Annotated in this window: 92 protein-coding genes and 4 pseudogenes (2 of these 96 only partly in view); 55 read left to right on the forward strand and 41 right to left on the reverse strand. The window is 71.1% G+C overall.

The window, feature by feature from the left end:
• Positions 1-124 carry the 3' portion of an adenosylcobinamide-GDP ribazoletransferase gene (locus tag ABZV42_RS14825; RefSeq protein WP_355983660.1) on the forward strand. The gene continues 671 nt to the left of window position 1, outside the view, so the window shows 124 of its 795 coding nt (coding positions 672-795); the start codon falls outside the window, past its left edge; its stop codon occupies positions 122-124.
• 11 nt (positions 125-135) lie between these two features.
• Here the strand turns inward: ABZV42_RS14825 and ABZV42_RS14830 are convergent.
• From ABZV42_RS14830 to ABZV42_RS14850, 5 genes and pseudogenes are all read right to left on the reverse strand, one after another.
• Positions 136-516, reverse strand: a pseudogene (locus tag ABZV42_RS14830) (spherulation-specific family 4 protein); the annotation flags it as partial.
• Entirely contained in the window at positions 513-1034 is a 522-nt protein-coding gene (locus ABZV42_RS14835; RefSeq protein WP_356052129.1) for a hypothetical protein, read from the reverse strand. The pseudogene ABZV42_RS14830 and the gene ABZV42_RS14835, both read right to left, overlap by 4 nt.
• A 205-nt stretch (positions 1035-1239) precedes the next feature.
• Positions 1240-2070: pseudogene (locus tag ABZV42_RS14840) on the reverse strand (hypothetical protein); the annotation flags it as partial.
• Positions 2071-2117: 47 nt separating this feature from the next.
• Positions 2118-3387: pseudogene (locus tag ABZV42_RS14845) on the reverse strand (DUF3492 domain-containing protein).
• Between the two features lie 152 nt (positions 3388-3539).
• On the reverse strand, positions 3540-5570 hold the full coding sequence (locus tag ABZV42_RS14850; RefSeq protein WP_356052131.1) for a hypothetical protein: 2031 nt from the start codon (positions 5568-5570) through the stop codon (positions 3540-3542).
• A gap of 345 nt (positions 5571-5915) precedes the next feature.
• Between ABZV42_RS14850 and ABZV42_RS14855 the strand changes: the two genes are divergently transcribed.
• From ABZV42_RS14855 to ABZV42_RS14885, 7 genes are all read left to right on the forward strand, one after another.
• A complete protein-coding gene (locus tag ABZV42_RS14855; RefSeq protein ID WP_355983657.1) occupies positions 5916-7442 on the forward strand; it encodes a leucyl aminopeptidase in 1527 nt (508 codons plus the stop codon).
• Between the two features lie 315 nt (positions 7443-7757).
• Positions 7758-9146, forward strand: coding sequence for a dihydrolipoyl dehydrogenase (gene lpdA, locus ABZV42_RS14860; protein WP_355983656.1), 1389 nt, complete (start codon positions 7758-7760; stop codon positions 9144-9146).
• Between the two features lie 144 nt (positions 9147-9290).
• The gene (sucB, locus tag ABZV42_RS14865) at positions 9291-11054 is read left to right on the forward strand and encodes a 2-oxoglutarate dehydrogenase, E2 component, dihydrolipoamide succinyltransferase (RefSeq protein WP_356052133.1); all 1764 of its coding nucleotides are present in this window, start codon (positions 9291-9293) and stop codon (positions 11052-11054) included.
• A gap of 424 nt (positions 11055-11478) precedes the next feature.
• Positions 11479-12102 (forward strand): GntR family transcriptional regulator, encoded by a 624-nt coding sequence (locus ABZV42_RS14870; protein WP_355983654.1) that lies wholly within the window; start codon positions 11479-11481, stop codon positions 12100-12102.
• Between the two features lie 325 nt (positions 12103-12427).
• Positions 12428-15127 (forward strand): pyruvate dehydrogenase (acetyl-transferring), homodimeric type, encoded by a 2700-nt coding sequence (aceE, locus tag ABZV42_RS14875; RefSeq protein ID WP_355983653.1) that lies wholly within the window; start codon positions 12428-12430, stop codon positions 15125-15127.
• A gap of 204 nt (positions 15128-15331) precedes the next feature.
• Positions 15332-16303 carry a WYL domain-containing protein gene (locus tag ABZV42_RS14880; RefSeq protein WP_356052135.1) on the forward strand — a complete coding sequence of 324 codons (972 nt, stop codon included), beginning with the start codon at positions 15332-15334 and terminating at the stop codon, positions 16301-16303.
• Between the two features lie 141 nt (positions 16304-16444).
• Positions 16445-16966: a DUF4240 domain-containing protein gene (locus ABZV42_RS14885; protein WP_355983701.1), complete on the forward strand. Its 522-nt coding sequence runs from the start codon at positions 16445-16447 to the stop codon at positions 16964-16966.
• Here the strand turns inward: ABZV42_RS14885 and ABZV42_RS14890 are convergent.
• Both ABZV42_RS14890 and ABZV42_RS14895 read right to left on the reverse strand, forming a co-directional pair.
• Positions 16930-17142, reverse strand: coding sequence for a hypothetical protein (locus ABZV42_RS14890; RefSeq protein WP_355983700.1), 213 nt, complete (start codon positions 17140-17142; stop codon positions 16930-16932). The genes ABZV42_RS14885 and ABZV42_RS14890 overlap by 37 nt on opposite strands.
• 221 nt (positions 17143-17363) lie before the next feature.
• The gene (locus tag ABZV42_RS14895) at positions 17364-18146 is read right to left on the reverse strand and encodes a peptidoglycan recognition protein (RefSeq protein WP_356052137.1); all 783 of its coding nucleotides are present in this window, start codon (positions 18144-18146) and stop codon (positions 17364-17366) included.
• Positions 18147-18488: 342 nt separating this feature from the next.
• Between ABZV42_RS14895 and ABZV42_RS14900 the strand changes: the two genes are divergently transcribed.
• On the forward strand, positions 18489-19673 hold the full coding sequence (locus ABZV42_RS14900) for a MarP family serine protease (protein WP_355983650.1): 1185 nt from the start codon (positions 18489-18491) through the stop codon (positions 19671-19673).
• A 114-nt stretch (positions 19674-19787) separates the two neighbouring features.
• Here the strand turns inward: ABZV42_RS14900 and ABZV42_RS14905 are convergent, their stop codons facing one another.
• Entirely contained in the window at positions 19788-20279 is a 492-nt protein-coding gene (locus ABZV42_RS14905; protein ID WP_355983649.1) for a GNAT family N-acetyltransferase, read from the reverse strand.
• A 72-nt stretch (positions 20280-20351) separates the two neighbouring features.
• On the opposite strand from ABZV42_RS14905, the gene ABZV42_RS14910 reads away from it, so the two are divergent.
• Positions 20352-21269 (forward strand): TIGR01777 family oxidoreductase, encoded by a 918-nt coding sequence (locus ABZV42_RS14910; RefSeq protein ID WP_356052140.1) that lies wholly within the window; start codon positions 20352-20354, stop codon positions 21267-21269.
• Positions 21270-21532: 263 nt separating this feature from the next.
• Positions 21533-22927 carry an NAD(P)/FAD-dependent oxidoreductase gene (locus ABZV42_RS14915; protein WP_355983647.1) on the forward strand — a complete coding sequence of 465 codons (1395 nt, stop codon included), beginning with the start codon at positions 21533-21535 and terminating at the stop codon, positions 22925-22927.
• A 330-nt stretch (positions 22928-23257) separates the two neighbouring features.
• Here the strand turns inward: ABZV42_RS14915 and ABZV42_RS14920 are convergent, their stop codons facing one another.
• The gene (locus ABZV42_RS14920; protein WP_355983646.1) at positions 23258-24730 is read right to left on the reverse strand and encodes a regulator; all 1473 of its coding nucleotides are present in this window, start codon (positions 24728-24730) and stop codon (positions 23258-23260) included.
• A gap of 329 nt (positions 24731-25059) precedes the next feature.
• Here ABZV42_RS14920 and lipB point away from each other — a divergent pair, with 329 nt between their 5' ends.
• The 4 genes from lipB (at position 25060) to ABZV42_RS14940 (ending at position 28265) form a co-directional block, all read left to right on the forward strand.
• Positions 25060-25866, forward strand: coding sequence for a lipoyl(octanoyl) transferase LipB (gene lipB / locus ABZV42_RS14925; RefSeq protein ID WP_355983645.1), 807 nt, complete (start codon positions 25060-25062; stop codon positions 25864-25866).
• A gap of 131 nt (positions 25867-25997) precedes the next feature.
• Positions 25998-26963: a lipoyl synthase gene (lipA, locus tag ABZV42_RS14930; protein ID WP_355983644.1), complete on the forward strand. Its 966-nt coding sequence runs from the start codon at positions 25998-26000 to the stop codon at positions 26961-26963.
• Positions 26964-27255: 292 nt separating this feature from the next.
• The gene (locus tag ABZV42_RS14935; RefSeq protein WP_355983643.1) at positions 27256-27450 is read left to right on the forward strand and encodes a hypothetical protein; all 195 of its coding nucleotides are present in this window, start codon (positions 27256-27258) and stop codon (positions 27448-27450) included.
• Between the two features lie 116 nt (positions 27451-27566).
• Positions 27567-28265: a DUF4191 domain-containing protein gene (locus ABZV42_RS14940; RefSeq protein ID WP_355983642.1), complete on the forward strand. Its 699-nt coding sequence runs from the start codon at positions 27567-27569 to the stop codon at positions 28263-28265.
• A 621-nt stretch (positions 28266-28886) separates the two neighbouring features.
• On the opposite strand, the gene ABZV42_RS14945 is transcribed toward ABZV42_RS14940, so the two are convergent.
• Positions 28887-29354 carry an RDD family protein gene (locus ABZV42_RS14945; protein WP_356052142.1) on the reverse strand — a complete coding sequence of 156 codons (468 nt, stop codon included), beginning with the start codon at positions 29352-29354 and terminating at the stop codon, positions 28887-28889.
• 199 nt (positions 29355-29553) lie between these two features.
• Between ABZV42_RS14945 and glnA (ABZV42_RS14950) the strand changes: the two genes are divergently transcribed.
• The 3 genes from glnA (ABZV42_RS14950) (at position 29554) to ABZV42_RS14960 (ending at position 32711) form a co-directional block, all read left to right on the forward strand.
• Positions 29554-30963, forward strand: a complete 1410-nt coding sequence (glnA, locus tag ABZV42_RS14950) for a type I glutamate--ammonia ligase (protein ID WP_355983640.1) — start codon at positions 29554-29556, stop codon at positions 30961-30963.
• A gap of 211 nt (positions 30964-31174) precedes the next feature.
• Positions 31175-32119, forward strand: a complete 945-nt coding sequence (gene htpX / locus ABZV42_RS14955; protein ID WP_355983639.1) for a zinc metalloprotease HtpX — start codon at positions 31175-31177, stop codon at positions 32117-32119.
• A 4-nt stretch (positions 32120-32123) separates the two neighbouring features.
• Complete coding sequence (locus tag ABZV42_RS14960; RefSeq protein ID WP_355983638.1) at positions 32124-32711, forward strand: hypothetical protein; 588 nt, start codon at positions 32124-32126, stop codon at positions 32709-32711.
• 18 nt (positions 32712-32729) lie between these two features.
• On the opposite strand, the gene ABZV42_RS14965 is transcribed toward ABZV42_RS14960, so the two are convergent.
• Positions 32730-32993 (reverse strand): hypothetical protein, encoded by a 264-nt coding sequence (locus ABZV42_RS14965; protein ID WP_355983706.1) that lies wholly within the window; start codon positions 32991-32993, stop codon positions 32730-32732.
• Between ABZV42_RS14965 and ABZV42_RS14970 the strand changes: the two are divergent.
• The 3 genes and pseudogenes from ABZV42_RS14970 to ABZV42_RS14980 all read left to right on the forward strand — a co-directional run.
• Positions 32877-33257, forward strand: a pseudogene (locus ABZV42_RS14970) (recombinase family protein); the annotation flags it as partial. The gene ABZV42_RS14965 and the pseudogene ABZV42_RS14970 overlap by 117 nt on opposite strands.
• Before the next feature lie 68 nt (positions 33258-33325).
• Positions 33326-34369, forward strand: coding sequence for a recombinase family protein (locus ABZV42_RS14975; protein WP_356052143.1), 1044 nt, complete (start codon positions 33326-33328; stop codon positions 34367-34369).
• Positions 34370-34536: 167 nt separating this feature from the next.
• Positions 34537-35217 carry a DUF1269 domain-containing protein gene (locus ABZV42_RS14980; RefSeq protein ID WP_355983636.1) on the forward strand — a complete coding sequence of 227 codons (681 nt, stop codon included), beginning with the start codon at positions 34537-34539 and terminating at the stop codon, positions 35215-35217.
• 403 nt (positions 35218-35620) lie between these two features.
• Here ABZV42_RS14980 and ABZV42_RS14985 read toward each other — a convergent pair whose 3' ends face one another.
• Together ABZV42_RS14985 and ABZV42_RS14990 are read right to left on the reverse strand one after the other, a co-directional pair.
• Positions 35621-36979, reverse strand: a complete 1359-nt coding sequence (locus ABZV42_RS14985; protein WP_355983635.1) for a DUF2252 domain-containing protein — start codon at positions 36977-36979, stop codon at positions 35621-35623.
• 4 nt (positions 36980-36983) lie between these two features.
• Entirely contained in the window at positions 36984-37514 is a 531-nt protein-coding gene (locus tag ABZV42_RS14990) for an FxLYD domain-containing protein (RefSeq protein ID WP_355983634.1), read from the reverse strand.
• A 190-nt stretch (positions 37515-37704) separates the two neighbouring features.
• On the opposite strand from ABZV42_RS14990, the gene ABZV42_RS14995 reads away from it, so the two are divergent.
• Entirely contained in the window at positions 37705-38901 is a 1197-nt protein-coding gene (locus ABZV42_RS14995; protein ID WP_356052145.1) for a winged helix DNA-binding domain-containing protein, read from the forward strand.
• A gap of 129 nt (positions 38902-39030) precedes the next feature.
• Here the strand turns inward: ABZV42_RS14995 and ABZV42_RS15000 are convergent, their stop codons facing one another.
• Positions 39031-39339, reverse strand: coding sequence for a hypothetical protein (locus tag ABZV42_RS15000; RefSeq protein WP_355983632.1), 309 nt, complete (start codon positions 39337-39339; stop codon positions 39031-39033).
• A 164-nt stretch (positions 39340-39503) separates the two neighbouring features.
• Here ABZV42_RS15000 and ABZV42_RS15005 point away from each other — a divergent pair, with 164 nt between their 5' ends.
• The 6 genes from ABZV42_RS15005 to ABZV42_RS15030 all read left to right on the forward strand — a co-directional run bounded on the left by ABZV42_RS15005 (position 39504) and on the right by ABZV42_RS15030 (position 46225).
• Positions 39504-39863 carry an arsenate reductase family protein gene (locus ABZV42_RS15005; RefSeq protein ID WP_355983631.1) on the forward strand — a complete coding sequence of 120 codons (360 nt, stop codon included), beginning with the start codon at positions 39504-39506 and terminating at the stop codon, positions 39861-39863.
• A 126-nt stretch (positions 39864-39989) separates the two neighbouring features.
• Positions 39990-40667, forward strand: a complete 678-nt coding sequence (locus ABZV42_RS15010) for a hypothetical protein (RefSeq protein WP_356052146.1) — start codon at positions 39990-39992, stop codon at positions 40665-40667.
• 439 nt (positions 40668-41106) lie between these two features.
• The gene (gene glnII, locus ABZV42_RS15015; protein WP_355983629.1) at positions 41107-42135 is read left to right on the forward strand and encodes a glutamine synthetase; all 1029 of its coding nucleotides are present in this window, start codon (positions 41107-41109) and stop codon (positions 42133-42135) included.
• A 403-nt stretch (positions 42136-42538) separates the two neighbouring features.
• Positions 42539-43159 (forward strand): winged helix-turn-helix domain-containing protein, encoded by a 621-nt coding sequence (locus tag ABZV42_RS15020; protein WP_356052147.1) that lies wholly within the window; start codon positions 42539-42541, stop codon positions 43157-43159.
• An 88-nt stretch (positions 43160-43247) separates the two neighbouring features.
• Positions 43248-44234, forward strand: a complete 987-nt coding sequence (locus ABZV42_RS15025; RefSeq protein ID WP_355983699.1) for an NAD-dependent epimerase/dehydratase family protein — start codon at positions 43248-43250, stop codon at positions 44232-44234.
• Positions 44235-44671: 437 nt separating this feature from the next.
• Positions 44672-46225 (forward strand): DUF1996 domain-containing protein, encoded by a 1554-nt coding sequence (locus ABZV42_RS15030; protein ID WP_356052149.1) that lies wholly within the window; start codon positions 44672-44674, stop codon positions 46223-46225.
• Between the two features lie 116 nt (positions 46226-46341).
• Here ABZV42_RS15030 and ABZV42_RS15035 read toward each other — a convergent pair whose 3' ends face one another.
• Positions 46342-46770, reverse strand: a complete 429-nt coding sequence (locus ABZV42_RS15035) for a hypothetical protein (RefSeq protein WP_355983626.1) — start codon at positions 46768-46770, stop codon at positions 46342-46344.
• 159 nt (positions 46771-46929) lie between these two features.
• Between ABZV42_RS15035 and ABZV42_RS15040 the strand changes: the two genes are divergently transcribed.
• The 5 genes from ABZV42_RS15040 (at position 46930) to ABZV42_RS15060 (ending at position 52289) form a co-directional block, all read left to right on the forward strand.
• Positions 46930-47439, forward strand: coding sequence for a tetratricopeptide repeat protein (locus ABZV42_RS15040; RefSeq protein ID WP_355983625.1), 510 nt, complete (start codon positions 46930-46932; stop codon positions 47437-47439).
• A gap of 79 nt (positions 47440-47518) precedes the next feature.
• Entirely contained in the window at positions 47519-49447 is a 1929-nt protein-coding gene (locus ABZV42_RS15045; protein ID WP_356052150.1) for a hypothetical protein, read from the forward strand.
• A 92-nt stretch (positions 49448-49539) separates the two neighbouring features.
• A complete protein-coding gene (locus tag ABZV42_RS15050) occupies positions 49540-50478 on the forward strand; it encodes a metal-dependent hydrolase (RefSeq protein WP_356052151.1) in 939 nt (312 codons plus the stop codon).
• Positions 50475-51530, forward strand: coding sequence for a PDR/VanB family oxidoreductase (locus ABZV42_RS15055; protein WP_355983622.1), 1056 nt, complete (start codon positions 50475-50477; stop codon positions 51528-51530). Before ABZV42_RS15050 ends, ABZV42_RS15055 begins: the two co-directional genes overlap by 4 nt.
• A gap of 57 nt (positions 51531-51587) precedes the next feature.
• A complete protein-coding gene (locus ABZV42_RS15060) occupies positions 51588-52289 on the forward strand; it encodes a TetR/AcrR family transcriptional regulator (protein WP_355983621.1) in 702 nt (233 codons plus the stop codon).
• Positions 52290-52387: 98 nt separating this feature from the next.
• Here ABZV42_RS15060 and ABZV42_RS15065 read toward each other — a convergent pair whose 3' ends face one another.
• The 3 genes from ABZV42_RS15065 to ABZV42_RS15075 form a co-directional block, all read right to left on the reverse strand.
• The gene (locus ABZV42_RS15065; RefSeq protein ID WP_355983620.1) at positions 52388-52750 is read right to left on the reverse strand and encodes an isomerase; all 363 of its coding nucleotides are present in this window, start codon (positions 52748-52750) and stop codon (positions 52388-52390) included.
• 196 nt (positions 52751-52946) lie between these two features.
• Positions 52947-58352: a pullulanase-type alpha-1,6-glucosidase gene (pulA, locus tag ABZV42_RS15070; RefSeq protein WP_356052152.1), complete on the reverse strand. Its 5406-nt coding sequence runs from the start codon at positions 58350-58352 to the stop codon at positions 52947-52949.
• Between the two features lie 138 nt (positions 58353-58490).
• Positions 58491-59873 carry an alpha-amylase family protein gene (locus tag ABZV42_RS15075; protein ID WP_356052153.1) on the reverse strand — a complete coding sequence of 461 codons (1383 nt, stop codon included), beginning with the start codon at positions 59871-59873 and terminating at the stop codon, positions 58491-58493.
• 196 nt (positions 59874-60069) lie between these two features.
• Between ABZV42_RS15075 and ABZV42_RS15080 the strand changes: the two genes are divergently transcribed.
• Positions 60070-62118 (forward strand): carbohydrate-binding module family 20 domain-containing protein, encoded by a 2049-nt coding sequence (locus tag ABZV42_RS15080; RefSeq protein ID WP_355983617.1) that lies wholly within the window; start codon positions 60070-60072, stop codon positions 62116-62118.
• Positions 62119-62207: 89 nt separating this feature from the next.
• On the opposite strand, the gene ABZV42_RS15085 is transcribed toward ABZV42_RS15080, so the two are convergent.
• From ABZV42_RS15085 to ABZV42_RS15100, 4 genes are all read right to left on the reverse strand, one after another.
• A complete protein-coding gene (locus ABZV42_RS15085; protein WP_355983616.1) occupies positions 62208-63887 on the reverse strand; it encodes a glycoside hydrolase family 13 protein in 1680 nt (559 codons plus the stop codon).
• A gap of 233 nt (positions 63888-64120) precedes the next feature.
• Positions 64121-65029 (reverse strand): carbohydrate ABC transporter permease, encoded by a 909-nt coding sequence (locus ABZV42_RS15090; protein WP_355983615.1) that lies wholly within the window; start codon positions 65027-65029, stop codon positions 64121-64123.
• A 13-nt stretch (positions 65030-65042) separates the two neighbouring features.
• Positions 65043-66047 carry a sugar ABC transporter permease gene (locus ABZV42_RS15095; protein ID WP_355983614.1) on the reverse strand — a complete coding sequence of 335 codons (1005 nt, stop codon included), beginning with the start codon at positions 66045-66047 and terminating at the stop codon, positions 65043-65045.
• Positions 66048-66141: 94 nt separating this feature from the next.
• Complete coding sequence (locus tag ABZV42_RS15100) at positions 66142-67422, reverse strand: extracellular solute-binding protein (protein WP_355983613.1); 1281 nt, start codon at positions 67420-67422, stop codon at positions 66142-66144.
• Between the two features lie 468 nt (positions 67423-67890).
• Between ABZV42_RS15100 and ABZV42_RS15105 the strand changes: the two genes are divergently transcribed.
• Both ABZV42_RS15105 and ABZV42_RS15110 read left to right on the forward strand, forming a co-directional pair.
• Complete coding sequence (locus ABZV42_RS15105; protein WP_355983612.1) at positions 67891-68925, forward strand: LacI family DNA-binding transcriptional regulator; 1035 nt, start codon at positions 67891-67893, stop codon at positions 68923-68925.
• Between the two features lie 108 nt (positions 68926-69033).
• On the forward strand, positions 69034-69888 hold the full coding sequence (locus tag ABZV42_RS15110; RefSeq protein WP_355983611.1) for a phosphatase PAP2 family protein: 855 nt from the start codon (positions 69034-69036) through the stop codon (positions 69886-69888).
• 67 nt (positions 69889-69955) lie between these two features.
• On the opposite strand, the gene ABZV42_RS15115 is transcribed toward ABZV42_RS15110, so the two are convergent.
• Positions 69956-72967, reverse strand: a complete 3012-nt coding sequence (locus tag ABZV42_RS15115) for a bifunctional [glutamine synthetase] adenylyltransferase/[glutamine synthetase]-adenylyl-L-tyrosine phosphorylase (protein ID WP_355983610.1) — start codon at positions 72965-72967, stop codon at positions 69956-69958.
• Between the two features lie 264 nt (positions 72968-73231).
• Between ABZV42_RS15115 and ABZV42_RS15120 the strand changes: the two genes are divergently transcribed.
• From ABZV42_RS15120 to ABZV42_RS15130, 3 genes are read left to right on the forward strand one after another with little or no spacing between them, the layout of a single operon-like run.
• The gene (locus ABZV42_RS15120) at positions 73232-74119 is read left to right on the forward strand and encodes an alkaline phosphatase family protein (protein ID WP_355983609.1); all 888 of its coding nucleotides are present in this window, start codon (positions 73232-73234) and stop codon (positions 74117-74119) included.
• Position 74120: 1 nt separating this feature from the next.
• The gene (locus ABZV42_RS15125; RefSeq protein ID WP_356052154.1) at positions 74121-75611 is read left to right on the forward strand and encodes an MFS transporter; all 1491 of its coding nucleotides are present in this window, start codon (positions 74121-74123) and stop codon (positions 75609-75611) included.
• Entirely contained in the window at positions 75608-76627 is a 1020-nt protein-coding gene (locus ABZV42_RS15130) for a TolB-like translocation protein (RefSeq protein ID WP_355983607.1), read from the forward strand. The genes ABZV42_RS15125 and ABZV42_RS15130 overlap by 4 nt, the downstream gene beginning before the upstream one ends.
• 50 nt (positions 76628-76677) lie before the next feature.
• Here the strand turns inward: ABZV42_RS15130 and ABZV42_RS15135 are convergent, their stop codons facing one another.
• Positions 76678-77907 carry an LPXTG cell wall anchor domain-containing protein gene (locus ABZV42_RS15135; protein WP_355983606.1) on the reverse strand — a complete coding sequence of 410 codons (1230 nt, stop codon included), beginning with the start codon at positions 77905-77907 and terminating at the stop codon, positions 76678-76680.
• Between the two features lie 741 nt (positions 77908-78648).
• On the opposite strand from ABZV42_RS15135, the gene ABZV42_RS15140 reads away from it, so the two are divergent.
• Positions 78649-79056 (forward strand): hypothetical protein, encoded by a 408-nt coding sequence (locus ABZV42_RS15140; protein WP_355983605.1) that lies wholly within the window; start codon positions 78649-78651, stop codon positions 79054-79056.
• A gap of 281 nt (positions 79057-79337) precedes the next feature.
• Positions 79338-79523: an integrase gene (locus ABZV42_RS15145; protein WP_355983604.1), complete on the forward strand. Its 186-nt coding sequence runs from the start codon at positions 79338-79340 to the stop codon at positions 79521-79523.
• A 75-nt stretch (positions 79524-79598) separates the two neighbouring features.
• Here ABZV42_RS15145 and glnA (ABZV42_RS15150) read toward each other — a convergent pair whose 3' ends face one another.
• Positions 79599-80960, reverse strand: coding sequence for a type I glutamate--ammonia ligase (glnA, locus tag ABZV42_RS15150; RefSeq protein ID WP_355983603.1), 1362 nt, complete (start codon positions 80958-80960; stop codon positions 79599-79601).
• A gap of 327 nt (positions 80961-81287) precedes the next feature.
• Here glnA (ABZV42_RS15150) and ABZV42_RS15155 point away from each other — a divergent pair, with 327 nt between their 5' ends.
• Complete coding sequence (locus ABZV42_RS15155; protein WP_355983602.1) at positions 81288-82493, forward strand: globin domain-containing protein; 1206 nt, start codon at positions 81288-81290, stop codon at positions 82491-82493.
• A gap of 210 nt (positions 82494-82703) precedes the next feature.
• On the opposite strand, the gene ABZV42_RS15160 is transcribed toward ABZV42_RS15155, so the two are convergent.
• A complete protein-coding gene (locus ABZV42_RS15160; protein WP_355985219.1) occupies positions 82704-83138 on the reverse strand; it encodes an Rrf2 family transcriptional regulator in 435 nt (144 codons plus the stop codon).
• Between the two features lie 271 nt (positions 83139-83409).
• Here ABZV42_RS15160 and ABZV42_RS15165 point away from each other — a divergent pair, with 271 nt between their 5' ends.
• The 3 genes from ABZV42_RS15165 (at position 83410) to ABZV42_RS15175 (ending at position 86155) form a co-directional block, all read left to right on the forward strand.
• On the forward strand, positions 83410-84081 hold the full coding sequence (locus tag ABZV42_RS15165) for a DUF3105 domain-containing protein (protein WP_355985216.1): 672 nt from the start codon (positions 83410-83412) through the stop codon (positions 84079-84081).
• Positions 84078-84710, forward strand: coding sequence for a DUF305 domain-containing protein (locus ABZV42_RS15170; protein ID WP_356052155.1), 633 nt, complete (start codon positions 84078-84080; stop codon positions 84708-84710). The genes ABZV42_RS15165 and ABZV42_RS15170 overlap by 4 nt, the downstream gene beginning before the upstream one ends.
• 170 nt (positions 84711-84880) lie before the next feature.
• Positions 84881-86155 (forward strand): hypothetical protein, encoded by a 1275-nt coding sequence (locus ABZV42_RS15175; RefSeq protein ID WP_355985211.1) that lies wholly within the window; start codon positions 84881-84883, stop codon positions 86153-86155.
• A gap of 68 nt (positions 86156-86223) precedes the next feature.
• Here the strand turns inward: ABZV42_RS15175 and ABZV42_RS15180 are convergent, their stop codons facing one another.
• Together ABZV42_RS15180 and ABZV42_RS15185 are read right to left on the reverse strand one after the other, a co-directional pair.
• On the reverse strand, positions 86224-86862 hold the full coding sequence (locus ABZV42_RS15180; protein ID WP_356052156.1) for a hypothetical protein: 639 nt from the start codon (positions 86860-86862) through the stop codon (positions 86224-86226).
• Positions 86859-87359: a sigma-70 family RNA polymerase sigma factor gene (locus tag ABZV42_RS15185; RefSeq protein WP_355985206.1), complete on the reverse strand. Its 501-nt coding sequence runs from the start codon at positions 87357-87359 to the stop codon at positions 86859-86861. The genes ABZV42_RS15180 and ABZV42_RS15185 overlap by 4 nt, the downstream gene beginning before the upstream one ends.
• A gap of 304 nt (positions 87360-87663) precedes the next feature.
• On the opposite strand from ABZV42_RS15185, the gene ABZV42_RS15190 reads away from it, so the two are divergent.
• Together ABZV42_RS15190 and ABZV42_RS15195 are read left to right on the forward strand one after the other, a co-directional pair.
• Entirely contained in the window at positions 87664-89607 is a 1944-nt protein-coding gene (locus tag ABZV42_RS15190) for a S53 family peptidase (RefSeq protein WP_355985204.1), read from the forward strand.
• Positions 89608-89731: 124 nt separating this feature from the next.
• Positions 89732-91786, forward strand: coding sequence for an NAD(+) synthase (locus tag ABZV42_RS15195; protein ID WP_356052157.1), 2055 nt, complete (start codon positions 89732-89734; stop codon positions 91784-91786).
• Positions 91787-91862: 76 nt separating this feature from the next.
• Here the strand turns inward: ABZV42_RS15195 and ABZV42_RS15200 are convergent, their stop codons facing one another.
• The 4 genes from ABZV42_RS15200 to ABZV42_RS15215 form a co-directional block, all read right to left on the reverse strand.
• Positions 91863-93083 (reverse strand): MFS transporter, encoded by a 1221-nt coding sequence (locus ABZV42_RS15200; protein ID WP_355985198.1) that lies wholly within the window; start codon positions 93081-93083, stop codon positions 91863-91865.
• A gap of 388 nt (positions 93084-93471) precedes the next feature.
• Positions 93472-94512, reverse strand: a complete 1041-nt coding sequence (locus tag ABZV42_RS15205; RefSeq protein WP_355985195.1) for an endonuclease/exonuclease/phosphatase family protein — start codon at positions 94510-94512, stop codon at positions 93472-93474.
• Between the two features lie 200 nt (positions 94513-94712).
• Positions 94713-95333 carry a TetR/AcrR family transcriptional regulator gene (locus ABZV42_RS15210; protein WP_356052158.1) on the reverse strand — a complete coding sequence of 207 codons (621 nt, stop codon included), beginning with the start codon at positions 95331-95333 and terminating at the stop codon, positions 94713-94715.
• Positions 95334-95506: 173 nt separating this feature from the next.
• Entirely contained in the window at positions 95507-97108 is a 1602-nt protein-coding gene (locus tag ABZV42_RS15215) for an MFS transporter (RefSeq protein ID WP_355985190.1), read from the reverse strand.
• Positions 97109-97395: 287 nt separating this feature from the next.
• Between ABZV42_RS15215 and panB the strand changes: the two genes are divergently transcribed.
• The 3 genes from panB (at position 97396) to ABZV42_RS15230 (ending at position 100403) form a co-directional block, all read left to right on the forward strand.
• Positions 97396-98280, forward strand: a complete 885-nt coding sequence (gene panB, locus ABZV42_RS15220; RefSeq protein ID WP_355985187.1) for a 3-methyl-2-oxobutanoate hydroxymethyltransferase — start codon at positions 97396-97398, stop codon at positions 98278-98280.
• A 267-nt stretch (positions 98281-98547) separates the two neighbouring features.
• Positions 98548-99582 carry an ATP-binding cassette domain-containing protein gene (locus ABZV42_RS15225; RefSeq protein ID WP_356052160.1) on the forward strand — a complete coding sequence of 345 codons (1035 nt, stop codon included), beginning with the start codon at positions 98548-98550 and terminating at the stop codon, positions 99580-99582.
• On the forward strand, positions 99579-100403 hold the full coding sequence (locus tag ABZV42_RS15230) for an ABC transporter permease (protein WP_355985180.1): 825 nt from the start codon (positions 99579-99581) through the stop codon (positions 100401-100403). The genes ABZV42_RS15225 and ABZV42_RS15230 overlap by 4 nt, the downstream gene beginning before the upstream one ends.
• Before the next feature lie 63 nt (positions 100404-100466).
• On the opposite strand, the gene ABZV42_RS15235 is transcribed toward ABZV42_RS15230, so the two are convergent.
• Positions 100467-103799 (reverse strand): BTAD domain-containing putative transcriptional regulator, encoded by a 3333-nt coding sequence (locus ABZV42_RS15235; RefSeq protein WP_356052161.1) that lies wholly within the window; start codon positions 103797-103799, stop codon positions 100467-100469.
• A gap of 14 nt (positions 103800-103813) precedes the next feature.
• Positions 103814-104419, reverse strand: a complete 606-nt coding sequence (locus tag ABZV42_RS15240) for a DUF6578 domain-containing protein (RefSeq protein ID WP_356052162.1) — start codon at positions 104417-104419, stop codon at positions 103814-103816.
• A 114-nt stretch (positions 104420-104533) separates the two neighbouring features.
• Here ABZV42_RS15240 and ABZV42_RS15245 point away from each other — a divergent pair, with 114 nt between their 5' ends.
• The gene (locus tag ABZV42_RS15245) at positions 104534-105331 is read left to right on the forward strand and encodes a site-2 protease family protein (protein ID WP_355985172.1); all 798 of its coding nucleotides are present in this window, start codon (positions 104534-104536) and stop codon (positions 105329-105331) included.
• An 88-nt stretch (positions 105332-105419) separates the two neighbouring features.
• Here the strand turns inward: ABZV42_RS15245 and ABZV42_RS15250 are convergent, their stop codons facing one another.
• The 3 genes from ABZV42_RS15250 to ABZV42_RS15260 form a co-directional block, all read right to left on the reverse strand.
• Positions 105420-105581 (reverse strand): hypothetical protein, encoded by a 162-nt coding sequence (locus ABZV42_RS15250; RefSeq protein ID WP_355985170.1) that lies wholly within the window; start codon positions 105579-105581, stop codon positions 105420-105422.
• Positions 105582-105635: 54 nt separating this feature from the next.
• Positions 105636-106340 carry an NADPH-dependent F420 reductase gene (npdG, locus tag ABZV42_RS15255; protein WP_355985167.1) on the reverse strand — a complete coding sequence of 235 codons (705 nt, stop codon included), beginning with the start codon at positions 106338-106340 and terminating at the stop codon, positions 105636-105638.
• A gap of 67 nt (positions 106341-106407) precedes the next feature.
• Positions 106408-107553, reverse strand: coding sequence for a sialidase family protein (locus ABZV42_RS15260; RefSeq protein ID WP_356052163.1), 1146 nt, complete (start codon positions 107551-107553; stop codon positions 106408-106410).
• Positions 107554-107669: 116 nt separating this feature from the next.
• Between ABZV42_RS15260 and ABZV42_RS15265 the strand changes: the two genes are divergently transcribed.
• Positions 107670-108272: a hypothetical protein gene (locus tag ABZV42_RS15265; RefSeq protein ID WP_355985161.1), complete on the forward strand. Its 603-nt coding sequence runs from the start codon at positions 107670-107672 to the stop codon at positions 108270-108272.
• Positions 108273-108306: 34 nt separating this feature from the next.
• On the opposite strand, the gene ABZV42_RS15270 is transcribed toward ABZV42_RS15265, so the two are convergent.
• Positions 108307-108543 carry a hypothetical protein gene (locus ABZV42_RS15270; RefSeq protein WP_355985158.1) on the reverse strand — a complete coding sequence of 79 codons (237 nt, stop codon included), beginning with the start codon at positions 108541-108543 and terminating at the stop codon, positions 108307-108309.
• A gap of 58 nt (positions 108544-108601) precedes the next feature.
• Between ABZV42_RS15270 and map the strand changes: the two genes are divergently transcribed.
• Positions 108602-109459 (forward strand): type I methionyl aminopeptidase, encoded by an 858-nt coding sequence (map, locus tag ABZV42_RS15275; RefSeq protein ID WP_355985155.1) that lies wholly within the window; start codon positions 108602-108604, stop codon positions 109457-109459.
• 196 nt (positions 109460-109655) lie between these two features.
• On the forward strand, positions 109656-110363 hold the full coding sequence (locus ABZV42_RS15280) for a biliverdin-producing heme oxygenase (protein WP_356052164.1): 708 nt from the start codon (positions 109656-109658) through the stop codon (positions 110361-110363).
• 298 nt (positions 110364-110661) lie between these two features.
• Here the strand turns inward: ABZV42_RS15280 and ABZV42_RS15285 are convergent, their stop codons facing one another.
• The 3 genes from ABZV42_RS15285 to ABZV42_RS15295 all read right to left on the reverse strand — a co-directional run bounded on the left by ABZV42_RS15285 (position 110662) and on the right by ABZV42_RS15295 (position 114540).
• The gene (locus tag ABZV42_RS15285; RefSeq protein ID WP_355985150.1) at positions 110662-111306 is read right to left on the reverse strand and encodes a PhzF family phenazine biosynthesis protein; all 645 of its coding nucleotides are present in this window, start codon (positions 111304-111306) and stop codon (positions 110662-110664) included.
• A 156-nt stretch (positions 111307-111462) separates the two neighbouring features.
• The gene (locus tag ABZV42_RS15290) at positions 111463-112992 is read right to left on the reverse strand and encodes an HtaA domain-containing protein (protein ID WP_356052165.1); all 1530 of its coding nucleotides are present in this window, start codon (positions 112990-112992) and stop codon (positions 111463-111465) included.
• 144 nt (positions 112993-113136) lie between these two features.
• Entirely contained in the window at positions 113137-114540 is a 1404-nt protein-coding gene (locus tag ABZV42_RS15295; RefSeq protein WP_356052166.1) for an HtaA domain-containing protein, read from the reverse strand.
• Between the two features lie 118 nt (positions 114541-114658).
• On the opposite strand from ABZV42_RS15295, the gene ABZV42_RS15300 reads away from it, so the two are divergent.
• On the forward strand, positions 114659-115343 hold the 5' portion of the coding sequence (locus ABZV42_RS15300; RefSeq protein WP_356052168.1) for an ABC transporter substrate-binding protein. 338 nt of this gene lie beyond the right edge of the window; 685 of the gene's 1023 nt are visible here — the first part of the coding sequence; its start codon is at positions 114659-114661; the stop codon falls past the right edge of the window.

Raw genomic sequence — 115343 nt, forward strand, 5'->3', positions numbered from 1 at the left:
TCTGGCCGCCGAACTGCTGCTGCGGCACTGCACCAGGCGTTTCGGCGGTGTCACCGGCGATGTGTTCGGCGGTCTGGCGGAGACGGCGGCGACGACCGCGCTCGTGGTTCTCTCCCTGGGCTGATCACCGCGTTCACGGGGCCGGGGCAGGCCGTGGGGCATGGTGCCCCAGGGGTGGTCTCCCGTGCCGGGGACCGCGCAGGACAGTGCGGCCCCCCGTTCCCGGGCCGGCGCCGCCGTGTCGACGCCGAACCAGTGGCGGTGCCTGGCCAGTTCGCCGAGGACGTCCGCGAGCGGCCTGCGCCCGTACGCCGTGTCGACGTATCCGAGGACCCGGACGCCGGCCGCGCGCAGCCGTCCGGCGACCGCCGCGAACGCCGGGTCGGGGCGGTCGCCGGGGCCGCTGGCCGGGTTCAGCACCACGCCGTACAGCCGGGGCGCGGCGGCGACGAGCGCCTCCCACTCGGCCGGGCGGACGGTGGGGTGTTCGTAGTACGGCACGAGAAGGGACTTCACCGGTGGGCCGTCACCTTTCCGAGCCGGGCGCAGACGAGCACGGCCTGGGCGCCCGCCGCCGCGCCGTACGTGATCAGGCCCACCCGGTGCGCGTCACCCGTGTGCGTGGCCAGCGCCGCGGTCTGGGCGAGCGCGGCGGCACAGACGACGGCGGCGGTGACGGCGCCGAACGACTGGAGCAGCAGCCCGGTCCACATGACCACGCCCAGCAGGAGCAGTCCGCCGAGCCTGACGGCGTCCGCGGCGGCGGGGGCGTGCGGCCACAGCGCGGAGACGCCGAGTCCGAACACGAGCAGCGCGGTGAGATAGCCGGTGAGGCACCTCAGGAGCGCGCCCGCGGTGGCCCGCCGGAAACTCCTCGCCGAGGTGCTGGAGCGCAGTCCGGCGAGGCTCCCGCTGCGGAACCGGAAGAGGAGCCACTCGGCGGGTCCCATGCTGAGGGTCAGCGCGACCGCGGCCGGTGCGGCGACCGCCGTACGGGCTCCCGTGAGGACGTCCCCGAGCGCCGCGTACAGCACGAGGACACCGCTGCCGAGCCCGAAGAGGGCGTACGCGACGCTTCCCGCGTGGCGGCGGGAGCGCAGCCGGGCGGCGACCGTGCCGAGGCGGCCGGGAACGGCCCCCGTCCTCCCCTCGGTGGGCCGGCCCGCGGAGGCGGCCCGTGGCTCACCTGCCCGCCCGTACGGCTCCGTGCGGCCTCGCAGGGAGCCGTACGGCAGCAGGGGCCGGCAGGCCGGCGCCCCAGCTTCCCTCCCCTGACTCGCGTACCGCGGGGGCGACTTCGAGCAGTCCGAGCAGGGCGACCGCGGCCAGGGAGCCCAGCAGCAGGGCCATGCGCACCAGGTCGGGGACCGGGTGGACCATGGTGACGACCGCACCCGCCGTCATGGGCGCCAGGGCGGCGAGCAGCGTGCGCTCCCTGCCCATGACCAGCAGGACGGTGGCCGCGCCCAGATAGCCGGACTGGCCGGCCGCGAAGGCGACGGCGCCCCGGCCGGCCGATCCCGCCGCCGCGAAGGCCACCAGGGAGCCGAGCAGGACACCGGCCGGGGTACCGACGAGCAGCGCGCGACGGGCGGCCGTGCGGTCGCCGAGCCCCATCCAGGTGTACGCGCGGTGGGCGAGTCCCTGGTTCCAGGTCCAGCCGCACAGCGCCCCGGCGAGCATCGGAACGGTGCCGGCCGGGAGCCCGAACGCGCCCTCGGGTCCCGCGAGGAGCGGTGCGGCGAGGACGTAGCCGAGGCCGGGAAGGGCGGAGACGATGCCCCGAAGGAGGCAGCCGATCAGGCCGATCCGCCAGGGGTCGTGGGCCGGCCCCTCCGGTTCGGGACAGCCCCGGTCGACCCGCTCGAACAGCTTCTCGGCGAGGGCGAAGGAGTTGCCGACGCCGTACCGTTCGCGGATCTGGTCGTCCGACAGGCCGTCGGACTCGAGGTGCGCGGCCACCTCGTCGGGATGGACGGCCCCCGTCACGAACTCCCGTAGCTCCGCGGCGAGTTCGTCGATCGGGTCGGGCCGTCCCCAGCTCGCCGAGCGGCGCTGTCCCGGCACCAGGACGGGGGTGGCCGCGTAGGTCTCGGGCCGCGTGCGCAGGGTGCCGCTCACCGGCCGGTCCCGTCCGTGGCGACGGCCTGGCACCAGGGGTCGCGCAGTTCGAGGGTCCAGTCGTCGACGGTCTCCACCGCGGGCTCGTACACCGTGGGCCTGCCCGCCAGTTCCTGGTAGACCGTTCTGAACGCGTCGACGGAACGGCGCAGGGTGAACCGGTCGATGACCCGCTGCCGGGCCGACTCGCCGAGATCCAGGCGCCGTTCCTCGTCCCGCAGCAGGGTGAGGGCGGCGGCGGCCATCTTCTCCGGTTCGCGCGGCGGGACGACGATGCCGGTGTCGCCGACCGCCTCCCGGACCCCGCCCACGTCCGTGGAGACCGTCGTACGGCCGCAGGACATGGCTTCGATGATCGAGAACGGGAAGCCCTCCGAGATGGAGGACAGCATGACGACGTGGCCGGCCGCGTAGGCGCGCCACACCTCGGTGATACGGCCCTCGAAGGTCAGCCCGTCGGTGACCCCGAGTTCGGCGGCGAGCTTCTCCAGGCGGGTGCGGTACGCCTCCCCGCCGGGCGGCACGGGACCGAACAACCGCAGCCGGGTCTCGGGCAGTTCGGCGCGCACCAGGGCGTAGGCGCGAAGGAGTGTCTCCAGGTCCTTGATGGGGTCGACCCGGCCGCACCAGGTGAGGGTGGGCACGGCGGGCTCGGGTCCCGCGTGCGGGAAGGCGTGCGGGTCGACGCCGCGGGCAGGGTGGCGAGGCCGCTGCTGACCGCGTGGGCGACGCAGTCCTCGGGGATCCGGACGCCGAGCGGGCGCAGCGCGTGTTCCAGCAGGTCGGTCGCCGTGAGCGCGTCGTGCACGGTGGGCCGGGAGGCGGCCGTCGGCAGATGCGGCATGGTCCAGATCCACATCAGCGAGCGCAGGGCCGGTTCGCCGCGCAGGGCCGCGGACAGGCACCCCTCCGGGCGAGTTCGGCCAGTTCGTACAGGGCGTCGCCGAAGTCCTCGGGCGAGTCGGGGTCGAGGAAGGAGAGCAGGAAGCGTTCGTAGATCTCGGCGAAGCGGCGCTGGGCGCGGCCCAGTGGCGGGCGGGCGCGGCCGGGGCGTGGTCCCCAGGTCGGTACACGGGTGTGCCGGTAGACGTTGGGCGGCAGCTCCCAGGTCACGGGTTCGCGGCCGCTGCCGGTGAGCGAGACGATGTGGAAGTCGACCTCCGGCATGCCCTTGACCAGCTGGTCGCACCAGGTGCTGACCCCGCCGTGGACATGCGGATAGGTGCCTTCGGTGAGCATGGTGACATGACGGCCGGTGCGCATCATGTGTGGTTCCCCCCTGGGACTGTTTCCTCCGGAGAGCCCCCCGGCTCCCCGTTGCGCGGCTCACGAACGCACCCCGGCCGGGTCCGGCCGGGGTGCGCCTCGCGAGCCGCGGTGGTGCGCGCCGCGGTGGTACGCGCCGCGGTGGTACGCGCCTAGGCGGGCAGGTTCAGCTTGACCGCGGACTGGAGGAGCTCCGGCTTGGTCCAGTCGTTGCGCTCACCCGCGTACGGCGTGCCGAACGCGGCGGTGCCGAGCACGAGCTGCTTCGTGGTCCCGTCGGGCACGGTCACCGGGATCTGCGTCCCGTTCGGGGCGGTGACGGTGACCTTGTTGCCGATGCGGTAGGCCGTGACGTTGCCGCCCGCCAGGGCCGTCTGCCAGTCGGTACGGCGCTGGAGCTCCGTGCCGATGGCGCTCTGACGGGGGTTCTGAAGCGGGGTGTTGTCGGCGTAGATCGCCTTGTAGTCGGCGAGCACCTTGTCCAGGACCGGGTACAGGATGCGGCCCTCGGCCAGGTTGGCCTGGTGGACGTAGTGCGGACGCGGGTCGTTGCCGATGGCGTGCCCGAGCGCGGTGCGCGCCTCGGTCGGGACGATGTAGTCGGCGTAGCCCGTGGCCGTGTTCAGCGGGGCCGGCAGACAGGTGGACGTCGCGTTGCCCTCGCAGACGCCGCTGCCGCCGGCCGCCTTCGAGGTGTAGATGTAGTTGTACTCGTCGGCCATCTCCTCGGGCGTGCCCGTGTTGTAGTAGATGTTCATCGGGTAGCGGGGGACGGTCATCACGCCGTTGCCGACCGAACGCTGCTCGGGCTCACGGGAGTTGTCGGAACCGGTCCACGTGACGCCGTTCTGGGACAGGGCGCGCGCGAGGTTCGGGTTGTCGACGGGCTGCTGGGGCAGCGTCTTGAGGCCCGAGTGCTCGCCGGTCACCAGCTCGGTGCGGTCGGTGGAAAGACCGTGCGAGGCCGCCCAGTTGTTGTTGTTCGAGATCTCCGCGGAGATGTCGGACCGGCTCACGTACTTCGTCGAGCCGTCGGCGTTCTTCGAGCAGGTCCAGGGGACGGTCGAGGTGTCCTGGACGCAGCCGAGGAACAGGTGCGTGTAGGTGTGGTTCATCCAGCGGAACCTGGCCTTGTCGGCGAGCAGCCGGTCCGTGAGGGCGTCGGTGCCGCCGTTCTCGGACTTCCACTCCTCTCCCGCGCCCGCGTTGAAGACCATGTCAAGCGTGAACCCGTGGTCGGCCTCCCACTGGGCGGCGTAGGCGGCGTCGGCCGCGGTCATCCGGATCGGCGTGGTGGTGTCCCCGCCGTCGCTGCCCGCGCAGTCGATGTCGCCCGGGGTGCAGTTGCGCCGGGAGTCCCAGCGGGCGTCGGAGGCGAAGACGTCGTCGACGTGGACGGAGAAGTAGTTCCTGGCCTGCCCGAGGTGCACGCCCTGGGTGAGCCATTCGACGAGGCCGCGCGCCAGGACCTTGAACTGCTTCTGGTACTGGTTGTACGCGAAGGTCACCACGAGCTCGCGGCGCCCGTCGTGCGCGTACTCCCCGAGCATCGAACCGCCGGAGGGCGCGTTCAGGTAGCTGGTGAAGCCGTCCCTCGGGTGGGCCGCGTAGCCGTAGGTCTCCTGTACGGCCGGGTCGTTGTCCTCGAAGGTCAGCGGTCCGTCGAGGTAGCGGAACGGGCCGGTCGTGCCCGCCGCGGTGATCTGGGTGGTCATGCCGTCCAGCACGCCGGACCAGCCGCCGTTCTGGTCGGTGTAGTCGAGACCGACCTCGGGGTGGGCCCAGGTGTAGGCGTCGACCTGCGGGATGCCGAACGTCTTCTCGTAGGCCTCCAGGGCGGTCTGTTCGGCCGAACCCGCTCCGAACGGTGCCTCGTTCGGCAGGACGACACCCTGGTACTTGGCGCGCGGGGCGCCGCCCACGGTGTCGCTCAGGAACGTCGCGTTGATGGTCGGGCGGTTCGTGTCGCCCAGGTTGACCGTGGTGTACGGGACACCGGAGTTCCTCAGTTCCGCGGTGATGGCTCCGACCTGGCCCGCGCCGTTGTCCACGACCAGGACCTTGAGATCGATCCGCGGCGTGGCCGCCGCGGCGGCGCCGGGTGCCCCCATGCCCAGCGCCAGGAGTCCGGCGGCCCCCAGGACGGCAGCCGTCCCTCTCCACCGATGCAGACTCTGTGCCATATGTAGCTTTCTCCCCCTCGAGCATCCCCCACGGGTGGAAACCATGGGGAATCTGTGGAAATCGTGCAAAGCAGTGGGCGGCGTGCCCACTGAACACGATGAGTGTGTCTCAGGTCACCGGGAGTGAGGGGCGGGAATCCGGCACGGCGCCACCTGTGGGTGAACGTCCGCAGAAATGAGCGAAACCCGACCCCGAGCGTAGGCTCGTCCCGGGTACTCGCCCGCCCTGTCGGGGGCCCCGGCAAGGACCGCCCCCGAGGACGGATCTAGGGTCAGCCGTCGGGCCCGGTCGACCCATCCCTCTCGGCCACACGAACTTTCAATGGAAGCGGAGATCTCACCACCGTGACTGCTCTCACTCTCAGCACCGCCGCAGCGTCCGGTCTGCGGGCCGACGCGATCGTCGTCGGTGTCGCGAAGGGCCCCAAGGGCCCGGTCGTCGCACCGGGCGCCGAGGCCGTTGACAACGCGTACGACGGCGGGCTCGCCGGAATCCTCGAGACCCTCGGCGCCACCGGGTCCGAGGGCGAGGTGACCAAGCTGCCCGCGCCGTCCGGATTCAAGGCCCCCGTCGTGGTGGCCGTCGGCCTGGGAGCGGTCCCCGAGGACGAGGCCGGCTACGACGCCGAGGCGCTGCGCCGCGCGGCCGGTGTCGCCGCCCGCGCGCTCGCCGGCGCCAAGAAGGCCGCATTCGCGCTGCCGGTCTCGGACGCCGCCGACGCCGGTGCCGTCGCCGAGGGCGCCCGCATGGGCGCGTACGGCTTCGACGCCTACAAGGAGACCGGCCGCAGCGAGGGCGCCAAGGGCCGCAAGGGCCCGCTCGGCGAGGTGACACTCCTCGGCTGCAAGCCCCGCGACGCCGCGTACAAGGCCGCCGTCGCGCGCGCCACCGCCGTGACCGAGGAGCTGAACCGCGCCCGCGACCTCGTCAACACCCCGCCGAACGACCTCAACCCGGAGTCCTTCGCCGCCGTCGCAGCCGCGGCCGGCAAGGAGCACGGCATCAAGGTGACGGTGCTCGACGAGAAGGCCCTGGCCAAGGGCGGCTACGGCGGCATCGTCGGTGTCGGCGCCGGAGCGGTCGCCGGTCCCCGCCTGGTGAAGCTGTCGTACACCTCCGCCAAGGCGACCAAGCACCTCGCCTTCGTCGGCAAGGGCATCACGTACGACTCGGGCGGCATCTCGCTGAAGCCCGCCGGGCACAACGAGACGATGAAGTGCGACATGGCCGGTGCCGCCGCGGTCTTCGCCGCCGTGGTCACCGCCGCGCGTCTCGGCCTGGAGGTCAACGTCACCGGCTGGCTCGCGCTCGCCGAGAACATGCCGTCCGGCTCCGCCACCCGTCCGGGTGACGTGCTGCGCATGTACAGCGGCAAGACCGTCGAGGTGCTGAACACCGACGCCGAGGGCCGGCTCGTCCTCGCGGACGCGCTGTGGAAGGCGTCCGAGGAGAAGCCCGACGCGATCGTCGACGTGGCGACCCTGACCGGCGCGATGGTGCTGGCGCTCGGCAACCGCACCTTCGGCGTGATGGCCAACGACGACGCGTTCCGTGCCGCGATCGTCGACGCAGCCGACGAGGTCGGCGAGGAGTCCTGGCCGATGCCGCTGCCCGAGCACCTCCTCAAGGGCATGGACTCCCCCACCGCCGACATCGCCAACATGGGCGAGCGGATGGGCGGCGGCCTGGTCGCCGGCCTGTTCCTGCGCGAGTTCGTGGGCGAGGGCATCACCTGGGCGCACCTGGACATCGCGGGCCCCGCGTTCAACGAGGCCGGCCCGTTCGGCTACACCCCCAAGGGCGGCACCGGTTCCGCGGTCCGCACCCTGGTCCGGCTCGCCGAGCTGACGGCAGCCGGCGACCTGGGCTGAGTCCTCGTACGACACACGGCCCCGGGCGCCCGCGCGCCCGGGGCCGCTCGTATGGCCGAACGGAGGTTTCGCCCTCGACGAAATCCGCAGGTTCACCCGCTTCCGCACCCCGTCGACGTGATGGATCAGACGCCGTACACACCGGCCCGGCGTCTCGCTCGCCCTCGACAAGTGCGAAGATGGGTTCTCGGCAGGACAGGGCCCCCACCACAGGGCCGTAGAAAGAGCGGCCGGACACCAGCCGACCGACCGGTCAACCACCCGCAAGGGACGAAGGTGCCCGGCGTAACGGCGCACATGCATGGAGGACGTGACGTGGCGAACGACGCCAGCACCGTTTTCGACCTAGTGATCCTCGGCGGCGGTAGCGGCGGTTACGCCGCGGCGCTGCGCGGAGCGCAGTTGGGCCTGGACGTCGCCCTGATCGAGAAGGACAAGGTCGGCGGTACCTGCCTGCACCGCGGGTGCATCCCCACGAAGGCCCTGCTGCACGCGGGCGAGATCGCCGACCAGGCCCGCGAGAGCGCGCAGTTCGGCGTCAAGGCCACCTTCGAGGGCATCGACGTACCCGCCGTCCACAAGTACAAGGACGGGGTCGTCTCGGGCCTGTACAAGGGTCTCCAGGGTCTCATCGCGTCCCGCAAGGTGACGTACATCGAGGGCGAGGGCCGCCTGTCCTCCCCGACCTCCGTCGACGTGAACGGGCAGCGCGTCCAGGGTCGCCACGTGCTCCTCGCGACCGGCTCCGTGCCGAAGTCGCTGCCGGGCCTGGAGATCGACGGCAACCGCATCATCTCGTCGGACCACGCGCTCGTCCTGGACCGCGTGCCGCAGTCCGCGATCATCCTGGGCGGCGGTGTCATCGGCGTGGAGTTCGCCTCCGCGTGGAAGTCCTTCGGCGCCGACGTGACGATCATCGAGGGCCTCAAGCACCTCGCGCCCCTCGAGGACGAGAACTCCTCCAAGCTTCTTGAGCGCGCGTTCCGCAAGCGCGGCATCAAGTTCAACCTGGGCACCTTCTTCTCGAAGGCCGAGTACACCCAGAACGGCGTCAAGGTCACCCTCGCCGACGGCAAGGAGTTCGAGGCCGAGCTCCTGCTCGTCGCCGTCGGCCGCGGCCCGGTCTCGGCCGGTCTCGGCTACGAGGAGCAGGGCGTCGCGATGGACCGCGGCTACGTCCTGGTCGACGAGTACATGCGCACGAACGTCCCGACGATCTCCGCCGTCGGCGACCTCGTCCCGACGCTCCAGCTCGCTCACGTCGGCTTCGCCGAGGGCATGCTGGTCGCGGAGCGGCTGGCCGGTCTGAAGACCGTCCCGATCGACTACGACGGCGTCCCGCGCGTGACGTACTGCCACCCCGAGGTCGCCTCCGTGGGCATCACCGAGGCCAAGGCCAAGGAGATCTACGGCGCGGACAAGGTCGTCGCCCTCAAGTACAGCCTCGCGGGCAACGGCAAGAGCAAGATCCTCAACACCTCGGGCGAGATCAAGCTCGTCCAGGTGAAGGACGGTGCCGTGGTCGGCGTCCACATGGTCGGCGACCGCATGGGCGAGCAGGTCGGCGAAGCCCAGCTGATCTACAACTGGGAAGCCCTGCCCTCCGAGGTCGCCCAGCTCATCCACGCCCACCCGACGCAGAACGAGGCGCTCGGCGAGGCGCACCTCGCCCTCGCGGGCAAGCCGCTGCACGCGCACGACTGATCAGCCCCGGCCGGGCTTCCCGGCCGCCGGCTGTTCCCAGTCACCGCGTCGAGCGCGGCGCGACGACGACCACAGACTTCCGCACTTCCCCGAGCTCTCGATCCCGGTCGAGCAGGGGAGACCCAATAAGGAGCAACAGAAACCATGCCGGTTTCCGTAACCCTTCCGGCACTCGGTGAGAGCGTCACCGAGGGCACTGTCACCCGCTGGCTGAAGGCCGAGGGCGAGCGCGTCGAGGCCGACGAGCCGCTGCTCGAGGTGTCGACGGACAAGGTCGACACCGAGATCCCCTCCCCCGCCGCCGGCATCCTGGCGTCCATCAAGGTCGCCGAGGACGAGACCGTCGAGGTCGGCGCCGAACTGGCCGTCATCGACGACGGCACGGGCGCGCCCGCCGCCGCCCCGGCTCCCGCCGCCGCCGAGGCTCCGGCCCCGGCCGCCCCCGCCCCCGTCGCCGAGGCTCCCGCGGCCCCGGCTCCGGCGCCCGCCGCCGCCCCCGCCGCTCCGGCCGGTGGCGCCTCCGGTACCGACGTCGTGCTGCCCGCGCTGGGCGAGTCGGTCACCGAGGGCACCGTCACCCGCTGGCTGAAGCAGGTCGGCGAGGAGGTCGCGGAGGACGAGCCGCTGCTCGAGGTCTCCACGGACAAGGTCGACACCGAGATCCCCGCGCCGGTCGCCGGCGTGCTGCTGGAGATCGTCGTCGGCGAGGACGAGACCGCGGAGGTCGGCGCCAAGCTGGCCGTCATCGGCGCTCCGGGCGCGGCTCCGGCCGCCCCCGCTCCGGCCGCCCCCGCCGCGGCTCCGGCCCCGGCCCCGGCCGCCCCTGCCGTTCCGGCTCCGGCTCCGGCTCCGGCTCCGGTCGCCGCTCCGGCTCCGGTCGCGCCCGCCGCCCCGGTCGCGCCCGCCGCCCCGGCCCCCGCGCCGGTGGCCGCGCCCGCCCCCGTCACCCCGGCTCCGGCGCCCGCCGCGACCGCCGCTGACGACGGTGCGTACGTGACCCCGCTGGTGCGCAAGCTCGCCGCCGAGAACGGCGTCGACCTGGCCGCCGTCAAGGGCACCGGCGTCGGTGGCCGTATCCGCAAGCAGGACGTCATCGCCGCCGCCGAGGCCGCGAAGGCCGCCGCTCCGGCTCCGGCCACCGCTCCGGCCGCCTCCGCCAAGAAGGCGCCGGTCCTGGAGGTCTCCCCGCTGCGCGGCCAGACCGTCAAGATGCCCCGCATCCGCAAGGTCATCGGCGACAACATGGTGAAGGCGCTGCACGAGCAGGCGCAGCTGTCCTCGGTCGTCGAGGTCGACATCACCCGGCTGATGAAGCTCCGCGCGCAGGCGAAGGACTCCTTCGCGGCCCGCGAGGGCGTCAAGCTCTCCCCGATGCCGTTCTTCGTGAAGGCGGCGGCCCAGGCGCTGAAGGCCCACCCGGCCGTCAACGCCCGGATCAACGTGGACGAGGGCACGATCACCTACTTCGACACCGAGAACATCGGTATCGCGGTGGACTCGGAGAAGGGCCTGATGACCCCGGTCATCAAGCGTGCCGGCGACCTGAACATCGCCGGTATCGCCAAGGCCACCGCCGACCTGGCGGGCAAGGTCCGGGCGAACAAGATCACCCCGGACGAGCTGTCCGGCGCGACCTTCACCATCTCCAACACCGGCTCGCGCGGCGCGCTCTTCGACACGATCATCGTGCCGCCGAACCAGGTCGCGATCCTGGGCATCGGCGCCACGGTCAAGCGTCCGGCCGTCATCGAGACGGAAGAGGGCACCGTCATCGGCGTCCGCGACATGACCTACCTGACGCTGTCCTACGACCACCGTCTGGTGGACGGCGCCGACGCGGCCCGTTACCTGACCGCGGTCAAGGCGATCCTGGAGGCGGGCGAGTTCGAGGTCGAGCTCGGCCTGTAACCCGCACCGCTCACCCGCAGCGCGCACACACGGCACCCCCGTCCGGACCTCCGGGCGGGGGTGCCGTGTTTCCGTGGCGCCGGGTCTCCGGGCAGGGTGCCGCGTTTCCGTGGCGCCGGGCCCCCGGGCAGGGTGCGGTGTCCCCGGTGCCGGGCCCCCGGGTGCGAGTGCCGTGTTTGTGTGACCCGGGTTCACGCGGCCGCCGTTCTTCCGCCGCGCCCCCGGTTCCGCGATCACATCGACGGCACGAGTCCGGACTTCACCCGGTAGGAGCCCGTACGGCCGGGAACACTCCGACAGCGTGTAAGTCTCGTCTCACCTGCGGGAAAGCGCCGCCATGCACCCCTCACCGACACAGCCACGGCCTTATTGTCTAAAGGTCAAACGCCCCCGGGGTCTCGCCACCCCTCCCAAAGGAGCCTTCATGACCGCGCCCGTCGTCCACTCGCTGCGCGAACAGATCCGCGAGCACATCGTGGAGGGGATCGTCAGCGGGCGCTGGAAGCCGGGCGAGCGGATCGTGGAGCGCAGGATCGCGACCGAGCTGGAGGTCAGCCAGACCCCGGTGCGTGAGGCGCTTCGCGAGCTGGAGTCGCTGCGGCTGATCGAGTCGGCGCCGAACAAGGGCGTCCGGGTGCGGAACCTGACGGCCGCCGACCTGGAGGAGAGCTACCCCGTACGGGCCGGTCTGGAGGCCATCGCGGCGGAGCTGGCGGCCGGACGGCTGGCCGAGGACTGCTCGGCGCTCGAACCGCATGTGGCGGCCCTGTACGAGGCCGACCGGCTGGCCGACGGGACCGGCCAGGTGCGGCACACCGTGGGCTTCCACCGCGAGCTGGTCCGCGCGGCCGGGAACTCCGTCCTCCTGCACACCTGGGAGGGCCTGGGCATCGAGGTCTTCACCGCCCTGTCCATCCGCTGGCTCGGGACCGTGCAGCAGTCGTACGCGGAGGAGCACGAGGCCCTCGTGGACGCCTTCCGGCGGCGCGATCCGCTGATCGCCGACCTCGTGAAGGCCCATGTCCTCGGCTGCGCCCCGCGCCCGTGAGGGACGTGCCGACGGCTTCGAGGCCCGCGAGGGACACGAGGACGGCATCGGCGCAGGGGAGCACACCCGCGCTCAACCGTGCTCCCACCTGCGGAAACCGTCGATTTTCAAGGCACCCGGTGCCTGGCATCAAGGCACCCCGTGCCGACTTTCCGATCTGAAGAGGATTTCCCACGGAATCCTTTGATCGATCATCGATCAGGGGGTTACAGTCACCGACGGGCCCCTACAAGGGCCCGTCGCCCTGTCCTGCCATAGACCAAGGGCACCCCCGAACACCCCTTGCCGATGAGGGAACCCCCCTCCGCATCCGGAAGGCGGCGCAATGACCGACCCCACCGCAATCCAGCCGAGCGAGCTCGACCAGCTCCCGGACCGCGACCCCGAGGAGACCGCCGAGTGGCAGGCCTCCCTGGACGCCGTCACCCAGGCGGCCGGGCCGCACCGTGCCGCGTACCTGATGCGCCGCACACTGGAGCGCGCCGAGGGCAACGGTCTCGCGCTGCCCAAGCTGCTTGAGACCGACTACGTCAACACCATCCCCACCGCCGCCGAGCCCGCCGTGGCCGGCGACGAGGCGATGGAGACCCGGATCACCGCGTGGAACCGCTGGAACGCGGCCGCGATGGTGACCCGGGGCGCGAAGCACGGCGTCGGCGGCCACATCGCCACCTTCGCCTCCGCGGCCTGGCTCTACGAGACCGGCTTCAACCACTTCTTCAAGGGCAAGGAGGGTGACGGGTCAGGCGACCAGCTCTTCATCCAGGGCCACGCCTCTCCCGGCATCTACGCCCGCGCCTTCCTCGACGGCCGGCTGACCGAGCAGCACCTGGACAACTTCCGCCAGGAGTCCGGCGGCAACGGCCTCCCGTCGTACCCGCACCCGCGCCGGCTGCCCTGGCTGTGGGAGTTCCCGACCGTATCCATGGGCCTCGGCCCGCTGTCGGCGATCTACCAGGCCCGATTCAACCGCTATCTGACCAGCCGCGGCATCAAGGACGTCTCGCAGTCCCACGTGTGGGCGTTCCTCGGTGACGGCGAGATGGACGAGCCGGAGTCGACGGCGGCACTCACGCTCGCCTCCCGCGAGGGTCTGGACAACCTGACCTTCGTCATCAACTGCAACCTCCAGCGCCTCGACGGCCCGGTCCGCGCGAACTTCAAGATCGTGCAGGAGCTGGAGGCGCGGTTCCGCGGTTCCGGCTGGAACGTCGTGAAATCGCTGTGGGGCTCGGCCTGGGACGAGCTGTTCCAGCTCGACACCACGGGCGCGCTCGTACGCCGGCTGCGCGAGGTACCCGACGCGCAGGTGCAGACGTACCAGACCCGCGACGCCGCCTACATCCGCCATGACTTCTTCGGCTCCGACCCGGCGCTCGTCGAGATGGCGAAGCTGCTCAGTGACGACAAGATCATCGAGTGCTTCCGCATCTCCCGCGGCGGCCACGAGTCGCGCAAGGTGTACGCGGCCTACCGCGCCGCCCTGTCCCACAAGGGCGCCCCGACGGTGATCCTGGCCCAGACGGTCAAGGGCCACACCCTGGGCGAGGGCTTCGCGTCGAAGAACGCCAACCACCAGATGAAGAAGCTGTCGACGGACGAGTTCAAGCAGATGCGTGATCTGCTCGAACTGCCCATCTCCGACAGCCAGTTCGTCGACGGCGTGGTCCCCTACGGCCACCCGGGCGCCGACGCCCCCGAGGTCCGCTACCTCCAGGAGCGCCGCGCGGCCCTCGGCGGCCCGGCCCCGGCCCGCCGCACGCACGCCGTGGCCCCGCTGCCGGCCTCCCCCGACAAGACGTTCGCGTCCTTCGACAAGGGCTCCGGCACCCAGAACCTGGCGACGACGATGGCCTTCGTCCGTCTGGTCAAGGACCTGGTCCGCGACAAGGAGACCGGCAGGCGCTGGGTGCCGATCGTCCCGGACGAGGCCCGTACCTTCGGTATGGAGTCGCTCTTCCCGTCGCTGGGCATCTACTCGCCCAAGGGTCAGACGTACGAGCCGGTCGACCGCGACCAGCTGATGTACTACAAGGAGGCCAAGGACGGCCAGATCCTCAACGAGGGGATCACCGAGGCCGGCTCCATGGCGGACTTCATCGCCGCGTCCACCGCGTACTCCACGCACGGCGAGACGATGATCCCCTTCTACATCTTCTACTCGATGTTCGGCTGGCAGCGCACGGCCGACCAGATGTGGCAGCTCGGCGACCAGCTCGGCCGCGGCTTCCTGGTCGGTGCCACGGCGGGCCGTACGACCCTGACCGGTGAGGGCCTTCAGCACGCCGACGGCCACTCCCCCGTCATCGCGGCGACGAACCCGGCGGCACTGTCCTACGACCCGGCGTTCGCCTACGAGATCGCGGCGATCGTCAAGGACGGTCTGCGCCGGATGTACGGCGAGGCGGCCCCGGGCGAGGACCAGGACGTCTTCTACTACCTGACCGTCTACAACGAGCCGATGCCGCAGCCCGCCAAGCCGGCCGGTGTCGACGAGGGCATCCTCAAGGGCCTGTACCGCTTCAACACGGCGGAGTCGGCGGGCCTGAACGTGGCCGCGGCGAACGCCCCGCGCATCCAGCTGCTCGGCTCCGGCACGGCGATCCACTGGACCCTTCAGGCCCAGAAGCTGCTCGCCGAGGAGTGGGGCGTGGCCGCCGACGTGTGGTCCGCGACCTCCTGGACCGAGCTGCGCCGCGACGCGCTGGAGGCCGACGCGGCCCTGCTGCGCGGCGAGGAGCGGGTGCCGTTCCTCCGCCGGGCGCTCCAGGGCGCCGAGGGCCCGGTGCTCGCGGTCTCCGACTACATGCGCCAGGTCCCGGACCAGATCGCGCAGTGGGTCGAGCAGGACTGGTCCTCGCTCGGTGCCGACGGTTTCGGTCTCTCGGACACCCGCGAGGCGGCCCGCCGCCACTTCGGCGTGGACGCGCAGTCGATCGTCGTCGCGGCGCTGGCGCAGCTCGCCCGCCGCGGTGAGGTCAAGGCGTCGGCCGTGAAGGAGGCCCGGGAGCGCTACGGCCTGTAGTGCCCGGGGTTCGGACTCGGTGAAGGGGTACGGCGGCCGCCGTACCCCTTCCTCGGCTTTCCCGGCGGCTCCGCGTCTTCGGCTTTCCCGGCGGCTCCCCTTCTTCGGTGTTCCCGGCGGCTCCCCTTCTTCGGCGTTCCCGGCGGCTCCGCGAGGTCAGGTGCCCGTCTCCTCGTTGTCGGTGGTGCCCGGCATGATGAATCCATGCGTGCCGCTCGTCTGATCAGGATGGTGCTGCTGCTCCAGAGCCGGGCGTCGATGACCGCCGGCGAGCTGGCGCGGGAGCTGGAGGTGTCCGAGCGCACGGTCTCCCGGGACGCGCAGGCACTGTCGGAGGCGGGGATCCCGGTCTACGCGGACCGCGGCCGGGCCGGCGGCTACCGCCTGGTCGGCGGGTACCGCACGCGGCTGACGGGACTGGCGCGGAGCGAGGCCGAGGCGCTGTTCCTGAGCGGGGTGCCGGGGGCGCTGCGCGACATGGGCCTCGAGGACACGGCGTCGGCGGCCCGGCTGAAGGTGTCGGCGGCGCTGCTGCCCTCCGTGCGGGACGCCTCGCGCTCGGCCGCGCAGCGCTTCCATCTGGACGCTCCCGCCTGGTTCAGCGAGCCGCGGACGCCCGAGCTGCTGCCGGCGCTCGCGGACGCGGTGTGGGACGACCGGCCGGTCCTCGCGCGCTACCGGCGTGGCGGCTCGGAGGTGGAGCGGACGCTCGAACCGTACGGACTCGTCCTGAAGGCCGGGCTCTGGTATCTGTGCGCGCGGGTGGCGGACGCGGCGGCCTTCCGGGTGTACAGGATCGACCGGTTCACGGCCGTCGACCCCGGCGCGGAACGGTTTCGTCGGGACGAAGGGTTCGACCTGGCGGCGTTCTGGGAGGAGCGGGCCGGGGAGTTCGCCCGGTCCGTGCTGCGGTCCGAGATCGTCGTACGGCTGTCCCCCGAGGGCGTACGCCGGCTGCCGTACGCCCTCGGTCCCGCGTCCGCGCAGGAGGGGCTCGGCACGTCCGGAGCCCCCGACGGACAGGGCTGGGTGACGCTCACCCTGCCGGTCGAGTCCGAGGTGGTCGCCCGGATGCAACTGCGGGGGCTCGGGCCGGAGGTGGAGGTGCTCGCCCCGGCGGCGCTGCGGGAGCGCTGCGCCGAGGACGCGGCCGGGGCGGCGGCGCTGTACCGGTGATCGCGGACCCCGCGGAGGCGTTTCCGCCACGCGCTTGAAATCCGTACGAACCCGGTGGTTTTACCTTCGGCATGTGCATGCATAACAATCTGCGCCACTCCACGTGCGTCCCTCCCGCCCAGGCCCGATGCTGGACCCGTGATGGACGAGACGGAGTTCTGGCAGCTGGTGGACACGACCCGCGAGACTGCCGAGGGCGACCCCGAGGAACAGGCCGATCTGCTTGTCGAGCGGCTCGTCCAGCTGGACCCGGACTCCGTCCTGGACTTCGCCCGGCACTTCGAGTCCCGCTACAACCGCGCCTACCGCTGGGACCTGTGGGGCGCGGCCTGGGTGCTGCTCGACGGGGCCAGCGACGACGCCTTCGACTTCTTCCGGTGCTGGCTTATCGGCCAGGGCCGGGAGGTCTTCGAGGGCGCGATGCACGACCCCGACACGCTCGCCGAGCTCCTGGAGGACTTCGACGAGGAGATCGACGGTGACGGCGAGGAGCTGGGGTACGCGGCCGACGAGGCCTACGAGCAGCTGACCGGCGCCGTCGCGCCCTCCCTGGGCATCCCGGTCGCGCCCGCCGAGCCCGAGGGCACTCCGCTGGCGTTCGAGAACGAGTCCGCCGTCGCGGAGCGCTACCCCAAGCTGTGGGAGCGGTTCAGGGAGGACTGAGGGGACCGCCGGGCCAGGTCCGCGGAGAGGTGTGTCTGCGGCCGGTCCGCGCGCACCGTGTGGTGCAGCGGGGCCGCGTTGGCCCGGTCCAGCGCGGACGCCGTGACCACCGCAGGACCCAGCACGACCGTCGCCGCGGCGCAGACCACCGCCCACGGGCCCCGCGCGGCCCTCACCCAGCCTCCTGCCTGCTCCGCGGCCCCCGTGTCCTGCCCACCAGCCGTGCGCCCGGCGTGCGCCCCGCTCTCCGCGCGGCGCGCGGGCTCCGTCCGACTGAACCTCATGTTCCCCACCTCCGGTCAGTACGTACACAGACGGTAGGACGCACGGCTCTGGGGAGTCTGTGAGCGGCCGGGGGCGTACCTGTGAAACTGCCGGTGCGGGGCCTGTGCGGCGGTCAGCGGCCCTGGATACGGGCCGCCAGCTCGCGGATCTCGGGGAGGCGGGCGCTGAGGGCGGCGCCCGGGCAGCGGGTCATGAAGGCCGCGTCGTGGCCGGAGACGGTGGAGAGCACGGCGGCGGTGCCCTCGGCGTAGCGGCTGAGACTGTTGCTGGAGACGAGGCGGACCGTGCCCCGGGGGTCGACGCCGCTGAGCCCGAGCTTCCAGGCCACCAGCCGGGCGATCGCGTCGGTCATCGCCTTCGGCACCGGTGATCCCGCCGTGAACGTGCCGATCGCGGCGATCCCGGCGGTGCGATGGTTGAAGCCCTGGGTGTGCGCCCCGGTGACGGGACGGCCGATCCCGCCCGCGCGCCCTTCGTAGATCGTGCCGCAGCGGTCGACGAGGAAGTTGTAGCCGATGTCGTCCCACCGCTTGGCGCCGGTCTGGCCCGCGTACACGTCACGGATGATGCGGGGCACGTCGGCGCAGTCGTAGCCGTTCGGCGAGTCGGTGTGATGGATGAAGACCGCGACGACGCGGTCGTCGTACCGGGGCGGCGGCTGCTCGCGCGTGCTCGTGGCGTCCAGCCACTTGGAGCGCGGCACGATGGGCGGCATGGCGACGGGCCGGGGCACGGTGATCCGGGCCTCGACCGGGGGCGGGACGGTGGCGCGTGCCGCCGTGTGGTCCACTCCGGCCGCGCACGTCACCAGCGCCACGACGGCGAGCAGACCGGGTACGCAGCCGAGGAGGACGAGGACCGGTTTCGGCAGCCCGGCCGGCGCCCCCCGGCGCACGCCGGGGGGCACGGGGGCGCGGGGCGCTCGCCACGGTCCGGTGCGGCTCTCGCGGGCCCGGGGGCCCGGCCGTCCGTGGCGCCCGTGCCGGACGGCGCGGGACACTGGTTCCCCGCTCCGTATTCGAGGCTCACGCGGCTTCCGGAAGACACGCATGGAGCCACCCTGACCCGGATCCGCGCGGGCCGCGATGTGTGGTGTGCCACCTGGTGGAACCATCAGGCGTGTCCGGGACGTTTTTACAGGTCCACGGGTATGGCCGTTTCCACGGCACCGAACGCGCGTGGCTGATCACCGGGCCCGCCCGACGCGTACTAAGGGGCCCTAGAGAAAGGCGGCTCCGTGGACGTGCTCGACCTCCTGCTGATGCTGGTCATCCTGGTCTACGCGGCGTCCGGGTACCGCCGCGGCCTGGTGGCCGGCTGCGTCTCGCTGGCCGGTTTCGTGGGCGGCGCCGTCATCGGCGTATGGGTGCTGCCGTGGATGATGGAGCTGGTCACGGCGGGGACACCGGCGGCGACGGTCACGGCGGTGCTCACGGTGCTGGTGCCCGGCGTGGTGGGCCACGAGTTGGCCGGGCGGCTGGCGCTGAAGCTGCGCCGCGAGCTGGACGAGGGGCCGCTGCGGGTGGCCGACGGGGTCGGCGGAGCCGCGGCGAACACCCTGGCGGTACTGCTGGTGGCCTGGGTGGCGGCGAGCGTCCTCGGCGCGTCCTCCTCGACGGTGGTGACCCAGTCGATCCGCAACTCGGCGCTGCTGGGCGCCGTGCAGAACTCGATGCCGGAGACGACGCCGACCTGGTTCTCGCGCGCGACCTCGGCACTCACCGAGGCGGGCTTCCCGCAGGTCTTCAACCCCTTCGAGAACGAACCGACGGCCGGGGTCGCCAAGCCCTCCGGGGACAGTGTCACGCCCGCCGCGACGAACGCGGCCAAGGTGAGCACCGTGAAGGTCGAGGGCGCCTCGGGCAACCAGGGCCGGGAGGGCAGCGGCTTCGTCTTCGCCGCGCACCGGGTGATGACCAACGCGCACGTGGTGGCGGGCATCGACCGGCCGACCGTGCGGGTGGGCGGGGTCGGCCGCTCCTACCAGGCGCGAGTGGTCCTCTTCGACCCGCAGAAGGACGTCGCCGTCCTGTACGTGCCGGCTCTGCGCGCCCCCGTCCTCCACTTCGACGGGGTCGCCTCGCGCGGGGACTCCGCGGTGGTCGCGGGCTATCCGCAGGACGGCGGTCTCGATCTCCAGGCGGCCACCGTCGCGAGCCGCATCAACGCGACGGGCCAGAACATCTACAACTCGGGCACGGTCACCCGCGAGATCTACTCGATCCGCTCGACCGTCCGTCCCGGCAACTCCGGCGGTCCGCTGCTGACCACCGACGGCAGGGTGTACGGCGTGGTCTTCGCGCGTTCGACCTCGGACGACGAGACCGGTTACGTCCTGACGGCGCACGAGGTCGCGGGCGACGCCCACAAGGGGGCCCACGCCACGGCCCGCGTGGACACGGGCCACCTCGTCACCTCCTGACCCGGACCGGGTCGGGAGGCTGCCCCCGGCCGGGTCACGACCGGACGGCGGGCACTGGTCGGCGGGCGCCGGGTGGCGGGCGCTGGTCGGCGGGCGCTGGTCGGCGGGCGGCGGTCAGAGGGGGCGTCCCATCAGGACGTCGTCCACATAGGCGCCGTCCAGCAGGAACTCCCCGGGCAGGATCCCCTCGACGACGAACCCCTCGGACTCGTACAGCCTCCGCGCCGGGGTGTTGTGGCCGAGCACCCGCAGGGTGATGCGCCGGGCGTCCTGGCGGCGGGCCTCCTCGCACGCCGCCCGCAGCAGCGCGCGGCCCACCCCGGCGCCGCGGACCTCGTCGGCGACGGCCAGCCCGAGGATCTGGCGGACGTGCGCGTTGCAGGCCAACGGGGTCGGGAAGCCGATCCGGATGTATCCGACCGGGCGGCCGTCGAGTTCGGCGACGAGATGGTCCCGGGGACCGAACCGCTCGCTGTAGAAAGGCGGGTACGGCGGCCGGGGGCGCGGCATGACCGCGTGCAGCGTCGACCAGGTGTCGCGGTCGAGCCGGCCGAGCGCGTCCTCGTCGTCCAGGGTGGCGGTCCGTATCCGCGGAGCAGCTGACATACCGGTCACTGTACGGCCGCCGCGCTGCGGCCCCTTTCGTGAAGTCGGCGGCTGCGCGGGCAGGATGGACCCATGAGCGACTCACCGCTGTCCCCGGGTTCCCGCATCGTGATCGCCGGCGCGTCCGGCCTGATCGGCTCCGCGCTGGCGCGCTCCCTGAGCGCCGAGGGGCACGAGGTGGTCAGGCTCGTGCGCCGTGAGCCGCGCTCGCCGCAGGAGCTCCGCTGGGATCCGCAGCGGCAGCGGATCGACGCGGTGGGGCTCATCGGATGTGACGCGGTGGTCAATCTGGCGGGGGCGCCGATCGCGGGACGGCCCTGGACGAAGACGTACAAGCGGATGATCCGGGACAGCCGGGTGCTCGGGACGGCGACGCTGGCGGAGGCGGTGGCCTCGCTCGACGAACCGCCGCGGGTCTTCGTCAACGGGAGCGCGATCGGGTTCTACGGCGACACGGGCGACCGCGCGGTGGACGAGTCGGCGCCGCCCGGGGACGGGTTCCTGCCGTCCGTCTGCGTGGAGTGGGAGGAGGCGACGGCTCCCGCGCAGGAGGCGGGGGTACGCACGGTGCTGCCCAGGACCGGACTCGTGGTGGCCGGTGAGGGCGGGGCCTGGGCCAGGCTGATTCCGATGTTCAAGGCGGGCGCCGGGGGGCGGATGGGGAACGGGCGGCAGTACTGGAGCCATATCGCGCTGCACGACGAGGTGGCCGCGATCCGGCATCTCATCGACACGGAGTCGCTTTCCGGACCGGTGAACCTGACCGCTCCCGACCCGCTCACCAACGGCGAGATCACCGAGGCGATGGGCCGGGTCCTGCACCGCCCGACCCTGCTGACCGCCCCCGCCCCGATCCTGCGCCTCGTCCTCGGCGACATGGCCGGGGACGTCCTGGGCAGCCAGCGCGTCCTGCCCACCCGCCTCCTGGAATCGGGCTTCACCTTCGCGTTCCCCTCGATCGAGGACGCCCTGCGGGCGGCCCTGGGCTGAGGGGCGTCGTACGCCCACCCCGGCTCCGGGCGCTCCGGCCCCGCCGGGGTGCCGCCGCCTCCCCCGGGGCGCGTGTGCCGGCCCGGGCGGGCCCGACCGCCGCCGCCCGGCGGGTACATGCACCCCCCATGCTCCCGTGCACGGCCGCCGCGCGGCTTCCCCCGTACGGCCGAACCTCGCACCCTCGATCCGAACTCGGGCATTCCAGAAGCGTGTTGGGGGCATGACGTCCCCACCGGCCGCGCAACCTCGAGGAGGGGCACGTGCTAGAGCCCGCACGCCACGCCGCGCACACGGCGGAGATCACCGAAGACGTCGACGTCGTCGTCGTGGGAGCCGGTGTCGCCGGCCTCGCGGCCGCACGTCATCTGACCGGGGCGGGGCTGAGGACCGCCGTCCTTGAGGCCGCCCCCCATGTGGGCGGCCGCATGTCCACGGAGAAGGTCGACGGCTTCCGGCTGGACCGGCTCGGCCGGCTCCTGTCCACCTCGTACCCGGAACTGCGCCTCACCCCGGGCCTGGGCGGCCTCGTCCTGTGCCCGTTCGCGCCGGGCGTGCTGCTGCACAGCGACGGCCACCGCCACCACACGGGCACGCCCCGCACTCCCCGGAGCGCGAGGGGCGCGTTCACCACTGCGCGCGCCCTCGCGAGCGCCCCCCGGCTTCCGCTGCCCCGGCCCGCGCGCGGCACCACCCGCCCCGGGCCGCTCGGCAGCCCCCTCGACCAGTCCCGTCTCGGCGCGGCCCTCGCCCGGCTCGCCTCGACTCCGCCGGAGCGCCTGCTCGCCCGCCCCGACCTCACCGCGGCGAAGGCGCTGACCTCGCGGGGTCTCCCGGCCCGTACGGTCGACGCCTTTCTGCGCCCCCTCCTCGCCGCCCTGCTGTGCGACCCGGAGCTGCGCACGTCGAGCCGTTGCGCCGACCTCGCGCTGCACTCCTTCGCGACGGGCCGGCTGTGTCTGCCGGAGGGCGGCGCGGACGCGCTCCCCGAACTGCTCGCGGCCGCGCTTCCGCCCGGCACGGTGCACACGGGCGTCGAGGTCACCGCCGTCTCCACCACCCGGGTCACCACGAAGGACCACGGCGAACTCCGCTGCCGGGCCGTCCTGTTGGCGACCGGGGCCCGCGCCGCCGCCCGGTTCCTGCCCGGACTGCACGTACCCGGCTTCCATCCGGTGACCGTGCTGCACCACACCACGGACGAACCGCCGCTCACCGAACCGGCGTTGATCCTGGACGCCGACCGGAGCGGTCCGGTGGCGCACACTTCGGTCGTCAGCCAGGTCGACCCGACCCGGGCGCCCGCCGGCCGCGCACTGATCTCCTCGACCGTGCTCGGCACTCCGCCCGCCGCGGCCCACCTGGACGCGACGGTCCGCGCCCAGCTGGCCCGTCTCTACGGCACGTCGACGACCCGCTGGGAACTGCTGGCGGTCCATCACGAGCCCGAGGCCGTCCCGGCGATGCCGCCACCGCACGACCCACGGCGTCCCGTACGGCTGCTCGCGGGCCTGTACGTGTGCGGCGACCACCGGGACACCAGCACCGTGCAGGGCGCGCTGCACTCGGCCAGGCGGGCCGCCCACGCCCTCCTGACCGACCTGGACGTCAGCCCGGCCGCCCCGCTGGCGGAGCCCCTGGAGCCCGCTGCCGCCTGACCCGCCCCCGGAGCTCCGCAACGGGGCTGCGGAGCTCCGGGGCCCGGGGGCGCCGAGCCGCGGACCCCTGGCCCTCCCGGAGGGCCGGCCCGGGGGCCCGCCCCGCCCCCGGTGCGCGCATCCAGCTTCCCGGTCTCCGGTACCCCAGGCCGGAGACCGGGGACGCCCCGCCCCGGCCCTGGCCCGTCCGGCGGCGCTGGGCTCGGCGTGTGCTCCCCCGGGCTCCCCCGGGCTCCTCCGGGCAGGGGCGCCGACGGCGTCACTCGCCGGCTCCCCCGGACTTCGGCCGGGAGACCTCGCCCCGCCTGATCCGCCGGACGGGCCCCGCGCTCAGCTCAGCGCCGCCACCTTGTCGCGGTAGCCGCGCACCGGCGCGGCGTCCTTGTACGGTTCGAGCCGTTTCTCGAAGTCCCGCACGTACTCCACGGCCCGCGCCGAGCGCATCTCCGCCGCCTGCCCCGCCGCCTCGGCGCCGAGCAGACAGGCCTGGTCGAGCTCTCCGAGCCCGAGCCGCGCGGAGGCGAGCACCACCCGGCAGAACAGCCGGCTGCGCGCGTACCCGGGCGCCCTCAGTTGCAGCGAGCGCTCGGCGTGCTGCGCCGCCGCCCGGAACTGCTGGAGGTCCCGGTGGCAGTGCCCGAACTCGTCCGCGAGCTGTGCCTCGTCGAAGTACCGGGCCCAGTGCGGGACCTCGTCGCCGGTCCGGGACGCCTCCAGCGCGCGTTCGGCCCGGACCAGGGAGGCCGTGCAGGCCCGCACCTCGCCGAGCACCCCGTGACCGCGCGCCTCGACGGCGTGCAGCAGCGCCTGCACGACCTGCGGGCCCCCGGTGCCGAGGCCCTGCTGCGCGACCCGCGCGAGCTGCACGGCCTCGCGCCCGTGCCCGAGATAGACGGCCTGCCGGCTCATCGTGATGAGCACGTAGGAGCCGTACACCCGGTCTCCCGCGGCCTGCGCCAGACGCAGCGCCTGGACGAAGTACCGCTGCGCGAGTCCGTGCGCGCCGATGTCGTACGACGTCCAGCCGGCGAGCCGGGTGAGGTCGGCGGCGGCGGCGAACAGGTGCCGGCCGGTCTGCTCGCCGTAGGCGCCGCGCAGCATCGGCTCGGCCTCGTGCTCCAGATAGCGGACCAGTGCCTGGCGGGCGTGGCCGCCGCCGTAGGCGTGGTCCAGGGCGCGGAAGAGCTCGCCGACCGAACGGAGCGCGGCGATGTCCCCGCCGCTGACCCGCTGGCCGGGGCCCCGCTCGGTGCGGCCGCGCCGGGACGAGGGTCCCCCCTGCTCGGGCGGTGCCGTGATCTTGGGCGGCACCGGGCGGCCCTGGGCGGGGATGCGGGCCGGCTGCTCGCCGCGGGCGACCCGGTCGTCGGCCCGGCCGATCAGCCAGTCACGGCTGGGCACGACGAGCCCGGCCGGGGTGAAGGCGATCTTGCGGAGCTCGGCGTGGCTCCCCGAGTCCTTGCGCCACAGGCCGCTGACGATGTCCACGGCCTCCTCGGGGGTCGCGGCGAACTCGAGCCCCGCGTACACGGGCGCGCAGGCGTCGAGTCCGAGGTCCTGCGCGCTCAGACGGCGGCCGAGGCGGCGCGTGAACACCTCGGCGATGAGCGCGGGCGTGGTGCCGCGGGGCTGCTGGCCGCGCAGCCACCGGGTCACCGATGTCTTGTCGTATCTCAGGTCCAGTCCGTGTTCGAGTCCGAGCTGGTCAACGCGACGGGCGAGACCTGCGTTGGAGAACCCCGCTTCTGCGATGAGCGCGGCGAGCTGTCGATTGGGCGTGCGCTGCGCGGGTCGTTCCGTCATCTGCGGTGCGGTCTCCTGCCTTCGGGTTACCGGCGGTCCCAGGGGGCGTGGAACGCGTATGCGCCTCCCCCGAGGACGCCCTGTGCCCGGATTGCCTGTGAGCAGCCCTTATGGCCTCGTGAACGGCGCGAATGTAGCGGAGCGTGAGCACGTCATCGCACACATCGACCTTCATTCATCCGATCGTGTGAGTATTGGCCGTCGAGCTGACGCGGATCGGGCGGACGTACAGTGGCGTGGGTGCGCCACGGACCTGACGAAAGGTTCCTCCGCGTGCCCCGCACGGGGACCACGACGTTCCCGAGGAAGCTTCTAGGGAGGCCCTTGCCGTGAGTGAGTTGCGGTTCGTCCGCATGGGATTCGGTGCCGAGGCCGTCGAGTACCAGGAGGCGTGGGACGAGCAGCGCCGCGTGCACGCCGCCCGGTTCCTGGACGAGATCCCCGACACCTGCCTGCTCCTGGAGCACCCCCCGGTGTACACCGCGGGGCGGCGCACCGCGGACAACGAGCGGCCCCTGGACGGCACCCCCGTCATCGACGTGGACCGCGGCGGCAAGATCACCTGGCACGGTCCCGGCCAGCTGGTCGGCTACCCCATCCAGAAGCTCCCGCGCCCCGTGGACGTCGTGGCACACGTACGCCGTCTGGAAGAGGCGCTCATCCGCACCTGCGCGGAGTTCGGCCTGGAGACGAGCCGCATCGAGGGCCGCAGCGGCGTCTGGGTCCTCGGTGACGCCAAGGACCCCTCCGAGCGGGCCTCCGCGCTCGGCGGCCTCTCCCTCGACTTCGACCCCCGGCTGACGGACGAGGAGTTCGACCCGCGGCTCGACGGCCCGGAGTACGCCCCGTCCAACGCGGGCCAGCGCCGCGAGGACCGCAAGATCGCCGCCATCGGCATCCGCGTCGCCAAGGGCGTCACCATGCACGGCTTCGCCCTGAACGTGAACCCGGACAACGCCTGGTTCGACCGGATCATCCCGTGCGGCATCCGGGACGCCGGCGTCGCCTCCCTCGCGAACGAGCTGGGCCGCGACGTGACCATCGAGGAGGTCCTGCCGGTGGCCGAGAAGCACCTCAGGGACATCCTCGTGAACGCGGACCTGAAGCCGCGCGTCGTGGAACGCGCGCCGGCCTAGGACCCGCGGGCCCAGGACGGGACACCTCCGGGAATGGACCCCCGCTCCCGAAGGTTGCCCACGTCGGGGGCCGAACACCGCACGGGCGTACCCTGGTGTACGCCGAAGAATCGAAGTTACAGGGAGCCGATGTGTCCGCAGTCGCACCCGACGGACGCAAGATGCTGCGCCTGGAGGTCCGGAACAGCCAGACCCCCATCGAGCGCAAGCCCGAGTGGATCAAGACCCGGGCGAAGATGGGCCCCGAGTACACGAAGATGCAGGCGCTCGTGAAGAGCGAAGGCCTGCACACGGTCTGCCAGGAGGCGGGCTGCCCCAACATCTACGAGTGCTGGGAAGACCGCGAGGCCACCTTCCTCATCGGCGGTGACCAGTGCACGCGGCGCTGCGACTTCTGCCAGATCGACACCGGCAAGCCCGAGGCGCTTGACCGTGACGAGCCGCGCCGTGTCGGTGAGTCCGTCGTCACGATGGACCTGAACTACGCCACGATCACCGGCGTCGCCCGCGACGACCTGGAGGACGGCGGCGCCTGGCTGTACGCGGAGACCGTCCGCCAGATCCACGCGCAGACGGCGGGCCGCGAGGCCGGCCGCACCAAGGTCGAACTGCTGGCGCCGGACTTCAACGCCGAGCCCGAGCAGCTGGCCGAGGTCTTCTCCTCGCGCCCCGAGGTGTTCGCGCACAACGTCGAGACGGTCCCCCGGATCTTCAAGCGCATCCGTCCGGGCTTCCGCTACGAGCGCTCGCTCAAGGTCATCACCGAGGCCCGTGACTACGGTCTGGTCACGAAATCGAACCTGATCCTCGGCATGGGCGAGACCCGCGAAGAGGTCAGCGAGGCGCTCCAGCAGCTGCACGACGCGGGCTGCGAGCTCATCACGATCACGCAGTACCTGCGGCCCTCCGTGCGCCACCACCCCGTGGAGCGCTGGGTCAAGCCGCACGAGTTCGTGGAGCTCAAGGAGGAGGCCGAGGAGATCGGCTTCTCCGGCGTCATGTCGGGCCCGCTGGTCCGCTCCTCGTACCGGGCCGGCCGCCTCTATCAGATGGCCGTCGAGAAGCGTGGCGCGTACGTCGCCTCCCAGGCGGTCTGATCCCCCGAACGGCACACGTTGCGAAAGGAAAGCGGTGGCACCCAGTGCCACCGCTTTCGTGTGAATCGGCGCACAAGCAACTCGCCCTCCACAACGGCCCGTTCACACCCTCCCGGGGCATCCCCGCAGTTGAACGGCGCATCAGGAACGGGGCAGGAAAGGGACCCGCGGTATCAAGGCTTCATTGGTGTTTGACCGCTCGGTCACGTACTGGTAACACCAATCAGTGACTCTGGTTCCACGTCACAAACTTCCCCGTCCGAGCTGTCGATCCCGAGGGGGGATCTTCATCATGCAGGCCGCGCCCGTACGCGCCACCGCGATTCCGTCGTTCACCGATGCACTGCGTGCCGTCGAGTCACTGCTCATGAGCAGTGGGCAGCGCACCGCCCGCCGCAACGCCTGGACCTCCGTCCTGGAGGACCGCCGCCGCGCCAAGGACCGCGTCGAGGCCCAGCGCGTGCTGGAGTCCGTCATCCGTTCCTGACCGGCTCCGGCCGGCTCCGGCCGGTGCCGGTCAGGAAGCCCGCTCCCCGCCACTGCGGCCCAGCTCACCCGGTACTGCCGTCGTCGGCGCTTCGCGGGCCACGTAGACTCGTGGGCATGGCGAGGAAGGCACCCGCAGCGGACGCTGCGAACCCCGGGCGACTCAAGCAGATCGCTCTGACGTACAAAATGACCCGCAAGGCCGATTCCAGGATCGGTCTTGTACTCGCGGCTGTCGGAATTCTCACCCTCGGTGTCTTCCTCGCGATCGGCTTCCTGATCGGTCACCCGGTCTATCTCGGGATCCTCGGGCTTCTGCTCGCCTTCCTCGCGACGGCGATCGTCTTCGGACGCAGGGCCGAGCGGGCCGCCTTCGGGCAGATGGAAGGCCAGCCGGGCGCTGCCGCGGCGGTGCTCGACAACATCGGCCGAGGCTGGACGACGACCCCCGCGGTCGCGATGAACCGCAGCCAGGACGTGGTGCACCGGGCCGTCGGCAAGGCCGGCATCGTGCTGGTGGCCGAGGGCAACCCGAACCGGGTCAAGAGCCTGCTGGCCGCCGAGAAGAAGAAGATGGCGCGGATCGTCTCGGACGTCCCGGTGCACGACATTCTCGTGGGCACCGGCGAGGGCCAGGTGGAGCTGAAGAAGGTCCGCACGACGATGCTGAAGCTGCCGCGCGTGCTCGCCGGCCCCCAGGTGACCGCGACCAACGACCGGCTGCGCGCGATGGGCGACCTGATGAGCAACATGCCGCTGCCGAAGGGCCCGATGCCCAAGGGCATGCGGATGCCGCGGGGCGGTCAGAAGCAGTGACGCTCGCGCAGGCCTGACCAGTTCAACGCCGACGGGGCGCCCGGAGATTCTCCGGGCGCCCCGTCGGCGTTGCGAACTTTCCTCGCCGCGGCACCCGCGCTCACCACACCGGGCTGCCCCTCACCGGGGACGGATCACTTTGGCCGGGCCGTCCATCGCCGGAAGCCGGTCACCCCGGCCGTACTGGGCCCCCTCGCCGGAAGCGGTCTGCCTCTCGCCGGTAGCCGGTCACGGCGGCTGTGCCGGGCTGCCCCTCACCGGGCGCCGGTCACGGCGGAAGTGCCGGGTCGTCACCCTCGCCGGGCGCCGGTCACGGCGGAAGTGCCGGGTCGTCACCCTCGCCGACGGCACCTCGGCCGTGCGAGCCGTCGCCGGGAGCCTGTCACCTTGGCCGTACTGGGCCGTACTGGGCCGTCCGTCGCCCGGCGCCGGTCACGGTGGAAGTGCCGGGTCGTCACCCTCGCCGAGGGCACCTCGGCCGGGCCGTCCGTCGCCTGGCCGGGTGGCGGGGTCGCCTCGGCCAGGCCGGCACGTCACCGGGGGCACGTCACCGGGGGCGGGTCACCTCGGTCGTACTGGGCGGTGCCGGGGTGCGAGGGCGGCTCGGTGTGGGGTCCGGGGTCAGATGCGGACTTCGATCGTGCGGGACAGGCGGTCGTGGAGGCCTCGGCCGTCGCGGTCCCAGGTCAGGGCCGGGACGGCCACGCACAGGAGCGCCGTGCGCAGCAGGACGCGCAGCGGGTTGGCCCGGCCGCCGCCCTCGGCCACGACACGCAGCCCCAGCAGCCGCTTGCCGGGAGTGGATCCGACGGTGCCGATCGTGAGCACGCCGAGGACGAAGAAGACGAGCAGGGCCCAGTTGCCCGTCGCCTGGCCGTAGCCGTCGGTGAGCAACCCGTATGCGATCAGGAGACACAGGCCCCAGTCGACGGCGAGGGCGCCCAGACGGCGGCCGGGGCGGGCGATCGAGCCCGGTCCGCTCTCCGGGAGACCGAGCTGTTCGCCGCGGTATCCGAAGTCGACTCCGGCGTCCTCCGCAGCCGCGCGGGGGCCGGAGAGCCACGATCCGATTACTTGCCTGTTGTCCACCCGTCCACGGTACTGTGCACGTTTTGCCATCCGGACAGGAGGGGCCGCGCGAACCCAGGTCGGTTAACTTGGGCGAAACAAATGGGTCACGCTTGAGAAATCCCCCGTCCCTATGGTCGGCTCCAGCGTGTGCCACCGCACTGGCCGCACGAACGAACTACCACCCCGGTCCACTGTGGGCGGGAGTAGGAGGAGCTGGATGTTCCAGAACGCCGACGAGGCCAAGAAGTTCATCGCGGACGAGGACGTCAAGTTCGTCGATGTCCGTTTCTGCGACCTGCCGGGTGTGATGCAGCACTTCACGATCCCGGCCGAGGCCTTCGACCCGACCGAGGAGCTCGCCTTCGACGGCTCCTCCATCCGCGGCTTCCAGGCCATCCACGAGTCCGACATGGCGCTCCGCGCCGACCTGTCCACCGCGCGCGTCGACCCCTTCCGCCGCGACAAGACGGTCAACATCAACTTCTTCATCCACGACCCGATCACGGGTGAGCAGTACTCCCGTGACCCGCGCAACGTGGCCAAGAAGGCCGAGGCCTACCTCGCGTCGACCGGTATCGCCGACACGGCGTACTTCGGTCCCGAGGCCGAGTTCTACGTCTTCGACAGCGTGCGCTTCAAGACCGCCGAGAACGAGTCCTTCTACCACATCGACTCCGAGGCCGGCGCCTGGAACACCGGCGCCGTCGAGAACAACCGCGGTTACAAGGTCCGCTACAAGGGCGGCTACTTCCCGACCCCGCCGGTCGACCACTTCGCCGACCTGCGTGCCGAGATCTCCCTGGAACTGGCCGCCTCCGGCCTCCAGGTCGAGCGCCAGCACCACGAGGTCGGCACCGCCGGCCAGGCCGAGATCAACTACAAGTTCAACACGCTGCTCGCCGCGGCCGACGACCTCCAGCTCTTCAAGTACATCGTGAAGAACGTCGCCTGGCGCAACGGCAAGACCGCGACCTTCATGCCGAAGCCGATCTTCGGCGACAACGGCTCGGGCATGCACGTCCACCAGTCGCTGTGGAGCAACGGCTCCCCGCTGTTCTACGACGAGACCGGCTACGCGGGTCTGTCGGACATGGCCCGCTACTACATCGGCGGCATCCTCAAGCACGCCCCGTCGCTGCTCGCCTTCACCAACCCGACGGTGAACTCGTACCACCGCCTGGTCCCCGGCTTCGAGGCCCCGGTCAACCTGGTGTACTCGCAGCGCAACCGCTCCGCGGCCATGCGTATCCCGATCACGGGCTCGAACCCGAAGGCCAAGCGTGTCGAGTTCCGCGCGCCCGACTCCTCCGGCAACCCGTACCTGGCGTTCGCGGCCCTGCTGATGGCCGGTCTGGACGGCGTCAAGAACAAGATCGAGCCGGCCGAGCCGATCGACAAGGACCTGTACGAGCTGGCTCCCGAGGAGCACGCGGGCGTCGCCCAGGTCCCGACCTCGCTCCCGGCCGTCCTCGACCGCCTGGAGCGCGACCACGAGTTCCTCCTCGCGGGCGACGTCTTCACGTCCGACCTCATCGAGACGTGGATCGACTACAAGCGCACGAACGAGATCGCGCCGCTCCAGCTGCGTCCGCACCCGCACGAGTTCGAGCTGTACTTCGACGTGTAAGCCCGTCGCTCCAGCCGCACACGTCACCGGCCGCGTCCTTCCTCCGGGAGGGGCGCGGCCGGCGCGTTTCCCCCCGGCGGCGACGGGTGCGAGGCCGCGGGCCGCGGGGAGAGTTCTTTGCCCGCCGCGGGGCCGATCGGCACCTGTTCATGGGGAAGCGCGGGCGCACAATGGAAAGCGGGACGAGTGCCTGACTGCGGGGTGGTGCGAGATGCGGAGCCGATTCCGGAACGATCGGCAGCTGACCGTGCGGATGACGGTCACGCTGTTCCTGCTCGGATTGCTGTACGTGGCGTTCGTCGCCGCGTTGATCGTGTTGCTGAAGTCGTGGGTGCTGGTCGTCGTGATCGCGGCCGGCGTGCTCATCGCGCAGTACTGGTTCTCGGACCGGATCGCGCTGTACGCCATGCACGGAAGGATCGTGGAGCGGGAGGAGTATCCCCAGCTGCACGGCGTCGTCGACCGGCTGTGCGCCGTGGCCGACATGCCGAAGCCGCTCGTCGCCGTGTCGGACATCGACATGCCGAACGCCTTCGCCACGGGGCGCAACGCCGATCACGCGGTGCTGTGCGTGACCACCGGGCTGCTGCGCCGTCTGGAGCCCGACGAGCTGGAGGGCGTCCTCGCGCACGAGCTGTCCCACGTGGCCCACAAGGATGTCGCCGTGATCACCGTGGCGTCCTTCCTCGGGGTGCTCGCCGGGCTGATCGTGCGGTTCGCGTTCTACTCGCAGCTCTTCGGCGGGCGGGGCCGCAAGGACCAGAACACCGTCGCCATCTTCATGGCGGTGATGGCGGTGTCCGCGGCCGTGTACGCCATCAGTTTCATGCTGATCAGGGCGCTCTCGCGGTATCGCGAACTGGCCGCCGACCGTTCCGCGGCCCTGCTCACCGGCCGTCCCTCGGCGCTGGCGTCCGCACTGACCAAGGTGACCGGGGACATCGGCCGGATCCCGACGAAGGACCTGCGGACCGCGCAGGCGTTCAACGCCTTCTACTTCACCCCCGCGCTCGGCGCCCAGCCGGGCCTCGCCAACCTGTTCTCCACCCACCCGAGCCTGGAGCAGCGGCTCGGACAACTGGCCCGGATCTCCGTCGAGCTCGGCGAGCCCGCGGTGCCGGACGCGGGCGCCCCGACTCCCGGAGAGGCTCTCTGACCGCATGGGGTTCCTGGACATCCTGCTCGGCCGCAGCAAGCCCGCCGTCCCCGATCTCGACCAGCTCTTCGGGCTGCCGTCGGCGGCGCTGACCCTTCAGGCGGCGGCCGGGTTCACCCCGACCGGCACCGGAGCGGTGTGCTTCGCGTCCGTCGAGGGCGGGGCCTTCGCCCAGGCGCACGAGGAGGCGCAGGCCCTGCTGGACGCTGACACCGGGCGGACGGGTCCGCCGGTGGAACGGAGCCGGGACGAGTACGGCTACTCGTGGCTGGTCTCACGCCGGACGCCCGACGACCTGCCCGCGCTGGTGAGCGATCTGCACGCGGTCAACAGCTCCCTTGAGGGCACCGGCTTCGGTCCTCAGCTGCTCTGTTCCGTGGTGGGTTTCGAGGACGGCGAACAGCGGCGGCTCGGCCTGGTCTACCTCTACAAGCGAGGAAACTTCTATCCGCTGTGTGTAATCCCCGGTCAGCAGAAACGGGACAACGCGCTGGAGCTGCAGGTAGCCGCCCTGCTGGAGAACGATCTACGCATAGAGAAGGACAGGGCACGCTGGTTCCCGATCTGGGGTGCTCCAGGACTGAGCAACTGAACAGTCACCCGAAAGTGTCTACAGATACAAAGAAGCCCTCGTAGGGGCCAGCAGATACATACGTTGCTCATCGTGACCACTTTCGACACGATCGTCGGCCCGGCCGCGGGTGCCTTCGAGCGAAACAAGCCCGTCAGGGTTCTCATAGCCCTGCGAATCAGCGACTTGACTGATGGATCCACCAGCCTTGAACGGCAGCTTGCGGACGCCCGCGAGTACATTGCCAAAAAGGTCTCCCACGGGCTCGACTGGGTCGAGGTCGGTGTAGCGCGAGACGCTCACGTTTCAGCAAGAAAGCACCATCCCATGGATCGAGCCGAGCTGGGGCACTGGCTCAAAGAACGTGCCCCGGAATTCGACCTGATCCTGTTCTGGAAACTGGATCGCTTCATCCGCAAAGTCAGGGACATGCACGACATACTCCGTTGGGCGAAGAGCCACGGGAAGAAGACCTTCGCCTCGGTCACTGAGCCGATTTTCGACATGACCGGCTCGTTCCAGCACGTGATCATCACTCTTTTCTCCGCCCTTGCGGAGATGGAGACCGACAACACGTCCATGCGAGTCAAGAGTTTCCGAGAGAGCGTCCGGGAGCAGCAGCGCTGGGCCGGAGGATGCCGGCCTACGGGTTCGAGGTCTACAAGCGGGAGGACGGGACTGCCCAGCTTCGCCAGAATCCCCGACAGGCCGACGTCATTCGCGAGATCGCGAGCCGTCTCCTCGCCGAGGGCGGGCCGGAGACTCCTGCCGAGATCGCCGATGATCTCAACGGCCGGAAGGAACCGACTCCGCGGGGAGCACGTCCGTCCAAACGCATTGCCGACTCGGGACGCACGTACAAGTGGACAGCAGCCGGCATCCGCAAGATGCTCAAGAGCGAAGCGCTCATGGGATGGAAGATGGAGAGTCGGCCCGTCTCCGGCAAGAAGTACTACGTGACCGTCCCCGTCGTCGACAAGACCGGCAGCAAAATCCGCATGGCCGAACCGATCTTCACTGACGAGGAATGGAGAACGCTTCAGGCCCGTCTCAGTGAGCGCTCGTTCCCCGTCTCGCCTCCTAGGCACGTGACACCCTTCTTGGACGTGGTCCGCTGTGGATACTGCAAGGGAAAGATGCGTATGCACGTCTCTCGCAGGAAAACGAAGAGCGGCCGCAGTGAGTACCCGAAATTCCGATGCGTCAGCCCGCGCACGGCGGGCGGGAAGACCCAGTACGGCTGCAAGGAGCAGGTCTCTTGGGAGCCCGACCGCCTGCTGGCCGCCTTGGAGCTTCACCTGATGAAACAGTTCGGGGATGTCGAGGCACAAGAACGGATCTACGTCGTCGGCGCGAACCACGGGATCCGCATCCGCGAGATCGAGGATCTGGTGTCCGCCATCAAGGCGGACACGGAACCTGGCCGCCGGTATGGAACGGCCCTGGCCCGCCTCCAGGCCGAGGAGATGCTCGGCAAGCTGGATACCGAGTACAAATCTCTGAGTGAGGCGTCGACCGTTGACCGGTGGGAGTACCGCAGCGTCGGGAAGACCTGGCGGCAGATGTGGAAGGCGTCTGCAACGCCTGAGCTGGAAACGCTGCTGCGTGAGAACGGCGTCCGATTCCTCTGCTATAGGGAGCACTTCGAGCTGTTCAGTCCCGAGCGCCTGAAGATGTAGTAGGCCGACTCGACAGGGCATCCCGCCTCCGGAAGCCACCGAGCTCCCGTATCAACGCGCCTTCGATGCAGGGAGGCTGACCGGCAGCCCGTACCCTGCCTTCTCCCGACTGCACGCCACCCCATATCGCTATAAAGTCGTACGAAATCGACACAAGGGGTGCCTTCATGAGCAATCTGTTCGTCGTCGCCTACGACGATGTCGCCACCGCCGGCCAGGTGCGCGACAAGCTGTTCGAGCTGTCGAAGCAGCATCTCGTCGAGCTGGAGGACGCGGTCGTCGTCGAGCGGAGCGAAGACGGCAGGATCAAGCTCCACCAGGCGGTCAGCCACACGGCCATCGGTGCGGCGGGCGGCGCCCTGTGGGGCGGTGTCATCGGACTGCTCTTCCTGGCGCCGCTGCTCGGCGCGGCGGTGGGCGCGGCGGCCGGTGCCGCGGGAGGCGCGGTCACGGACACCGGCATCAACGACAAGTTCATGAAGGATCTCAGCCAGAATCTGCGGCCGGGCGCGGCCGCACTGTTCGTCCTGGTCAAGCAGGCGGCCGGGGACAAGGTGATCCCTCAGATCGCCGAGTTCGGCGGGCAGTTGGTACAGACCTCGCTGAGCCAGGAGCAGGAGGACCACCTGCGTGACGCGGTCGCCGCGGCCCAGGCGAAGGCGTCCGCCGCCACCGCGCCGCCGGAGACGGGACCGGAAACGGGCGGTACACCCGCACCCGCGACGGGCGCGCCGACGACCCCTTCCACGGCAGCCGCTGCCGCCGCCCCCGGGACCGGTGCGGCGGGCACGCCCGCTCCGGCCGGCACCCCCGGACCGGACGCGAACGGCTCCCCCGCCGCTTCCTGAGCCGAACGGTCTCCCCCGCCGACAGGACTGCCTGAAAAGGGAGTTGCCCAGCCCCGCCCGCCCCCGGTGCGGCGCTGTCCGCGTGCGTGAATAGGGGCATGCTCTCTCCCTTCACGCACGACCACGACGGTGAACGACTGAGCTGTGTCAGCGGCGGCGGGGACGCCGGTGAAGGCGCGGCGAGGGCCGTCCTGCTGCACGGCGCGGGCGAGGCAGCAAGGAGCGACTGCTCCTGCTGCTCGGCGACTTCGTCGCCCGCGGCTGCGCGGGTCTCGCGCCGATCACCTGTTGGGCCTCTGGTTCCGCGACCACGCCGAGGACCGGCGCCGGCTCGTGGACCTCGCCCTCACCGGTCTCGGCGCCCCGGCCCGCTCGGCCGCCGGCGCCTGAACGGCCGGCGGCCTCACACGCCCGGGGCCGCCGGGACCACGCCCGCGATGACCGCCGCGCCCAGTGCCGCGTGGTCGGCGGCGTTGCGGTCCGTGTAGCGCAGCGCGAAGTCCGCGACGGCGTGCTCGAAGGTGTCGGCGCCGCCGAGATAGGCGGCGATCGCGACACGGTCGCCGGAACGGGCGTGCGCGCGGGCCAGGGCGGTGCCGCACAGCCGGGCGTAGTCGCGCAGTTCACCCGGGCCCATGCCGGCGATGTCCGCCGACCCCTTGGTGTCGTGCAGCTGGCGCCAGTAGAACGCGCGCCCCTCGGGGCCGGTCGTCCAGCCGAGGAAGGCGTCACCTGCGGCCTGCATCAGCCGCTGGCCCGCAACGACCCGGCGCCCGGGATGGACGTAAGGGCCGCTGGGCAGATGCTCTTCGAGCACGGACCGCCCCGCCTGCTTGATCTGGAGGAACAGCGGGTCGTCGGCGTCCCGCCCGGCGAGCAGCACGATGAAGCAGCGGGTGCCGACACTGCCCACGCCGACGACCTTGCGGGCCGCGTCGACGAACCGGTAACGGTCGAGGAGCAGCCGTCGTTCCTCGGGAAGCGTGGAGCGGTAGTCGCTGAAGATCTTGCGGAGCGAGGCCATGTCCATGGCTCCGGCCGGTTCCAGCAGGGGCGGGTCGTGGACGATACGGCGTCGTCCGCCGACGGTCTCGGTGAGTTTGCCGAGCGCCAGCAGACTGGTGCGGCGGCGGGCCCTGGTGAGGGTGGCCTCGGCGCGCCGGCCGCGGCGCCCCGAGCGGACCAGCGGCAGCAGCAGACCGGCGTCGATGTGCTGGTACCAGACAGCCAGTTCGCCCTGCCGGGCCAGCCTTCGCACGGCCTCGCGGTACTGCCCGGCGGCCGCCCTGGCCGCGCCGAAGACGTGCTCCTCCTTGTGCCCGTTCTCCCGGGCCGCGACCGCGACACTGGCCGCGAGCCGTTTGACGTCCCACTCGAAGGGGCCGGGGAACGTCTCGTCGAAGCCGTTGAGGTCGAAGAGCAGGGGCCGTTCCGGGGCGGCGTACAGCCCGAAGTTCAGCAGGTGGGCGTCGCCGCAGAGCTGGACGTTGAGCCCGGTGTTGGGCTGGGCGGCGAGGTCGGCGGCCATGACGGCGGCGGCCCCACGCAGGAACGCGAGGGGGGAGGCCGCCATCCGCGCGTACCGGATCGGCAGCAGTTCCGGAAGCCGGTCCCTGCCCTGTGCCTGGAGGAGGCCGACGGGGTCGGGGCGCTCGGCGGCGGGGATCCAGCTGCCGTGCGCGGACCGGCGCACCCGCTTGCGGGCCGCCCGGCCACGGGCGGCCCGGTCCGCCGTGGTGGCCGTGACGCTGTCGCGGAGCACGGCGTCAGTGCCTTGCGGCCCGGGCGACGTCCGTCCTGACGTCACCGGTGAGGGAACGGTTGCTGCGGGCCGTGGCGTCCTTGGAGCCACCTCCGGCGACGTCGCTCACCGTCACGACGGTCGTGTCGAGGAGGTTGCCGCTCTGGTCGCGGAAGTCGACCTGGACGACGTACGACTTCGCCGCGGAGGTGGGATTGGTGGCGGTGACCTTGACCGTGGCGCGCCCGTCCGAGTCGGGGCTCGCGGTCCCGCCGAGCTTCACCTCGCTCTTGGCGTCCACACCACCCTTGAACTCGTCGTACTTCCGGCCGGCCTCGGCGGTCGCGGAGGCCAGCGCGTCACCGGCCTGGGTGGCGGCGGAGGCGGCCTGCGAGACGGCGGACGCGGCCCGGGAGGCTGCGGACGCCGCCTTGGACGCGGTGCCGGAGGGGCTGCTGTCGTCCGAGCAGGCGGTCAGTTGCGCGGCCAGGGCCGCCCCCACGCACACGGCCAGGATCAGCCGGACCGGTCCTCGTATGCCGTCCCTCTGCTGCATCGTCTCTCCCCACGTGGTCCTGGTTCGCCTCCGGATCCCGCTTCCTCGCGGTGGCCCAAGTCAAGGCCGTGGTCGGGTCCGGCGCATGCCCGGCTGCGTCCAACGGGTGAACCCCGTCCCGGGACGGGGGGATGTCCGAGAGGATGAGGTACGCGGAGCACGGGGTACGGAGCGACCGGACGGAGACGACGTGACGGGGAAACCGCGGCACATCGGGTTGGCGGAACGGCGGGCACGGCTCGGGCTGCGGCAGCGGCTCGCCACCTCCTCGCGGGCGGCGGCCCCCGAAGAGGTGGCGGACTCCCTGGTCGCGCTGCACGGCACCGACCCGGCGACGGTGTACCTGGCGGTGGGCGCGCGGCTCGCGGACGCCCGGAAGACGGTGGCTCAGGTGGAGCGGGCCCTGTACGAGGACCTCTCACTCGTACGGATGCACGGCATGCGGCACACCGTGTTCGTGTTCCCCACGCGCCTGGCGGCCGTCGTGCACGCCTCGACGGGGCTCGACATCGCGGCGAAGGCCCGTGCCGCACTGGTCAAGGACATGGCCGACGGAAGCGGCGGGCGGCTCACCGAACGGTGGCTCGACGAGGTCGAGGCGTCGGCGCTCGCCGCGCTGGCCCGGCGCGGCGAGGCCACGGTGAACGAACTCACGGCGGAGGAGCCGCGGTTGAAGGAGCACTTCGCCTACGCCGCCGGGAAGAGCTACGAGGGTGTGCACACCGTCTCGTCCCGGCTGATGCGGGTCCTGGGGGTCGAGGGCCGGGTGGTGCGGGGGCGCCCGCTCGGATCCTGGACGTCGAGCCAGTTCCGCTGGGCGGTCGCGCCTCCGCATCCCCCGCTCCCGCCCGCCGAGGCCCGGTCCGAGCTGATGGGCCGCTGGCTCACGGCGTGCGGGCCCGCCACCGAGGCCGACCTGAAGTGGTGGACGGGGTGGAAGGTCACCGACGTACGGCGGGCGCTGGCCGCGAGCGGGGCGGTGGCCGTCTCGCTGGACGACGGGGTCACGGCGTACGTGGCGGCGGGTGACGAGGGCCCGGTGGACGGGCCGGACGCGCCCTGGGCCGCGCTGCTGCCCGCCCTCGATCCGACGCCCATGAGCCGGCCGGAACGCGACTGGTTCCTCGCGCCGTCCCTGCGGCCGGCCCTCTTCGACCGCAGCGGCAACGTCGGTCCGACGGTGTGGTGGGACGGCCGGGTGGTCGGGGGGTGGGCGCAGCGGCCCGGCGGCGAGATCGTCTGGAGGCTCCTGGAGACCGGGGATGTCGGCCGCGAGGCCCGGGAGGCGATCGCGGCGGAGGCCGAGCGCCTTCGGGCCTGGGTGGGCGACACCCGGATCACCCCTCGCTTCCGGACGCCCCTGGAACGGGAGTTGTCGGCGGAGTGAGAGCGGGGGCGGGCGTCGGCGCCGGCACCCGAGGCGGTGCCGGCGCCCGGCTGGTGCCGAGGTCCGGCGCCGGGCGGCCCCGCCGTGGGGCGGAACAGCCCGGCACCGGTGAGCGGCGCGCTCGGATCGTCAGCGCGCGTACCTCATCAGGGCACGCACCATGTGGCACGTGGTGTCCGACGGCGGGTGCACGCCGATGAGTCGCGCGGTGCTGCGGATCTTCTCGTCGCGGGCCTGGTTCGGCACGTACACGCCGGAGTCGAGCAGGGCGATGGCGAGTCGCATCGCCTTGAGCCGGCGGTTGTGCGTGACGTACCAGTCGCGGGGGCGCCCCGGCGGCAGCGGGCGCTTCTCCACGGGCTCGTGGGGCAGATCCGGCCGGACCGCCCTTGTGGACGTGGACTGAGTGGGCGGCGGCTTCAGTGCGGCAGCGGGCACGGGCATCCTCCTGTCGCGGTCAGGGCGCCGACCGGACCCCCCGGCGACACCCTCGAACACTGCTTCCATTCTACCGCCGGGCACTGACAAAAGCCGCTGGCCACAAGGGCTTTGGGGGTGCCGTGACAGCGGTGGGCGAAGGGGTCTGCCGTAACGTGTGCGGCATGGAGATCTGGATCAATCCGGCCTGCTCGAAGTGCCGCAGCGCGATCAGTCTGCTCGACGCGGAGGGCGCCGAGTACACCGTCCGCCGCTATCTGGAGGACGTGCCGAGCGAGGACGAGATCCGTGCCGTCCTCGACCGCCTCGGCCTCGAACCGTGGGACATCACGCGGACCGAGGAGGCCGATGCCAAGGAGCTGGGGCTCAAGGACTGGGCGCGGGACGCCGGTTCGCGGGAGCGGTGGATCACCGCGTTGTCCGAGCACCCGAAGCTCATCCAGCGGCCGATCATCACCGCGGACGACGGTACGGCGCTGGTGGGCCGCACGGAGGAGGCGGTACGGGAGGCCATGTCCCGGTGACCCCGGGCCCCTTCGCCAACTCCCTTGTGATCCACGTTACTCAAGTGAATGCCGTAACCGTTGAGTAACCTCGTTCGGCATCTCGTACATAGCGGCGTACCGCTCCCCCACTCTCTGGAGGCGCGCATGTCGCGTAGGAGAACTCTCAGCACCAAGAAGAAGATCGCTCTGCTGGTCAGCGCGGCGACCGTGGCCGGCGGCGGGGCCTTCGCCCTCGCCTCCACCTCGAACGCGGCGTCCGTGCAGACCGCTCAGACCTCGGTCGCGTGCCAGGGCCTTGCCACGGCGCTCGGCAACAACCTGAATTTCATCGCGGACCAGAAGGCCCACCCCGACTCCCAGTCGGCGGCCAGAATCGCGAACCGCGACGCGGTCGTCGCGCAGATCAAGGTTCAGCAGCAGGCGTCGGGCTGCGCTGTCGGGGAGTCGGCTCAGGGCTCCCAGACCGGCCAGCAGGCCGCCCAGCAGCCCGCGCAGACCGCACCGTCCAAGGCCGCCCCCGCGGCTCCGGCGCAGAGCGCCCCCGCGAACAACGCCGGTGGCGCCGCCGCCACAGGCCAGCAGGTCTGCAACGGTTCGACGGTCACGCTCTCCGGCGAGGGCGGCGCACCGGCCGCGTCCAGCAACCAGTTCCCGGCCGGGACGAAGCTGAAGGTCACCAACCTGGACAACAACAAGTCCACGACCGTTCAGGTCACCTCGGTCTCCGGCAGCTGTGTCCTGCTGAACAACGCGGCCTTCGAACAGGTCCGCGAGCCGGGCAAGTTCCTGATCCGCCGGGCCCGTATCGAGAAGGTGGGATAACGGGCAGAACGCATCGGAAGCCCTGCCGTCGCCGACCCGTTCCGGGCCGGAGGCGGCAGGGCTTCTCGCATGGGCGGGCGGCTTTTCGAGCAGACGGGAGGCCCTGCCGCCGAACGGCCGATACGGCGGGAACCGGGACACATCCTCCCTGAGGACTTCACACGGATCGCATACGAGGAACACCCGCCGGAGCTCCGGGACCCCCGGCGTGCGGCGCGCGGGACGATCGCGGCCGCGAACGATCACCGGTGGACGGACGCGGCGGGGCGGGGCGTGTGAGACCGGGCACACACGGCCCAGGTAACACGGGGTTCACATTCGGGCAACGCTCGGGAAATCGCTGGTTGACAGGCTTCCGGTCATCCCCGGCGGCGCCCCAGTGCCGCAGCGCCGCAGCACCCGCAAGTGCGATCAAGACCCACCCCGAAGGATGTGGCCCGTGAGCTTCAAGGCTGAGTACATCTGGATCGACGGCACCGAGCCGACGGCCAAGCTCCGTTCCAAGACCAAGATCCTGGCCGACGACGCCAAGGGTGCGGAACTGCCGATCTGGGGCTTCGACGGTTCCTCGACGAACCAGGCCGAGGGTCACGCCTCGGACCGCGTACTCAAGCCCGTGGCCAGCTACCCGGACCCGATCCGCGGTGGCGACGACATCCTCGTCATGTGCGAGGTCCTCGACATCGACATGACGCCGCACGCGTCCAACACCCGCGCCGCGCTGGCCGAGGTGGCCGAGCGGTTCACCGCGCAGGAGTCGATCTTCGGCATCGAGCAGGAGTACACCTTCTTCAAGGGCGCGCGCCCGCTCGGCTTCCCCGAGGGCGGCTTCCCGGCCGCGCAGGGCGGCTACTACTGCGGTGTCGGCGCGGACGAGATCTTCGGCCGTGACGTCGTCGAGGCGCACCTGGACAACTGCCTCAAGGCGGGCCTCGGCATCTCCGGCATCAACGCCGAGGTCATGCCCGGTCAGTGGGAGTTCCAGGTCGGCCCGCTGTCGCCGCTCGAGGTCTCCGACCAGCTCTGGATCGCGCGCTGGCTGCTCTACCGCACCGCCGAGGACTTCGGCGTCTCCGCGACGCTGGACCCGAAGCCGGTGAAGGGCGACTGGAACGGCGCGGGCGCGCACACGAACTTCTCCACCAAGGCGATGCGCGAGGGCTACGACGCGATCATCACCGCGTGCGAGTCGCTCGGCGAGGGCTCCAAGCCGATGGACCACGTCAAGAACTACGGCGCCGGCATCGACGACCGTCTGACGGGCCTGCACGAGACCGCCCCGTGGAACGAGTACAGCTACGGCGTCTCCGACCGCGGCGCCTCGGTCCGCATCCCGTGGCAGGTCGAGAAGGACGGCAAGGGCTACATCGAGGACCGCCGTCCGAACGCGAACGTCGACCCGTACGTCGTCACGCGTCTGATCGTCGACACCTGCTGCACCGCCCTGGAGAAGGCCGGCCAGGTCTGATCCGGATCAGCACTCCCGAAGGGGCGTCCACCGTCACGGTGGACGCCCCTTCGCGCTGTCGGTGGGGAACCGGTCCGCACCGGCGCCGACTTCACGCCACGGAGGCGTCCGAGCAGTGAGAGAGGGCTCCTGTCATGGGGCCGTGTCTGCTTCAATGGACGCATGGCCAACTTCCGGAAGAGCATCGCGACGGGTCGCCATGACCTCGAGCCCTTCTGGCCCTCCCGTCAGCATCACGACTTCGACCGGGTGTGTTGTCGCGCGACGAACGCGCCGGCCCTCTAAAGCCGTACACCCCGGCCTTCGGCCAGCGCGCACGACGTACGTCCTCGGCGGCCCCGACCACGAACTCGCGGTCGTCGAACCTCCCGACGAACTTCTCGCGCGAAAGAGCTGACCTCTCATGGCGACCACCCGTTCCTTCTCCTCCGTCGCGACCGCCCCCACCCCCTCGACCACCCCGGGCCGGCACCGTCTGCGTGCCGTCGACCGGGACGAGGACTGGGCTCTCCCCCAGCCGAACCCGGCCGAGAGCCCGGGAGCGGACGTGACCAGCTTCCTTCCGCCGGGCGCCACCTGGCTGCCCGCTCCGCAGAACGCGCTCCCCGTCCTGCCGGGGCAGCCGCCGATGATCGGCTACCTGGTCCTCGTACCGGCCGACCAGCAGCCCCTGTTGCCCGTCGCCGTCACGGCCCCGGCCGGGCCCGCCGGCGTCACCGACGGCGGCGCCGACCCGCTCGTGCGCGTCGACACCGTGCAGCGCACCGCCGAGATCGACGGGCGCGTACTGGACCTCACCTACCTGGAGTTCGAGCTGCTCGCGCATCTCGTCCGGCATCCGCACCGGGTGCACACCCGCGACCAGCTGGTCTCCACGGTGTGGGGGTACGGACACGTGGGCGACGGACGGACCGTCGACGTCCATGTCGCGCGCCTGCGCCGCAAGCTCGGCGTCCAGCATCGCCAGGCGATCCAGACGGTGCGCCGGGTGGGCTACAAGTACACACCGCCGACCGGCCGCTGACCCGACCGGCGAATCTCCTGTCAGCAGATTCGTGTTCCGCCGGGCGGCCCGTGCGGGCACAGTCGTCCGTATGACGCGGAGACTTCTGATGCTGGGCGGTACGGAGTTCGTGGGGCGCGCGATGGTGGAGGCGGCTCTCACCCAGGGGTGGGACGTCACCGTCTTCCACCGCGGACACCATGAACCCCCCGCCGGGGTGCGGTCGTTGCTCGGCGACCGCACCTCGCCGGACGGGCTCGCGGCACTCGCGGGCACCACGGACACCTGGGACGCCGTCGTCGACACCTGGTCGGCGGCGCCTCGGCCCGTCGGGGACGCGGCGCGGCTGCTGGCCGGACGGGTGGACCGCCATGTGTACGTGTCGAGCTGCTCGGTCTACGCGTGGCCCCGCGCCGCCGGGTACACCGAGGACGCTCCGCTCGTGGAGGGCGCGTCGGCCGGCGCGGACGCGAGCGACTACGCCCGGGACAAGCTGGGCGGGGAGCTGGCCGCCGCCCGGGCCTTCGGCGGCGGGCGGTCGCTGCTCGTGCGGTGCGGGCTGATCCTCGGGCCGTACGAGAACGTCGGACGGCTGCCGTGGTGGCTGAACCGGATCGCGGCCGGGGGCCCTGTCCTTGCTCCCGGGCCACGCGATCTGCCGCTCCAGTACGTGGACGTCCGGGACCTCGCGCAGTGGACGCTCGGCGCCGTGGAGGCGGGACTCGGCGGTGCGTACAACCTGGTGGGTCCCCCGGGGCACGGCACGATGGGCGCGCTGCTCGACGCGTGTGTCCGGGCCACCGGGGCGCGGGCCGAGCTCCGCTGGACGGACCCCGAGGCCGTGCTCGGCGCCGGGATCGAGCCGTGGACGCAGCTCCCGGTGTGGGTGCCGCCCGGGACCGAGCTGCACGACTCGGTGTACTCGGCCGATGTCTCGCGGGCGCTGGAGACGGGCCTGAGCTGCCGGCCCGTACAGGAGACCGTCGACGACACCTGGCACTGGCTGCGGTCGCTCGGCGGCACCGCGCCCCGGCGCGCGGACCGGCCGCCGGTGGGACTGGATCCCGCGGTGGAGGCGAAGGTCCTCGGAATCTGAACCCGGAAATTCCCCGCCCCGGTGTTCGGCCGTTGCACCAACGGGCCGCCTTGCCCTTCGGGGACGCGGCACGGCGAAACGGCCCCGTCGGCCGGCGGACGCCCTCCCGGCGCCCACCGGCCGGCGGCCGGAGCCGAACCCTGCTGTCGATCACAGCAGTTGGGGCCGCCCGTCGGCACTGTGCGACGGCCGGCAACGCTCCGCCACGGACCGGGATTCACTGAATCCAAGTCAAAAAAGTGCTCCCAAACCTGAATACCGAGATCAACTCCCGTGAATTCGCGGGCTTCTGAGGCCATTGTGACCGAATTGGTCTCACGACTTTCTAAGATTCTTTCGAGACCCCTGAACACCTCGCGCACCACCCGCGTATGGAACGGAGCCGCTTCACTCCTGTCGGGCGCCTCACTGCCCCGCAAGGAAGTCAGAGGAGTTCCATGGGACGCAACATTCGAAAACGCCGTTCGCCGCTGGCCGTTCGCGCCATTGCCGCGTCGGCAGCGCTCGCGATCGGTGGGGGTGGGCTGGTCTGGGCGAATTTCTACGCCTCGGCGCACGAGAGTAACTCGGCGCGCAACACCACCAAGGCCGCGCCCGCACAGGTGGCCACCATTCAGTGTCCGGACGTCGGCCAGAAGCTGTCCAACGTCCCGAACCAGGCGCGGGGCCAGGTCGACGGGGAGCTGGCGACGCTCGACCAGCAGATCACCGCCGCCTACCAGCGGCTCGCGACCACGCGTGACGCGCAGACGAGGGACGCGAGCTTCGTCCAGAACTCCATCCTCACCCCGCTGAAGCAGAACCGGTCGGTGATCATCGACCGGATCAAGCTGGAGATCAACCGCGTCGGCGGCAAGGCTCCGGGCTGGCTCGACGGCCTCTCCAACTGTACGGGTCAGCCTGCCGCGGGCCAGAACAACGGCGGGCAGAACAACGGCGGCGCCACGGCCGCTCCGTCCGCGAGTGCCAGCGCCGCTGCGGGTGCGAACGCGGGCGCCGGTGCTGGTGCCAGTGCCTCCGCGAGCGCGAGCGCCCCGGCCGGTGGCGCGCAGGCGGGCAACGGCGGACAGGCCGGCAACGGTCCGGTCGCGGCCGACTTCGTCGACATCACCAAGGTCCAGCCGAACGTCGCCCGCAAGGCCCAGATCGGTGCGGCCGGTTCGTCCGGTGTGTTCTCGACGGCCTGCGGTGTCAACGCGAACAAGAAGTTCAACACGGACAACGTGATCGTGGCGCCCGGTGTCACCAACGGTGCGCACCACCTGCACGACTACGTCGGCAACCAGTCGAACGACGCCTTCGCCACCAACGACACGTTCGCGGCGGCCCAGACGTCCTGCGCCAACCAGGGCGACAAGTCGACGTACTACTGGCCGGTCGTGCGTATCCAGAACGGTACGCAGGACTTCGACCAGAACAACCTGGGCGGCGGCAAGGAACTCAACGTCGGCGCGATCCAGCAGGTGAGGCAGGCGCAGATCAAGTTCGTCGGCAGCCCGACCAGCAAGGTCGTCGCGATGCCGAAGTTCCTGCGCATCATCACCGGTGACGCCAAGACCACGACCAACGGTCTCGGCAACGCCAACGCGCACTGGAGCTGCACCGGCTTCGAGAACAAGGTGCAGCTGACGCAGCAGTACCCGATCTGCCCGCGCGGCAGCACCGTGGTCCGCACCTTCGCCTTCCAGAGCTGCTGGGACGGGGTGAACGCCGACAGCGCGAACCACCGCACCCACGTGGCCTTCGCCGACGCCCAGGGCAACTGCGCCAACGGCTTCAAGGCGATCCCGCAGCTGACGATGCGCCTCGTCTACGGCTTCCGGGCCCCGACCCTCGCCAACGGGCAGATCAAGAACGCCTTCGCGGTGGACGGTTTCCCGGAGCAGCTGCACAAGGCCGCCACCGACCACGACGACTTCATCAACGTCTTCGACGACGCGCTGATGAACAAGATGGTCACCTGCATCAACAACGGCCAGCGTTGTAAGTGACACCACCAGTAAGGCCGGTGGCGGGATCTCCCGCCACCGGCCTTTCTGCTGCCCGGCCTTTCTGCTGCCCGGCCTTTCTGCTGCCCGGCCCTTCCGCCGCCGGGACCGCCCCGCGCTCAGCCGCTGTGGTGGCCGGCGTGCGAGGTTCCCTCCTCCAAGGTCCCGCCGAGCCGGCCGCGCAGCGTCGTGACCATCTTCTGGTCCCCGACGGCGACCCACTTGGCACCCACGAGGTACGAACCGCCGTAGTCCTTCGCTCCGTTGAGCCACTCGCGCTGACCGCGGTCGGTGGCGAAGGTCGCCAGGATGAACTTGCCGTTGCTGATCTTGCAGACACCCTGGCGGATCTCGTCCGCGTCGGTCTGGATGCTGGGCTTGCACTTCACCTCGGCGGCCAGCTCCTCCAGACTGCCGGTCGCCGTGGGCGGGACGGTCTCCTTCGCCGCCGCGCCCTTGCCGTCCGATCCGCCGCCGCAGCCGGTCAGTGCCAGCAGGGCCGCGGCCACGGCCGCCCCGGTCAGAAGCTTCCCGCGTGTCAACCTCATACGTTCCTCCGGTACCTGTCGGCGTTCACGCCGAGAAGAGCCCCGGCGAGGGCTCTGCCTTCGATACGGCTCCGGGCCGCCCGGTGCTCAATCCGCCCCGCGGAAGCGGAAGGGGAACCCGGTACCGCCGGGGGATACGGCTGTGCGAGGGTGACACCCGTGAACGAAGACTGGGAAGAGCGTACGGCGGCGGCCTGGGCCGGCTTCGACGACTACGAGGAAGAGCGGGCGGGGGACTTCCGGGCGGTGATCGGCGCGCTGGTCGCCGAACTGCCCGCGGACAGCCCCCTCGGCCCCTTCGAGCAGGCCTGCGCCTGGGACTCGACGGGCCACTCCGACAAGGCCGTCCCCCTGTACCGGGAGGCGCTGGCCCGAGGCCTGAGCGGCTACAAGGGGCGCCGGGCGAAGATCCAGCTCTCCAGTTCGCTGCGGAACATCGGACAGGCGGACGAGGGCGTCAAGCTCCTCACCCCCGAACTGGTCGCGCCCTCGGACGAACTGGACGACGCGGTACGGGCCTGTCTGGCACTCTGCCTCGCCGACCTCGGCCGCGAACGCGAGGGCCTGGCCCTGGTGATCGGCGCCCTGGCCCCCCATCTGCCGCGCTACCAGCGGTCGATGGCGAACTACGCGCGCCTGCTGGTGGAACCCGGCGAATCCGCGGACTGAGCCTCGGGCACAAGGAAATCGCCGGACAGGCCATCGGCGGGGCCGGTGACCATCCGCCGATTCGCTCGTTCTGCTGAACGTGCAGTCACAGGATGTAGCCCCGCGCCCCGCACCCTCCTCCGGAGCTGTCGTCGACGTCGAGCAGGCCGAGGCCGCGCTCGTCGAGCACTACCCGCGGCTGGTCCGGCTCGCCTATCTGATGCTTCCGCCGAGCCTCGGCCGCAATCGACGGGTGCTGACCGCGCACGCCCTGGCCCAGCGCGCCCTGCCGCGGGGCCGGGCGGCGGGCGACGCGTCGGTGATCCCGGCGCAGCAGAGCGGCGGGGGCCGCGACGGCGACCCCGGCTACGCCTTCGTACGCCTCCAGGTGGTGCGTACGGCGCTGGAGGCGGGACTGCCGCTGAGGCGGTGGGCGTGGCCCAAGCGGTCCCAGCTGCCGCCGTTCCTCCCCCAGGTGTGGGGCCTGCGGCTCTTCCCCCGCTCCGGCGGGTCCGACGAACTCGCCCTGGACCAGCGGCTGTCCGCGCTCTCGGGGCCGGCCCGCGCCGCGTACGTGCTGCGCGGCCTGGAGCAGCTGGACGACACGCCGCTGCGCCGGGTGCTGGCGGCCGCCGGGGTCGAGGACCCGGCCGCGGCGCTGAAGGAGGCCTCGGGCGTCGACGCGCGGGACGCGCTGCTCGCCTCCCCCGAGTTCGACCCCTGCTCGCTCCAGGCCCGGCCCACCGATCTGCTGCGGCGCAGGCAGCACATGAAGGCCGCGCTCGCCGCCACCGCCGCCGTGGCCGTGTGCGGCGCGCTGCTCGCGCTGCCGGGCGACGGCTGGGGCCCCGACGGCGCCGCGGCCCCCTCCTACGCGCAGAACCCGGCCGCCGAGGCCGCGCTCGACCCGGCCCGGCTGGAGCGCGTGGCTCCCGCGGCCTGGGAGTCCTCCGCGCGCACCGACTTCTCCGTCTGGCCGGCGCGCGGCGGCCTGGTCGACGACACCGCGCTGCTGCGCCGCGCGCTCGCCGTCTGGGCCCGGCCGGGCGAGTCCGTCCAGGTCTCGGCGACGCCCGGCACCGCCTCCGGCGCTCCGTCCGGACCGCCCCAGCTGCTGTACGCGGGCGTAGTCGACCAGGCACGCGTGGTGCTCCTGTACGACGGTCTGCGCGTCGCGCGCTACGCCGAGCCGAAGGACGGCACGGGCGGCGCGGCGCTCGACTTCGCGCGGGTCGACGGGGCGGGCGGGGCGGAGGCGGGCGCGGTGGTGCTGAGCCGGGCCGACGGCAACGTCCGCTATCTGACGGCGCCCTGGGTGACCAGGGCCGCCGAGCGCGACCTGCTCAAACCCTCCGCCGGGGCGATGGACCTCACCCTGTCCGCTGACGGCTCCACCTCACCGCTGGCCGGACCGCCGGCGACCGGCGCGTGCACGTCGTGGAACGTGCTCCAGGTCCAGGACGCCTCGGGCACGCGTCTGCTGACCGACCTCGGCGAGCTGACCCCGGCCCACCTCACCGCGGGCCGGCCGGCCGCGCCCCGGGAGGCGTCGGGCGCGGAGAACCTGCGGGAGTGGGCGCCGTTCGCGTGCTCACTGGCCTCCATGCGCTCGCAGGGCGTGCGGACCGTGAACGCCTGGGAGTACGCGCGTCAGCCGCTGCCCGACGGCAGCGGATCGGCCGCCTGGGTGTGTACGCGCGGCGACACCTGGCGGGGCGGCGGCACCCGGGTGCTGGCACAGTTCCGCACCCCGGGCGGGACGTACGGGGCGGTCGCCGCGAAGGCCGAGAACTCCCCGGCGTGCGGCTCCCGCGATCCGCATGTGCTGGCCGGCGTGCTGTGGAAGTCGGGCTCGGGCAACTGGTATCTTCTCGCGGCCGGAGGCAGGGGCACGGCCTCGGTCGAGGCCACCGGCGGGGTGAGCGGCTCCGCGACGGGCCCGCTGCTCGCCGTACGGGCGACGCAAGGGGCGCGGGCGGAACTGAAGGGAACCCTCACGGACGGCCGTGGCGTCACCGGGCTGCGCTGAGCCCGGCCCCGGCGCGCCGATTGCTGACACGGATGTAAACAAGTGGGCGCAGAGGGCTTCTCCGAGCGCCTACCCGTCAGTACATTGACGCCATGTCCAATACGCAGGCCCGGCTGCCCCGGCCGGTCGAGTCCGAGCGGACGGCTCTCAAGGCGCGGAAGGTGTCGTTCTCGTGGGAGGACACCCCGTTGCACTGGGTGCCCGACGAGCCGTTCGCCACCCACACCATGAACGTGCTGCATCTGCTGCTGCCGGCCGGCGAGCGGTGGTTCGTGCACGTGTACCGGCAGGTCCTGCCCCTCATCCGTGACGAGCGGCTGCGCGAGGACGTCATCGGGTTCATCGGGCAGGAGTCGACGCACTCGCAGGCGCACGACGAGGTGCTGCCCCATCTGACGGAGCTGGGGCTCGACCCGACGCCGTACACCGCGCAGGTCGACTGGCTCTTCGAGAAGCTGCTCGGCGACCGGACCCTGCCTCCGGGCAGGGCGCGCCGCTGGTGGCTGCTGGAGCGCGTCGCCCTGATCGCCGCGATCGAGCACTACACCGCCTTCCTCGGCGACTGGATCCTGAACTCCGAGGAGCTGGACCGGCGCGGCGCCGATCCGGTCATGCTGGACCTGCTGCGCTGGCACGGCGCCGAGGAGGTCGAGCACCGCTCGGTGGCGTTCGATCTGTTCCTCCACCTCGACGGCAGCTACCGCCGGCGCGCGCGGACCTGGGCGACCGCCTTCACCGCGCTCGTCTTCATGTGGCAGCGCGGAGCCCGGTTCTTCATGGAGAACGATCCGACGCTCGTCGACGGCAGAGCGAGCTTCAAGGCCTTCTACGACGGCGGAAAGCGGGGCGTGCTGCCGCCGACCGGGGACCTGCTGAGGTCCGTCCCCCGCTATCTCAGCCGCACCTACCACCCCTCGCAGGAGGGCTCCACCGAGCAGGCGGCGGCCTATCTGGCCGCTTCCCCCGCCGCGACGGCCACCTCGGCCGTCCCTGCCGCCCCGGCCGCCGGGAAGGGGGCGGGTGCCACGTGACGCCGAGACCCCTGACCGTCGTCGCCGTCGCCGGGGCGGCCGTGCTCGTACGGCGTGCGCTGCGCCGCCGGATCGGGGCGTCACCGCTGTGGCCGCTGCCCGCCCTCGATGCCCCCGTCTCGGGCCGGCCCCGCTCACGGACTCTGCGGCTGCCGGTCGTACGGCACGAACGCGTCGCCGAGGGTGTCGTCCTGCTGCGCCTGGAGGGAGCGGACCTGCCGCCCTGGGAGCCGGGAGCCCATCTCGAAGTGGTGCTGCCCTCGGGGCTCGTCCGGCAGTACTCCCTGTGCGGGGACCCGGAGGACCGCTCCTCGTACACCGTCGCGATCCGGCTCGTCGAGGACGGGCGGGGCGGGTCGCGCGAGGTGCACGAACACCTCCGGGAGGGCATGCGGGTCGAGGTGCGCGGACCCCGCAACCGTTTCCCGCTCGTGGACGCGCCCGCGTACGTCTTCGTCGTGGGCGGCATCGGCATCACCCCCGTCATGCCCATGCTGCGGGCCCTCCCGGACGGCACCGACTGGCGGCTGCTGTACGGCGGCCGGACGCGCGCCTCGATGCCGTTCCTGGAGGAGATCACGAAGCGGGGGGCCCGCGACGAGGTCACCGTCGTCGCCCAGGACGAGGACGGACTGCCGGACCTGGACGCGCTGTTCGCGGATCTCGCGCCGGGCACGGCGGTCTACGTCTGCGGACCCGACGGGCTCATGGCGGCGGTCCGGGCGCGGATCCCGGCCGGGGTGACACTGCACCTGGAGCGCTTCACCGCCCGCGTGCCCGGCGCGGACGACACCGCCTTCGAGGTCGAACTGCGGCGCAGCGGGCGTACGGTGACCGTGCCCGCCGGCTCGACGGTCCTCGCGGCGGTCCGCGAGGAGCTGCCCGGCACGCTCTACTCCTGCGAGCAGGGATTCTGCGGAACCTGCCGGCAGCGGGTCCTGGAGGGGGAGATCGAGCACCGCGACGAACTGCTGACGGACGCGGAGCGTGACGACTCGATGCTGATCTGCGTCTCGCGGACCCGCGGGGCGCGAATCGTGCTGGACATGTGAACGTCCGCCGCCCGGACCGGCCCGTTCGGGGCCGGATCCGATCGGTAAAGTGTCCGCATGACAACCGGGGTACGCCGCAGGATGGGTGTCGAGGAGCGACGGCAGCAGCTGATCGGCGTCGCCCTCGAACTGTTCAGCCGACGCTCGCCCGACGAGGTCTCCATCGACGAGATAGCCTCGGCCGCGGGCATCTCGCGGCCGCTGGTGTACCACTATTTCCCGGGCAAACTCAGCCTGTACGAAGCGGCGTTGCAGCGGGCCTCCGACGATCTCGCGGGCCGTTTCGTGGAGCCCCGCGAGGGGCCGCTGGGCGCGCGGCTGCTGCGGGTGATGCGCCGCTTCTTCGACTTCGTGGACGACCACGGGCCCGGTTTCGCCGCGTTGATGCGGGGCGGCCCGGCCGTCGGCTCGTCGACCACGAACGCGCTCGTGGACGCCGTACGGCAGGCGGCCTATCTCCAGATCCTGTCGCATCTGGACGTCGAGGACCCGCCCGCCCGGCTGGAGCTGGTGGTCCGCTCCTGGATCTCGCTCGTCGAGTCGACGGCGCTGATCTGGCTGGACGGACGGCGGATCGAGCGCGGTGAGCTGGAGGTGCAGCTCGTGCACGACTTCGCGGCCCTGGCGGCGGTGAGCGCCGCCTACGACCCGGAGGTCGCCGCGCTGCTGCGCGAGGGGCTGCGGGGCGAACCGGGCGACGGGCCGTTCACCGACCTCGTCGTCCGGCTGCTCGCGCTCGCCGCGCCGCCCGAGGCCTGAGGCGCCGGGGCCCGAGGCCCGGGGCGCCGGGGCCTGAGGCCCGGGGCGCCGGGGCCTGAGGCCCGGGGCGCCGGGGCCTGAGGCCCGGGGCGCCGGGGCTACTCCTCGAACTTGCGGTAGGACGGGTCCAGGTCGCGTACCTCGGTGGAGACGTGCAGCGTGACCCCGTCGGCGGGCTCGACGTGCTTGCGCAGCAGTTCCAGCGTCGCCTCGGACAGCTTCGCCTTGGTCTCGTCGCTGCGGCCCGCGAGGAGCGCGAGCGTGACGTGGACGATGGCCGGGCCCGTGTCGCCTCGTACGACGTCACCCACCACCTCGTCCTCGGTCCGCAGCGTGCGCGTCTTGCACGCCTCCAGCCGTGCGGCGGCCGTCTCGACGACCACGGGGTGCAGCGCGAGCGCGAACGCGCGCCAGTCGACGTGGTCGAGCGCCGGGGAGAACTCGACGGTGATCTGCGGCATGGGTACTCCTGTTCCGGATGTCTCCCGGTCACCCTAACCGCCCGCCCGCGAGGCGGAGAGGGCGCGAGGGTGAACTGTCCCCTCCCGTCCCGCCCCGTGGGAACGGCCGGTGGGGGCGGCCCCGGACACCCGTCGTGCTCGGGTGTCCGGTGCCGCCCCCACCGGGTCGGGCCGTTGTCACGGGGTCAGACCGCTGTCACGGGGTCCGGGTGAACACCGCCACCGTGCGGGCCGGAACCGTGAACGAACCCGTTCCCTTCGCGTAGGACGAGGACTTGACGACGGAGTCCGCGCCCGCCGCCTGCACCGGGTGCAGCCCGTACGCCGTCCCGGCCAGGGAGCCGACGGTCTGCGCCTGCTTCTCCGGGGTCGCGTTGAAGACGATCACGAGGTCGCCGAGGCGCACCGTGATCACTCCGGGGGTCTCGTCCTTCCCCGACAGCGGGAAGGAGAGCTTCGACTGCACCTGGGCGGCCGTGGAGAGCGAGAACACCTTCTCGGTCGTACGGATCCGCTGGAGGTCCTGGAAGGCGGCCGAGGTGCCGTCGATCTGGCCGCAGCCCACCTTGACGGAGGTCAGCAGCGGTGTGGCGTACGGCCACTTCGAGGTGTTGTCGGCGGCCATCGGCAGCCCGCGCCCGAATCCGTTGCCGTCCTGGCAGTTCCAGTGGATGGCGTTGAACCAGTCGCCGCTGTCGAAGGAGTTGCGGTCCAGGGACTTGGAGCGCAGCAGGTCGGAGCCGGCCTGGGAGAGGGACGGACCCTGCGAGAGGGTGGCCGTCGCCATCGCCAGGACCTGCATCCGCGAGCGGTCGGCGGCGCTCGTCGTGGCGGGCAGCTTGTACGTCAGCGCGTCGTACAGCGACTCGTTGTCGTGCGCGTCGGCGTAGGCGAGGGCGTCGCCGGGGGCGGCCGCGTAGCCCGCGGGCTGTCCGTTGTAGTCGACCTCGGAGCCCTCGACCTCCTTGCCGTCGGAGTCGGTGAAGTGGAAGGCCGACAGGTTTCCGGTCAGGCCGATCTTGATGAGGTCCTGGTAGTGCAGGAGGCGGGCCTTCTGCTCGGCCGCGGTGCCGTTGGCGGTCGAGGAGTTGGGGTCGGTGTAGAGGCCGGAGGCGAAGCCCTGGACGCCGGGGTCGGAGTCGAAGGGGCTGCCGCCGCGTACGGCGTCACGGGCACGGTCGGAGAAGGTCGCGATGCCCGTCCCCGCCATGTTCTTCTGGGTGGCCTGGACGAAGCGGGCGTCGTCGGCGACCTCGCCGAAGTTCCAGCCCTCGCCGTACAGGATGATCTTCTTGCCGTCGATGCCGTCCTTCGCGAGGGTGAGCCCGTCGAGGGCCTTCCTGACCGCGAGGATGTTGGCCTTGGGCTGGTGGCCCATGAGGTCGAAGCGGAAGCCGTCGACCTTGTACTCCTTGGCCCAGGTGACGATCGAGTCGACCACCAGCTTGCCCATCATGGCGTTCTCGGTCGCCGTGTTGGAGCAGCAGGTGGAGTTGGCGACGCTGCCGTCGGCGAGGAGGCGCTGGTAGTAGCCGGGGACGACCTTGTCGAGGACGCTGGTGTCGGCCTGGCCGCTCGCGGCGGTGTGGTTGTAGACCACGTCCATGACGACCCTGAGGCCGTCCTCGTTCAGCGACTTGACCATCTTGCGGAACTGGACCGTGCGGCCGGTGCCGTTCGGGTCCGTGGCGTAGGAACCCTCGGGGACCGTGTAGTGGTACGGGTCGTAGCCCCAGTTGTAGGCGTCCTTGGCGGCGGTCTTCGCCACGCACTCCTGCTGCTTCTGGGAGTCGGCGGCGTAGGAGGCGAGATCGCAGTCGGTGCTCTGCTGGTCGGCCTTCTTCTCGGGCATGGTGGCGATGTCGAACGCGGGCAGCAGGTGCACGTACGAGGTGCCGGACCTGGCCAGCGCCTTCAGGTGCTTGGAGCCGTCGCTGTTCTTGTCGGTGAAGGCCAGGTAGGTGCCCTGGTCCTTCGCGGGGACGGTCTTGTCCGCCACCGAGAAGTCCCGGATGTGCAGTTCCTGGATCTGCGCGTCCCGCAGCGGCACGGCCTTCGGCTTCTTGAGCGAGGACCAGCCGGACGGGGCGAGGGACTTGGCGGCGAGGTCGACGACCAGGCTGCGCTCCGAGTCGGCGGTCAGGGCCACCGAGTAGGGGTCGGTCACCTTGTTGGTGACGATCTTGCGGACCGTCGGCGCCCACACCTTGACGACGTAACGGTAGGGCTTGCCCGTCCAGGACCTACCGCCCGTGACGGACCAGACGCCGGTGGCGCCGTCGCGCTTCATGGCGACGGTGGAGCCGGCGAGATCGAGGCTCACGGACTGGGCGGTCGGGGCCCACACCGAGAGGGTGGGGACACCCTTGTGGAAGACCGGTCCGAGGTGCGCCTTCGTCGCGTCGTACAGGTCGTCGAGGACTCCGGCGATCTGCACGCCGGTCGCCGCGAGCACGGCGCCGTTCGCGGCCCGCTGCGAGGCGACGAGCTGCCCGCCGAGCGCCGAGCGCACCCGGTCGCGGTCGCGCGGGTCCACCGACCAGGCGGCGTACGTCTTCAGGTAGGGGAACTTCGCCTTCTGGGCGTCGGTGAGCGTCGTCTTCTCCAGCCGCAGCCAGCGCTCGTCGTCGCTGGTCAGTCCGCCGTCCTTGACGGCGATCGAGCCGTCGTGGGAGGAGAGGAGCTGGGTGGACACGGCCGCGTCGGAGCCGTTCCAGGCGACCGTGTTCCGGTCGATCCAGACCGCCTTGGAGGTGGTCAGGTCGAGCGCGGCGGCGCTGCCCTTGGGCTGCGGCAGCAGGTACTTCTCCTGGCCGTCCAGCAGCCACACCTCATGGCCGTTCGCCGTGAGGTCGAGGGACTGGTCGGTGGGCAGGTCCTTGTCGTCGCCCTTGTGGATGATGTAGCTGAGGCTGCCGGCGCCCTCGGCGAGCGGCACCTCGTAGACGGCGCCGTAGGCGTCGGTGCGCACCGGTTCCAGGGGCTTCGTCCAGTCCGTGGGCGTCGCGGCCCCGGTCCACACGTGCAGGCCCCAGCCGGTGTAGTCGCCGTCGGCGCGGTGGTAGTGGACGACCGCCTTGGTCTTGTCCTGGGCGGGCAGGTCGGGCTGCTCGGTGAGGACGGTGTCCTTGCCCTGCTCGACCCAGACCTCGCCGGTCTTGGTGACGTCGATCGTGCGGTCGCTCGCGACGTCCTTGTTGCCGTCCTTGTCGATGACGAGGAAGCCGACGCTCGAGGCTCCGGGCTTCAGCTTCACGTAGGCGAAGGCGCCGTAGGCGTCGCGGCCTACGAAGTCGTGGCCGGCCGGCCAGGTCGTGGCCTCGCCGTCGGCGATGTCGCCCCAGGCGTACAGGCGCCAGTCGGTGTAGGCGCCGTCGGTGCGCTTGTAGTGGACGACCGCGTAGTCGCGGGAGGAGGCCGTCGGGACCTCCGCGGCCGGCGCGGTGCCGGTGGTGGACTCGGCCGTCGCGCTCGCGGTGTGTCCGGCCGAGTCGATGACGACGGCCTTGTAGCGCAGGGCCGTTCCGGCCGGTACGTCCTTGCCGATGGCCTGGGTGACCTTGTACGGGGCGTGGTCGGCGGAGCCGAGGGTGCGCCAGGCGCCTTCACCGGTCTGGGCGGCGAAGACGACCCGGTCGAGCTGTCCGCCGGTGACGTCCGCCGACAGTTCGACGGTGCCGGTGGCGCCCGCGGCCGGGGCCTTCAGGGTCAGCGTGGGCCTGGTCGCGGGGGCGGCGAGCCGGCCCGCGGCCTTGAGGACGATCGCCGAACCGGCCGGGACGCTGACCGTGATCTTCTTGTCCGCGTCGCTCTTAGCCGAGGCCGAGGTTCCGTATACGGCCCGGAAGTCCATGCCGGCCGAACCGGTCGGGAAGGTGGCGGACTTCTCCGTGTCGGCGTTGTTCACGGCGACGACGTACTCGGTGCCGGTCTTCGCGTCCGTGCGGGAGAAGGCGTACACACCGGCGCCGTCCGCCGCGTACCGCTCCGTCTGGACTCCGTCGGCCAGGGCCGGGTTGTCCTTGCGCAGCTTGGAGAGAGCACTGATCTCGTTGTAGAGCGGTGCGCTCGTGTCGTACGCGTCGCTCGCGTGCGTGCGGCTCGTGCCGATCTCGTCGTCGTCGAGGTAGTCCGCGACCTTGGAGGCGAACATCGTCTGCCGGGCGTCCTTGTCACCGCCTGAGCCGGTGAAGCCCTGCTCGTCGCCGTAGTAGACGACGGGGTTGCCGCGGCTGAGGAACATCAGCTCGTTGGCGAGCCTGTCCTTCTTCAGCAGCTCGGCGTCGGTCGCCTTGGGGTTGTCCTGGTTCAGGAAGTACCCGATGCGGCCCATGTCGTGGTTGCCGAGGAAGGTGACCTGCTCGTACGCGTTGGCCTTGTCGGTCGTGTACTTGTAGTCGTCCGCGAACAGGGACGACAGCTTCTGCGCGCTGCCGCCCTGCGAGGCGTACGAGCGGGCCGCGTCCTGGAACGGGAAGTCGAGGGTGGCGTCGAGTCGGCCCTCGGTCACGTACGGCGAGGTGATCGACGTGTCGGCGGAGTAGACCTCGCCGAACATGAAGAAGTTCTTGCGGCCGTGCTTGGCCGCGTACGCGTCGAGGGCGGTCGCCCACTGCGTCCAGAACTCCATGTTCACGTGCTTCACGGTGTCGATCCGGAAGCCGTCGATGCCGAAGTCCCTGACCCAGCGCTCGTAGATCTTCTCCATGCCGCTGACGACCTCGGGACGCTCGGTCCACAGGTCGTCGAGGCCGGAGAAGTCGCCGTACGTGGTGGACTCGCCGGCGTAGGTGGAGTCACCGCGGTTGGAGTACATCGTCGTGTCGTTGAGCCACGACGGGACCTTGGCGTTCTTCTTCGCGGCGGGGACCGTCGGCGTCCGGGGGAAGGAGCCGGTGCCCACGGACGGGAAGCCCTTGGTGCCGTCCGCGTAGTCCGCGTCGTCGAACGGCTTGCCGTCCTTGGTCAGATACGGGAAGGCGCCCTTGGAGAGGTAGTTGTAGGACTGTTCCTTGTAGTCGACGACATCGGCCGTGTGGTTGGTGATGACGTCGAAGAAGACCTTCATGCCCTTGGCGTGGGCCTTGGAGATCAGGGTCTCCAGGTCCTTGTTGGTGCCGAAGTGCGGGTCGACCCGGGTGAAGTCGGTGATCCAGTAACCGTGGTAGCCGGCCGAGGCGTCCTTGCCGGTGCCCTGGACGGGCTGGTTCTTGAAGATCGGCGCCATCCAGATGGCGGTGGTGCCGAGGCCCTTGATGTAGTCGAGCCGCTTGGTCAGGCCCTTGAGGTCGCCGCCCTGGTAGAAACCCTTGTCGGTGGGGTCGTAGCCGGTCGAGAGCCGGGAGCCGGTGAGTCCGCCCTTGTCGTTGGACGTGTCGCCGTTGGCGAAACGGTCCGGCATGACGAAGTAGAACTGGTCACGGGTGGAGTCGTGCCGCGCGGGCTCGGCGGCGAGCTTCGCGTCCGACGGCGGTGCGGGCGGGGTCTGGGCCCGCGCCACGAGGGGTTGCGCAAGCGATACGGCCAGTGCGGCGGCGAGGACGGCTGCGCGCAGCCTGGGGCGGCCGATGCGGCGCGCCGCCCCTCTCGGTATCAGGTCCACAGTCGTGAACTCCTAGCGATTACGGCGTACTCGGGTCCGACCCCGCGCAGCGTTTCGGCCACGATGCCGAACGCCCGCGTGACCGTATCGCTCACGCAAGGTTTACAGCAAGAGTCTTGCAACATGCGGAAAGGGTTTTCAGCAGCTGGACTTGCCCGCGTAGATCGCGAGTGCCGTGTTGGCGCCCAGCGTCGCCGTGAACTGGCCCGAACCGTTCACCGTGATGCTCGTGTTGTTCTGGACGTTGCAGTACGTTCCCGCGGCGAGGGAGGTGCTGTAGGTCCGGCTCAGCGCGGAGGTCTCGTGGTTGATGGCCACGAAGCCCTTGCTGCCCCGGCCGAAAGCGATGGCGTCGTTGCCGTTGTCCCACCAGTTGGAAAGGGCTTGCCCACGGGTGGCGTTGCGGAAGGCGACCATCGACTTGATCTCCGGCCAGGCGTGCTGGCACTTCCAGCCGTCCTGCCAACAGGCGTTGACAGTACCGCCGTTGGGCGGTCCGGCGTCCGCGTCCGACCACTCGTAGCCGGAGTTGATGTCGGGGGCGCCGTAGGGGTACGCGAGCATGAAGACGTTGGCGAGGGTGTAGTTCGCCCCGTCCTTGTAGTTGAGCGTCGAGCCGTTGCGCTCGGTGTCGTGGTTGTCGACGAAGACGGCCGCGACGGAGCTGCTCATGTAGCCCCAGCCCTCGCCGTAGTTCTTCAGGTAGGCGAGGTTCTCATTGTTGAAGACCCGCTTGAGGTCGTAGGCGTAGCGGAACTCCTGGACGTCGCCGTTGCCGGTGTACTCGGTGGGCTGGACGGCCTCGCCCGCGCCGTAGATGGCCTCCTGCTTCCAGTAGACGGACGGGTTGCTCAGCCGGGACTTGATGTTGGCGAGGTCGGCGGCCGGCATGTGCTTGGCCGCGTCGACGCGGAAGCCGTCGACGCCGTAGCCGAGCAGGGTGTTCATGTATCCGGCGATGGTCGCCCGGACGTGCTCCTCACCGGTGTCCAGGTCGGCGAGGCCGACGAGTTCGCAGTTCTGGACGTTGGCGCGGTTGGTGTAGTCGCTGATGGTGGCGGTGCAGTCGTCCATGTCGGCGGAGGTGTAGACGCCCGGGTAGTTGTACTTCGTGTACGAAGATCCTCCCGTTCCGGTGCCGGACCCGGCCGCCATGTGGTTGATCACCGTGTCCGCCACGACCTTCACACCGGCCGCGTGGCAGGTGCTGACCATGTTCTTGAAGGCGGTGGCGTCGCCGAGCCGTCCGGCGATCCTGTAGCTCACGGGCTGGTACGAGGTCCACCACTGCGAGCCCTGTATGTGCTCGGCGGGCGGGGACACCTGGACGTAGCCGTATCCGGCGGGGCCCAGCGTGTTGGTGCATTCCTTGGCGACCGAGTCGAACTTCCACTCGAACAGGACCGCGGTGACGTCCTTGGTGCCGGGCGGCGAGGCCGCCGCCGTACCGGAGGGAACGGTCACCGAGACCGCCAGGCCCGCCACGAGGGCGAACGAGGCGGCAAGCGTCTTCCTTGCCATGTGTGTGTACTCCTGCACTACGTCGTGCGGGTGGGGGGATCGGAACGTACCGCTTGCAATCATGTTTCAGCAAGATGTCGAAAGAACTTTCAACTTCCTTATTGACGCGCCCCCTTGGGCGGTCCCACGCTCCACACGGGTCAGCTCCCGCGCCCCGCGGGCGTACTGACCGATCCGGAGAGGAGCCGCATCCCCGATGGCCTTACGACGAAGAAGGGTTCCCCTGCTGCTCGCGACCGCCCTGCTGACGCTCGGCGGCCTGGCCGCGCTGCCCGCCCAGCGGGCTGCCGCGGCGACGGACACCGGCGTCCCCAACGGCGATGTGATCGCCAACCTGTGGGAGTGGAACTGGAAGTCGGTCGCGTCAGAGTGTACGAACGTGCTCGACCCGGCCGGCTACGGGGCGGTCCAAGTGGCGCCGCCCGCCGAGTCGCTGAAGCAGACCAACTACTACTGGTGGGACGTCTACCAGCCGTACTCCTACAACCTCAACAGCCGTTTCGGCACTGCGACCGCCTTCAAGGCCATGGTCGACACGTGTCACGCGGCCGGCATCAAGGTCTACACCGACGCGGTGATCAACCACACCGCCGCCCAGACCGGCACCGGCTACAACGGCACGGTCGTCACCAACAAGTACGACACCCCGGACTACGACCCGGCCGACAGCGACGACTGCACCACGACGATCACCGACTGGACCAACCGCTACCAGGTGCAGCACTGCGAACTGCTCGGCCTGCCCGACCTGGACACCGCCGAGAGCAACGTCCGCTCGAAGATCACCGGCTTTCTCAACGCGCAGATCGACCTGGGCGTCGACGGCTTCCGGGTCGACGCGGCCAAGCACATCGAGGCCGCCGACCTGAGCGCCATCGTCGCCGGACTGCACAGCACGACCTCGGGCTCGGCGCCGTACATCACCCAGGAGGTCTATCCGGGCACCCCGCCCTCGATCGACGAGTACTACGGCACCGGTGACGTCCTCGACTTCACCTTCGCCTCGCAGATCAAGGCACAGTTCCAGGGCGACATCGCCAACCTGTCGAGTTTCGGCAGTAGTTGGGGACTGGTCGCCGAGGCGAACTCCAACACCATGGTCACCAACCACGACACCGAGCGCAACGGCTACTCGCTCGGCTACAAGGACGGCGCCACCGCCGTGCTCGCCAACGTCTTCCAGCTGGCCCGCGGTTACGGCAGGCCGTCGGTCTACTCCGGCTGGACCTTCAGCCAGAGCGACCAGGCCCCGCCGAACTCGGGCGGCGGCTTCGTCACCGACACCGACTGCTCGAACGGCTGGTACTGCCTCGACCGCGACACCGCGGTCTCCGGCATGATCGGCTGGCACAACGCGGCCGCCGGGTACCCGGTGGCCAACTGGCAGTCCCCCGCGTCCAATGTGATCGGCTTCGGCCGGGGCGGCGCCGGGTTCGTGGCCATCAACAACAGCTCGGGCGCCAGTACGTACACGTACACGACCGGTCTCGCGGACGGCACGTACCCGAACGTCGTCGACGGCGGTGCCACCTCGGTCACGGTCACCGGCGGCAGGGCCTCCCTGACCGTGCCCGCCAAGGGCGCCGTCGCGTTCTACGACCCGGACTACGTCTGCACCGTGAACTGCGGCGGCGGCACCGATCCGGGCACCGGGACGGTCACGGCGACCTTCAACGAGTACGCGTCGACCACCTCGGGCACGGACGTGTACGTGGTCGGATCGGTCCCGGCGCTGGGCGGCTGGAACACGGCGGGCGCGGTGAAACTGTCCTCTTCCGGCTATCCGGTCTGGAAGGCGGACGTCTCGGTGCCGGCGAACACCGCGATCGCGTACAAGTACATCAAGAAGGACTCCTCGGGAAACGTCACCTGGGAGTCCAACGCCAACCGCTCCGTGACCACCGGCACCGCGGCCGTGGCCGCGCTCAACTCCTGGAACGTGGCCGACGCCGACGCCACGGACCTGACCTTCGGAGTGACCGCGACCACCGTCTACGGCACCAACGTGTACGTCGTCGGCTCGGTCCCCGCGCTCGGCTCCTGGAACACCGCCGACGCGATCCCGCTGTCCTCGGCGTCGTACCCGTACTGGGGCCGGCCGGTGATCGTGCCCAAGTCGACGTCGTTCACGTACAAGTACATCAAGAAGGACGCGTCGGGCACGGTGACCTGGGAGTCCGGGAGCAACCGCTCGTACACCACGGGCTCGGGCACCGGGTACTCCGTGAGCGACACCTGGAAGTAGCGGGACCCGGAATCAACGGCTCCAGGAGGTCGTGAGAACACAGAAGCGGTGCTCCGGTGGTCAGGACCGGAGCACCGCCCATGTGTGGATCAGACGGCCCACCAGACGGTGGTGTCCGCGGGCAGCTGCGCCTTGCCGTCCTGCGACAGGGTCACCTCACCGCTGGCGACGAGCACCCGGCCGTAGGCGGGGACGGTCACGGCCTCGCTGCCCGTGTTGGCGGTGCACACGAACTCACCGCGCTGGAAGGCGAGTACGTCCTCCGGGGCGGTCAGCCAGGTGACGGCGTCGCCCGCGCCGAGGTCGGCACGCTCGCGCCGGACGGCGAGCGCGTCGCGGTACAGCTCCAGGGTGGAACCCTCCACCCCGGTCTGCGCCTCGACGCTGAGCTCGGCCCACTCGGCGGGCTGCGGCAGCCAGCTGCCCCCGTCGCCGAAGCCGTACGACGAACCGGCGCGGGTCCACGGGATCGGCACCCGGCAGCCGTCGCGGAAGCCGTCCTGTCCGGCGCCCCGGAAGTAGGCCGGGTCCTGGCGCACCTCGTCCGGCAGGTCGACGACGTCGGGCAGGCCGAGCTCCTCGCCCTGGTAGACGTAGGCGGAGCCGGGAAGCGCCAGCATCAGCAGGCTCGCCGCGCGGGCCCGGCGCAGGCCGAGCTCCCGGTCGCCCGCGGTGCGGATCTGGGTGCCGAGGCCGGCCTCGTTGGCGAACCGGGTGGCGTGCCGGGTCACGTCGTGGTTGGACAGCACCCAGGTGGAGGGGGCGCCGACCGGGCGCATCGCGCCGAGCGTGCGGTCGATCACCGTACGCAGCTCGGCCGCCTCCCAGTGGGAGCCCAGGTACTGGAAGTTGAAGGCCTGGTGCAGCTCGTCGGGGCGCACGTAGTTCGCGGTGCGCTCGACGGTGGGAGTCCACGCCTCGGCGACGAAGATGCGCTCGCCCGAGTACTCGTCGAGGATCGTGCGCCACTGCCGGTAGATGTCGTGCACGCCGTCCTGGTCGAAGAACGGCATGACATCGTTGCCCAGCAGCTTCAGCTGGTCGCGGTCGCCGAGGTCCGGCAGGCCCTCCGCCTTGACCATGCCGTGCGCGACGTCGATACGGAAGCCGTCGACGCCCATGTCCAGCCAGAACCGCAGGATCGAGCGGAACTCGTCGCCCACGGCCGGGTGTTCCCAGTTGAAGTCGGGCTGCTCGGGCGCGAAGAGGTGCAGGTACCACTCGCCGGCGGTGCCGTCGGGCTCGGTGACCCGGGTCCAGGCCGGGCCGCCGAAGATCGACTCCCAGTCGTTGGGCGGCAGTTCGCCGTTCTCGCCCTTGCCGGGGAGGAAGTGGTAGCGGTCGCGCAGCGAGGAGCCGGGGCCCTCGCGCAGCGCGCGCTTGAACCACTCGTGCTGGTCGGATGAGTGGTTGGGCACGAGGTCGACGATGATCCGCAGCCCGAGACCGTGGGCGTCGCGGATGAGGGCGTCGGCGTCCAGCAGGTTGCCGAACATCGGGTCGACGGCCCGGTAGTCCGCCACGTCGTAGCCGGCGTCGGCCTGCGGCGAGGCGTAGAAGGGGCTGAGCCACACGGCGTCCACGCCGAGGTCGCGCAGGTACGGGAGTCGGGAACGTACGCCCTCCAGGTCACCCATGCCGTCGCCGTTGCTGTCGGCGAAGCTGCGCGGATAGACCTGGTAGATCACCGCGTCGCGCCACCAGTCGCGATGCGCGGCGACGGTGGCGAGAACGGAGTTCGGGGCCTGGTCTGCGGAGTGCTGGCTCATGGCGTCCTTGATGCGATGAGGGTCCCCTCGTCCGTGTGCGGACGGACGTGGGGAGGAATTCGGCTGTGGGGGCAGACCCCTGCTCGCGCGAGGCCGGGAGCACGGGGCGGAAGGCTTCGGGGCGGGGGGAAAAGAGGCGGCCGCGGTACTGGCGGGGTCGGATGGGCACCGCGGCCGCCACCCGCGCGCGAGCGCGCGGGAGTCTGGGGGCTTTATGGGGGCGTCCTCGCGGATCAGCCCTTCGTGCCGCCCGCGGTGAGTCCGGTCACCAGGTTCTTCTGCACCAGGTAGAAGAAGAGGGAGACGGGTATCGCGACCAGCACGGCGGTGGCCGCCATGAGGTTGCGCTGCGCGTCGTGCTCGCTGACGAAGCTCTGGAGTCCGACGGCGAAGGTGTACTTCGAGTCGTCCAGCATGAACGTCGAGGCGAACGCGACCTCACCGAACGCGGTGATGAAGTTGTAGAAGGCGGCCACCGCGAGACCCGGCTTGGCGAGCGGCAGGATCAGCCGGAAGAAGGTGCCGAAGGGGCTCAGTCCGTCGACGCGTCCGGCCTCGTCGATCTCGAACGGGATCGTGTCGAAGTAGCCCTTGAGCAGCCAGGCGCTGTAGGGCACCGCCGTCGAGCAGTAGACGAGGATCAGGCCGAAGTACGAGTCGATGAGCTGGAGGTCCGACAGGATCTGGTACATCGGCACGATCAGCACGGCGATCGGGAACATCTGGGTGACCAGCAGGACCCACATGAACTTCTTGTAGCCGGGGAAGCGCATGCGCGAGACCGCGTACCCGGTGGTCGCGGCGACCATCACGCCGATGACCGTGGTGCCGAGCGACACGATCAGCGAACTCTTCATCCACTCGAAGAAGTTCGTGTGCTGGAGCACGAAGGAGTAGTTGCCGAACGTCATCGTGTGCCAGATGCGCCCGGGGTGCAGATAGTCGTCCTCGCCCGGACCGAGGGACAGGAAGACGAGCCACGCGATCGGGAACAGCGCGACCAGGCTCGCGACGGTCAGGATGCCGTGGGAGGCGAGCTTGCCGGCGAGGCCGCGCTTTCCGCGCCCGCGCGCCGGACGGGGCGACTCGTCGTACCCGGCGGCCTGGTCGGCCGGAGGCGTCTGCAGTGTGGTGGTGCTCATGGAGACTCCCGCCTCAGATCGCGAGCTGCTGGTCATTGCGGTTCAGCCAGCGGCGGTAGAAGGAGGTGAAGACGATCAGGATGGCCAGCAGCAGCATGCCGTAGGCCGCCGACTGGGCGAAGTCACGCGGTTGCTGTCCGAAGCCGAGGTAGTAGGCCCAGGTGACGAGGATCTGCGCGTCCGGCGCGGTGTTGCCGAACAGCAGGAAGATCACGGCGAACTGGTTGAAGGTCCAGATGATGCCGAGGAGCACGACCGTGGAGCTGACCGACCTGAGACCCGGCAGGGTCACGAAGCGGAACTGCTGCCACTTGTTCGCGCCGTCCATCTCGGCGGCCTCGTACAGCGTGCCGTCGATGGACTGGAGTCCGCCGAGCAGCGAGACCATCATGAACGGGACGCCGCACCAGGTGTTGACCATGATGGCGGCGAAGCGCTGCCAGAAGGTGTCCTCCAGCCACGCCGGTGACGGCAGGTGCACCGCGTGGAGCATGGAGTCGATGATCCCGCCGTCGGCGAGCATGAAGCGCCAGCCGAAGACGGTGACGAACGTCGGCACGGCCCAGGGCAGCACCAGGATCAGCCGGTAGATCGTTCGGCCGCGCAGCTTCTGGTTGAGCAGCAGCGCGAGGCCGAGGCCGATGCAGTAGTGCAGGGCGACGCAGATGACGGTCCAGGCGATGGTCCAGATGAAGTGCGACCAGAAGCGGTCGTACGACGTCGGACCCCACAGGATGTCCTTGTAGTTGTCGAGGCCTATGAACTTGTAGGTGGCGTCGATGTGGTTGACGCCGATCGTGCGGGCCGAGTTGAGGCTGTTGGCGTCCGTCAGCGTCAGGTAGAGGCCCCGAACCAGCGGATAGAGCACCAATCCGCCGAGTACGACGACGACCGGGGCGATCATCGCGTACGCGTACCAGTACTTCTGGTACGAGTGCTTGAGACGCTGCATCCGGCCGGGACGCGGTGCTCGGTCACCGCGGCGCTTGCCGGTCGCGCGGTCGATGGCGACTGTCATGGTTCGACACCTTCTGCAAGATCAGGAGTTGGACGCGCACAGCCGGTGGCCGCCGGGTCCTTTCCTCTCGGAAGGACCCGGCGGCCACGCGGGCTCACTTGCTGAAGTCGGGCACCAGCTTGGCGATGGCCAGCTCGACGTTGCTCAGACCCTTGTCCAGGGACTCCTTGCCACCCGCGATCTTGGGCAGTTCGGTGTCCAGGGGGCCCCAGAGGGAGCTGTACTCGGGCAGCGCCGGGCGCGGCTGGGCGGCGGCGAGCACCGTGCCGTAGCCGGCGATGCCCGGGTTGGCCTTGACGGCGTCCGTGTAGGCGTCGTCACGCGTCGGCAGCGTGGAGTTCTTCAGCGCGATGGTCGCCTGGGACTTCGCCGACGTCATGAAGTTGACGAACTTCAGCGAGGCCGCCTGGTGGGCCTTGTCCGAGCCGGCGTAGACCGCGAGGTTGTGGCCGCCGGTCGGGGCGCCCGCCTTGCCAGTGGAGCCGGCCGGGACGGTGGCGACGCCGAGGTTGGACTTGTCGGAGAACGCCGAACCCTTGTAGAAGTTCGTGATCTCCCACGGGCCCTGGACGATCGCGGCGACCTTGCCGTTGACGAACGCGTCCTGGATGTGGGCGTACGCGTCGGCGGTGGTGTCCGCCTTGTGCAGGCCCTTGCCGGAGAACAGGCCCAGCCAGGTGCCGTACGCCTTCTTCGCGGCGGCCGAGTTGACCGTGATCTTCTTGGCGGCGGCGTCGACGGTGTCGGTGCCCTCGCCGTAGAGGAAGTTCTGCGCGTAGTAGGCCTGGGTCGAGCCCCAGTAGCCGTCGACGCCGGTCTTGGCCTTGACGATGGCCGCGTCCTTCTTCAGGTCGCTCCAGGTCTTGGGCGCCTCGGTGATGCCGGCCTTCGTGAAGAGCTGCTTGTTGTAGACGAGCGCCAGGGTGTCCGTGACGAGCGGCACACCGTAGGTCTTGCCGTCGTACTTGGCCTGCTCGATCAGGTTGGACTTGAACTTGGCCTGGTCCTTGAGGGCCTCGGTGCCGTCGAGCGGCAGGAAGTAGCCCTTCTTGGCGAAGGCCGGGGTCCAGCCGACCTCGGAGCGCAGGACGTCCGGGGCGCCGGAGGCACCGGCGGCCGTGTCGAACTTGTTCTGCGCCTGGTCGAAGGGCACGTTGACGTACTTGACCTTGACGTTCTTGTTGGCGGCCTCGAACTGCTTGACCAGGGCCTGGTACGTCGGCGCCTCATTGGTGGCGTTGGACGTGTCCCACCACGTGATGGTGACCGGCCCACTGGCCTTGTCGCTGCCGCTGTCCCCGCCGCTACCGCCGCAGGCCGTCGCCGCGAGGGCGAAAGACGCCACCAGCGCGCTGGCCGCTATGCCACGCCGCATGAGTTCTCCTTGAGGGTGAAAGCCCGAGTAGGTGGTGAATCGGTCCCGCCCGATTCCCTTGCCTACTTGCCGACTGCGCCGTTGCGTCTGCCGGGCGACGTGAACGTAACAGCGATGTAAGCGACGCGAAAGACCTTGCAGCAAAAAAGTGAAAGAACTGACATCGGTTATGCGCCCGTGACCTCGCGGCGGCCTTCCCGAAACCCCGCTACCAGGCCGATCAACGGACATGCGGACGTCTGTGCAAGACTCTGCAAGCTCTTGCCACGGGTGGCACAAACGGGGATCATCGGGCGTCAGCGCCTTGCAGGAGCCACCCCTTCCCGCGCGGCGCACGCACGGGACACCGAGCCGACCAGAACACGAGGGAGCGCGATGACGCAGCAGCCCGGAGCGGGCCGATCAACCGCCCGCACACGGCGTCTGGTTGGTGGGCAGGGTGAGATGCGACCGGTAAAGTCCAATCCTGTGACCACACGGCTTGCCGACATCGCAGCCCAGGCGGGGGTCAGTGAGGCGACTGTCAGCCGCGTCCTGAACGGGAAGCCGGGCGTCGCCGCGACCACCCGCCAGTCCGTCCTGGCCGCGCTCGACGTACTGGGCTACGAGCGCCCGGTGCGTCTGCGACAGCGCAGCGAGGGCCTGGTGGGCCTCATAACCCCCGAGCTGGAGAACCCGATATTCCCTGCCCTCGCGCAGGTGATCGGGCAGGCCCTGACGCGCCAGGGCTACACCCCCGTCCTCGCGACCCAGACCCCGGGCGGCTCCACCGAGGACGAGCTGACCGAGATGCTCGTCGACCGCGGGGTCGCCGGCATCATCTTCGTCTCCGGACTGCACGCCGACACCTCGGCCGACATGCAGCGTTACGAGCAACTGCGCGGCCGCGGTGTCCCGTTCGTCCTGGTAGACGGCTTTTCGCCCAAGGTGCAGGCGCCGTTCATCTCACCGGACGACCGCGCGGCCATGGCCCTCGCGGTCACCCACCTCGCCTCGCTCGGGCACACCAACATCGGACTCGCACTCGGCCCCAAGCGGTTCGTGCCGGTGCAGCGCAAGATCGAGGGCTTCGTCCGCTCGATGCAGGAGCAGTTCGGCCTGAACCCCGCGGACGTCGAGGAGCGACTGGTCCAGCACTCCCTGTACACGCTGGAGGGCGGCCAGGCCGCGGCGAACGCGCTCATGGACCGCGACTGCACGGCGATCGTCTGCGCCAGCGACATGATGGCGCTCGGTGCGATACGGGCAGCGCGCCAGCGCGGCCTGGAAGTCCCGAAGGACATCTCGGTCGTGGGATTCGACGACTCCCCGCTGATCGCCTTCACCGACCCGCCGCTCACGACGGTCCGCAAGCCGGTCCCCGCGATGGGCCAGGCCGCGGTGCGCACGCTGCTGGAGGAGATCGGCGGGACGCCCGCGCCGCACAGTGAGTTCGTGTTCATGCCGGAACTCGTGGTGCGCGGTTCGACCGCTTCTGCCCCTGGGGACCGGAATCGTCCCTGAGAAGGACGACAAAGGGGGCGTAGCACTCCCACAGGTGTAGAAAGTGCGGCCGGGACCCGACCCGGGGATCATCGGTGGGGGAAGCCTTTTCTGGCAGACTCTGTGCCTATGGGTGATTCGACCGTGACGTCACTGGAAAGCCGTCAGGCCACACAGCCCGTCGCGGAGGAGAAGGCGGGGCACGCGCTCCTGCGCCGTATGCGGACCCCGCGTCGCCCCCGCCTCTGGTTCGAAGTCCTGCTCATCGGCGTGAGTTACTGGACGTATTCGCTGATCCGCAACGCGGTGCCTGAGCAGAGACACGAGGCGCTCCGCAACGCGGACTGGATCTGGCGGATGGAACACCACCTCGGTGTCGCCGTCGAGGAGTCGGTCAACCACGCGGTGAACTCGGTCGAGTGGTTGATCATCGGGATGAACTACTACTACGCGACCCTGCACTTCGTGGTGACGCTGAGTGTCCTGGTCTGGCTGTACCGTTGTCATCCGGGCCGCTACGCGGCGGCCCGTCTCGCGCTCTTCGCCACCACGGCGGTGGCCCTTCTCGGCTACTACTTCTTCCCGCTCGCGCCACCCCGCCTGATGACCGGCAGCACATTCGTCGACACGGTGATGGTCCACGAGACCTGGGGCTCGATGGCCTCCGGCGATCTCAAGCACATGTCCAACCAGTACGCCGCGATGCCGTCCATGCACATCGGCTGGTCCCTGTGGTGCGGGCTGACCCTGTTCGCGCTGGCCAGGACCCCCTGGGCGCGGATCCTCGGCGTCCTCTACCCGACGGCCACCCTCGTCGTCATCGTCGCCACCGCCAACCACTTCTGGCTGGACGCGGTGGGCGGTCTGCTCTGCCTCGCCTTCGGCTTCCTGGTGACGCGCCTGTGGTACGGCGCGCTGCCCTACGCGCTGCCGCAGTGGGTGCCGGGGGCCCGCGGGAGACCGGTGCTGGGGACGACGGACTGAACGCCGCCGGGCGTCACGTCCGGCGAGTGTCGGGCGGTGACGTCCAGTGACCGCCGGGTGGCCGTGTTCAGTGACCGCCGCGTGCCGCTCCGTAGAACAGCTCGTCCACCACGGCCCGGGCCCGCCGGGTGGTGCGCCGGTAGTCGTCGAGCATGTCTCCGACGTGTCCCGGGTCGTAGCCCAGATAGCGGCCGACGGCGGCCAGCTCGCGCCCGTCCGAGGGGAAGGTGTCGCCGGCCCTGCCGCGCACGAGCATCACGGCGTTGCGCACCCGGGTGGCCAGCACCCAGGCCTCGTCCAGCGTCTCCGCGTCCTCCGTCGACAGCAGCTCCGCCGCGCGCGCCGCGGCCAGCGCCTCCCGGGTCCGGGTCGTCCGCAGGCCCGGCTCGGCCCAGCCGTGCCGCAGCTGGATCAGCTGGACCGTCCACTCCACGTCGGAGAGGCCGCCGCGCCCCAGTTTGGTGTGCAGCGTGGGGTCGGCGCCGCGCGGCATCCGTTCCGACTCCATCCGGGCCTTCAGCCGCCGGATCTCCCGTACGGCCTCCTCGCCCAGCCCCTCCGCGGGATACCTGAGCGGATCGACCAGCTCGACGAACCGGCTCCCGAGGTCGGCTTCCCCGGCCACGACCTCGGCCCGCAGCAGTGCCTGCGACTCCCACACCAGGGACCAGCGCCGGTAGTACGCCTCGTACGACTTCAGGGTCCGTACCAGCGGCCCGGACTTCCCCTCGGGCCGCAGATCGGCGTCGATCAGCAGCGGCGGGTCCGCGCTGGGGAGCTGGAGCAGCCGCCGCATCTCGGACACCACGGCGTTCGCGGCCCGCGCCGCCTCCTGCTCGTCCACGCCCTCGCGGGGCTCGTGCACGAACAGCACGTCCGCGTCGGAGCCGTAGCCGAGCTCATGGCCGCCGAAGCGGCCCATCCCGATCACCGCGAACCGGGTGGGCAGGGTGTCGCCCCAGCCGTCGCGCACCACGGCCCGCAGCGTGCCCGCGAGCGTCACCGCCGTGAGGTCCGAGACCGCTCCGCCGACGAGGTCGACCAGCGCCCCCTGATCGGCGACGGCGGGCGTCTCCTCGGTCCCGTACGAGGCGACGATGTCCGTCGCGGCGATACGGAACAGCTCCCGGCGCCGGACCCCGCGCACGACGGTCACGGCCTGCTCGCCGCCGTCGGCCCGCCGTACCGCGGCGAGGATCTCCTGCTCCAGCTGGACCCGGCCGCGTGGTTCGAGGCCACCGCTCTCCCCGTCGCCCAGCAGGGCCACCGCCTCCGGGGCGCGCATCAGCAGGTCGGGGGCGAGCCGGCCCGCGGAGAGCACCCGCGCGAGGTTCTCGGCGGCGGCGCCCTCGTCCCTGAGCAGCCGCAGATACCAGGGCGTCTTGCCCAGCGCGTCGGACACCTTGCGGAAGTTGAGCAGACCGGCGTCGGGGTCGGCGGAGTCCGCGAACCAGCCGAGCAGCACGGGGAGCAGGGTCCGCTGGATGGCGGCCTTGCGGCTGACCCCGGACGCCAGCGCCTCCAGATGGCGCCGGGCGCCGGCCGGATCGGCGTACCCGAGCGCGACGAGCCGCTCCCGGGCCGCGTCGGCGCTCAACCGGGTCTCGCCGGGCGCCAGTTGGGCGACGGCGTCGAGGAGCGGCCGGTAGAACAGCTTCTCGTGCAGCCGCCTGACCATGGCCGCGTGCCGCTTCCACTCCCGGTTCAGTTCGCCGGCCGGATCGGCGCGCAGCCCCAGTGACCGTCCGATACGGCGCAGGTCGGCCTCGTCCTGCGGCACCAGATGGGTGCGCCGCAGCCTGAAGAGCTGGATGCGGTGCTCCATCGAGCGCAGGAAGCGGTAGGCGTCGTCGAGCTGTACGGCGTCGGCGCGCCCCACGTATCCGCCCGCGGCCAGTGCCTTCAGGGCGTCGAGGGTGGTGCCGCTGCGCAAGGAGGTGTCGGCCCGGCCGTGCACCAACTGAAGGAGCTGTACGGCGAATTCGACGTCCCGCAGTCCCCCGGGACCGAGCTTCAGCTCGCGTTCGATCTCGGCGGCCGGGATGTTCTCCACGACCCGGCGCCGCATCTTCTGCACATCGGCGACGAAGTTGTCCCGCTCGGCGGCGTGCCATACGAGCGGGGCCAGCGTGGCGACGTACTCCTCGCCCAGCTCCAGGTCCCCCGCCACCGGGCGGGCCTTGAGCAGCGCCTGGAACTCCCAGGTCTTGGCCCATCGCTGGTAGTAGGCGAGATGGCTGCTGAGGGTCCGCACCAGGGGGCCGTTGCGTCCCTCGGGGCGCAGATTGGCGTCGACCGGCCAGATGCTGCCCTCGACGGTGGTCTCCGAGCAGATCCGCATCATGTGCGAGGCGAGCCGGCCGGCCGCCTGGAGGGCCTTGGCCTCGTCCGCCCCATCGGCGCCCTCCCCGACGAAGATCACGTCGACGTCGGAGACGTAGTTCAGCTCGTGTCCCCCGCACTTGCCCATCGCGACGACCGCGAGCCGGCACAGCGTGGCGTCGTCGGGGGCCGCGGCCCGGGCGATGGCGAGCGCGGCGCGCAGGGTCGCGGTGGCGAGGTCGGCGAGTTCGGCGGCGGTCTGGGCGAGGTCGGTGGTGCCGCACACGTCGCGCGCGGCGATGGAGAGCAGGCAGCGGCGGTAGGCGACGCGCAGCGAGACGGGGTCGGTCGCGTCGGCCAGCCCCCGTTCGAACTCCTCCACTCCGGGATGCAGGTCCCGTGCCTCGTACGTGACGAGCACCTGCCAGTCGTGCGGATGCCGGGCCAGGTGGTCGCCGAGCGCGGCGGAGGCTCCGAGGACCCCGAGCAGCCGGTCCCGCAGCGGTTTGGCCGCGATCAGGGTGTCGAGGAGTTCCCGCTGGGCGGGGTGCCCGTCCTGCGCCTCGACGAGCCGGACGAGTCCGAGCAGGGCGAGGTCGGGGTCGGCGGTGGCGCCCAGCGCTTCCAGCAGGACCGGGTCGGACCGTACGGGTGCCAGTTCGGGACCCTCCAGGAGCCGCTCGGCCGCCGACGGATCGGTGAAGCCGTGCCGCAGCAGCCGCGTGAAGGTACTGCTCCTGCGCCCCGGCGCCGTCATCCCGGCCTCCTGTCGATCGATGCCGTACGTCCGGTCCCGTCCCGCACACCGGTCCGATCAAGGCCGTACGGGCCCGAGCCTAACTCTCGTTCGCGGGGTTGCGCCCCGTGCCGACGGCCGTGCGAGGCGGTACAAAGGACAGAGAGGCAGCAGTTCATCCGATCTTCATCCCGCCGGTTGAGGGATGTGAACCCGGGGAATGTTGGCGTGCACATGCTCTGTCTGCACCGCCACCGTCGCCTCTCCCCCCACCGGAGGTCAGAAGTGTCCGGCAGAAACGTGTACACCCGCAGCCGTGCCGTCGTGGCATCCGCCCTCGCCTTCACCGCGGCCGCGGTCGGGCTGTGGAGCGGGCTCGCCGGCTCGGCCCCCGCGCACGCCGCGGCCTCGGTCCCGACCCCCGACCACGTCGTCGTCGTGGTCTTCGAGAACCACGCGTACAGCCAGGTGATCGGCTCCTCCAGCGCCCCGTACATCAACTCGCTCAAGACCGGCGGGGCCAACCTCTCCCAGTCGTACGCCGAGACGCACCCGAGCCAGCCCAACTATTTCGCCCTGTTCTCCGGCTCCACCCAGGGCATCACGGACGACAGCTGCTACACGCCCGGTTTCTCCTCCGCCCCGAACCTCGCCTCCGAGCTGATCGCCGCGGGCAAGACCTGGGGCAGCTACAACGAGACGCTGCCCAGCCAGGGTTCGACCACGTGCAGCAGCGGGAATTACGCCCGCAAGCACAACCCCTGGTTCGGCTTCAGCAACGTACCGACGTCCAGCGCCAAGACGTTCGCCCAGTTCCCGACGGACTACACGACGCTTCCGCAGGTCTCCTTCGTCGTCCCGAACCTGTGCAGCGACATGCACGACTGCTCGGTGTCCACCGGTGACACCTGGCTGAAAACCAACCTGAACGCCTACGCCACCTGGGCCAAGACCCACAACAGCCTGCTCGTCGTCACCTTCGACGAGGACAACCGGCTCGCCGGCAACAAGATCCCGACGGTCCTCTACGGCCAGCAGGTGACCCCGGGGTCCTCGTCCTCCACCACGTACAACCACTACGACCTGCTGCGCACGCTGGAGGACATGCACGGCCTCACGCACGCGGGCAACGCGGCCTCCGGCAAGGACATCACGGGCATCTGGACGTCCTGACATGTACGTAGCGGACAGCCGCGCCGGTACACCGGATACCGCGGCGGCGTCCGCGGAGAGCGCCGCCCGGCCCCGAGCCGGGCGGCGCCTCGCCGTGGTCGCTCCCACCGTGCTGGCACTCGGCACGGTCAGCCTGATCACCGACGTCTCCTCGGAGATGGTGACGGCCGTCCTGCCCCTCTACCTGGTCGCCGGCCTCGGCCTTTCCCCTCTCGGCTTCGGGCTACTCGACGGGATCTACAACGGTTTCTCGGCCCTGGTCCGCCTGGCCGGCGGGCATCTCGCCGACCGGGGTGGCGGCCGCCACAAGTGGGTGGCCGGCGCCGGATACGCGCTGTCGGCCGTCTGCAAACCGCTGCTCCTGGTGGCGCAGACCCTGACCCCCATCGGCCTGGTCCTCGCCGCCGACCGCACCGGCAAGGGCCTGCGCACCGCCCCGCGCGACGCCCTGATCTCCCTGTCGAGCACCCCGGAGAACCGCGGCCGCGCCTTCGGCGTCCATCGCGCGATGGACACGGCGGGCGCCCTGCTGGGCCCGCTCGTCGCCTTCCTGATCCTCCGGGAGACCGTCGACGGCTACGACGCGGTGTTCACGGTGAGCTTCTGCGTGGCCGTGGTGGGCGTGCTGGTCCTGGTGCTGTTCGTGCCGGGCGGCCCGCCGGCGCGGTCCACGTCCACGGCGGGAACACCGGCCGAGGACTGTCTCACGCCCGCCGTCCGGAGCCGGTCCGAGGGCGCCCCCGACTCCCGCGCCACGGCCGTGAGCCCGAGGGAACCCGGAACCGGAACGCCGGACATCACCTCCGCCGGGCTCCCGGACTCCCGGGGTCCGCGTACGCCCGCCGAGGGCGTCACCGGACCCGCGGTCCGCTCCGCACCGGCGCCCCGCCCCACCCTGCGCGCCGCCCTCGCCCTCCTGGGCCGCCCTGAGCTGCGCCGCATCGCGTTCTGCGCGGTTCTGCTCGGTCTCGCCACGGTCAGCGACTCGTTCATGTTCCTGCTGCTCCAGCGCAGGCTCGGGGTGCCGGACCGCTGGTTCGCGCTGCTGCCCGTCGGCACCGCCGCCGCGTTCCTGCTGCTGGCCGTCCCGCTGGGCCGGCTCGCGGACCGGGCCGGCCGATGGCGGGTGTTCCTGGCCGGCCACGGCGCCCTGCTCCTCGCGTACGGCCTGCTGCTGACGTCCTGGCACGGCACGGCGCTGCCGTTCGCCGTCCTGTTCCTGCACGGCGGCTTCTACGCGGCCACGGACGGCGTGCTCATGGCCGCGGCCTCGGACAGCGTGCCCGAGGAACTGCGGTCGTCCGGGCTCGCGCTGGTCCAGACGGGTCAGGCGCTGGCCCGCTTCGTCTGCTCGCTCGCCTTCGGAGCGGCCTGGACGGCGTGGGGCGACCGTACGGCGCTCCTGGCGGCGGCCTCGGCGCTGGCCCTGTGCGCGCTGTTCTCGACGATCGTGCGCCCTGTCCGCCGCACCCCTTCAGAAGGCCTCGTATGACGCTGCGAACCCGCATCCTGGTCCTGGTCTCGGCCCTGGTCGTCCTCGCGGGCGTCGCGACGGCTTCCGTGCTGCACGCCTCGGCGCGCGCGGAGCGCCGCGACCAGGCACAGCCGGGCGGCCCTCGGATCAGCGCGGGGACGGTCTCCCTGACCGACTCCCGGCGGCTGGTGTTCCGGAACATGGCGTGGGGCCCGCACCGCGACGAGCTGACGTCCGTCCCGGCGTCCGACCCCTCGGGCCCGCGCACCGCGTCCAAGGTCAAGTGCCTGCGCTTCTACGCCGCTTCGGGCACCGGGGTGTGTCTCCAGGCGGTGCACGGCACGGTCCAGGACACCTACCGCGCGGTGATCCTCGACGCCTCCCTGCACGAGAGGGCCCGCTACGACGTGCCCGGCATCCCGTCCCGCGCCCGCGTCTCCCCCAGCGGCCGGTACGCCGCCTGGACGGCGTTCGTGGGCGGCGACTCGTACGCGGGCACGAACTTCTCCACCCGGGCGGCGATCGTCGACACCCGCACCGGGAGGCTGACATCGTCCCTGGAGTCGTACCGCGTGGTGATGGACGGCAGGACCTACCACGCGGCCGACGCCAACTTCTGGGGCGTGACGTTCGCGGCCGACGACCGCACGTTCTACGCCACGATGGCCACGCGCGGCACGACCCACCTGGTCCGCGGCGACCTGGCCGCCCGCACCGTGACCGCCCTGCACACCAACGTCGAATGCCCGTCCCTCTCCCCCGACGGGACCCGCGTCGCCTTCAAGAAGCGCGTCGAGGGCCTGCCCAAGGACGCCCCTTGGCATCTGTACGTCCTCGATCTGCGCACCGGGCGCGAGACGGCGCTCGCCGAGCCCCGCAGCGTCGACGACCAGGTGGTCTGGCGCGACGACCACACCCTTGTGTACGCCCTCCCCGGCGACTACGGCGCCGACCTGTGGACGCTCCCGGCCGACGGCACCGGAAAGCCGCGACGCGTCAGCACCGCGGCCGTGTCACCGGCGTACGTGCGCTGAGGGCAGGCCTGTCCGACAGTTCCCGTCCGCCCGGCGGGGACAGCGCGCCCTCAGGACTCCACGCCGGAGCGGCGGCGGCGGCGCACGGCGAGCACCAGGCCCGCGCCGAGGGCGGCCGCCGCTGCCGCCGCGCCGGCCATGAGCGGGGTGCCGTCCGAGCCCGTGCTCGCCAGGCTGCCGCCGGCGGAACCGGTGGTGGAGCCGCCGGTCGTGGAGCCGGCCGACGTCGAGCCGGTGCCGCCCGTGCTGCCGGAGCCGCCGGTGGACTGGCCCGAGGGGTCGTTGCCGCCGCCCGTGGGGGATCCCGGGGCCGTGGCGGAGGCCGACGGGCTCGGGTCCTCCTCGTTGTCGGTGGGGATGGCGACGTGGATCTTGGCCGTGTCGTTGGCGGGGTTCTTGTCGAAGGCCGGGTGGATGTCGTAGACGGAGGTCGCCTTGACGGAACCGTCGGTGGTCCTGGTCCCCTTGGCGACGTCGAGCGTGAAGGCGTACGTGAGGGCCTGGCCGACCTCGATGATGTGGTCGTCGGGCGTGCAGACGTACGTGGGCCTGCCCGGCGTCCCCCCGGGCGCGTTCGGGCCGTCGATCCCGAACGGCTGGCAGTCCTTGGGGACCCGGCCGGCGGTCGTGCCCTTCGGTATCCGCACCATGAGCGCCGGCTGGTCGTCGCTCGTCCGGTTCTGGATCCAGCCGGGGCCGTCGTTGCGGAGCTGTACGAAGACGGACTGCTGACCGCCCGCGAGTGCCTCGGTGTCGTCGCCGACGGCGACGAGGTCGGCCGAACTGTCGGCGGTCAGGTCCAGCCGGCGATAGCTGTCGGTGAATCCCTCGCCCGGATCCGCACCCGTGGCCGAGGTGCCGTACTCGACCGCCTCCATCAGCGCCTTGGGCAGCGCCTTGAACCGCACGGGCGTCTCGACCGAGGCACCGGGCCCGATGACCAGGTCGAGCTCGCAGAGGGCCTGCCTGACCTGATCCGCGACGGTCGAATACGTGCAGCCCTTCACTTCCTCGGGGAAGTCGAGGCCGCGGGTCAGCCGCATCCGGAAGGTGACGCCGTCCGCGGCCGCGGTGCCGTTGTTGGTGATGACGACGTTCTTGTCGTACACCTCGCCGGGCTTGGGCGACGCGCTCGGCAGAGTCGATATCACCAGGGAGGGCTCGCCCGGATCGGCGTACGCCGGGGAGCCGGCGAACGCGGGGACGGCCGCCACGGCCGCGGCGGCGGCCACGAGGGCCGCCGACTTGCGAAGGTGCGAGGGGCGGAAGTGCTGGCGCACGGTTGGGTCTCCTCGTCGGAACAGATCAGGACTCCGACCGGAGGTTCCCCATCCGGTCACGTCCTGGACACCCGGGAGGCACCAAGGGTTGTACTGCCGTCGGCCGCCGAGTCCCGTGCGGTGCGGGATGCGGCGCCGCCGAAGGGGAGGAGGAGGCAGGACCTGTGCCTCGGCGGCCCATGTCTCGGCGAAGCCCGGCCAGGACGTACCGGCGCACCGGTACGTCCTGTCCTTGCCGGGCCGGCGGAAGCCGAGGCTCAGACGCTCAGACGGCACGCCATCGAGAACCTCCCGCACCACGTCCGTGACCGCACCTTCCGCGAGGACGACTCCAAGGTCCGCACCGGCCACCTGCCCCGCACCATGACCGGCTTGCGCGACCTCGGGATCAGCCTCTTCCGCCAGAACGGCGAGACCGACATCGCCGCCGCCCTCCGCCACACCAGCCGCGACCACCACCGCGCGCTGTCAGCCCTCAGCCTCACATGATCAACCCGGACAGATCGCGATCATGCAATGCCCCTGTATACGGCGGTCCCGGATCCAGACCGCTGTCCGCGATATGCACAGCTCGGGTTGACCGGGTGACGTGAAGTTGAATTCTTCGGTCATTCCCTCTCCTTGGAATAATGGAATCCGCCTCCACGGAGAGCCGAAAATCGCTCTTGTGGCATTTGCTTTCACTTCCGTAACGTGCGGTCCGGAAAAGCTGGGCATTACCGGACCAATAGAGGAGAGCTCGTGAAGTCTCGTTTACGGCTGTCGGCCACTCTCGCCGCCCTGTCGCTGACCGCCGCGGGTGCGGTCGGGCTGGCCGCTACGCCCGCAGCAGCGACGCCCGCCACCTGTCTCGGCGTCACGGGGAATCTCAACGAGTACGGCGCGCACCAGGTCGCCTGGCAATACGGGCCGTCCGAGTGTTTCGGCGTGGCACCTTCGGGGACCATTTGGCATACCTGGTCGGGCGCGGGCAGTTGGAAGGAGATGCCCGGCAATGGCAAAGCCCTTGGCTTCGTCGCCTTCTTCGAGACCTCTGCCGGCAAGGCCGTCCAGGTCGTGACGGAGACCGGAAACTACTATTGCAACTACGACGACTACGCCACCAATACATGGGGCGGTTGGTACGGTACGTCCACTGATCACTGCTGAACTGCGGCCAGGCCCGAACTCGATTGATCCCACTTCCCACCTCGAACCTCCCCGGAGCCAGGCCCGCTGCCCGAGGGGGAGCGGGCCGACGCCTGGCAACGCCTTCACTCCGATCGCCCGCTGCTACGAGCGTCACGGGCAGGTCATGGCGCGTTCTTCGACCTCGCCGGCACCCCCTCATCATTCGTAGCCCCGTCCGGCTCGCGTGCTCCACCCACCGGTGGCACGACCAACCCCGACACCGCCCATGAGGACCATGGAGTGGTGGGCTCGTACCGGTCTTGCAGGCTGTCCGCCTTCGGCGGGCGCTGAGTACCTACCTGGGGCACACGGACCCCGGCTTCACGCTCCGGGTCTACACGCACCTGCTGCCGAGCAGCGAAGGCGGGGCCCGGCGGGCCGTGGACAGCCTGTACGACGGCAGCGCTTCCGGGGCGGACGGCCCACAGACGGCCCAGGACCGGTGAGAACAGCCGCGGGGCCCACGGTCATCGACCGTGGGCCCCGCGTACTGCGTCACGAAAAGTGCCGCCGACCTGCGACTACAGCACCGGCAGGTTCTTCCGCAGCTCGAAGGCGGTGACCTCGGAGCGGTACTCCTCCCACTCCGCCTTCTTGTTGCGCAGGAAGAAGTCGAAGACGTGCTCGCCGAGGGTCTCGGCGACGAGTTCGCTGCGTTGCATGAGGGCCAGGGCCTCGCCGAGGTTCTGCGGGAGGGGCTCGATGCCCATCGCCCGGCGCTCGCCGTCGGAGAGGGCCCAGACGTCGTCGTCGGCGCCCGGAGGGAGCTCGTAGCCCTCCTCGATGCCCTTCAGGCCCGCGGCCAGGAGCAGCGCGTAAGCGAGGTACGGGTTCGCGCCCGAGTCGATCGAGCGGACCTCGACCCGCGCCGAGCCGGTCTTGCCGGGCTTGTACATCGGCACGCGGACGAGGGCGGAGCGGTTGTTGTGGCCCCAGCAGATGTACGAGGGGGCCTCGCCGCCGGCGCCCGCGGTTCGCTCCGAGCCGCCCCAGATGCGCTTGTAGGAGTTGACCCACTGGTTGGTGACGGCGGAGATCTCCGCGGCGTGCTTCAGGAGACCGGCGATGAAGGAGCGCCCGACCTTGGAGAGCTGGTACTCCGAGCCGGACTCGTAGAACGCGTTGCGGTCGCCCTCGAAGAGGGAGAGGTGGGTGTGCATGCCGCTGCCCGGGTACTCCGAGAACGGCTTCGGCATGAAGGTGGCCTGCACCCCCTGCTCCAGCGCGACCTGCTTCATGATCAGCCGGAAGGTCATGATGTTGTCGGCCGTGGAGAGCGCGTCGGCGTAGCGCAGGTCGATCTCCTGCTGGCCGGGGGCGCCCTCGTGGTGGCTGAACTCCACCGAGATGCCCATCGACTCCAGCATCGTGATGGCCTGGCGCCGGAAGTCCTGGCCGACGTTCTGCGGGGTGTGGTCGAAATAGCCGGAATTATCGGCCGGGGTGGGGCGCGAGCCGTCCAGCGGGCGGTTCTTCAGCAGGAAGAACTCGATCTCGGGGTGGGTGTAGAAGGTGAAGCCCAGGTCCGAGGTCTTGGCGAGGGCGCGCTTGAGGACATAGCGCGGGTCCGCGAAGGACGGGGAGCCGTCCGGCATGAGGATGTCGCAGAACATGCGGGCCGTGCCGGGGGCCTCGGCACGCCAGGGCAGCACCTGGAACGTGGACGGGTCCGGCTTCGCGATCATGTCCGATTCGTAGACACGGGCGAAGCCCTCGATGGCCGAGCCGTCGAAGCCGATGCCCTCGTCGAAGGCCTGTTCCAGCTCCGCCGGGGCCACGGCCACCGACTTCAGGAAGCCGAGTACGTCCGTGAACCACAGACGTACGAACCGGATGTCACGCTCCTCCAGCGTCCGGAGCACGAACTCCTGCTGCTTGTCCATCTTCCGCTTCCACCCATCCTTGCTGGTCAGGCCGCCTGCTCCCACGCCTCGAAGACGATCGGCGCACCTGAGCATCCCACCACAACACCATTTCATGCGCGTTGCGGACCATGATCGGCCGGGCGACCTCGGTCTGAACGCCTCGCGTACGGAAGGTGTCCTGCTCCGTCTCACATACTGCCTGCTCACCAGCGCACCCGTAAGGGCCGGCCGGTACTCACCCGTCACCCGAGTTTAAATTTGCATCTCAGATGCAAGTTTTATTAGTGTGCGGTTCATGCGGAGGGGCGCAACCAACCGCTCCCGCCCTGGCTTTGAGGAGTCCTGATGCTGTCCGAACAATCCGCCGCCACCGTCCGCGCGACCCTCCCCGTCGTCGGCGCCGCCATCGGCGAGATCACCGAGCGCTTCTACTCCGGGCTGTTCACCGCCCACCCCGAGCTGCTCCGTGACCTGTTCAACCGCGGCAACCAGGCAGCCGGCACCCAGCGTCAGGCCCTGGCGGGATCCATCGCCGCCTTCGCCACCCATCTGGTCGAGCACCCCGACGAGCGGCCCGACGCGATGCTGAGCCGCATCGCCCACAAGCACGCCTCCCTCGGCGTCGCGCCCGAGCAGTACGAGGTCGTGCACGAGCACCTCTTCGCCGCCATCGTCGAGGTGCTCGGCGACGCGGTCACCGCCGAGGTCGCCGCCGCCTGGGACGAGGTGTACTGGCTCATGGCGAACGCCCTGATCGCGATCGAGAAGCGGCTGTACGACGAGAACGCGGACGACGGCGCCCTGCACCCCTGGGTGGTCACCGAGCGCGTCGAGGAGACCGCCGACGTCGCCACCTTCCGGATCCGCCCGGCCGACGGCGCGGACCTGCCGGACTTCCGTGCGGGCCAGTACGTCTCCGTCGGTGTCGAACTCCCGGACGGCGCCCGCCAGATCCGTCAGTACAGCCTCTCCAGCGCGCCCGGCTCCCCGGTGCGCCAGATCAGCGTCAAGCGGGTGCGCGCGGACCAGACCACCGGGGCGGCGAGCCCCGAGGGCGAGGTCTCCAACCATCTGCACGCCCACATCCACGCGGGCAGCGTCCTCCAGGTCTCCGCGCCCTACGGCGACCTGGTCCTCGACGACACGGACGCCCCCCTCCTGCTCGCCTCCGCGGGCATCGGCGTCACCCCGATGATCGCCATGCTGGAGCAGCTGGCGATCGCCGGCCACAAGGCCCCCGTCACCGTCGTGCACGCCGACCGCTCCCCCGCCGAGCACGCGCTCTGCGCCGACCACGAGGCGTTCGCGGGCAAGCTCGCCGACGCGGAGACGCACTTCTGGTACGAGCAGGCCGAGCCGGGCCACCCCGCCGGGCGGACCGGTCTGGTCGACCTCTCCGGAGTGACCGTGCGGCCGGGCACGCACGCCTACCTGTGCGGTCCGCTGCCCTTCATGCGCGCGGTGCGCACCCAGCTCCTCGACAAGGGTGTGCCCGCCTCCGACATCCACTACGAGGTGTTCGGACCCGACCTCTGGCTGGCCCAGGGCTAGGACCAGCAGGCCTGTCCGGCGTCCGCGCGGACAGGTCGGCAAGCGGGCAGGCCGGCGCGCGGACACGGAGCGGGGCCCGGTGCACACACACCGGGCCCCGCTCCCTTTTCCCGGCCTTCGGCTTCCCGGTCCGCGCTTTCTCGGCCTTCGGCTCCCCGGTCCTCGGCTTCACGGTCCTCGGCCCCGGCGGGGCGACCCGCCGTACAGGCCTCAGGGCCTGCGGGAGATGCCCAGCAGTACGGGGCCGGTCGGCTCGGCGACGACATCGGCGATGGTCAGCGGGTCGAGAGAGGCGTAGAAGGCCTCCTGGGCCCGTCGCAGCGCCCCCCGCAGGCGGCACGCGGAGAGGAGCGGGCACGGAGTGTCGCCCTCGCACTCGACGACATCGCCCTCCCCCTCGAAGGAGCGCACGATCGCCCCGACCGACTCCCCACGCCCCTTCTCGGTCAGCGTGAGGCCGCCTCCCCTGCCGCGCCGGGCGTCGAGCAGCCCGAGGTGCTGGAGTTCGGCGACGACCTTGGCGGCGTGTGTGTACGGGACCCTCATGTCGGCCGCGACCTCACGCGTGGTGGGCGTCGAGTCGCCTGCGACGGACAGTCGCATCAGGACGCGAAGGGCCAGGTCGGTGGAGCGCAGCAACCGCATACAGACCAGGGTAGATAATGCGCATCTCCGGTTCCAAATTTTTTCCCGGTCCTGTGCGCTCCCCGCCGCCGGAACCAGTGGGATCCCGCCCGCCGACGCCGTCGGAACGCGCCCGGCCCCGTCGGCCGCTCCCGTCCGCCCCGCCCGTGTCCAACCCTTCTTCGGCCAATCCCGAGCACTCCGGGCCAATCCCGTGCCCTCCCTGCCGACGCCCCTCCCCACCCGTCTACGATCGGCTGACCCGACCGCCCCATCCCCATAAGGACTCACCATGGGTTCCGCCAAGAACACCAGCACCGGATCGCGCAAGGAGCGCATCGAGGAGCTGCGCCGTGCCGAGCGCGCCCGCGAGCGGCGCAACCGGTTCCTCGTGATCGCGGCCAGTACGGTCGTGGTCGTCGGTCTCGTCGCCGGTGCCGTCGTGCTCGTCCAGTCGCAGTCGGACGGCGCCAAGAAGGACACCGCGAGCGACTCGAAGCAGGCGTCGGGGCATTTCGTCACGGGCTCGGACGGGGTGAAGACCTGGAAGGGCACGCTGGCGCGCAACCACGTCACGAAGACCGTCACGTACCCGATGGAGCCGCCGGTCGGCGGTGACCACCTCCAGGTCTGGATGAACTGCAACGGCGACGTCTATCCCAAGGCCGTGAACAACATGAACGCCGTGCACTCCCTGGAGCACGGCGCGGTGTGGGTGACGTACAACAGCAAGGCGTCCGAGGCCGATGTGAAGGCGCTGGCGGCCAAGGTCAAGAAGACCCCGTACACGCTGATGAGCCCGGTCGAGGACCAGAAGGACCCGATCATGATGAGCGCCTGGGGCAAGCAGCGCGCGGTGACGGGCGCGAAGGACAAGAACGTCGACGCGTTCCTCGCGGAGTTCGTGCAGGGCAAGCAGACGCCCGAGCCGGGCGCGGCGTGCACCAACGGCCTGTCCCAGTGAGGCACATCGGGTGGATCGCGGGCGCCGCGGCGACCGTGCTCGTCGCGGCCGGGGCGATCACGTACGCGGTCGCCGACGGCGGCCGCTCCGGGACCTCAGGCGCCGGCGTGCCCACGGCCGGCTCCGCCGACGCGGGCTTCGCCCGGGACATGGCGGTCCACCATCAGCAGGCCGTCGAGATGTCGTACATCGTGCGCGACCGCACCAAGGACGTGGAGGTGCGGCGTCTCGCGTACGACATCGCGCAGACGCAGGCCAACCAGCGCGGCATGCTGCTCGGCTGGCTCGACCTGTGGGATCTGCCCAAGGTGTCCCCGGACGCGCCGATGACCTGGATGGGCATGGGTGACATGGCGTCCGGCAAGGACGGCTCGCTGATGCCCGGGATGGCCACCGACATCGAGATGAAGCGGCTCGGCACGCTCAACGGGAAGCAGGCCGAGGTCTTCTTCCTCCAGCTGATGACCGACCACCACAAGGGTGGTATCCACATGGCCGAGGGCTGTGTCGCCAAGTGCACCGTCGGCGTGGAGAAGCGGCTCGCGCAGGGCATGGTCGACGCCCAGCAGTCGGAGATCAAGATGATGGCCGACATGCTGAAGGAGCGCGGCGCGAAGGCGCGCGACTAGGTCTTGTCCGGCCGGCCATGCCGTGGGCGCGGGGGCGCGGGGTCCGGCGGGGCGTCCGCGGCGTTGTCGTCGGCCGTGGACGGCCCCGGTCGCGACGGGGTGACATTCGACACACCTGAGGCGGCTGCGCAGTCAGGATGCGTACAGGTTTGTCGAGTCAGCCTCACTGCATGACAACGACAAGCGAAGCACGCACGCGCAACGGGCGGCTCCTGCTGAACAAGGTTCCCGAGGTCACCATCTGGTTCTGGGTGATCAAGATCCTTTGCACGACGGTCGGTGAGAGCTTCGCCGACTGGATCAACATGAAGCTGGGCGTCGGTCTGGTCAACACGGCCTGGATCTTCACCGCGGTGTTCGTGGTGGTCCTGGTCGTCCAGCTGCGGTTGAAGCGATACGTCCCGTTCCCGTACTGGCTGACCGTGGTCGTCGTCAGCGTCACGGGCACGCTGTACACCGACATCCTGACCGATCAGCTCAACGTGCCGCTGTGGATCAGCTCCGCGGTGTTCTCGGTCCTGCTCGCCGTGGTCTTCGGTGTGTGGTGGCTGCGCGAGCGGACCCTCTCGATCCACTCGGTCACGACGCTGCCCCGTGAGTCGTTCTACTGGCTCACCGTGCTCGTCACCTTCGCGCTCGGCACCGCGACCGGCGACTGGACCCTGGAGCTCACCGGCTGGAGCCCGGCGGTCTCGGTCCTGCTGCCGCTCGGCCTCATCGCGGCGGTCACACTGCTGTGGAAGTTCGGCGCGAACCCGGTGCTGTCCTTCTGGCTCGCCTACATCCTGACCCGCCCGCTGGGCGCCAACATCGGCGACTGGCTGGCCTCCCCGAAGGTCGCCGCCGGCCCGGGCGAGCCGACCGGTCTCGCGCTTGGCACCTTCACCACCAGCCTGATCTTCCTCGGCCTGATCCTGGGGACCGTCGTCTACCTGACGATGACACGCTCCGACGTGACCGAGACCTACGAGGCCACGCACACCCCGCAGATCACCGCCGACCCGCGCAGGGAACGCGTCGCGATGGGGGGCTTCGGCCTCCTCGCCGTCGCCACCGCGGCCCTGCTGGTCTGGGCCCACGGCCAGCCGCACGTCGGCCCGGCGCCGGAGACCGACGCCACCTCCACGGTGCATCTCGCCCCTGGCCAGGCGGTGAAGAAGTTCCCGGCCACGAAGGTCGACGGGCTGAAGGCACTCACGTCGACCTCGCTCAAGGACGCGCGGTCGGGCAACGTGAAGGGGGCCCACGCGGCCGCCCAGTCGCTGCGTGACCTCTGGGATGCCGACCAGGCTTCGTTGCAGCCGCTGGACAACACCGGCTGGACGTTCCTCGACGCCCAGATGGACCTGGTCCTGAAGACCTTCGGCATCGACCACCCGAACGCGCCGATGTCGCCGGCCAAGCAGGAGGGTGCACTCAGCACGCTCCTCGCGGACCTGGGCTGACCCACCCGATCGGCGGCGGCTCCCCCGAGCCGCCGCCGACCACCCCCGCTCGCCCCTTCGCCGTACGGTCAGCCGCGCCAGTCCGTACCGCACTTCAGGGCGACGCCGGTCGGCACGAGCCGTTCCACCGAGCCGGGCCGGCCGTGGGTGACGGCGAGCTGGACCTGGTTCAGGTAGCCGATGGAGAGCTGGGTGTGGGCGGGCATGGCCGCCGGGTCGTAGACGAAGACGACGGTGCCGTCGCCGCGCCGCTCCCGCTCGACGACCTTGTCGACCCCCGCTCCCGAGCCGTGGCGGTCGACCTGTGTGTGGTCGTCCGGCCCCTTGCAGAACACCCCGGTCCTCACCAGGACGGGGAATCCCGCCGCTCGGAGCGCCTTCTGGAGTCCGGCCGGGTCCTTGAAGTACTGCTCCTTGGTCCAGGTCACCGCGACCTTGCCGTCCGACCGCTTGGCGACGGTGAACGCGACGGCCTCGGTGTTTCGGCCCGTGGGCGGAGCGGTGGACGGGTGGCCGTAGCCCGGCGCGCCGAGCGCGAGCCCCACGGCCGCCGTGGCGCCCACGGCCGCGACGGCCACCCGCCGGCGCCGGCGCCGGACCGCGCGGCCCTCGGCCACGATCCGCTCGACGGGCACCGCCATGGTGATGTCGTCGAGTGAGCCCCTCAGCGCGTCCAGGACGTCGATGTCGTCGTCGCTTCCGTTCATGATCCTGCCTCCGGTGTGTCGAGGGTGACGAGTTGGCCGCGGAGTGTCCCGACGGCCCGTGCCAGATGGGCGGTCACGGTTCCGGGAGCGATCCCGAGCGTCTTCGCCGTGGCCGCCGTGTCGAGGTCGAGGAAGACCCGCAGGGCGACGACCTCCCGCTGTCTGCGCGGCAGTTCGCGCAGCAGTGCCAGCAGCGCGGGGTCGAGTCCGGCGGCGCCGGACTCCACGGCCTCGGCCTCCCGGCCGTCGTGGTCGCCGAACGCGACCTCGCGGCGGCGCCGACGCCACCACGAGACACGGGTGTTGAGCGCGGTCCGGACGATCCACGCGCGGGGCGCGGGATGGCCGCGGACCCGGGGCCAGGCCGCCCAGGCCCTGGCGAACGCCTCGGCCACGAGATCCTCGGCCAGCTGACGGTCGCTCACCACGGCGAGGACCGCCCGCAGGCAGACGTCCCGCCCGCTCCGGTAGAAGTCTTCGAACTCCAGCTGCTTCACACCACTGACACGCCTCAGGGACTCGATCCGCTTACAGAATCCGGGGGCCCCTTTACATAGCCCGGATCGGGACAGAGGGAAAACCCTCGACTATGCGCGAGGGTGCACGTCAAACCGCCTCAAATGATCGTCAATTGCTTCCACTTGGTCTTTCCTTGGGTTTTTCATTCCCCTGGCATGAACGGTTCAGCGTCAGAGTGGCCCCCATCTGTGATCCATTCCTCACGCTCCGGCAGGACGTGAGCCTTTCGCGTGGATCACCGACCAACCACTACATGCGACGAACCGCATCGCAGGGGGTTCTATGAGATCCAACCGCGCCACCGCGCGCGCCGGAGTGAGTCTGGCGGCGACACTGCCTCTGCTCGCCGGTGCGCTGGCGCTCGGCATACCCGCGGCCCACGCCACGGACGGCCCGAGCCGGGACACTCTCGCGGGTACCCGGCCCGCGTGGGCGACCGCCAAGGCGGACAAGGGAGCGGCCTCCGACGGCTCCCAACTCTCGGCCCGGGTGTACCTCGCCGGCCGGGACGCCAAGGGTCTGGCGGCCTACGCCAGGTCCGTGTCCGACCCGCACTCGGCTTCGTACGGGAAATACCTCAGCGCCAAGAAGGCGCAGGCACGTTTCGGCGCCACCAAGGCCCAGGTCACCGCGGTGACCACCTGGCTGAAGTCTGCGGGCCTGAAGGTCACCGGAACGACGCAGCACTACGTCTCCGTCACCGGTGACGTGGCCGCCGCCGAGAAGGCGTTCGGCACTCAGCTGCACAACTACACCAAGGGCAAGAAGACTTACCGGGCGCCGTCGAAGACGGCTTCCGCGCCCGCCGCCCTGAACGGCGCCGTCCTGACCGTCACCGGCCTGGACAACGCTCCGCACAAGGCGACGCACGCCGATCAACTGCCGCCTCCGGACGCGGTGTTCAAGAACTCCGGGCCGTTCTCCTCGTACTACGGCTCGAACATCGCGAGCACCCTCCCGGACGCGTACGGATCGAAGATCCCGTACGCCGTCCAGGGCTACACCGGCAAGCAGCTGCGCGCGGCGTACGGAGCGGGCAAGCGCACCGGCAAGAACGTGCGCGTCGCCATCACGGACGCGTACGCCTCGCCGACCATCGCCTTCGACGCGGCCACCTACGCCGGCAAGCACGGCGACGCCGCGTACTCCAGCGGTCAGCTCCGTCAGGTGCTGCCCGCGGCGTACACGAAGACCGAGGAGTGCGGGGCGGCCGGCTGGTACGGCGAGGAGACCCTCGACGTCGAAGCCGTCCACGCCGTCGCGCCGGGCGCGAGCATCACCTACGTGGGTGCCGCCTCCTGCTACGACGACGACCTGCTCGCCTCGCTCAACAAGATCGTCGACGGGCACCTGGCCGACATCGTCTCCAACTCGTGGGGCGACATCGAGGCCAACCAGACCCCGGACCTGGCCGCCGCCTACGACCAGACCTTCCAGTTCGGCGCGGTCGAGGGCATCGGCTTCTACTTCTCCTCCGGCGACAACGGCGACGAGGTCGCCAACACCGGGACGAAGCAGGTCGACACCCCGGCCAACTCGGCGTGGGTGACGGCGGTCGGCGGTACCTCGCTGGCGGTCGGCAAGGGCGACAAGTACCAGTGGGAGACCGGCTGGGGCACCGAGAAGGCCACGCTGTCCACGGACGGCAAGAGCTGGACCGGGTTCCCGGGCGCGTTCACCTCGGGTGCCGGCGGTGGCACCAGCAAGACCGTGGCGGAGCCCTACTACCAGAAGGGCGTCGTCCCGAACGCGCTGGCCAAGGCCAACAACGCGGCGGGTAACCGGGTCGTCCCGGACATCGCGGCGATCGCCGACCCCAACACCGGTTTCAAGGTCGGCCAGACGCAGACCTTCCCGGACGGGACGGAGCAGTACAGCGAGTACCGCATCGGCGGCACCTCGCTCGCCGCTCCGGTGATCGCGGCCGTCCAGGCTCTCGCCCAGGAGGCGCACGGCGGCAAGGCGATCGGTTTCGCCAACCCGTCCATCTACGCCAAGGCCGGGTCGAAGGCGTACCACGACGTCACGGACAAGCCCACGGGCGCTTCCGGACTCGGCGTGGCGCGTGTCGACTTCGCGAACGGCTTCGACGCCTCGGGCGGTCAGCTCATCTCCGTCCGCACCCTCGGCGCGGACAGCTCCCTGAAGGCCGTGAAGGGCTACGACGACGTCACCGGTGTGGGTTCCCCCGCCCCGGGCTACGTCGAGTCGTTCAGCCGCCGCTGAACGACGATTCACGAACGATGCGCTCGCCTCTCCTGCGGAGGCGGGCGCATCGCGCGTTGCGGAAGGCCGTCCGCCACACCCCCCGGCCACCCCATCGCGTCGCTCTGACGATTACACTGGCCGGGTGTCTCCTCTGAACTTCCGGTCGCTCTATCAGCACGGCTTCGCACGCGTCGCCGCCTGCACGGGCCACACCGTCATCGCGGACCCGCCCGCCAACGCCGAGGCCGTCCTGCGCCAGGCACGCAGGTGCGCCGGGGAGGGTGTCGCCGTCGCCGTCTTCCCGGAGATGGGGCTGTGCGGCTACTCGATCGAGGACCTGCTGCTCCAGGACGCGCTGCTCGACCAGGTCGAGGAGGCGCTCCGTACGGTGGTGACGGGGTCGGCCGAGCTCCTGCCCGTCCTGGTCGTGGGAGCCCCGCTGCGCCACCGCAACCGGGTCTACAACTGCGCGGTGATCGTGCACCGGGGCCGGGTCCTCGGGGTCGTGCCCAAGTCGTACCCGCCGAACTACCGGGAGTTCTACGAACGCCGGCAGATCGCCGCGGGCGACGACGAGCGCGGCGGCACGATCAAGGTCGGCGGGGAGTCCGTGCCGTTCGGCGTGGACCTGCTGTTCGCCGCCGAGGACGTACCGGGTCTGGTGCTGCACGCGGAGATCTGCGAGGACATGTGGGTGCCGGTGCCGCCGAGCGCCGAGGCTGCCCTGGCGGGCGCCACCGTCCTCGCCAACCTCTCCGGCAGCCCGATCACCGTCGGCCGGGCCGAGGACCGCAAGCTGATGTCCCGCTCGGCGTCCTCGCGTTGCATCGCCGCGTACGTCTACGCGGCGGCGGGCCTCGGCGAGTCGACCACGGACCTGTCCTGGGACGGCCAGACCATGATCTACGAGAACGGGACGCTGCTGGCCGAGTCCGACCGCTTCCCGCTCGACGACCAGTTCGCCGTCGCGGACGTCGACCTCGACCTGCTGCGCCAGGAGCGGCTGCGCACCGGCAGTTTCGACGACAACCGGCGCACTCACGACGCCCGCACCGCCGACTTCCGGACGCTGTCGTTCAGCCTCGACCCGCCGGCCGGCGACCTGGGCCTGCGGCGCCGTATCGAGCGCTTCCCGTTCGTGCCCGCCGACCCCGACCGGCTGGCCCAGGACTGCTACGAGGCGTACAACATCCAGGTCGCGGGGCTCCAGCAGCGGCTCGCGGCGATCGGTGGCCCGAAGGTGGTCATCGGGGTGTCCGGCGGGCTCGACTCCACGCACGCGCTGATCGTCGCCGCCCGCGCGATGGACCGGGCGGGCCGGCCGCGCAGCGACATCCTCGCCTTCACCCTGCCGGGCTTCGCCACCAGCGACCACACCAAGGGCAACGCGCACGAGCTGATGCGCTCCCTCGGCGTCACCGCGGCCGAGCTGGACATCACGCCGACCGCCCGGCTGATGCTGAAGGAGATGGACCACCCCTTCGCCTCGGGCGAGCCCGTCTACGACGTCACGTTCGAGAACGTGCAGGCCGGACTGCGCACCGACTACCTGTTCCGGCTCGCCAACCAGCGTGACGGCATCGTGCTCGGGACCGGTGACCTCTCGGAGCTGGCGCTCGGCTGGTCCACGTACGGCGTGGGCGACCAGATGAGTCACTACAACGTCAACTCTGGGGTGCCGAAGACACTGATCCAGCATCTGATCCGCTGGGTCATCGCCAGCCGGCAGTTCGGCGAGGACACGAACCGGACCCTCGCCGCGATCCTCGACACGGAGATCAGCCCCGAGCTCGTACCGGGCGAGGAGATGCAGTCCACCGAGTCGAAGATCGGCCCGTACGCGCTGCACGACTTCACCCTGTTCCACGTGCTGCGCTACGGCTTCAGGCCCTCGAAGACCGCCTTCCTGGCCTGGCACGCCTGGCACGACCCGGACGCGGGTGCCTGGCCGCCGGGCTTCCCCGCGGCCGAGCGCGTCGCCTACGACCTGCCGGAGATCCGGCGCTGGCTGGAGGTGTTCTGCCGCCGCTTCTTCGGGTTCGCGCAGTTCAAGCGCTCGGCCATGCCGAACGGGCCGAAGGTCTCGGCCGGCGGTTCGCTCTCGCCGCGCGGCGACTGGCGTGCGCCGTCCGATGGTTCGGCCCGCGTCTGGCTGCGCGACCTGGCCCGCTTCGACCCGCCGGAGACCGAGGACTGACCGGTCGGAGGTACGGGACCCGCGACCGGCCGGGTCCGCGACACCCGGACGGGGCGTCACCGGTGTACGCGGGGCGTCACCGGTGCACGTGCTCCGGCGGCGCGGGCATGTGTGCGGCGACGAGGCGGCCGGAATTCGTGCCCAGGGCCGCCCGGCGGCGGTCGACTCCGTACGCCGTCGCCGCGACGGCCAGGCCGAGCACGGCCAGGGCGGCTCCGGCGAGCGCCGGGGACGTGGTGCCGAGGCCCGCCGCCAGGGCGAGCCCGCCGATCCAGGCGCCGCCCGCGTTGGCCAGGTTGAACGCGGCCTGATTGGCGGAGGAGGCGAGGGAGGGCGCGGCGGCGGCCTTCTCCATGACCATCAGCTGGAGGGGCGAGCCGGTGACGAAGGCGGCCGTACCGAGCAGCAGCACCGCGAGCGCCGCGCTCCACTGCGTACGCATCAGCAGCGGGAAGGCGGCCAGCACGACCACCAGCGAGGCCAGGCCGGCGAACAGGGTGCGGCTCATGGCGTGGTCCGCGAGCCGGCCGCCCAGCAGGTTGCCCGCCGTCGCGCCGACCCCGAACAGAGCCAGCAGCAGCGTGACACTGCCCTCGGAGTATCCGGCGGCGCCGGTCAGCATCGGCGCGATGTAGCTGTACGCGGCGAAGAGGGCCCCGAAGCCGGCGACCGTGGTGCCGAGGGCCAGCCAGACGGGCAGCGGGCGCAGGGCCGCGAGTTCGCCGCGCAGACCGCCGCCGGGGGTGGCTCCGGGGGTCCGCGGGATCAGCAGGAACAGCGAGGCGATGGCGGCCAGGCCGATCGCGCTCACCCCGAGGAAGGTGGCCCGCCAGCCCAGGTGCTGCCCCACCAGGGTGGCGACCGGGACACCGGCGATGTTCGCGACGGTCAGGCCGAGGAACATCAGCGACACGGAACGGGCCTTGCGCTCGGGCGCGACCAGGCCGGTGGCCACCACGGCCCCCACGCCGAAGAAGGCGCCGTGCGGCAGACCGCTGAGGAAGCGCGCGGCGAGCAGCCAGTGCTGGTCGGGGGCGAGCGCGGAGAGCGCGTTGCCCGCGACGAAGAGACCCATCAGGGCGATGAGGACGGTGCGGCGGGGCATCCGGGCGGTGGCCGCGGCGAGCAGCGGGGCCCCGATGACGACGCCGAGCGCGTAGGCGGAGACGAGGTGTCCGGCGGCCGGGATGGATATGCGCAGGTCGCCCGCGACCTCCGGCAGCAGGCCCATCATGGCGAACTCGGTGGTGCCGATGCCGAAGGCGCCCACGGCGAGGGCGAGCAGGGCCAGAGGCATGAGAAGCCTTTCGAAGAAACTGGGGCGAGCGGGGGTCCGTACCGGCTATTAAGTTTAGCCAGTGAACAAAGTCTGCCGGGCCCAGTATTCCAGGAGGTTGAAAGGCGATTCCGCGCGGGTCAAGACACCGTGGCGTACGCCTTGACGCGGGCCCCTGGCGGTCAGGAGGGCGTGGCGTCCGCATCGGCACGGGCGCGACCGGTCAGGACGCCGTGGCGCCCGTCTCGGCGCGGACGCGACCGGTCGCTCGGCGCGGACCCGACCTGTCAGGAGGACGTGGCGTCCGTATCGGCACGGGCGCGACCGGGTCAGGACACCGTGGTGTCCGTTCGTCGCGGACCCGGCCGCCAGGACGCCGTCGCGCCCGTCGCGGCGCGAACCCGGCCCGTCAGGACGCCGTGGCGTCCACCTTGACGCGGGCCGCGATCGGGAGGTGGTCGCTTCCGGTGGCCGGGAGGGTCCAGGAGGTCACCGGATCGATGCCCTTGACCATGATCTGGTCGATGCGGGCCATCGGGAACGAGGCCGGCCAGCTGAAGCCGAAGCCGCTGCCCACCGCGCCCTGCGTGGAACGCATCTGCGCGGTGACCGCGTTCAGCGCCCGGTCGTTCATCGTGCCGTTGAGGTCACCGAGCAGGACGACCTGCTTCAGGGGCTCGCCGGCGATCGCCTCGCCCAGCGCGTTCGCGCTCTTGTCGCGCTGCCGCGCCGTGAACCCGGCCTTCATCTTCACCCGCACCGAGGGCAGATGGGCCACGTACACCGCGACCCGGCCGGCCGGCGCCGTCACGGTCGCCCGCATGGCGCGCGTCCAGCCGAGCTTGATGTCCACCGGCCGGACGTCACCGAGCGGGTACTTGCTCCACAGCCCGACGGTTCCCTGCACCGAGTGGTACTTGTACGTCGACGCGAGCGCCTTCTCGTAGACCGGCACCGCCGAGGCGGTCAGCTCCTCGAGGGCGAGCACGTCGGCGCCCGAGGCGGCGACGTCCCGTGCGGTCCCGGACGGGTCCGGGTTGTCGGCGTTGACGTTGTGGGTGGCGACGGTCAGATCGCCGCCCGTTCCGGTCTTGTCGGTCAGCAGTCCGCCGAAGAGGTTCAGCCAGACTGCGCCGGTCAGCAGCACGGCGACCAGGGCACTGGCGGACTTGCGTACGAACGCGAGGACCAGCAGGACCGGGATGAACACGCCGAGCCACGGCAGGAACGTCTCGGTGAGACTGCCGAGGTTGCCGATCCGGTTCGGGATCCGCCCGTGCGTCAGCATCACCAGGGCGAGCAGCAGCGCGAGGGCGGCGAGGATCAGCCCGCGCCGCCAGATGCCGCGGTCCCCGCGCCAGCCGTCGAACAGGCGCCGGAGCCGGGACTCTCTGCGCTCCGGCCCCCGGCCGTCGCTGCCCGTCTCCGTCATATACGCCTGCTGCGCCATTCCGTCGCCTCACAAACTGCCGTGCGCACCGTCTGCCCCTCGGCTACGACCCTAGGGGATGTCCGGTGTCGTTCTCGCCGTCCGGGACGGCCGTACAGGCAAGGGGACGTACAACTTCGTGCCCGGAGTTCCGCATCCTGGCACGAGGTGCGGCCTCTGTGACGAAACGCGCACATTCACGCCGTCAGAAACTGTCCGTGTCACGGCCGGGCGGGACGCAGTCCCTCCAGCAGCGTGTCGACGATCCGTTCGGCGAGGCCCTCCGGGAGATCGGTGTCGGGGCGCATGACGGAGCGGACGAGCATGGGGCCGACGAACATGTCGTTGAGCAGCTCGATGTCGACGTCGTCGCGGAGTTCGCCGTTCTCCTGTCCGCGGCGCAGCACCTCGTAGCCCAGTTGGCGCCTGGGCACTATGACCGTGGCGTCGTACGCGGCCCACAGTTTGGGGCTGCTCTTCATCTGCGCGTAGACGTTGTGCAGGATCGCCGACGAGCGGTTGACGAGACCGCGGCGGCGCAGCGACTCCAGCAGGACGACGAGATCGTCGCGCATGGAGACGCCGGGGAGTTCGGGGTCGGCGGGCTCGGTGCCGCGCAGGACGTCGACGAAGAGTTCTTCCTTGCCGCTCCAGCGGCGGTAGATCGTCGCCTTGCCGACTCCGGCGGTGCGTGCCAGCCGCTCGATGGAGATGTCCGCGAGCGGGACACCGTCCTCCAGGAGCTTCATCACGCCCTCGACGATGGCACGTTCCACCGCCTCGCTGCGGGGACGTCCCCGGCCGGGGCACACCTGCCTGTCTCGGCTGTCCGCGAGGCTCACGTCGAACTCCGTTCCCATCGTTGACCAGGTGTCATTCTCCCCCGTTCACGGCGGTGGCGGGCACCCGGCGCGAAGTGCACCGCCGTGCGCGCCGTGCCTGACGTGCGCGACCTCGCGACGCGCGCCGCCGTGGGCACCCCGGTCGAGGGTGCCCACGGTCGTGCGCGCCGGTGTCAGTCCTGTCCGACGTCGGCCGTGACCAGCTCGGCCTCGTCCTTGCCCTCCCGCGGGGCCGCGGGACGGCCGGGCAGGAACAGCGCGACGACCACGGCGCCGATGACCGCGACACCCGCGCCGCACAGGGCGGTGACGTGCATCGCGTGCAGGAAGGCGTCGTTGGCCGGGGTGATGAGGGCCTTGCCCTGGGGGCCGAGCTTGGCGGCGACGCCGAGGGTGGCCTCGATGGACTCGCCCGCGGTGTGCCGCAGGGGGGCCGGGACGAGGGCGAGCTTGCCGTCGATGCCGTTGCGGTAGGCGGTGGAGAGCACCGAACCGAGGACGGCGATACCGAGCGCGCCGCCGACCTGGCGGAAGGTGTTGCTCAGCGCGGACGCGGAGCCGGCCTTCTCGCGCGGCAGCGCCTGCATGATGACGACGCTGGTCGGGGTCATGATGTGCGCCATGCCGGTGCCCATCAGGAAGAAGATGACCTCGAGGAGCCAGATCGGGGTGTCCGCCTCCAGCGTGGCGAACGCGGCCAGCGTCGCGGCGATGATCACCAGGCCGGCCGTGCAGGTGGCGCGGTTGCCGAAGCGGTCGACGACCAGCCGGGCACGCGGCGCGAAGATGATCTGGGCGACGGCCAGCGGGAGCATCAGCAGGCCGGTCTGGAGCGGCGAGTAGCCCCGCACGCTCTGGGTGTAGAAGACGGAGAAGAAGGTCACGCCCATGAGCGCGAAGAAGACCAGCGCGATGGCCGAGATCGCCGCCGAGAAGACCTTGTTCTTGAAGTACGTGACGTCGATGGACGGGTGGTCGCTGCGCTTCTCGAACACCACGAAGCCGATGAGGACGGCGAGCCCGGCGCCGATCGTCGCGAGGACCTGCGGGTCGGTGAAGTCGGCGAGCTGGCCGCCCTTGATGATGCCGTAGACGAGCAGGACGAGGCCGATGATCGACAGGACCACGCCGACCGGGTCCAGGCGGCCCGGGTTCGGGTCGCGCGAGTCGGGGACCAGCCAGATCATCAGGCCGATCGCGAGGATCACGATGGGCACGTTGATCAGGAAGACCGAGCCCCACCAGAAGTGGTCGAGGAGCACGCCGCCGGTGATCGGGCCGATCGCGATGGCGAGGCCGACGCCGCCGGCCCAGATGCCGATGGCCTTGGGCTGCTCGTCGCGCTCGAAGACGTTCATGAGAACGGCGAGGGTGGCGGGCATCACGAAGGCGGCGCCGAGACCCATGAGCGCACGGAACACGATGAGCTGGACGGGCGAGCCGGACTCGGCGGCCAGCGCGGAACCGACGCCGAAGACGGCGAGACCGGCGAGCAGCACCTTCTTGCGGCCGAGCCGGTCGCCGAGAAGGCCCGCGGTGAACAGGAGACCGGCGAAGACGAGGGTGTAGGCGTTGATGGCCCACTCCAGCTCACCCTGGGTGGCCCCGAGCCCGGTGGGCGCGGGGGTCGAGATCGTCTTGATCGCGACGTTCAGGATGGAGTTGTCGAGCACCACGATCAGCAGGCTGAGCATGAGCGCGCCGAGGATCGCCCAGCGGCGCCGGTGCACCGCCTCGGGCACTCGTCGGTCGAGCGGAGGAGCGGAAGTTGTCATGACACCACCCTAAAGGCGTTTCGATACGGAACCGTCTCGTATCGGAAAGCCTTTACGGAGAACTTACGAACGGACCTAGGCCTTTGGCCGGAGGCGGCCGAAGCGTGGCCGGAGGTGGCCGGCAATGGCCGGCGGCGGACGGCAGTGGTCGGAGGTGGCCTGCGCGTGGCGTGAACGACATCGGGTCCGGCGGGCCCGGTCTAGCCGCCCGTCGCGCGAGGTGCCACCATGGAGGTGATCCGGGGACGCCGTCAGGGTGCCTCGAGATGACATAAGGAGCCGTTGCGATGACGCAGCTTTCGGCTGCCCAGAAGCAGCCGTCGGAGGGTGTCCTCAAGGCCACCGGCAGCAAGGCGCTGTACGGGGGCAAGAGCACCCGCCGCATCACGGTGCGCGACATCACCGCCGCCAAGGAGCGCGGCGAGAAGTGGCCCATGCTCACCGCCTACGACGCGATGACCGCGTCCGTCTTCGACGAGGCCGGCATCCCGGTCATGCTCGTCGGCGACTCGGCCGGCAACTGCCACCTGGGCTACGAGACGACCGTCCCGGTGACCATGGACGAGATGACCATGCTGTCCGCCGCGGTCGTCCGGGGCACCAGCCGGGCCCTGATCGTCGCCGACCTGCCCTTCGGGTCCTACCAGGAAGGCCCGGTGCAGGCGCTGCGCTCGGCGACCCGCCTGGTCAAGGAGGCCGGGGTGGGCGCCGTGAAGCTGGAGGGCGGCGAGCGCTCGCACCGCCAGATCGAGCTGCTGGTCGAGTCCGGCATCCCGGTGATGGCGCACATCGGCCTGACCCCGCAGTCCGTGAACTCCATGGGCTACCGCGTCCAGGGCCGGGGCGAGGAGGCCGCGCACCAACTGCTGCGGGACGCCAAGGCCGTCCAGGACGCGGGCGCCTTCGCCGTCGTCCTCGAACTGGTCCCGGCCGAGCTCGCCGCCGAGGTCACCCGCACCCTGCACATCCCGACCGTGGGCATCGGCGCGGGCGCCGAGACCGACGCGCAGGTCCTGGTGTGGACCGACATGCTCGGCCTGACGGGCGGCAAGGTGCCGAAGTTCGTCAAGCAGTACGCGGACCTGCGCCAGGTCATGGGCGACGCGGCGAAGGCGTTCGCCGAGGACGTCGTCGGCGGGACGTTCCCGCTGGAGGAGCACTCCGTCCACTGAGCCACTGCGGCACCACGGACAACCCGTCGATCTTCCCCCGTCGGCGGGTTGTCGCCGTTCGGCGCGCACTGTCGGCGAGTTGACTCCTCATCGCCTTCGCGTCCTGTCGGCGGATTGCCTTCTCGCCGCATTCGCGTGCTGTCGGCGGGTTGGCGGCTCGCCGATTTCGCGTGCTGTCGGCCGACTGTCGGCGACCTATCGGTGACAGTCGGGTTCTGTAGGCGGCCTGTCGGTCGTTTGTCGGTGGCGGCTGGCACCTTGATGGACATGACGCGAATCGACAACACGCCCCGGCAAGCTGCGACCGGCCGCAGCGCCGTATCCGTACGGGGGCTGGTCAAGCACTACGGCGAGACCAAGGCGCTGGACGGGGTCGACCTGGATGTGCGCGAGGGCACCGTCCTCGGAGTCCTCGGCCCCAACGGCGCCGGCAAGACCACCCTCGTCCGCTGCCTGTCCACCCTCATCACCCCCGACGCCGGGACGGCCACCGTCGCCGGCTTCGACGTACTGAAGCAGCCCCGGCAGCTGCGCCGGGTGATAGGCCTCACCGGCCAGTACGCCTCGGTCGACGAGAAGCTCCCCGGCTGGGAGAACCTCTACATGATCGGGCGGCTGCTCGACCTGCCCCGCAAGGAGGCCCGCCGGCGGGCCGACGAACTCCTGGAGCGCTTCTCCCTCACCGAGGCCGCCAAGCGCCCGACGTCGACGTACTCCGGCGGTATGCGCCGCCGGCTCGACCTCGCCGCCTCGATGATCGGCAGCCCGGCCGTGCTGTACCTGGACGAGCCGACGACCGGCCTCGACCCGCGCACCCGCAACGAGGTGTGGCAGGAGGTCAAGCGCATGGTCGCCGACGGCGTCACCGTGCTGCTCACCACCCAGTACATGGAGGAGGCCGAGCAACTGGCCTCCGAGCTGACGGTCATCGACCGCGGCAAGGTCATCGCCGGCGGCCGGATCGACGAGCTGAAGGCGCGCGTCGGCGGCCGGACACTGCGGATCCGCCCGCTTGACCCCCTGCAACTGCGCCCGCTGGCCGCCATGTTCGACGACCTGGGGCTCACCGGTCTCTCCACGACGACCGTGGACAGCGAGACCGACAGCGTGCTGGTCCCGATCCTCAGCGACGAGCAGCTCACCGCCGTGGTCGGCGCGGTCACCGCGCGCGGCATCACGATCGCTTCCATCAACACCGAACTGCCCAGCCTGGACGAGGTGTTCCTCTCCCTCACCGGCCACAAGGCCAGTGCCCCGCAGGACGAGAACCCCGCCCGCGCCTACGAGGAGGTCTCCGCATGAGCGCCACCACCGTCGAAGCCCCCCTCGTCATAGAGGCCGACGCCCGTATCTCGCCCCGCGCGCACGCCCGCCACATCGGCGCCCTGATCCGCCGCAATCTGCTGTGGATCCGCCAGGACCCCGAGTCGATGTTCGACGCCGTCCTGATGCCGATCATCTTCACCCTGCTGTTCGTGTACGTCTTCGGCGGCTCCATCGGCCAGTCGCTGGGCGGCGGCCAGGACCAGTACGTCCAGTACGTGATCCCCGGCCTGATGGCGATGACGACCATGAACATGGCCACAGCCGTCGGTACCGGCTTCAACGAGGACTTCCACAAGGGGGTGATGGACCGCTTCCGCACCCTGCCGATCGGCCGGGGCTCCGTGCTCTTCGCCAAGATCGTGGTGGAGCTGATGCGCATGCTCGTCGCCACCACGATCCTCATGATCGTGGGAGTCCTGGTGGGCTTCGACATCACGAACTGGCCGGGCCTGTTCGCCTCCGTGGGGCTCGCCGCCCTCTTCGCCTCGGCCCTGATGTGGATCTTCCTGGTCCTCGGCGTGACGATGAAGAACGCCCAGTCCGTCCAGGCGATGGGCTTCCTGGTGCTGTTCCCCCTCCAGTTCGGCTCGTCGATCTTCACGCCGCCCTCGACCATGCCCGGCTGGCTCCAGACCTTCACCGACTACAACCCGCTGTCCAACCTCGCGGACACCGCCCGCGGCCTGATGGTGGGCGGCCCGGTCGCCCACGACCTGTGGCTGACCCTCGGCTGGACCGCGGCCCTCACGCTGGTCATGGCGCCCATCGCCATCCACAAGTTCCGCACCAAGAGCTGACGTCCGACGCACGGACCCGGCCCCGCTCACCGGGGCCGGGGCGCGCCGGTTCGCGTCCGCGCCTCAGATGAGGGCGGTGGCCTCCTCCAGGGAGAGGCCGCCGCCCTCCGCGTATGCCGCCTCGTACGCCGCGTCGCCGAGCAGGGCCCGCGCGCCCGTCTCGGCCTGCTCGCGCACCTCCACCTCCATGGGACCGGGGAAGTGCCCCGGCGGCAGCAGGCTGTCCGCGGCGCCGAGGAGCCGCGCCGCGTCCCCGGCCCGGCCGCCGCCGTCCAGACCGCCCAGAGCGATGGCTGCCGTGGTCAGATGCGCGGAGGGCATGTGCGGAGCGATCATCCGCGACAACTGGTCGCCGGACCGTTCCAGAGCCACGCGCACCTTGTCCAGGGCGCTTTCGCTCTGCCCGTCGATCGCGTCCAGCCAGGCTTCGACACCGAGCATGAACCCGTCGAACAGGACGAAGGAGCCGGCCCCGAAGTCCTGGCGGAGCAGCCGTATCTGGTCGCGCGCCTCGGCGGTCCGGCCCTTGCGGCCGAGCCAGATCGCGAGGAAGAGGTGGGCCGCCGGCACGGCCTCGTTGTGGGCGCCGTGCCCGGTCGCGAGGACTTCGCGGATCATCCGCTCGCCGCGCTCGGGTTCCCCCAGCTCCATGTACATACTGCCGAGCCGGACGTTGAGCACCGCCGTCTGGGCACGCGCGCCCAGCAGCTCGGCGTACTCCGCCGCCTCCGCGTAGTCCGCGGCGGCGGCCCGGAAGTCACCCTTGCGCTCATGGGCCTCGCCGCGCGCGGAGAGCGACTCGGCGGCGCCCCAGGCGTCACCGATGCGTCCGAAGAGTTCCAGCGCCTCGTCGGCGTCCACGGTGGCGTCGCCCGCCATGTCGGCCCGGTTGGCGAGGATGTTGGCGCGCATCTGGAGGGCGGTGGCCAGCTCCCAGTCGTAGCCGAGTTCGCGGCAGGTGCTCACCGTCTTGTTGATCACCTCGTTGAACCGCTCCATCGGGCCGGTGAGCAGGACGGCGTAGAACCAGAGGTAGCCGGGGGTGCGGCAGGTCTGCGGCATGCCGGGCTCGTAGGTCGCGCCGATGACGCGCAGCTTCTCCTGGGCCTCCGGGGTCTGCCAGGCGCCCATGTCCATGTCCATATAGGCGAGATGGACGAGGTGGACTCCTCGCCGGGCCTCTTCGAGGACCTCCTCGCGCATCGGCGGCGGGAAGTCCGTGCAGCGTTCGTACAGCGCGACGGCCGGCCGTACCGGCGGGGCGAAGGGGTCCGGGCCGAGGCCCATCACCTCCAGGGACCAGGCACGGGCGTCGACGCGCTGGTCGCGGATCTGCCAGTACCAGGTCAGCGAGAGGACCATGCACAGCGCCTCCTGCTCGTCGCGTCCGGTGACGGCGTGCCGCAGGGCGGTGCGCAGGTTCTCGTACTCGCGCTCGATGAGGTCGATCGCGGAGCGCTGCCGGGGTCCGCGCAGCAACGGGTCGGTGGTGCGGGCGAGTTCGCGGTAGTACGTGAGGTGGGCCCGCTCGGTGGCCTCGCGGGCGCCGGACTCGTCGAGGCGTTCGCCCGCGTACTCGGCGACGGTCTCCAGCAGGCGGTAGCGCATCTGGGTGTCCCCTTGGCCCGAAGGGGCCGCGACGACAAGGGACTTGTCGACGAGCGAGCCGAGGACGTCCAGCGCGGCCGGACCGCAGACGGCCTCGGCGGCGGCGAGGTCGCAGCCGCCCGCGAACACCGACAGCCGCCCCAGGGTGTCCCGTTCGGCCTCGTCGAGCAGGTCCCAGGACCAGTCGACGACGGCGCGCAGGGTCTGCTGCCGGGGCAGCACGGTGCGGCTGCCCGAGGTCAGCAGCCGGAAACGGTCGTCGAGCCGGTCGGCGATCTGGCGCGAGGTGAGCATCCGCAGCCGGGCGGCGGCGAGTTCGATGGCGAGCGGGAGGCCGTCGAGACGCCGGCAGATCTCCGCCGCCGCCTCGGGGTCGTCCTCGACGCGGAAGCCGGGCCGGGCGGCCGCTCCCCGGTCGGCGAGCAGCCGCAGCGCGACGGGCTCCGGCAGCGGGTCCACCGGGCGCAGCAACTCCCCAGGTACGCCGAGGGGTTCGCGACTGGTGGCGAGCACGGTCACACCGGGGCAGCGTTCCAGCAGTGCCTCGGCGAGATGCGCGGCGGCGTCGACGACGTGTTCGCAGTTGTCGAGGACGATCAGCATCCGGCGCTTGGCGCAGTGTTCGGTGAGCCGGGTGAGCGGGTCGTCGTGCCGGTCGGCCACGGCGCGCATCTCCTCGGCGCCGGCTCCGCGCAGTACGGTCTCGCGGGCACCGACGGCGGTCAGCACGGCCTCGGGCACGGCCTTCGGGTCGTCCACCGGGGCCAGTTCCGCCAGCCACACCCCGTCCCGCGGGGCGGGGGCCAGTGCCTCGGCCGCCTCCTGCGACAGCCGTGTCTTGCCCGCCCCGCCGGGCCCGAGCAGGGTCACGAGCCGTGCCGCCGCGAGATCCCCCCGGATGGCATCGATGTCTTTCTCCCGTCCCACGAAGGACGTGAGCCGGGCGCGGAGGTTGCCGGGTGCCGGGGGCGCGGGCCGGGTGCCCCCGGCCGCCGCGAGGCCGTTGTCGGCACCCGCGGAGCGGGGTTCCGGGCCTCGGACCCGAGCCCCGCCGCCCTCGGCCGGGCGAAGCAACTCCCCGTGCAGGGCACGCAGTTCGGCGCCCGGGTCGGAGCCCAGGCGATCGGCCAGCAGCCGTCGTACGTCCTCGTACGCGGCCAGGGCCTCCGCCGTACGGCCCGCGTCACGCAACGCGCGCAGACGCAGTGCCTGGAGGGGCTCGTCCAGGGGGTGGGCATCGCACAGGGCGGTCAGTTCGGGGAGGGCCGACTCGGCCTGGCCGAGGGCCAGGGCCGCGGTGAGACGGGCGCACCGCGCGTGCAGGCGGCGGGTCTCCCAGTGGGCCGCCTCGGCGGTGCGGTCGGGGAGGTCCGCGAGCGCGGGGCCGCTCCACAGGGCGAGGGCGTCGTCGAGGATGACGGCGGCCTTGGCGGGGTCCCCGTCGGCGACGGCTCGGGTACCTTCACCGGCGAGCCGCTCGAAGCGATGCAGGTCCACGTCGTCGGGCGCGGCCTCGAGCCGGTATCCGCCTTCCGCCGAGGCGACGGCATCCGCGCCGACGGCCCGGCGCAGCCGCCCGACCAGCGCCTGGAGCGCGCCGGGCGCGTCCGCGGGCGGGTCGCCGTCCCACACCTCGTCGACCAGGACGGCAGCGGAGACGGTCCGCCCTGGCCGCAGCGCGAGGACGGTCAGCAGGGCACGCAGCCGCGCCCCGCCGACCGGGACGGGCGTGCCGTCGGGGCGGAGTGCCTGGGTGGTGCCGAGGATGCGGTAGCGCACGGGGTCCATTGTCTCCGGTGACGTCAGGTGCGGGGGCCGGGTACGTCGAGTTCGGCGACGACTCCGGCGCAGCCCCTGCCGAACCATCTGGGGCAGCGGTCCACGGCCTCCAGCGACCGCGACGCGGGCGCCGGCACCAAGGCGTGCGGGCCGGGCCCGGTCACCGTGAGGTCCTGGTGCACCAGGTGGATACTACGGACCGTGCCGGTCGTCCCGGGCCACCGGGCGCCGTGCCGTTCGACGGTGAGCAGCCCGGTTCTGCCGGCCCGTCGGCCGGATCCCGTCCCGGCCCCGTCGCGGTCGTCGGCGCGACCTTGCCGACCCCCGCCTCTGCTCTTGTTCTTGCCCTTACCCCTGCCCCTGCCCTTGCCTTCGCTCTCGTCCCCGTCGCCGCCGGGCACAACCGCCGACAGGCCGTCGTCCGCGCGCAGCACCGGGATCACGGCACCGTCGTCGTGGACGTGCTCCACCGTCGCCGCGATCTCACTGAGCTCGCGCGACCAGCCGCCGCCCAGCACGTCGTCCGCGTCGCCGAGCAGCAGCGGCCAGTTCACCTCGTCCCCCACCGAGAAGGGGGTACCACAGCACTCCATCTGCCAGTCCGCGTAGAACACCCACCATCGCCCCATCCCCCCAGCCTCCCCGGAACCAATGGCCGATGGCGAGACGTTTTCGGCATGGGCCCGGTACGGTCGGGCAGGCCCAAGCACACAAACGTCGGCCCAGCCAGTCCAGGGAGCCCCATGACCACCGCCGCGACCCGCCGCAGCGACCGGAGGATCAGCCCTGTCTTCGTGGGCATCGTGGCCGTGACGGGGGTGACCGGCTGGGCGACGTGGACCGGCTTCGCCGAGCAGCCCGGCATGGCCGTGTTCCTCTTCGTGACGGCCGCCTGGGTCGTCTCGCTCTGCCTCCACGAGTACGCGCACGCCCGCACCGCGTTGCACAGCGGCGACATCTCGATCGGTGCCAAGGGCTATCTGACCCTGAACCCTCTGAAGTACACGCACGCCCTGCTGAGCATCGTGCTGCCGGTGCTGTTCGTGATCATGGGTGGGATCGGTCTGCCGGGTGGTGCGGTCTTCATCGAGCGGAGCCGTATCCACGGGCGCTGGAAGCACAGCCTGATCTCGGCGGCGGGCCCGCTGACGAACGTGCTGTTCGCCGTCGTGTGCACGGCGCCGTTCTGGCTGCACGCCCTGGACGGCGTCCCGGCCGCCTTCAGGTACGCGCTGGCGTTCCTCGCGCTGCTCCAGGTCACTGCCGCGATCCTGAACTTCCTGCCGGTCCCGGGCCTGGACGGCTACGGCGTGATCGAGCCCTGGCTGTCGTACGGCGTACGGCGTCAGGTCGAGCCCTTCGCGCCGTTCGGACTGCTCGCGGTGTTCGGTCTGCTGTGGATCCCCTCGGTGAACCGGGAGTTCTTCCACCTGATCGACACGCTCCTGGGCGGGCTGGGCATCGACGGCCGGGACACCGACTGCGGACAGTGGCTCTACCGCTTCTGGGAAGCGAACAGCGACATCTGCCTCAAGTCCTGACCGGGCGGGGACGGGGCCCGGCGTTCCGGCCGGCCCCCGGGCCACCGGCCGCCGGCTGCGTTCCGGCCCCTGGGCGCCTGCCCGCCCGCTACGCCCGGCCCCGCCGCGCGTAGTACCAGGTCATGTTCGACGACAGGCCCGCGAGCAGTACCCACACGATGCCCAGCCAGCTGCCCTGGACGAACGAGACGACGGCCGCGGCCACGGACAGGACACAGACGACGAGGGCGTAGAGGGCGAGGCGGGGCATGGGGTCGGCTCCTGTCGGGGGGACACTGCTTTCGACCAGTGTCCCCCACGCCGCCTATACGTCCGTCACCCGCAGGCCGGCGTGTGCCTTGTAGCGGCGGTTCACCGAGATCAGGTTGGCGACCAGTGCCTCGACCTGGTGGGCGTTGCGCAGCCGGCCGGAGAAGACGCCCCGCATACCGGGGATGCGGCCCGCGAGGGCCTGGACGATCTCGACGTCGGCCCGCTCCTCGCCGAGGACCATCACGTCGGTGTCGATCTCCTCGATCTCCGGGTCCGCGAGGAGCACGGCGGAGAGGTGGTGGAAGGCCGCGGTGACCCGGGAATCGGGCAGCAGGGCGGCGGCCTGTTCGGCGGCGCTGCCCTCCTCGGGCTTCAGCGCGTAGGCGCCCTGCTTGTCGAAGCCGAGCGGGTTGACGCAGTCGACGACGAGCTTCCCGGTCAGTTCCTCGCGCAGCGATTCGAGCGTCTTGCCGTGGCCCTCCCACGGTACGGCGACGATCACGATGTCACTGCGCCGCGCGGTCTCCGCGTTGTCGGCGCCCTCCACACCGTTGCCGAGTTCCTCGGCCGCGCTGTGCGCGCGGTCGGCGGCACGGGAGCCGATGATCACCTTCTGTCCCGCCCTGGCGAGACGGTAGGCGAGGCCCTTGCCCTGCGGACCGGTGCCGCCGAGCACGCCGACGACGAGCCCGGACACGTCGGGCAGGTCCCAGGGATCCTTGGCGGGGGCCTTCTGTGCACTGTCAGTAGAGGTCATGGGCCGACTGTACGTGCGCGGGTCGTGGCGGGCGCCCGAGGCGGCCGGGCACCCGGGGTGAGGACGGTCACCCGAGCGCGGCCACCGGGACGCGCCGGAAGGTGATCGTCTCGTACGCGCCGAAGTCGCCCGTCTCGTAGAGGAGTCCGACGGTCGTGGTGTCGACGCGTACGAGATCGGAGTACGCGGCGGGCAGTCCGTCGACGGTGTGCGCGGAGCGCCAGGTGGTGCCGCCGTCGGCCGAGGCACGGACCGTCATCAGGGCGCGGAAGTCCGGGTCCGCGGGTCCGGAGAACAGCAGGAGGTCCGGGTCGCGGAGCTGGAGCAGGCTGCCCTGGACGACCGGTGTGACCAGGCCGGCCTGCGGGCGGAACGGCTTGACCAGGGTCCTGCCGCCGTCGAGGGAGTGGGCGTCGGCGCGGTTGCCGGGCGACGGGGAGTCGTTGCGGGTGTTGAAGTAGACGCGGCCGTCGGGGAGTTCGGCGGCGGTGGTCTCGTTCACGTTGACGTAGCCGTTGGTGTTCTCGTCGAGGTAGCCGAGGTACCAGGTCGTGCCGCGGTCGTCGCTGAGCAGACAGTGGCCGCTGTTGTACTTCGCCTCGGTGCCGTTGTCGGTGCCGGTGGGCGGCACGGTGTGGTTGCCGGGGACCACCACCCGGCCGGAGCCGAGCTGGAGGGCGTGCCCCGGTGTCGTGGCGTACCAGCGCCAGCCCGCCTTCTTGACCTGTGCGGTGATCTCCTTGGGAGCCGCCCAGGTGAGTCCGTCGTCGTCGCTGTGCTGCACCCATACGCGGCGCCCGTCGGCCGCCTTCACCCTGCCGCGCAGCAGGGCGTCCTCGGAGGCTCCGGCGGCGCTGCGGACGTGGACGAGCAGGACGCGGCCGGTGTCGAGGGTGACGGGGGCGGGGTTGCCCGCGAGGTTGGTCCCGTTCTTCGCCACCGCCCGGAGCGGGCCCCAGGTCCGGCCGCCGTCCGTGGACCGTTTGAGCACGATGTCGATGTGCCCGTGGTCGTTCGCGGAGCCGACCCGGCCCTCGCAGAAGGCCAGCAGTGTGCCGGCGCGGGTGGCGACGACGGCGGGGATCCGGAAGCTGGCGTAGCCCTCGCGCCCGGCACGGAAGGGAACGCTCACCCCCGCGTCCGTTCCAGCGCCCGTCCCGGCGCCCGTCGTCCCGTCCGTGCCGGTGCCGGTCGCTGCGCTCGACTGTGTCATGGCCGGGCTCCCTGCCGCGTTCGCTCGTGGGGTCGGTGGTGCGGACTTCTGCCCAACTTGGGCGAATTCGTGGTGAACTCCGGGTCACGAGTGGCTCGTTGCGGCAGGATGCGGCCATGGATGCCGTACGGGTCGCATTGCTGCGCGAAGTGCTTGCCGGGACCGAATGGCTGGGTGCGACACGGCGGTTCGGGGGAACGCTGCGGGGGTCCGTGGTGTCGCACGGCGGCGGGTTGCTGCTGGTCGGTTCCGAGGCGTACGAGCCCTGGCACCTCGCGGCACACCTCGTGGACGAGGCCGCCTGGTCGGGCACGCCGGAGCTGTCGCCGACGCTGGTGCGGCACGGGGCGCGGGAGTCGGATCCGGTTCACCTGGCGGTGGGCCTCGGCCGGATCGAGGCGGCCAGGCGCGGGGAGACCCTGCTCGTGGTGGCGCCGGAAGCGCCCGGGGACGCGCTGCTGGAGCGGGTGCACGACGCCCGGCGGGCGGGGGCGACGGTACTGGCCCTGTCCCGCGGGGAGGGCGAGCTGCCGGCGCTGGCCCACGAGTCGCTCGCGGTGCCGCCGGACCCCGAGCTGGACCTGGACACCGTGCAGCATCTGGTCAGCGCGGCGGCCGGGGAGAACGCGCTGCCCTCACCCCGGGGCCGCCACCGCTTCCGCGACCGCCTCTCCCGCCTCGCGGACCGGCTGACGGCCCCGCCGTCGTACCGGTGGTAGCGAGTGCGGCCCGCGCCGTGCCCCGCCCGGCGTCTCAGTCGTCCTCGGTGCCCGGCGCCTTGCCCGACGCGTCGTGCCACTTCGGGTCCGTCTCCCATTCGAGGTTCCGCTCCCGCGCGAGATCCATCGCGTGCGTGGCCTCCTCACGGGTGGCGTACGGGCCGAAGCGGTCCTTGCCGGGACAGTCGGGGCCCTCCTCGACCTTCTTGTGCTCCAGGCAGTAGTACCACTCGCCCGGCTTACCGACCGTCCGCTTCTTGAACAGGGCCATCACCAGCTCCTTTCGCCAGGGACATGTTCCCCCATGCCCGCTGGTTAGACTCGCTGCCATGTCTGGCCAGTCGCTGCTCGTACCAGGGGAGCTTTCTCCCACCCGTCCCGTGCCGGGAAACATCCGGCGTCCCGAGTACGTCGGAAAGCCCGCCCCCACGCCGTACACCGGACCGGAGGTGCAGACGCCCGAGACCATCGAGGCGATGCGGATCGCCGGGCGGATCGCCGCTCGGGCGATGGCCGAGGCCGCGAAGCTCATCGCGCCGGGCGTGACGACGGACGAGCTGGACCGGGTGGCGCACGCGTACATGTGCGACCACGGCGCCTATCCGTCGACCCTCGGCTACCGCGGCTTCCCCAAGTCGCTGTGCACCTCGGTCAACGAGGTCATCTGCCACGGCATCCCCGACTCCACGGTGCTGCGCGACGGCGACATCGTGAACCTCGACGTGACGGCGTACATCGGCGGCGTGCACGGCGACAACAACGCGACCTACCTGGTCGGCGACGTCGACGAGGAGTCGAGGCTCCTCGTGGAGCGGACCCGCGAGTCGCTCGAGCGCGCGATCAAGGCGGTCAGGCCGGGACGCCAGATCAACATCATCGGGCGCGTGATCGAGTCGTACGCCAAGCGCTTCGGGTACGGGGTGGTCCGTGACTTCACCGGGCACGGGATCAACTCCTCGTTCCACTCCGGGCTGATCGTCCCGCACTACGACAACCCGCACGCGACCACCCTGATCCAGCCCGGGATGACCTTCACCATCGAGCCCATGCTCACGCTCGGCACCCACGACTACGACATGTGGGACGACGGGTGGACCGTCGTGACGAAGGACCGCAAGCGCACGGCCCAGTTCGAGCACACCCTCGTCGTCACCGGGAGCGGCGCGGAGATCCTCACCCTGCCGTAGCCGCCGGGAGTCCGCGCACCCATCGAACCCGCCCTGTCCACAGGGCGGGTTCTCTCATGTGGACGCGGACGGTGATCGGGGTACGGTTTTACCGACAGGGCGTCGGGAAGACTATTGACTTAGGTAAGCCTAACCATAGAAGATTCGACTGATCCAGCAACGGCCAGCACCCTTCCCCACCGGCTCCGGAGGCCTCATGAACGCGTCGGACACGTCGAGCACGACGAGCGGCACGCCGGGCACCACCGGCCCGGCGGTCGTCCCCTTCTCGACGCTCATCCGCACCGCGTCGCACGAACAGCACACCGAGGCGGAGACCTCGACGTTCATGAGCGACCTGCTCGGCGGCCGGCTCGGCGTCGAGGCGTACGCGCGCTACACCGAGCAGCTGTGGTTCGTGTACGAGGCGCTGGAGGCGGAGACCGGACGGCTGGCCGCCGATCCGGTGGCCGGGCCGTTCCTGCGGCCCGAGCTGCTGCGCCGCACCGCGCTGGAGCGCGACCTCACCCATCTCCGCGGCCCCGACTGGCGTGCCACGCTCACCGCGCTGCCCGCGACCCGCGCGTACGCGGACCGGGTCTCGGAGTGCGCCCGCGAGTGGCCGGGAGGCTATGTCGCCCACCACTACACGCGCTATCTGGGCGACCTCTCCGGCGGCCAGATCATCCGCGGCAGGGCGGAGCAGACCTGGGGCTTCAGCCGCAAGGGCGACGGCGTCCGCTTCTACGTCTTCGAGGACGTCTCCAACCCGGCCGCGTTCAAGCGGAGCTATCGCGAACTGCTGGACGGGGTCCGGGCCGACGATCTGGAGAAGCAGCGGATCGTGGCGGAGTGCAAGCGGGCGTTCGCCCTGAACACCGGGGTGTTCAGGGCTCTCGGCCAGGAGTTCCCGCTGACCGCGTGACGGTTCGCCCCGGGCGCGGGGTCAGTACCGGGCCCCGGCCGCCGGAGTGCTCCCGGCCGTGTCCCCCGCATGCCCCCGGGGAGGGACCAGCCCGGTCCGCGCCTCTGCGGGCCGGTGGGGGCCGGTCGCGCAGTTCCCCGCGCCCCTGAGGGGCGCGGACTCGGCGTTCGACGCGGACTGTGCCCCCAGGGGCGTGGGTCCTGCGTTCGACGCGGACCGTGCGCTGAGGGGCGTGGGCCCTGCGTTCTACGCGGACCGTGCCCTAAGTGGCGTGGGCCCGGCGCCGGTCGGTGCTGCTTCAGCGTTCCAGGCGGACCCGGCCGCCCATCTCGACCCAGTCGCCCGGCTGCGGCGCGGTGAGGATCTGCGAACCGAGGCCCTGGGTGATGTTGAGGGCCCGGCCGAGCTGCTGGGTCAGCAGCAGCGCCGCCGCCCCGGTGGCCTCGTCCTCCTCGATGCCGTCGTTGCGGCCGGGGAAGGCGCGGGCCCGCACCCGGCCGGCGGCCTCGTCCTCCCAGGCCCAGGCGTAGATCCACTCCCCCGACGGCGGCACGGCCAGCGCTTCGACCTCGGCCGCGGTCCCGTGCCGCCGGAGCGTCCTCGGCGGCGCCCACTCGGCGCGCGCCTCGATCCAGCTGAACTCGCCGTCGAGCCGGACTCCCACCACACCGGCGGGCGTGACCAGTTCGGGCACGTCGAGCAGCCAGCCCACCCCGACGCACGGGTGTCCCGCGAACGGCAGCCGCAGTGACGGGGTGTAGATGTCGATGACCCCGCGCTCGGGGTCGTCGACGAACACGGTCTCGCTGAAGCCGAGCTTCGCGGCGAACTCCTGCCGCTCCGCGCGGTCCGGCATCACCGAACCCTCGCGCACGACACCGAGCTCATTGCCATACCCGCCGCCCGGTCCACAGAAGACCCGCAGCACGTCGTAGTCAGTCACTCCGGCATTCAAACATTCATCCGCCCGATCGGTGACCCGCACGACCGGACCGGCCGCCTCCGAATGCTCCCTGAACATCGGGAACGGTGTCGGAGGCGGGCGGTCCGGGTCGGCGGGGCCGGTCCGGAACTCGTCCGGTCCGACGGATCAGGCGGATCAGGCGGTACGCCGCCTGCGCATCGCGACCACCACGCCCGCGCCCGCCGCGACGGTCACCGCGGCAGCGGCTCCGAGCGCGCTGGCCGGCACCTGCGACCCGGTGGAGGCCAGCGCACCGCTCACACCGCCCGTCGTGGACCCGGCCGTCCCCACACCACCCGTGGTGCCGGCCGGCGTACCGGAGCCGTCGGAGCCCGAGCCGGAACCGGAGCCGGAGTCCGACCCTCCGTTCCCGTCCGGCAGTTGGGCGTCGTCGCTCAGCGCCAGCGACAGGCCGGCCGGGTCGAGCTCGGCGCCCTCGGCGTAGAAGCCCCCGAACGCCTCCGCGCCGGCCTTGGTCAGCTTGGCGGTCACCCCGTCGAGAGTGATCACGTCGTCCCGGGCCGTCAGGCCGGCGGTGTTCGTGCTCAGGTCCGCGAGAACGACGTCGTCGGAGGTCTTGCCGAGGCTGTCGACGTCGGCGGTCAGCTCGCCGGAGCCGCCGTCGAGCTCCACCCCGAGATCGCTGAGGGTGAGGTCGAGTCCGTAACTGCCTTTCTCCTCATGGCCCTTGAAGTTCACCGCGCCCTTGAAGGAGGCCGAGAGGGTGTCGGCGTCGGTGTCATAGGTGCCGGTGGCGTCCACGAAGGTGAAGGCGCCGTTGCCGCCGGCCTGCGTGGCGCCGCCGGACACGGTGATCCTCCCCTGGGCGGCGCCGTCCACGACGTACGTACGGAAGGACTGCTTCACCCCCCAGCCGAGCGTGCCGTCCGCGATCTCGCCACGCGCGGGAGCCCCGGAGGCCGGCGCCGAGACGCTCGGACTCGCGCTCTGCGAAGCCTCGTCCGAGGGCGACGTGGACGACGAGGGCGAGGACGAGGTGGAGGGCGAGGTGGAGGCGGACGGGGACGCGGAATCCGTCGCGGTCGACGTCGGGGTCGCGGTCGCTGTCGGAGTCGCGGTCGGGCTCGACGTGGGTGACGGCGTCTGCGTCGAGCCCGGCTTCTGCGTCACGGTGAGCGGGTCGCCCGCCGCGCCCTCGTAGCTCGCGCTGCCGAGGACGGCCGCCGCCTCCTTCGTCAGTCTGGTCTCCATGTCCGTCATCGTGCGGGTCACGGTGACCTCGGCGAGCGGGACGTCGTCCTGGGTCGTGCCGCCGCTCGTGACGTCGGCGGTTATCTCCGCCGCCGCACTGTCGAACCGCACGTCGGACAGGGTGAGATCGAAGCCGTGGGGCTTGGAGGCGATCCTCAGGCTGCCGGCGAAGCCGAGCCGTACGGCGTGGGTGCCGGAGTCGTACGTCCCGGCGCCGTCGGTGAACGTGAACGCGCCGTTTCCGGCCGCCTGCGCCGCCCCGTCGGCCGGGGTGAAGGAGCCGGCCGCCATCCCGGTCACGTACGAGCGGTAGGACTGCTTGATGCCCCAGGTCAACTCGTAGTCCTTGAGCGGGGCTTCGGCGGCCGACGCACTGGTCACGGCGAGGGCGCCCGCTCCCAGGGCGACCGCGACGGCGGCGGCGAGTGCGAGAGGGCGGCGATGGGCGGCCATGGTCGTGGGTCTCCTCGGGATGAGTGTCCTGCGCCGGGGCGGAGGGATGGGTGGAGTACGACGGAATGAAGCGGGTCGGGGTGAGGGTGAACGGAGTGAGGGCAGGGTGACGGGCCCGGGGCGACGGGGGGTACGGGGGCCGGGTCAGTCGGTGGGTGCACGGCGCCTGCGGACCAGGCCGAAGACGGCCGCCGCCGTGAGCAGTGCGCCCACGGCGAGGCCGATCGACAGGACCGGCCAGCGACCGGGGCCGTCGCTCGCGGTGTTCTCGGTCCGCGGCGCGGTGGCGGTCTTCGCCTCGGCGGTCCGCGAGGCCCGGGGCGTGGGTGAAAGGGAAGCGGAGTCGCCCAGATCGGGCAGGGCCGGGAGCCGCGCTTCGTCCGTGAGGGCGATGGAGAGGGTCAGGGGGTCCATCTCCGTCCCGGCCCGGTACATCCCGCCGAACGCCTTGACCGCTCGCGCAGTCAACCTGGCCGGTGTCTCGGCGAGTTGGAGCAGTCCGCCCTTCGGCTTCATGCCCTTGGCCGCGAAGGTCACGAGCGGGACCCCCTTCCCGGTGAGGTCCGGGCTCGCCACGTCGGCGTAGAGCGTGCCTTCGCCGTCCTCGACGGTGACCCGCACTCCGCTCAGCCGGAGATCGAGTCCATGACGTCCGGTGAAGCGCAGCTTCCCGTCGAAGGAGGCCTTCAGGGCGTGCGCCTCGCTGTCGTACGTGCCCTCGCCCGCGGGGAAGCGGAAGAGCGCGCCGCCGTCCCGGGCTCCGGCGGTCAGCGTCCATCTCCCGTCGGCGACGGCCCCGGTGACGTACTCGCGAAAGGTGCGGCGCACGCCCCAGTCGACGGCTCCGTCCTCGATCGAACCCGAAGTCACCTTCTTCGCAGTGGACTTGGACGGCCGGACGGTGGGTGTCTTCGACGGTCCGGCCGGGGCCCGCACATCCGCCTCCAGGCTCACCGGGTCGAGTGCGGTGCCCGCCTTGTAGTAGCCGGCGAAGGACCTGGCGCCCTGTGAAGTGAGCGCGGCGGGAACGTTGTCGAGCCGGACGGCGGTGCCGCCGCCCCTCATGTCGATGCCGCCGAGGGAGAGGCGGGCGAAGGGCACCCCGGTGGACGTCGTGACCGTCCCGGTGCCCCGCGCCCTGCTGGTGATGTCGGCGTAGAGGGTGCCGCGGCCGCCGGAGATGCGGACGGTGGGGCGGCTGATCGTGAGGTCGAGCTCGTAGCCGCCGTCGGTCTCGCGGTGCCCGAGGAAGCGGACTCCGCCGGAGTAGGCGGCGGTGAAGGCGCCCGTGCCGCCGTCGTAGGAGCCGGTGGCGGAGTGGAAGCGGAACCGGCTCGCGCCGACCGTGGCCGCGCCTCCGGTGAGGGAGTAACTCCCCTTCGCGATGGGCCCGGTGACATAGCTCTGGAAGGACGACTTGATGCCCCAGTCGAGTCGGCCGCCCCGCACGGCGCGGCTCTGTGCGTGTGCGGCCGTGGCGGTGAGCAGAGCCCCCAGCACGGCCACGCAGACCACGGCGGCCGCCAGGGCCCTCGAACGCGCGGTCATGGGTGTCCTCCGGATTCCGGGGTCCGGAGAACCCCTGGCGACTTAGGTAAGGCTAACCTAAACTATCGACCGGATGTGCTGAAAGAGGACCGAGAGGAACAACGGGACAGTGCAACGCTTGCGCACACGACTGGCGGGGGCGCTGCTGTCAGCGCTCGCCCTCACCCTCGCCCTGACCGGATGCGGGGGCTCCGGACCCGCGCCGACTGCGGCCACCACCGGAACGGCCGGAACGAACGGCTCGGCCGGCTCGGACGGTTCCGACCGCGTCGAGCCGCTGGCGTCCCCCGGAACACCTCGACTCCCGGTCACGGTCCGCTCGTTCGGCGGAAAGCGGACGACCGTCGAGAAGGCCGGCCGGATCGTCCCCCTGTCCGGCGGCCTCAGCGAGATCGTCTTCACGCTCGGGCTCGGCGACCGGGTCGTCGCCCGCGACATCACCGCCACCTTCGACCAGGCGAGGAAACTGCCGGTCGTCACCCGCAACCACGACGTCTCCGCCGAGAGCGTGCTCTCCCTGCGCCCCGACCTCGTCCTCGCCGAGACGACGACCGGGCCGGACGAGGCCGTGCGGCAGATCCGTGACGCCGGTGTCCCCGTCCTGGTCGTCGCCCCGGCGCACGGCCTCACCGACGTGGGCCCGCGCATCCGGGCCGTGGCCGACGCGCTCGGCGTACCGGCGGCCGGGAAGCGGCTGGCACAGCGGTCGCAGGACCGGATCGCCGCCGTGCGCAAGGCGATTCCGCCCCACGCGGACCACCCGCGCGTCGCCTTCCTCTACCTCCGCGGCTCCGCCTCCGTGT

It is taken from the genome of Streptomyces sp. NPDC005281 (assembly GCF_040607495.1).
GTDB lineage: Bacteria > Actinomycetota > Actinomycetes > Streptomycetales > Streptomycetaceae > Streptomyces.

Bases quoted from the DNA above. Each gene is read 5' to 3' on its own strand.
- ABZV42_RS14850 (WP_356052131.1), bottom strand. From the start codon at position 5,570: ATGGCACAGAGTCTGCATCGGTGGAGAGGGACGGCTGCCGTCCTGGGG.
- sucB (WP_356052133.1), top strand. From the start codon at position 9,291: ATGCCGGTTTCCGTAACCCTTCCGGCACTCGGTGAGAGCGTCACCGAG.
- ABZV42_RS14870 (WP_355983654.1), top strand. From the start codon at position 11,479: ATGACCGCGCCCGTCGTCCACTCGCTGCGCGAACAGATCCGCGAGCAC.
- aceE (WP_355983653.1), top strand. From the start codon at position 12,428: ATGACCGACCCCACCGCAATCCAGCCGAGCGAGCTCGACCAGCTCCCG.
- ABZV42_RS14880 (WP_356052135.1), top strand. From the start codon at position 15,332: ATGCGTGCCGCTCGTCTGATCAGGATGGTGCTGCTGCTCCAGAGCCGG.
- ABZV42_RS14885 (WP_355983701.1), top strand. From the start codon at position 16,445: ATGGACGAGACGGAGTTCTGGCAGCTGGTGGACACGACCCGCGAGACT.
- ABZV42_RS14905 (WP_355983649.1), bottom strand. From the start codon at position 20,279: ATGTCAGCTGCTCCGCGGATACGGACCGCCACCCTGGACGACGAGGAC.
- ABZV42_RS14910 (WP_356052140.1), top strand. From the start codon at position 20,352: ATGAGCGACTCACCGCTGTCCCCGGGTTCCCGCATCGTGATCGCCGGC.
- ABZV42_RS14920 (WP_355983646.1), bottom strand. From the start codon at position 24,730: ATGACGGAACGACCCGCGCAGCGCACGCCCAATCGACAGCTCGCCGCG.
- ABZV42_RS14935 (WP_355983643.1), top strand. From the start codon at position 27,256: ATGCAGGCCGCGCCCGTACGCGCCACCGCGATTCCGTCGTTCACCGAT.
- ABZV42_RS14940 (WP_355983642.1), top strand. From the start codon at position 27,567: ATGGCGAGGAAGGCACCCGCAGCGGACGCTGCGAACCCCGGGCGACTC.
- glnA (WP_355983640.1), top strand. From the start codon at position 29,554: ATGTTCCAGAACGCCGACGAGGCCAAGAAGTTCATCGCGGACGAGGAC.
- htpX (WP_355983639.1), top strand. From the start codon at position 31,175: ATGCGGAGCCGATTCCGGAACGATCGGCAGCTGACCGTGCGGATGACG.
- ABZV42_RS14960 (WP_355983638.1), top strand. From the start codon at position 32,124: ATGGGGTTCCTGGACATCCTGCTCGGCCGCAGCAAGCCCGCCGTCCCC.
- ABZV42_RS14975 (WP_356052143.1), top strand. From the start codon at position 33,326: ATGCCGGCCTACGGGTTCGAGGTCTACAAGCGGGAGGACGGGACTGCC.
- ABZV42_RS14980 (WP_355983636.1), top strand. From the start codon at position 34,537: ATGAGCAATCTGTTCGTCGTCGCCTACGACGATGTCGCCACCGCCGGC.
- ABZV42_RS14990 (WP_355983634.1), bottom strand. From the start codon at position 37,514: ATGCAGCAGAGGGACGGCATACGAGGACCGGTCCGGCTGATCCTGGCC.
- ABZV42_RS15005 (WP_355983631.1), top strand. From the start codon at position 39,504: ATGGAGATCTGGATCAATCCGGCCTGCTCGAAGTGCCGCAGCGCGATC.
- ABZV42_RS15010 (WP_356052146.1), top strand. From the start codon at position 39,990: ATGTCGCGTAGGAGAACTCTCAGCACCAAGAAGAAGATCGCTCTGCTG.
- ABZV42_RS15020 (WP_356052147.1), top strand. From the start codon at position 42,539: ATGGCGACCACCCGTTCCTTCTCCTCCGTCGCGACCGCCCCCACCCCC.
- ABZV42_RS15025 (WP_355983699.1), top strand. From the start codon at position 43,248: ATGCTGGGCGGTACGGAGTTCGTGGGGCGCGCGATGGTGGAGGCGGCT.
- ABZV42_RS15030 (WP_356052149.1), top strand. From the start codon at position 44,672: ATGGGACGCAACATTCGAAAACGCCGTTCGCCGCTGGCCGTTCGCGCC.
- ABZV42_RS15035 (WP_355983626.1), bottom strand. From the start codon at position 46,770: ATGAGGTTGACACGCGGGAAGCTTCTGACCGGGGCGGCCGTGGCCGCG.
- ABZV42_RS15050 (WP_356052151.1), top strand. From the start codon at position 49,540: ATGTCCAATACGCAGGCCCGGCTGCCCCGGCCGGTCGAGTCCGAGCGG.
- ABZV42_RS15060 (WP_355983621.1), top strand. From the start codon at position 51,588: ATGACAACCGGGGTACGCCGCAGGATGGGTGTCGAGGAGCGACGGCAG.
- ABZV42_RS15065 (WP_355983620.1), bottom strand. From the start codon at position 52,750: ATGCCGCAGATCACCGTCGAGTTCTCCCCGGCGCTCGACCACGTCGAC.
- ABZV42_RS15075 (WP_356052153.1), bottom strand. From the start codon at position 59,873: ATGGCAAGGAAGACGCTTGCCGCCTCGTTCGCCCTCGTGGCGGGCCTG.
- ABZV42_RS15080 (WP_355983617.1), top strand. From the start codon at position 60,070: ATGGCCTTACGACGAAGAAGGGTTCCCCTGCTGCTCGCGACCGCCCTG.
- ABZV42_RS15085 (WP_355983616.1), bottom strand. From the start codon at position 63,887: ATGAGCCAGCACTCCGCAGACCAGGCCCCGAACTCCGTTCTCGCCACC.
- ABZV42_RS15090 (WP_355983615.1), bottom strand. From the start codon at position 65,029: ATGAGCACCACCACACTGCAGACGCCTCCGGCCGACCAGGCCGCCGGG.
- ABZV42_RS15095 (WP_355983614.1), bottom strand. From the start codon at position 66,047: ATGACAGTCGCCATCGACCGCGCGACCGGCAAGCGCCGCGGTGACCGA.
- ABZV42_RS15100 (WP_355983613.1), bottom strand. From the start codon at position 67,422: ATGCGGCGTGGCATAGCGGCCAGCGCGCTGGTGGCGTCTTTCGCCCTC.
- ABZV42_RS15110 (WP_355983611.1), top strand. From the start codon at position 69,034: ATGGGTGATTCGACCGTGACGTCACTGGAAAGCCGTCAGGCCACACAG.
- ABZV42_RS15115 (WP_355983610.1), bottom strand. From the start codon at position 72,967: ATGACGGCGCCGGGGCGCAGGAGCAGTACCTTCACGCGGCTGCTGCGG.
- ABZV42_RS15125 (WP_356052154.1), top strand. From the start codon at position 74,121: ATGTACGTAGCGGACAGCCGCGCCGGTACACCGGATACCGCGGCGGCG.
- ABZV42_RS15130 (WP_355983607.1), top strand. From the start codon at position 75,608: ATGACGCTGCGAACCCGCATCCTGGTCCTGGTCTCGGCCCTGGTCGTC.
- glnA (WP_355983603.1), bottom strand. From the start codon at position 80,960: ATGGACAAGCAGCAGGAGTTCGTGCTCCGGACGCTGGAGGAGCGTGAC.
- ABZV42_RS15155 (WP_355983602.1), top strand. From the start codon at position 81,288: ATGCTGTCCGAACAATCCGCCGCCACCGTCCGCGCGACCCTCCCCGTC.
- ABZV42_RS15160 (WP_355985219.1), bottom strand. From the start codon at position 83,138: ATGCGGTTGCTGCGCTCCACCGACCTGGCCCTTCGCGTCCTGATGCGA.
- ABZV42_RS15165 (WP_355985216.1), top strand. From the start codon at position 83,410: ATGGGTTCCGCCAAGAACACCAGCACCGGATCGCGCAAGGAGCGCATC.
- ABZV42_RS15175 (WP_355985211.1), top strand. From the start codon at position 84,881: ATGACAACGACAAGCGAAGCACGCACGCGCAACGGGCGGCTCCTGCTG.
- ABZV42_RS15180 (WP_356052156.1), bottom strand. From the start codon at position 86,862: ATGAACGGAAGCGACGACGACATCGACGTCCTGGACGCGCTGAGGGGC.
- ABZV42_RS15190 (WP_355985204.1), top strand. From the start codon at position 87,664: ATGAGATCCAACCGCGCCACCGCGCGCGCCGGAGTGAGTCTGGCGGCG.
- ABZV42_RS15200 (WP_355985198.1), bottom strand. From the start codon at position 93,083: ATGCCTCTGGCCCTGCTCGCCCTCGCCGTGGGCGCCTTCGGCATCGGC.
- ABZV42_RS15205 (WP_355985195.1), bottom strand. From the start codon at position 94,512: ATGGCGCAGCAGGCGTATATGACGGAGACGGGCAGCGACGGCCGGGGG.
- ABZV42_RS15215 (WP_355985190.1), bottom strand. From the start codon at position 97,108: ATGACAACTTCCGCTCCTCCGCTCGACCGACGAGTGCCCGAGGCGGTG.
- panB (WP_355985187.1), top strand. From the start codon at position 97,396: ATGACGCAGCTTTCGGCTGCCCAGAAGCAGCCGTCGGAGGGTGTCCTC.
- ABZV42_RS15225 (WP_356052160.1), top strand. From the start codon at position 98,548: ATGACGCGAATCGACAACACGCCCCGGCAAGCTGCGACCGGCCGCAGC.
- ABZV42_RS15230 (WP_355985180.1), top strand. From the start codon at position 99,579: ATGAGCGCCACCACCGTCGAAGCCCCCCTCGTCATAGAGGCCGACGCC.
- ABZV42_RS15235 (WP_356052161.1), bottom strand. From the start codon at position 103,799: ATGGACCCCGTGCGCTACCGCATCCTCGGCACCACCCAGGCACTCCGC.
- ABZV42_RS15240 (WP_356052162.1), bottom strand. From the start codon at position 104,419: ATGGGGCGATGGTGGGTGTTCTACGCGGACTGGCAGATGGAGTGCTGT.
- ABZV42_RS15245 (WP_355985172.1), top strand. From the start codon at position 104,534: ATGACCACCGCCGCGACCCGCCGCAGCGACCGGAGGATCAGCCCTGTC.
- ABZV42_RS15250 (WP_355985170.1), bottom strand. From the start codon at position 105,581: ATGCCCCGCCTCGCCCTCTACGCCCTCGTCGTCTGTGTCCTGTCCGTG.
- npdG (WP_355985167.1), bottom strand. From the start codon at position 106,340: ATGACCTCTACTGACAGTGCACAGAAGGCCCCCGCCAAGGATCCCTGG.
- ABZV42_RS15260 (WP_356052163.1), bottom strand. From the start codon at position 107,553: ATGACACAGTCGAGCGCAGCGACCGGCACCGGCACGGACGGGACGACG.
- ABZV42_RS15265 (WP_355985161.1), top strand. From the start codon at position 107,670: ATGGATGCCGTACGGGTCGCATTGCTGCGCGAAGTGCTTGCCGGGACC.
- ABZV42_RS15270 (WP_355985158.1), bottom strand. From the start codon at position 108,543: ATGGCCCTGTTCAAGAAGCGGACGGTCGGTAAGCCGGGCGAGTGGTAC.
- map (WP_355985155.1), top strand. From the start codon at position 108,602: ATGTCTGGCCAGTCGCTGCTCGTACCAGGGGAGCTTTCTCCCACCCGT.
- ABZV42_RS15280 (WP_356052164.1), top strand. From the start codon at position 109,656: ATGAACGCGTCGGACACGTCGAGCACGACGAGCGGCACGCCGGGCACC.
- ABZV42_RS15290 (WP_356052165.1), bottom strand. From the start codon at position 112,992: ATGGCCGCCCATCGCCGCCCTCTCGCACTCGCCGCCGCCGTCGCGGTC.
- ABZV42_RS15295 (WP_356052166.1), bottom strand. From the start codon at position 114,540: ATGACCGCGCGTTCGAGGGCCCTGGCGGCCGCCGTGGTCTGCGTGGCC.